The following is a 114,081-nucleotide window of genomic DNA, read 5'->3' as shown; positions in this document are numbered from 1 at the left end:
CGCATCTTCGGCCCCAAGGCGCTGCACAAGATCCCCAACAACCACGCGATCTATTCCAGCTTCTTCAAGTTCGAGGACGGTCCGCCGAATACCGCCGTGGAGCTGAACGGCTGGGGCGACGATCTGGTGCACGACTATCTGAAGGCGATCGAGATCGGCGGCCGCGTGCGGCTTTTATACAGCAACAAGGACTATGGCTGCGAGTGGGATTACGACTTCCGCAACAAGCGGTTTCTCGCGATCGACAACACCCGCTTTGCGGTCAACATCATTCAATATGCGTTGGGAGCGTAGTTATGGCTGAAGGTATCGCCTGGAGCGAAAATGAAATCGGCGAACTGACCGCCAAGGTGAAGGCGCTGAAGGCCAGCATGGCGCGCGTAATCATCGGCCAGGAAAACGTGATCGACTCGCTGATCATCTGCCTGCTGGCCGGCGGCCATGCGCTGGTGGAGGGCGTGCCGGGACTGGGCAAGACGCTGCTGGTCAAGTCGCTGTCGCAGGCGACGGAGCTGGACTTTCATCGGGTGCAGTTCACGCCGGACCTGATGCCGTCCGATATCGTCGGCACCGAGATCCTGGAAGAGGACCATGCGACGCGCAAGCGCGAGTTCCGCTTCCAGCAAGGGCCGGTGTTCACGCAGGTATTGCTGGCGGATGAGATCAACCGCGCGCCGCCAAAGACGCAATCAGCACTGCTGGAGGCGATGCAGGAGCGCTCCGTCACCTTCGCAGGCCAGACGCACAAGCTGCCGAAGCCGTTTTTTGTGCTGGCGACGCAGAATCCCATCGAGCAGGCGGGCACCTATCCGCTGCCGGAGGCGCAGCTGGACCGCTTCCTGTTGCGCATCGACGTGGTGTATCCGACCGAGGCGGAGGAAATCGCCATGGTGTCCGCCACCACCAACGCGGGCCTGAAGGATGCCGAGCCGGTGATGGATGTGGCGACCTTGCTGCGCTTGCAGCAGTTGGTACGCGATATCGAGATCGGCGATCATCTGGTGGCCTATGCCACGCGCCTGGTGCGCGCGACGCGGCCGTCGCTGACGACGGTGCCGGCGGTGACCAAACATATCGGTTGGGGCGCTGGGCCGCGTGCGGGGCAGGCGCTGGTGCTGGCTTCCAAGGCGCGCGCGCTGATGCAGGGCCGCCTTGCGGTCACGCGCGAGGATATCGGCGAGATGCTGCTGCCGGTGCTGGCGCATCGCGTGCTGCGCAACTTCGAGGCGGAGGCGGATGGTGTCGCGATCGCCGACATCCTGCAATCGCTGCGCGAGCATATCCGCCCGGACTAAGCTGCCGATGCAACCGATTTCGAAGCCGCCTGCCGCCGCGCCGGCCAGCGCCATGACGGCCATGATGGCCCAGACCAGGGATCTGGAGCTGGTGATTCATCACGTCCTGGCAGGCCTCGGCCACGGCATTCATGCCGGCCGTGAGCGCGGCGCGGGCGTGGAGTTTTCCGAGTACCGCGCCTACGCGCCCGGCGATGAATGGCGCCGCGTGGACTGGAAACTGATGGCGCGTGCGGACCGCTACTTCGTCCGTGAGGCGGAACGCGACAGCCACGTCGCCACCTGGCTGTGGCTGGACGCTACCGCCTCGATGGCGGAGCCTAGCCGCGAAATCAACGGCGTCGATAAACTCTGGTTCGCGCGCACGGTGCTGGCCTGTGTCGCCGCCATCGCGCAGCGGCAGGGTGACGCCTTCGGCCTCGTGATCTGCACTGACGGCAAAGTCGAATTCACGCAAGCTTCGCGCGGACCGCGCCAGTTGCAGCGCGTGTTGGCTGCCTTGGCCAAGGCGAAGCCGGAAGGCCAGCTGCCGTCGGCCGAAGTGTTGAAATCCAATCTGCACTTCGCGCGCGCGCCAAGCATGATTTTTGCCGCCAGCGATTTCCTCGACTGGCCGTCGCCGTTGAGCGAGGTCCTGCTGCGGTTGCGGAACATGCGCCACGACGTTCGGTTGCTGACGTTGCGCACGCAGGCCGAAGTGGATGCGAGCTTCAAATCCGGCGCCGGCTACCGCGATCCGGAGCGCGACGATGGCCTGCACCGCATCGGCAACGCCGACCGCGCATACTACAAGCAGCAGAGCCGTGCACACTTCGATGCGGTGGCGGGTAGCTGCCGTCAAAACAATATCGTCCACTATGAGGCGCGCATCGAGCAGCCGCTGGGTGGTGTCTTGCGCGGCTGGTTGCAGTTGGCGGGAGCGCTGGCAAAATGATGCTGAGTTCTTATCCCTTGTGGTGGCTGGCGTTGCCGGTGCTGTTGCTGCCGATCTGGTGGCATCGCCAGAAGCGCCAGCGGCTGAAGGCCGAGCCGTTGGCCACCGCACGCTTCCTGCCATCCGCACCACCGGAGCAACTGCGCGTCTGGCAGTGGCGCGACAAGCTGTTGCTCCTGGTGCGCTGCCTGCTGCTGGTGGCGCTGATTGCGTGGCTGGCCGCCACGATCTTCCCGTGGCGTGGCGATACGGTGCTGGTGGATGCCGGCGTTGACAAGGCATGGGCAGAAAAGGAAATCGCCGCCGCGGGCTTTACCTCCGCTGCGCGCATCGATATGCCGCCGGCCGCGCTGTCATGGCTGCGACAGAACGAACGCGATTGGCGCACGGACGCCAGGCTGCTGATCATCGCCCGCGCCGACAGAATCGCCATGCCCGCGCGGCTGCCGCAATTCAGCCACCAGGTGGAACTGCGCACGAAAAACACCAGCACGCCTGCATCCCCTGCGGTCGCCGAGCAGATCGTGCTGCCCGCCGATACTGCCCATCTGCCGGCATGGCAAGCACTGTTCGCCGCCTTCAACAGCGCAAGCCCGCGCTACACAATAGCCACCGAGCCGACCGCCAGGACCTCGCTCATCATCTGGGATACGCTCAACGCCGCGCCACCCGCCAACTGGCATGCCACGAACTGGTGGGTCACCACGCCCACCGTCAGCGTCGCAACCGGTCGCGCCCCAGCCGCCAGCCGTGCGTCCACCGCTAGCGATACCACCGCCATTGTCGGCGACCGTACCGCCGCCAACGACCACGCCACCGTTGGCGCGACGACCAATGATCGCGCTGCCGCAGCGTTCCCCGAACTAGCCAAGGCCGACACGCTGACGATCAACGGCATTACGCTGAAGTACGCCGACACGCCACGCGGCCGCTTGTGGACTTCGGACGCATTCCCGCCGCGCGATGCCGACACTGCGCGCGCGTTGTACGAAGCCTGGCAACTGCTGGCAGCCGCTCCCGCGCCAGCCTACGCTACGCCATCCCAAACCTTCGCCGCCGCCCGCAGCACACCGCCTGTCACCGACGCCAAGCCTGCCGGCTGGCTCGCACTGGCCCTGCTGGTGCTCTTCATCCTCGAACGGACCCTGACTCATGCCCGGCGAAACTGACCACCTGCGCCGACGCCTCTGGACCGCCATCTGGCGCCGTCGCGGCCCACAATGGCTGGCCGCAGCCGTGCCGCTGGCCTTGGCCATCTGGCTGCTGCCCGCTGCCCGTCCGGCCATGGCCGTCGCCATCGCCGTTTGGGGCATATGCGCCGTCGCTGACGGATACCGCTGGCGCCACCGCATCAACCGGCAATGGACGTCCTGGCTCAACGCCGCCATTCCATTGCTGGAAGACAGCAGCGAACTGCTGGCCGCTGACGCCACCACGCCCATCGCCAGACTCCAGCAACAACGCCTGCAAGCCCGCCTTGCCAGCGTCTTGACCGAGGACGACTACTGCAACATCGCCCGCACGCGCGCCGGCTACATCGTCCTGCCGCTCGCTCTCAGCCTGCTGACCGTCGGCGCAGCGGCAGCCTGGCACGGCCGACAAGCCCCGCCAGCCGCGGCACCGCAAGCCACGCAGACCACAAAGCCCATCGTTGACGGCGAAGTCTATCTGCGCGTCACACCGCCCGCCTACACCGGCATCGCCGCCTTTGAAACCGGCGCCCGCGACATCCAGATTCCGCAATACTCCGAAGTCCGCTGGTGCGTCCGCAACCCAACCGGCGCACAGCCGGCGGTAGAACTGGGCGACGGCCAAAGCCTCGCCATTGGCAAGGATTGCGCCAAACTCCGCGTTGAAGACTCGCTGTTCTGGCGCACGCGCGGCGCATCCTCCACCCGCTACAACATCCGCGTCACAGCAGACCAGCCGCCGCAAGTCACCATCATCGAGCCGACGGAACTGATCCACCTGCTGCAAAAGGACGTCAAGTCCGTGCAAATCTCCGTGAACGCCCGCGACGACTACGCCATCGTCCGCGCCAGCCTGCACATGACCCTCGCACGCGGCAGCGGCGAAAACGTCCGCTTCAGCGACAAGGAAGTGCCGCTGCCGCAATCCAGCGATCCCAGATCGCGCACATGGAAAAAACAATGGACGCTGACGGAGCTCGGCATGGAGCCCGGCGATGAACTCTACTTCTTCGTCCGCGCCACCGACAACGCGCCGGACAATCCGCATACCACGCAATCGCCCACTTACACGCTGCGCCTGCCCGGCCCCGAAGCAGAGAGCCTGGACTCCACCGCATTGCCTTCCCTGAGCAAGCCGGAAAACCTGCGTAGCCAGCGCCAGATCATCATCGACACCGAACAGCTGGTGGCCGACCTGCAAGCGCATCCGACCATGCCGGCCGCCACGCTGCGCTCGCGCAGTGAAAGCGTCGCCGCGGATCAAGCGGCGCTGCGCCTGCGCTATGGCCAGTTCCTCGGCGAAGAATCCAGCCTGTTCGGCGACGAGGAACACGAGCATGAACACGAACACCACGGCAGCGAAAAAGCCGGCAGCGAGATGGCCGTCATGAAGGAGTTCGGCCACGCCCACGACCAGGAAGACAACGCCACCATCTTTGATCCGCAAACCAAGGCAGTCCTCAAGCGCGCGCTGGCCGCGATGTGGGATGCCGAGAAGTCGCTGCGCGCCATCGCGCCGAAGACCGCGCTGCCGCCGGAATACAAGGCGCTGGACGCCATCAAGGAATTGCAGGCGGCGGAACGCGTCTATCTGCACCGCACGTCCTTCGTGCCACCGGCATTGAAAGAAGAGAAGCGCATGACCGGCGACATCGTCGGCGCCATGAGCTACAAGCGGGAGCAGGGCGCGGCCAGCGATACCGTGCCGGCCGAGGTGCGCGATCTGGTGCAGGCGCTGTCGCGGGACGGCGCCTTGCCGGCGCTGTGGAGCAAGGCCGCGCGCGACACCATCGCCTCCCGCATCATCGATCAGGAACAGAAGCTTAACGCGCAGCGCGCGGTGCAGGATGTGCAGGATGGCTGCGTGCCGTGCCGCGCCGAACTGCGCGCATGGCTGCGCGGCACGCTGACCGAGGCTCCGGTGTTGCTGCAGGCCCGTCCCTCGGCGGATACGCCATTCCGTCAGGCGTGGCGCGGCAAGGAGGAGGTCAAATGATCCTCTCCACCGACCTGATGACGATTGCTCCGCCGCTGGCCGCACTGGCCATTGGTCTGGTCAGCGCCGCGCTGTACGCCGGCAAGCGCCGCTGGATCAACGCCGTGCTGGCTGGCGTGGCCGGTGCAGCATTGGCGGTATCGATTGCGGATGTGCACCTGCCTGCCGAAGCTGCCGCGCCGCTGGCCGTTGGCACGGAGGCAGGCAGCATCGGCGCGGCGGATATGGCCGCGATTCCAATCGCTTCCGGCATCGTCTTGAGCGGCGACGGCGTGCGGGAAGCCGAGTGGCGCGATCTGCCTGCGCGTCCGCTGCAATGGAAGCCTGCGGCGGATTTGCTGTGGCTGGATTTTCCACGTTCGATGTCGTTGGGCCGCATCTTTACGCTGACTGCGCGGCGCTCGCCAGCGCAGGCAGGATGGCGTTTGCAACTGCTGGCAGAGAACAGGCAGGTACTGGCCGATTCCGGCATCGCGTCCGCATCGCAGCTATCGGTGCAATGGCTGCCACCGGTGGCGGAGACGATGGTGCTGCAAGCGCGCATGCTCGATGCGAGCGGCAAGACCATCGCCCAGGGACCGATACCGTTGCAGATCAAGGATGCGGTGCCCTTGCAGATACAGGGCCGCTTCGATGCGCCGTCGTTTGATGCGCGCACTTTGAATCAGCTGCTGTCCGATGGCAGTGCGATCCTGGATTGGGATGTCACGCTGGGCAAGGCGATCAAGCGCAGCGAAACAGCGCGCGCGCCGTTGACTGCGCCGAACGCCGTGCTTGTCGATGCGGCGTATGTGGAGCATTTGAGTCCATCAGCGCGTGCCGCCTTGCTGGCGCAGGCGGGCAAGGGCGTGCCGCTGGTGATCCTCGGCGGGAATGCTGCGGATGCGGCCATGTGGCAGCGGGATTTCGGCTTGCCCCTGCGTCCGCAATCGCCGACGACGGAAAAGGAAGATGTGCGGCAGTTTGGCGCCACGCTGTTCATGCCGCCGGCGAACCTGAATCCTGCCGCGACTGCGGGCGAGTCGTGGTCGGTGCTGGCGCGCGATGGCAAGAAGCAGCCCTGGTTGTGGCAGCGCAGTGTTGGCCAAGGCCGCGTGGTATGGGTTGGCGTATCGGATTGGCACAAGTACGCGATCAGCGCGCCGCAGGCGTTGGCGTTGTGGTGGCAGTCGGCGATGGATTTGATGGCGCTGGATGGCGTGCAGAAAACGGTTTGGCAGATGAGCGATCCGATGCCTGTACCGGGTCTGCGCAGTGAGGTTTGCGCGCAGGGCGTGAAGGCCGGAACGGCGTTGGCCGCCGCCGGCTATGCGGCGATGACCTTGCAGACACGGACGGACAAGGCGGAGGGCGTGTGTGCTGCGTTCTGGCCGCAGAAGGCCGGCTGGGTGACGTTCAGCGCAGACGGCATGGTGGAGCCGGGCATGGAGTACGTCTACGCCGCCGGTGACTGGCCGTCGTGGCAGAAGGCGCTACGGCGCGACGCCACCGCGCAGTACGCGGCCCGCGCTGCCGGCGCGGCGGCGCAGCAGGCAGGCGCCGTGGCCGAAGCGCCGGGGCCGCGTTTGCCGGCGGCGCCGTTTGCCGTGCTGTTTGCGCTGTCGATGCTTGCGCTGTGGTGGCGCGAGCAATCTGAACGAAAAGACGCCACGGCAGGCTGATACTGCGCTGACTTACGGCTGATGCCAGCGCCGCACGTAGGCCGGCGCTTCGATGGTGCAGTCCACATGCCTGACCGGCGCTTGCGCAACGCGGGCGAGCGGCAGCACGCCTGCCCAAGCCGGCCAGCCCAGGTCTTCCTCGTCGTCATTCGGCGCGCCAGTGCGCATCTTGCACGCCGCTTCCGCCAGCGGGATGCGCATGACGGTGGTGGCTGCGTATTCCTTGTCCGAGCCGGGACGCACGTCGGCCTGCCGGCCCGGCGCCAGTTTTTCCATGAACGCCTCCATTGCGCGGCGCGCGGCATCGCCTTCCACCACTTCAAAGCGGCCATAGACCATGGCCGAGCGGTAGTTCATCGAGTGGTTGAACGCCGACCGCGCCAGTACCAGCCCATCCACATGCGTGATGGTCACGCAGCATTCGCCCTCCATCAGGCGCTTCAGCATGCGGCTGCCGTTGGAGCCGTGGATGTACAGGTGTTCGCCTTCGCGCCAGCACGCCGTCGGGATGCAGTGCGCGCCCTTGCCGTCGCTGAAGGCGATGTGGCACAGGTAGGCGTCGTCGATGATCGCGTGCAGCGTGGCGGCGTCGTAGTGGGCGTTGCTGGCGACGCGGCGGACACGGGTGCGGTCGGTGGGGGCTTCGTTCATGGCTCTCCTCGTAAAAATCCTAATATAATGAAATGCTGGTTCTTCAAAAAGGTCCAGCAATGACCTATTTAATGGAGCCATAATGCAGGAAATGACCGGCGCCACGCTGCAGGACATCATGCCTTCGTCGCCGTCGCCCAGACCGGCAGCTTCACCGCCGCCGCTGAACGGATGGGCACCAACAAGTCCAGTGTCGGCAAGGCAGTGCAACGGCTGGAAAAGCATCTGGCGACCCAGCTGTTCCAGCGCACCACGCGGGCGGTACACATCACCGAGGACGGCCAGATCTATTTATCGGCGGCGCGCGTGGCGATCGAACGCCTGCGCGAAGCCGAACAGGCGCTGGCAACCAACCGCGCCGAACCCGTAGGCCGGGTGCGCGTCGATCTTCCCGCCGGCTTCGGGCGCCTGATGCTGCCCACGCTGGGCGCGTTGCGCGCGCGCTATCCGCAGGTGGTGGTGGAGATGGCCCTGAACGACCGGATGTCCGATCCGGTGGCCGATGGCTGGGATATCGTGGTCCGGATCGGCCATCTTCCCGCTGACAGCGAAATGACGGTACGTAAAATCTGCGACCTGAAGCTGGCGCTGTATGCGTCACCGTCCTATCTGGCCCAGCGCAATCCCATCTTGTCGCTCGCGGATTTGCATGAGCATGACGCGGTGCTGTTCCGCAGCGCTACCGGACAATTGCGCGGCTGGTCGCTGAACGACGAGGGCCAGCGCCGCGAATTCATGCCAACGCCGGCGCTGATCCTGGCAGATGGGCATGTGCTGGTCGAAGGCGCGGCGCTCGGTGTGGGTGTTGCGCAGATCATCGACCGCTTCGCCCGGCCGTTTGTCGCGGATGGCCGTCTGGTACATATATTGCCGGATGCCGATGTCGCGGCGCCGCCGGTGCATGCGCTGATCCCGGTGGGGCATCGCATGACCGCCAAAACCCGGGTGGTGCTTGAACATATCGTGCAAACGCTGCAGGGGTAGCCGCCGCACTTAAAAGTTGTACCGCAATCCGGCCATGAACACATTCTGGCGTCCGGTCGATGATGGCGTGCCCACTTGCGAATCGCCCACCACGGCGACGGCATCCACCGGCAGCCCATCGGCGCCCAGCGTGCGGCCACGCGCAAGCTGGCGTGCCTGCGCCAGATAGATAGCCGGCATTCAGCGGTGAGCGCGACAGGCTGCCCGCCGCGTTCGGGTCCCAGGTGGCGCTGGACGGGCCGTTCTTCAGCAACTGGTAGCCAAGCGCGAGATGCCAGGGACCGCCGGCGTAGCGGACAGCCGCGCTATGGGCGCCGCCGCCAGCCTGGTGGCCGGCCTGCTCGCCAGGGCCGGCGGTCAGACCGGCTTGCACACCATGCCATACCGGCGAGGTGTAGCTGACGGCATTGTTGATCCGGCTGGCGGCGTCAAGGCCGTCGATGTCGCCAGGGTGGGCGTCGGTGGAGCCGGTGGGGGCGCCGGCCCGCACCAGCAGGCCGACGAAAAGATAGTAAGCCGGGTACTGGTGGCCGATGGTCACGGTGCCGTAGCGTTCATTGGCCAGGCCGACGAAGGACTGGCGGTTGAAGATCGAACCGGCCTGGGGGGCGGCGCCGGTGTCGAGGTTCACGCCGGCTTCGAGCACATACAGCGCCTGGGTGCCGCCGCCCAGGTCTTCGCTTCCCTTGACGCCGATCCGGCTGGCCAGCTGGTTGCCGCTGCGCAGATACGTATTCGACCGGCCGCGCCGGTCGCTCTCATAGAGCACCGCTGTGTCCAGCACGCCGTACAGCACCGGGTCGGTTGGGACCGCGTCAAGGTACATGGCCGCTGACTCAGTCGAGGAAGCGCGGGAACTTCGGCAGTTTCTGGTTGTCGACCGGCTCGTGCTGGATCACCAGCGTGGCGTGCGTCCGGGCGATGACGGCATCGAGTTTTTTGCCGGAGCTGATGGTTTCGTTGTGGTCGTAGTTCCAGCTTGGCACCTGGTGGCGTTCATAATTTTCAGTGAAGTGCCACTGGTCGCCGGACAGCACGTAATAGCCGGCGTTGTTCAGCTTCAGCAGCAGCGCCATGCTGCCCGGGGTGTGGCCCGGCGTCTGGAGCGTGGTCAGCGTGCCGTCGCCGAACAGATCGACGTCGCCATCGACCACGCGTACCCGGTCCAGTTTGGTCCCCGCGATGTGCGAGTTATACAGGCTGGCGTCGATGTAGTGGGCGGAAGCTTTCTTGCTGTCGGCCATGGCGTCGAGCTCGCCGCGCTGGATGATCAGGGTTGCATTGGGAAATTCATTGACCTGGCCGGAGTGGTCGAAGTGCGAATGCGACACGGCGACATACTTGATGTCGTCCGGACGCAGGCCCAGATCGCCGATCTGATCGACGATCGTGCGGTCCAGCTTGGTGGTAAAGCTGCCTTCGGTGAGCGGGCCGGCCAGATATTTCTTCGGCAAGCCGGTATCCCACAGCAGCCAATCGTTGCCGTGTTTGATCAAATAGCAGGACATGACGATGTCGTAGGACTGGCCGTGGTAGAGGCCTTCGTCCGACATCACCGACTTGTCGCCCAGCGTCATATGGCCGCAGTCCAGCCGGTACATCTTCATGTCGGGAGGCGCCGCATGCGAGGCGCCGGTTGCGGCAAACGAAAGGATGGCGAAGGCGAGACCTGATAATAACTGTTTCATGATTGAGCTCCTGAAGGATGTACGGGACATTAAATGGTGCAGATGCGGCAGTATGCCGAGTTGGCGTATCGCGATAAACCAGTCCGACGTCTACTCTTTGTTGCCCAAGGAGAGACAATGAAGGGGGAGAATATAATGCGCTACTGGCTCCTTGAAATTGAGCTTAATTGAGTAACTACATGGAGCCATGAATGGATCTCGTCCTGCTGATCTCCGGCTATTCCGCCCAAAACAGTCATCGCGGCTGGCCGCGCCAGCGCCTGCTGCACGAATGCCTGCGGGCGGCGATCCGCAATGGCACGCTGGCTGCCGGCGCGCGGCTCGCCGCTTCGCGCGCGCTGGCCGAGGAGCTGGGCGTGGCGCGCAACACCGTGCTGTATGCCTATGAACAGCTAGCCAGCGAAGGTTTCGTGGTCACGGACCGCCGTGGCACGGTGGTGGCTGCGGTGACGCCGGAGCGGGCGCCGGCCAGGCGCGCGCTTGCGGCGCCGCAGGCCGGCCTGTCGCAGCGCGCACGGAGCCTGCGCGCGGTGCCGGGACCGGCCGACCGCATGGGCGCCTTCGTGCCCGGTGTGCCGGCGCTGGAGCTGTTTCCGATGGCGTTGTGGCGGCGCATGCTGGAACGCGCACTGCGGGCCATGACGGTGGTGCAGCTGAATTACGGCGATCCGGCCGGCGAGCCGCAGTTGCGCGAGGCGATTGCCGACCACCTGCGCGCCGCGCGCGGCGTGGTGTGCGACGCCGCGCAGGTCTTCATCACCGACGGCACGCAGAGCAGCCTTGATCTGTGCATGCGCGCGCTGGCCGACGACAGCGACACGGTCTGGATTGAGAATCCCGGCTATGGCGGCGCACTAGCCGCCGCGCGCGGCGCCGGACTGGCGGTGGCCGGCATCGACGTGGATGACGAGGGCATGGCGCCGACGGCGGAGGACTGGCTGCTGCGGCCTCCGCGTTTGATCTACACCACGCCATCGCACCAGTATCCGATCGGCAGCGTGTTGAGTTTGCGCCGGCGCCTGGCGCTGATCGAGGCGGCGCGTGCGGCCGGCGCGCTGATCATCGAGGACGATTACGACAGCGAGTTCCGTCACGACGGCGCGCCGCTGCACGCGATGCAAGGGCTGGCGGCGGATGCGCCGGTGGTCTACCTCGGCACCTTCAGCAAGACGATGTTCCCGTCGCTGCGCATCGGCTTTGTGGTGGTGCCGGCGTCGCTGGCGGAAGCGTTCGCGCAGATGCGTGCGCAGTCGTCGTCGCGCGGCCGCGTGGCGGAACAGCTGGCGCTGGCGGAGTTCCTTCGCAGCGGCCAGTTCGTGCTGCATCTGCGGCGCATGCGGCGGCTGTACCGCCAGCGGCGCGATGCGCTGGTGGCCGCGCTGGCGCTGCACCTTGGTTCGGTGGCGACGGTGCACGGCGGTTCCTCCGGCATGCATCTGTCCCTGCGCTTTCAGGATGCGCGCATTGACGACGTGGCCATCGTCGCGCAGGCGCTGCAGCGTGGCATTGCCGTCAACGCGCTCAGCACGCATGACACGCAGGGTGATTCAGGCTGGAAGGGACTGATGCTCGGCTACGCACAGGTGCCGGCCGAGCAGATGGAGGGACTGGTGAAGCAGTTGGCGGCGCTGGTGCACCTTGCGGCCTACGCCGCCAACTGTTCAGCCGCCGGAGCGGCGCAGCTTAAAACGCCGTATCCGCCCGCACGTAGAACGAGCGGCCGTTCACGCCGATAGGGCAGGTTTCCCAGCAGCGGGTGAAGCCCAGTTTCGGGAAATCGCCGCCGTTGGCCCACAGGTTGGGCAGCTGGTTGAAGGCATTGTTCACGCCCACGCTGAGGAAGGTGCGCTTGCTGAAGCCATAGCGCACCGATGCATCCACCAGCCAGCGCGCGTCCCACTTCTGCAGAGGGCTGAAGTTTTCCGCTTCCACCGGACCGTAGTAGTTGGCGCGGGTGTTCAGGTTCCAGGCGCCGGTGGTGTAGTCGGCTGCCACCACGTGGTGCTTGCGCGGCTGACCGTGCTCGATCAGCGTCACCTGCGATTTGTCGAACAGTTTCTCGCCGCTCAGCACCGACGATGTCGAATGGCGCTTGGTCACCTCGGTCTTGTTGAAGCCCAGTTGGCCCGACAGCACCAGCGTCGACGAATCGAACTTGGTGGTGTTCTCGGCCACCACGTCCAGGCCGCGCGTGCGCGTATCGACCGCGTTGGTGAAGAACTGCGCCTGGCCCACGCCCAGCGGACGCAGGATGTTGGCGATCGGGCCGCCGCCGGCCTCCGGTGCGATCTCGCTGGAGAAGACGATGCGGTCCTTGATCTTGATCTCGTAGGCATCGGCCGTCAGCGAGAAGTTCTTCACCGGTCGCAGCACCACGCCGATGCTGCCGTTGGTCGAGGTTTCCTCTTTCAGCGGCTTGATGCCGAAGGCCTGCGTCACGGCGCTGCCCTGGCGCGCGGTCAGCGTCTCGGTCAGCACGCCGTTATTCAGGTTGGTGGAGACGGAGCTGTAGAACTCCTGCTGCACGCTTGGCGCGCGGAAGCCGGTGGACAGGCTGGCGCGGATGCCCACTTCCTTGGTCGGGTCGAAGCGGCCACTGAGCTTGCCGGTGACGGTGCTGCCGAAGTCCGAGTATTTTTCGTAGCGCACGGCGCCGCCCAGCGTCACCGTGTTGATCGGTTTGGTTTCGGCGTCGAGGAACAGTGCGATGTTGTGGCGGCCCGAATCCACCGCCGTCCCAGGCGTATAGCCGGGGAAGCCCTGGATGCCGGCGGCGGCGGTGGCGCCGCTCGGCGTGGTGATGGCGATGGCCGGATTGTTGGTGCGGCCGTACTGGTACGACACCGGATCGCCGGCGATGATCTGGTAGTTGTCCTGGCGGTATTCGAAGCCGGTGGCCAGCGACACTTCGCTGTCGCCGACCTTGACCGGACCCTTGATGTCGGCATTGAAGGTCAGCTGCGAGAAGCGCAGCGTGCCGGTGTCGGCCTCGCGCGGCGAGTCGGCGTAGACGCCGCCGCCCGGTTTCGGTTCGTACCAGTAGCTGACGTTCAAACTGTTCGATTCGTGGAAGGCCAGCTCGCTGCGGCCGTAGTTGATGCTGACGTCGGCCTTCCAGTCGCGCGGCAGGTCGTGGCGGTAGCCGAAGGCGAACGAGGCGTCCTTGATGTCGGTGCTGATCGCCGGCAGGAAGCCGTTCGGATACACGGACGACACGGTGCGGTCGTCGCCGGCCGAACGGAAGAAGCCATACGAATCGCTCTTGCGCTTGGAGACGCCGCCGAAGGCATAGAACTCGCTCTCCTTGTCGATCGGCAGCGCGCCGTTCCACCAGAAGTAGCCGTCCTTGGTGTTGCTGTCGCCGATGTGCTGCGTCACGCGCGGTGGATTGACGCGCAGCGAATCCGGGCCGGCGCGGTTGGTCTCGCCGCGCTTGCGGCCTTCCAGCGTCAGGTTGATGTAGCCGCCATTCTCGCCCAGCGCGAAGCCGCGGTTGGCGCTGGCCGAGTACAGGTCGCCGTCGCCGTCCGAGGTGGTGCCCAGCTGGCCGCTCAACGACGTTTCGCCGATGTTGGACTTGAGGACGATGTTGATCACGCCGGCGATCGCATCCGAGCCGTATTGGGCGGCGGCGCCGTCGCGCAGCACTTCGATGTGGTGGATGGCGCCCAGCGGAATGGCGTTGATGTCGGTGCCGGCCGAGCCACGGCCGACGGTCTGCTGCACGTTGACCAGCGCCTGCTGGTGACGCCGTTTGCCGTTGATCAGCACCAGCACCTGGTCCGGCCCCAGCGAGCGCAGGGTGGCGGGGCGGATCGAGTCGGTGCCGTCGCTGATGAAGGTGGTGGAGAAGTTGAACGACGGGTCCAGCGTTTGCAGCAGCTTGCCCAGTTCCAGCGGGCCGGCGGTTTGCAGGTCTTTGAGGCCGATCAGGCCCACCGGCGACGAGGTGTCCAGCGCCGTCTTGGCCACCGAGCGCGAGCCCAGGACCACCACGGTTTGTTCATCGGCCCTGGCGCTGCCGTCGGTGGACGTTTGCGCCTGGGCGGTTTGCGCTGCCAGCAGCAGGATGGCGCTGGCGAGCAGGGTGCGTTTGAATTGGGGTGCTCGGATCATTGTGCTCTCTCTTAGTTTTTTGAAAACGGCCTGCGGGGGTAAGGCCGTTGGAAAAATACTAAGTCGGCACGTGCAAGGACGACAACGCCGCATGCACCACAATGTTGCGAATTATGCACATTTGCACATAACTCGTGCACTGTAACGTAATGTATCGTAAGCTGGATGGCGGCCCGGCACGGGCCTGCCACATGCGGGCGCAAAAGTGTGGCGCGCGCGCATCGGTGTGGTGCGGACCTTGCTGACCCTACTGGTGGTCGCGCATCCACTCTTTCAGGCCGTTGACCCACGACTTGGCCGGCAGGTTCAGGCTTTTCTTGATCTCGCCGGCGCGCTCGTACAGTTCACTGAAGTCCAGCGACGGCGCGTTCTTGAACGCGATGACCACGATGTTGGCGTCGTGTACCTCCGGCAGCCACACTACGGCGTCGAACACCAGTTCCATCGTTTGCAGGTTCTTGTCGTAGTTGGAGAAATCGTCGCCGAAGACGTTGGTGGTCATGATGCCGCCGTCGCGCAGCACGTCGGCGCAGCCCTGGTAGAACTCCGGCGAGTCGAGCACCGGGCCGCGCGCTTCCTCGTCGTACAGGTCCACCTGCAGCACGTCGACGGTGTTGTGGTTGGCTGGATCGAGCACGAAGTCCATGGCGTTCATTTCGCGCACGTCCAGGCGCTCGTCGTTGGACGGCAGGCCGAATTGAGACTGACACATGGCGATCACGTTGGGATTGAGTTCGATGGCGGTCACGCGCGCCTGCGGCAGGCGGCGGTAGCAGAACTTGGTCAGCGCGGCGCTGCCCAGGCCCAGTTGCACGATGTGGCGCGGCTGGTCTTTGAAGAGCAGCCACATCATCATCATCTGCACGTATTCCAGCTCGATGTTGTCGGGCTTGGCGATGCGCATGGCGCCCTGCACCCAGGAGGTGCCGAGGTGCAGGCTGCGCACGCCCTGGAATTCGGTGATGGTGGCGGGCGGGTGACCGGGTTGGTCGAATTTGATAGGTGTACTCATGTTGGTAGTTTACCAGCCGGCTGCGGATTGATCCTCGCTGTAACCCTCAGGCCGAAGGGTCAGACCCCGCAGGGGTCTGACCCTGGTTCGCCGCCGTGCGGGGTAACAGGCGCCGCCGGCCCCTCAGCCAATCAGCGGCAGCATCATGGTGACGGTCAACCCGCCGCCCTCGCGGTTGGTCAGGGTGATGCGGCCGCCATGGGCTTCGGTGATTTCGCGCGCCAGGGCCAAGCCCAGGCCGGTGCCGCTGCGTTTCGTCGAGTAGAACGGCACCAGGGCGTTGGTCAGCACTGTTTCGCTCATGCCGGGCCCGCGATCCATCACGTCGATGCGGACCGCGTCGTACAGCCGGCGTACCTCCAGGCTCACCTGGTCGGCGGGCGAGCCGGATTCGTGGGCGTTCTTCAGCAAATTGAGCAGCGCCTGTTCCAGCTGGGCCGGATCGAAGGCGCATGGCTCGGCCGGCGGTTCGCCGATCAGCTGGAACACCACCTGTTCGCCCAGGTGTGTCAGGAAGGCTTGCCAGTGCCGGGTTTCCAAGCGCGGCGCCGGCAGCTTGGCAAAGCGCGCGTAGCCGAGGATGAAGCTTTCCAGATGGCGCGTGCGTTCCTCTATCGTCGCCAGGATCTGCGGCAGGCGTTCGGTCTGGCCGCGCCGCACCAGCTCCGCGCCGGAATGCGCCAGCGAGGTCAGTGGCGCCAGCGAGTTGTTCAGTTCGTGGCTGATGACGCGGATGACTTTTTTCCACGTCTGCACTTCCTGCCGGCGCAGCTCCATGGTCAGCTGGCGCAGCAGCAGCAGTTCGTGGTTGCGGCCATTCAGCTTGAAGGTGCGGCGCGCCAGGTGGTAGACGTCTTCTTCCTCGACGTCGGCGCCGGCCGCCTTGGTGGTGAACAGGCCGTCGCCGCCGCGCGCCAGTGCTTCCAGCAAGGCTGGCGACACCTTGGCCAGCACCTCGTCCAGCTTGTGGCCTTCCATGCGGCGGCCTTCGTACAGCAGCTGGCGCGCGGCGATGTTGGCGTAGACGATGGGGCCGGACTCGCTGATCAGCAGCATTGCCACCGGCGTGTTCTGCACCATGGTGTCGAGCAGCAGTTCGCGCTGCACCAGGTCCAGGCGCTGCGTGCGCAGCACGTCGCCGAGCTTGTTGTGGGCGGCCACCAGGTCGCTCAGTTCGTCGTTCTGCGGCCAGTGCAGGCTGAAGGAAAAATCGCCGTCCTGGTAGCTGGTGACGGTGCCGGTCAGCGCGCGGAACAGCGACAGCATGCGTTCCAGCTCGGCGCGGATGGTGATGATGGAGATCGGCAGCACGCACAGCAGGCAGATCGCCAGCACCACGCTGGAATTGTCGGGAAATATGCGCGTCAGCTCGAGCGCGATCAGGATGCCGACCGTCAGCAGCGTGCCGATCAGCGCGGTCCAGCGCGTCAGCAAGGAAAGGCGCAGGCCGCGCGGCTTGCGTCCTTCCTGCTGCGCTGGATCGTCGGGCGCCATCACGGACGGACGATGCCCAGCCGCTCCATGCGGCGGTACAGCGCCTGGCGCGACAGGCCCAGTTCCGCCGCCGCCTGCGCCACCACGCCGCCGGCGCGGCTCAGGGCCAGGCTGATGGCGTCGCGGTCCGGCTCGCGGCTGCCGTCGTCGGCGGTGGGCGTGCCCAGCGACGGCGCGGCCGGCAGGCCGAGGTCGGCGACCTTGATGATGTCGCCGCTGGCCAGCAGGCCGGCGCGCATCATGACGTTTTTCAGTTCGCGCACATTGCCGGGCCAGGGATGCGCCAGCAGCGCCGCCTGCGCGTCCGGATGCAGCTGGCGCGCCGGGCCGAGGAAATGCATGGCCAGCGGCAGGATGTCCAGCGGCCGCGCCGCCAGCGGCGGCAGGCGCAGTTCGATTACGTTGAGGCGGTAGAACAGGTCTTCGCGGAAGGTGCCGGCGCGGATCATGGCCGGCAGATCGGCATTGGTGGCGCTGACCACGCGCACCTTGACCTGGCGCTCGCGGTTGGAGCCGAGGCGTTCGAAGCGGCCGGTCTCCAGCACCCGCAGCAGTTTCATTTGTCCGGCCAGCGGCAGGTTGCCGATTTCGTCGAGGAACAGCGTGCCGCCGTCGGCCGCCTCGAATTTTCCTTCGCGCGCCTTGGCGGCGCCGGTGTAGGCGCCGGCGTCGGCGCCGAACAGTTCGGCCTCGATCAGTTCGGACGGAATGGCGCCGCAGTTGAGCACCACGAACGGGCCGTCGCGCACCGAGGAATTGGCCTGGATGATGTCGGCGATGCGCTCCTTGCCGGTGCCGTTGGGGCCGGAGATCAGCACCGGCACGTCGGCGCGCGCCACCTGGCAGGCCAGGTGGATCACGCGTTCGGTGGCCGGGTCCTGGTACACCATGCCGCGCAGGTCATGGCCGTTTTCCAGTTCGCGGCGCTGGCGCAGCTCGGCCTGCACGCGCTGCTGCAAGGCGCGCTTGGCCTGTCCCAGTTCGATCAGGTTGTTGACGGTGGCGATCAGCTTGTTGTCGTCCCACGGCTTGGCCAGGTAGTCGGCGGCGCCGGCCTTGATCAGGTCCACCGCCGCATCCAGGTGGGTCCAGGCGGTGAGCAGGATCACCGGCAGGTCCGGGTGGCGGTCGCGGATGGCGCGGAACAGCGCCGTGCCTTCCTCGCCCGAGGTGGTGTCGGCGGTGAAGTTCATGTCCTGCAGCACCAGGTCCACGCTGTGCTGCTCCAGCAGGGCCAGGCCGGCTGCGGGCGAGGCGGCGCGCAGCGCCTCGATGCCGTGCAGCGAGAACAGCACGTCCAGGGCCACGGACACGGCGGCGTTGTCGTCGATGATGAGTACAGTAGGCATGCCGTAAGCATAACATTGTCGCGCCATGCCCTGTACCCCGCCTGCGCCGTTCACGCGGTGCGGGTGGCGGTGGCCGGCGAAATGCTGGCCGCGCGCCATGCCGGGCCGTACACCGCGATGATGCCCAGCGCCCAGAAGATCAGCGATCCGCCGACCAGGTAGCCGGCCGGCAGGCGCGCCATTTCCAGCTTGCTGACGATCAGCTGGTTCAGGCCCAGCGCCAGCAGCACGCCGGCGCCGATGCCGGCGCTGGTGATCAGGATGTTCTCGGTGATGAAGTAGCGCAGGATGTCGACCCGGCGCGCGCCCAGGGCGCGGCGCACGCCGATCTGCTTGCGGCGCTGCGTCACCCACAGGCTGGCCATGCCGACGATGCCGCTGGCGGTGATCAGCAGCAGCAGCACGCTGACCGTCACCAGCATCCACGCCAGCGCCATGTCGGCGCGGTAGCGCAGCTGGCGGTACTCGCTCAGGGTCTTGGTCTTGACCACGATCGGTTCCGGCGAGGCGGCGCGCAGCGCCGCTTCGGTTTCCTTGATCACCCGGTCCAGCTGGCCCGGTTCGGCGCGCACCGTGTAGCCGTAGGCGGCGTCGCCGGACGAGCGGATCGGCATGATGATCGACTGTTCGCCCTTGGCGCCGATGGCGGCGTTCGGCGTCTGCAGTTTTTCCACCACGCCGACCACGCGCAGCGCATTGGCTTCGGCGCCGGTGCCGTGCAGGACTTCCTTGCCGATAAAGCTGGTGGCGTCGGGCCACAGGGCGGCGCCCAGCGCGCGCGTGATGATGGCGACCTTGGGCGCTTCCTTGCTGGTGGCGCCGTCGATTTCCGGCGTTTCGTTCGGCAGGAAGTCGCGCCCCTCGACCAGTTGCAGGCCCAGGGTTTTGACCAGCGAATCGCCGACATAGTAGACCGAGGCGGTGGCCACCGAGTTGACCTGCTTGCGGTCGGTCGCCATGCCGGAGTAGCTGCCGGAGCGCGACAGCGGCATCTGGCTGGTCTGCGCCACCGAGGTCACGCCGGCGACGGCGCGCATGGTGGCCACCTCGCCGCGCTGGCTGGCGATGCTGGCCTCGTGCGGCAGCGCCTTCAGGTGGCGGATCTGCACGCCGAACACTTCTTCCTCGTTGGCGACGCCGCTGGCGCGCGCCGACATGGCCTGGCGGTCCTGCACGATGTAGAGGGCGTTGGACAGGATGGCCAGGCTGAGGGCCACCTGCACCGCGACCAGGATCGGTCCGGTTTTATTGCGCAGCAGCGCGGACAGGATAGGACGGATTTCCATGAGGGGCCTCGCTTATTGGGATTTGAGTTGCAGCGCCGGGGTCACCTGGCAGGCGCGCCAGGTCGGCAGCAGGCCGGCAATGATGGCCGACAGCACCGCCAGCGCAAAGGTGGTCAGCAGCATGATCCAGTCCATCTGCGCCACGCTCGCCAGCGCCTTCGACTGCAGCGCGATCAGCGCCAGCGCGCCGAACGCCAGCAGCAGCCCGAGCACGCCGCCGACCAGGCCCACCACCGTGGTCTCGATCAGGAACTGGGTGAAGATCTCGCGGCGCGAGGCGCCGAGCGCGCGGCGGATGCCGACCTCGCTGGCGCGCACCGAGAACTTGGCCAGCAGCAGGCCGATGGTGTTGACCAGGCAAATCAGCAGGAAGCCGAACGACAGCCACACCGACAGCTTGTCGTCGTTGCCGACCACCTTGTTAAATTCCAGCCATTCCATCACGTCGTACAGCGTGTTGGGCGAGTTGCGTTTCAGGCGGCCCAACTTGCGCTGTTCGGCGGTGTAGCTGTTCAGGTAGCTTTGCAGGGTGTCGCGGTCGCGCGCGCTGGCGGTCTCGAACCAGAACTGGATCCACGTGCATTCGGAATTGATGAAGCCCTGGAAGCCCGGTTCGACCTCGCCCAGGCAGCCGGTGCTGCCGTTGCGGTCGACCTGGTGGCGGATGGCGGTGGCGAACGGGATGTACATGTCGTCCTCGTCGCCGAAGGCGCTGTCGCCGCCGATCAGGCGCTGGTAGCGCGGCAGCACGTTCCAGGTTTCGAGCACGCCGATGACCTGGTAGTCGAAGCCGCCCATGCGCACGCGGTGGCCGATCGGATCGGCGTCGCCGAACAGCTTTTCCGCCAGCTTGCGGCTGAGGACCGTGACGTCGTCGCCGCGCTGGTCGGCGTCCGGCGCCCAGCCCTGGCCGCGCAGGAACGGCGCATCGAACATATTGAAGTAGTCGGCGGTGGTGGCGGCGCCGCGCACCACGAACACGCCCAGGTCCTTGCGCTCCGGCTCCAGCGCCATGCCGACGCCGAAGATGGCGGTGCGGCGCTCGCCGCCTTTGCCGTTGAGCAGATTGACGGCGTCGCGGTAGCTCATCTGCTCGTCGTTCGGCTTGTCGCCGGGCTTGTAGCCTTCGAGCGGGCCGTTGTCGAACTGCGGCACGAACAGGCGTTCGCTCTTGGACGGAATCGGATTGCCTGACATGACGTGCAGGATGGTCAGCGTGGACACGCTGGCGGCCACGCCGATGGCCAGCGTCAGCACCATCAGCGCGGTCAGCGCGGGATTGCGGCGCAGGCTGCGCGCGCCGAGCAGGAAGTAGTATTGGAACATGCTGCGCTCCTTATGCCTGGGCGGCGTGGCCGACGGTGCTCAGCGACGGCGACTTGCGCACCAGGTCGGACACCTGGCCGTCGATGATGTGGACATTGCGCTGGGTGCGCACCGCCAGTTCCGGATCGTGGGTCACCATCAGGATGGTGGTGCCGGCGGCGTTGATCTCTTCCAGCAGCTCCATGACGCCGCGCGCCATCTGCGTGTCGAGGTTGCCGGTCGGTTCGTCGGCCAGCAGCAGCTTGGGCGAGCCGGCCAGCGCGCGCGCGATCGCCACGCGCTGCTGCTGGCCGCCGGACAGTTCGGCCGGATAGTGCTTCATGCGCGAGGCCAGGCCGACCTTGGCCAGCGCGTCCTCGATGCGCTCCTTGCGCTCGGCGGTGTTGAAGCCGCGGTAGCGCAGCGGCACGTCGACGTTGTCGAACAGCGACAGGTCGGGAATCAGGTTGAATCCCTGGAAGATGAAGCCCAGCTTCTCGTTGCGCAGGCGCGAGCGGGCGTTGTCGTCCATGCCCTTGACGTTGACGCCATCGAGCACGTACTCGCCGTCGGTGAACTCCTCCAGCAGGCCGGCGATGTTGAGGAAGCTGGTCTTGCCGGAACCGGAAGGACCGGTCACGGTGACGAATTCGCCTTGCTGGACATCGATCTCGAAGCCGCGCAGCGCGTGGGTTTCGATCATGTGGGTGCGGTACACTTTGCTCAGGTTTTTCATGCGCAGCATAATGGGCCTCTTAAAAAATTATTGATTGATCGAGACGCGTTCGGCGTTCTCAAAGGTTTCGGTGCCGGAAATAACAATTTTGTCGCCAGGTTTCAGCCCACCGAGGATTTCCACGGCGGAGACGCTGGTGGCGCCCAGCTTGACCGGGGTGCGGATGGCGGTGCCGTCGCGCACCACGTAGGCGTAACGGCCGCCTTCGGATTCGAGGAACGGGCCGCGCTGCACCATCAGCACGTCGCGCTTTTCGTCGATCAGCAACCGCGCGGTGATGCGCTGGCTCTGGCGCAGGCCGGCCGGCTGCTCGCCGTTGAAGCGCACGCGCGCCAGCACCTGGTTCTTCACCACTTCCGGCGACAGCGCCGACAGCTTGCCGGTGGTGGTGCCGGAACCGTAGTTCACTTCCGCCGTCATGCCGAGACCGAGGTCGGACACATAGGTCTCCGGCACTTCCAGCTCCACTTCCAGGCGCGACAGGTCGACCAGCGTCATCAGCGGTGTATTGGCCGGCACCACGCTGCGGTTGGCCACCGACAGCGTGCCGATGAAGCCGTCGACCGGCGCGCGCACCGTCAGCTCGTCGACGCGGCGCTGGGCGTTGGACAGCGTGCTGCGTTGCTGTTCCAGCTGCTTGATCTTCGATTCCAGCTCCAGCGCCACGTTGTCGCTTTCCAGCGCCGACGCCTGGTCGGCGTGCTTGGCGCGGATCGCGGCGGAATTCAGCGCGTCCTTGGCCTTCTGGTATTCGATCTTGGCGATGATGCCTTCGTTGGAGACGGCGTCGTAGCGCTCCAGCGTGCGCTGGGCGGACAGGCGCTCGATTTCGGCGGTGTCGGCGTCGCGCTGCGCCAGCAGCTTCTGCTTGCGCGCCAGGATGCGTTGGCGCGCCACGTCGGCTTCGATCTGCGCGTAGGCCGCCTGCTCCTTCTTCAAGGCGTCGGACAGGTCTGGCGATTCGAGGACCGCCAGTACCTGGCCTTTTTTGACGGTGTCGCCGGCATGCGTCTGCAGCGTGACGGTGGCCAGCGACGGCGCATACAGCGTCGGGCTGACGGCGGCGACGATGCGGCCGTTGACGGCGGCGTCGCGGATCAGCGTGCCGCGGCCCACTTCGGCGATACGCAGGCGCGAGACGTTGACCGAATGGTCGGTGTCGCGCCATTTGTGGAACAGGTAGCCGCCGGCGGCCAGCAGCACCACGGCGCCGGCGGCGATGATCAGGCGACGCCTGGTGGCTTGGCCCTTGGGCGCGGCGATGACGGCGTCTTGGCTGGAGGTGTCACGTATCATGATGGCTTTGCTGTGAATCTGTGAATGGATACGCAACGTTATGCAGAAAACGTGCCAACTTCTAAGTCATTGATTTATACGGAATAGTCCGCGCGTGTCCGCTGTCCGCGAGCGTCCGGTTTGTCCGCCTTGTCCGGCCGCACTTGAAAAATCGTCAACGCGCGCCATCTGCCGGCCCATGAACGATTATCCCTTTGTGCCCAGCGACGTCGCCCTGTACCGTCGCACCCTGTCCGACGCGGACACCATGCTGGACAAGCAAACCTGGGACGACCTGCTGCTGCCCGCCTACAGCGCGCAACTGGCGCGCGAGACCAGCATCTTCGGCCAGCAGGAGCTGCACCGCCGCCTGCATGCGGACGAAGACGTGAGCGCATCGTCCGACCGCGTCCGCGCGCTGCTCGCGGACGACGGACAACGCCAGCGCCTGACTGCCATCAACAGTTGCCTGCGCGGCGCCGACCGCGAAATCAGCGAGACCTTGTTTGGCGCCGCACTGCCGGCGTCGCCGCGCTGGCTGCCGGTACTGGGCTGGCTAGCGCCGGCGCTGCTGCTGTCGGTCGCGCTGGCGCTGGGCATGAACTGGCTGTGGATGTGGATCGTGGTGCTGGCCTTGTTCCTGACGCTGTGCGCGATCCAGGCGCGCCATTACGACGCGGTGCAGGAATGGAGGCGCATCCTGCACAGCACCCAGCTGATGCTGCGCGCGCATGGCCTGCTGGCGTGGGAAGACAGCGCCGCCGCCGCTGTACTGAATCGCCGCCTCAGTCGTTCGCTGCTGGCGGACCTGCCGGGCGCGCGCGACTACGCCGACTGGATGTTCCTGCAAAACGTGCGCCACTACTACCGCAGCCGCGCGGTGCTGCGCGCTAGCATAAGCTTCCTGCGGTCGAGCTTTGAACGCGTGGCGGCGCTGGATGCGGACCTGGCGCTGGCGCGCCACCTGTCACAGGCGCCGGTGTACTGCTGGGCCGAGCAGGGCGACGCGGTGGCGCTGGACGATGTCGTGCATCCGCTGCTGGAAGACGCCGCGCCGCTGACCTTCGGCATGGCGAAGCAGGGCGTGTTCATCTCCGGCCAGAACGGCATCGGCAAAAGCACGCTGCTGCGCACGATAGGCCTGAACCTGATCACGGCGCGGGCGTTCGGCTTCTGCTACGCGGCGCGCGCGGTCACGCCGCTGCAGCCGGTCTACACCAGCATGCAGAACGAAGACGCGATGGACAACGGCGAAAGCTTCTACATGGCGGAACTGCGGCGCGGCCAGGAGCTGCTGGCGCTGGCCGCGCGACGGCCGGCCATCTTCATCGTCGACGAAATTTTCCGTGGCACGAATTACCTGGAGTCGGTATCGGCGGCCGGCGCGGTGCTGCACACGCTGGCGCAGCAGGGGCGGGTGGTGGTGGCGTCGCACCATCTGGTGCTGGCATCCTTGCTGTCGGACTGTCTGCGGCCGTGGTGCGTCAGCCGCCGGGACGGCCGCTGGCAGCTGGCGCCCGGCCTGCTGCAGGATACCAACGGACTGGCGCTGCTGACCAAGCGCGGTTTCGACGCGGACGTTGTGGCCAGGGCCGGCAGCATCCATGCGCGGCTGCTGGCGCATGAACTGTCGCTATAGATTCAGGGCGTGCCGAAATTGAAGGCGACCGACACGCGCGGCCGGTTGCCGTAGAACGGATCGACCGCATGCAGCAGCCAGGAGGGAAACACCACCAGCAGTCCCGATTGCGGCGTGATCTTTTCGGTGTAGCCGGCGGTGACGCAGCCTTCGATGCGGAAGCGCAGCAGCGGGTCGTGCATGGCGGGCAGCAGGCCGCGCGGATCGTGGAAGAATAGTTCGCCGCCGTTGTCGCCGCCGGCGTCGCCGTCATCGACGTAGTACACGGCGGACCAGAAAGCGCCGGCGTGGCCGTGCAGGGCGTTGCTGGCGCCGGGCGGATTGACGTTGACCCAGGCGTTCACGCGCATCGGCAGGGAGGCTTCCACCAGCCCGCCCGGCGTCAGCACCGCCGTGGCGGATTGCACGACGCCGGTCACGATCCGGCACAGTTTTTGCGCCGCCGGCAGCTCCGATAACTGGAAGTCGTCGGCCGACTGCCAGCCGCCGAGGTTGGTGTGCTTGCGGCCCGCTTGCTGGCTGGCCCTGGGCAGGAAATATTCAAGCAGCGCCACGTTGAGGTCGGCCGCCTCGTCGATATTGGTCAGCAACAGCGGTGTGCTGAACAGCTTGTGCACGGTTAGTTCGGATGTGGACATGGAGAGCGTCGGCCAAACTTGAATGGTCTGCCCGCGTGAGGGGAGCGTCAATGGCCGGGCGGGTAAAACAGTGTAAAGACTTGCGTTGACTTTAACGAAAACCCGGCCTATTATTTCTGCATTGACAGAAATTAGAGAAAATCATGGAACTGACGCCGACCATCCAGAAATACATCCTGCACTGGGGCGAGATGGGCGCGCGCTGGGGCGTGAACCGCACGGTGGCGCAGATCCACGCGCTGCTGTTCCTGGCCAACCAGCCGCTGAACGCCGAGGAAATCGCCGACACGCTGAATGTGGCGCGCTCCAACGTCAGCAACAGCCTGAAGGAGCTGCAAAGCTGGGGCCTGGTGCGCATCACCCACATGGCCGGCGACCGCCGCGACCACTTCCTGGCCTTGCAGGATGTGTGGGAGATCTTCCGCGTCATCGTCGAGGAGCGCAAGAAGCGCGAGATCGATCCGACGCTGACCGTGCTGCGCGCCTGCGCGGTGGAGGCCGAGAGCGATCCGCAACTGGAGCAGGCCACCAAGGTCAAGATGGAGCAGGTGCTGGCCTTCCTGGAAATGCTGACCACGACCTATGACGACTACAAGCATCTGCCGCCGGCCACCATGCAGCGCTTCCTGAAAATGGGCGGCAAGGTGGCGCGTCTGCTCGGCGGCGATTAAAAAAATTTGACCAATAATTTCTGTTTTGACAGAAATAACAGACGGAGGCGGTATGAAAATCCTGATACTCGGCGCCACAGGTTTGATCGGCAGCCATGCATTGCAGGCCCTGCGCGGCGCCGGTTGCGCGGTGACGGGCCTGAGCCGCCGCCGTCCTGAAGGCGAACATGACTGGCTGGAGGCGGACTTCGGCAGCATGACTTCGGAGCGCGACTGGCTGCCGCTGCTGGCCGGTTTCGATGCGGTGGTCAACTGCGTCGGCATCATCCGCGAAAGCCGCGCCGGCGACTTTGATCGCCTGCACCGCGCGGCGCCGGTAGCGCTGTTCGCGGCCTGCGAGCGGCTCGGCGTGCGGCGCGTGGTGCAGGTGTCGGCGCTGGGCAGCCGTCCCGATGCGGCCACCGGCTACTGGCGCAGCAAGGGCGCGGCCGAAGTCGATCTGCTGGCACGCGATCTGGAGGCGTCCATCATCCGGCCGTCGCTGGTGTATGGCGAGGATGGCGCCAGCAGCGTGATGTTCCGCATGCTGGCCACCTTGCCGGCGCTGATGATGCCGATGGCGCACCATGCCAGGGTGCAGCCGGTGCATGTGAACGATCTGGCGGCGGCCATCGTCAAGCTGGTGATGGCGGACCAGGCGCCGCCGCGCGAGCTGGCCGTGGTGGGGCCGCGCGCGTCCACCATGGCGGGGTATCTGGGCGATCTGCGGCGCGGCATGCAGGCCGCGCCGGCGCTGGTGCTGGAGTTGCCGATGCCGGTTGCGCGCGTGGTCGCGCGGGTGGCGGCGCTGGCGCCATCGAGCGCGCTGACGCCGGAGTCGCTGCTGATGCTGGAACTGAGCGCCGACGGCAGCAATACGGCGGACGCCAGCGCCGTCGCCGCGCTGCTGGGCCGTCCGCTGCGCGACCCCGCCGGCTTTGCCCAACCGGCGCAGCGCATCGTCGCGGTGTGGGCATGGGCCGCCATGCTGATCACACTGGCCATGGCGGCCTTGTGGCTGTGGACCGCCGCCGTCTCGTGGTTCGGCTGGCCGCACGAGGAAAGCCGCGCATGGCTGGCGGCGTGCGGCGTGCCGGCCGCCGCGCAGGAGTCCGTGCTGCTGGCCGCCAGCCTGGCCGATGCGGCGATCGGCGTGCTGCTGCTGTTGCGTCCACGCCGCTGGCTGTGGGCGGCGCAGCTGGCGCTGGTCGGCGGCTACACGCTGGCGATGAGCGTGTTCCTGCCGGTCTTCTGGCTCCATCCCTTCGGCCCGTTGAGTAAAAATCTGCCCTTGTTGGCGTTGATGTTCCTGATGTGGAGAGCGAGCAGATAATGGACTACCTGGCGATCAAATGGCTGCATATCCTGTCGGCCACGGCGATGTTCGGCACCGGCTTCGGCACGGCGTTTTATATGTTCTTCACCAACCGCACGCGCAACGTCGCCGCCATTGCGGTGGTGACGCGGCTGGTGGCGCGCGCCGACTGGTGGTTCACCGCGCCGTCGGTCGTCATCCAGCCCTTGTCCGGCCTGTGGATGATTCATCTGGCCGGCTTTCCCTTCAGCTCAACGTGGATCGTGTGGTCGATCGCGCTGTATCTGCTGGCCGGCGCGTGCTGGCTGCCGGTGGTGTGGCTGCAGTTGCGCATGCGCGACATGGCGCAGCAGGCCGCGCGCGCCGCGGCGCCGCTGCCGGCGCGCTACTGGCGCTACGAAAAAATCTGGACCGCGCTGGGCGTGCCCGCTTTTGTGGCGCTGCTGATGGTGTATTGGCTGATGGTGCACAAGCCGGCGTAGCGGCCGCCCCACAAGTGTGCAAAAAGTTATTTCCCGTATCATGAAACTTCATAATTTGATATAATGTTTCTCTTCAGAAATGTCTAAATTTGGAGGCGACATGAATAAGGTCACGGTACGGGCGAGCCTGCTGGGCGTACTGGTGTTGTTTACGATGATGTTGCTGGCTGGTGCGGGACTGGGCATCTTTGCCTTGCAGCAGTCCAATCAGTCGATTGCGCAGGTGCATACCATCTCGACGCAGATCATCACCATCAATGACGCCTACAAAGACACCACCCGCACCCGCTCGGCGCTGACGCGCGGCTACGCGGCGCTGAAGGAAGGCGACAACAAGGCCGACCGCGATTCCGCGCTGACCAACGGCAAAAAATCCTACCAGCGCACGCTGGACTTCCTCGACAAGTTCGAGAAGGCGCCGGCCTTCCCCGGCCAGGATGACCAGCTCAAGAAAGACCTGGTCGATTCCGGCCGCAAGCTGTCGGCGGTGCTGGACCGCGCCTTCGAGGCGCTGGCCAAGGACGACACGGCCGCCTACTCGGCCATCAATTCCAAGGAGCTGACGCCGGTCGGCGCGGCGTTCTCGGCGTCGCTGGAAAAATTCCAGAAGCTCGGCGACGAACAGATCAATGAACTGGCCAGCAAGCGCGCCAGCGAATACACCATCGTCATGTGGCTGGTGGCGCTGGGCCTGCTGATCGCGCTGGGCGTGGTGTTCGGCACCCACCTGATGCTGCGCTCCACCGTGCTGCTGCCGCTGGAAGGCGCCGTCAGCCAGCTGGACCGCGTGGCCAGCGGCGACCTGACCGCCAATATCGAAGCGGATGGCGACAACGAAATCCAGCGCCTGCTGAAAGCCATCCAGCGCATGCAGGGCGACCTGCTGTCGACCGTGGCGCGCGTGCGCAATGGCGCCGACATCATCAACACCGGTTCGCAGGAACTGGCGGCGGGCAATATGGAGCTGTCGTCGCGCACCGAGACGCAGGCCAGCTCGCTGGAGGAAACCGCCGCCTCGATCGAGGAGCTGACCAGCACCGTCAAGCAAAACTCGGACAACGCCCAGCATGCGCGCTCGCTGGTGGAAGGCGCGTCCAACACGGCGGCGCAGGGCGGCAAGGTGATGACGCAGGTGGTCAGCACCATGAACGACATCAACGACGCCTCGCGCAAGATCGTGGACATCACCAGCGTGATCGACGGCATCGCCTTCCAGACCAACATCCTGGCGCTGAACGCGGCGGTGGAAGCGGCGCGCGCCGGCGAGCAGGGACGCGGTTTCGCGGTGGTGGCCACCGAGGTGCGCAACCTGGCGCAACGTTCGGCGGCGGCGGCCAAGGAAATCAAGGTGCTGATCGACGATTCGGTGCAGAAGATCCAGCTCGGCACCACGCTGGTGGAGCAGGCCGGCACGACGATGACCACGCTGGTCGGCAATGTGCATCAGGTGACGCAGATCGTCGGCGAGATCGCCAACGCCAGCCGCGAGCAGAGCGAGGGCATCGACCAGGTCAACCAGGCGGTGGCGCAGATGGACCAGGTCACGCAGCAGAATGCCGCGCTGGTGGAAGAAGCCGCCGCCGCCACGCAGTCGCTGCAGGACCAGGCCAGCGAGTTGCAGCAGACGGTCAGCGTGTTCAAGATCAACGACGGCGCCGCGCCATCCGCACGCCGCACCGGCAGCCAGCTGGCGCTGCGCTGAGCTGTTAAGTCACTGGCACGGTTCTGCCGTGCCAGCCTTCATTCTCTTCCGCGATGACCAGGTAGTCGCCGGGACCGGGCGCTTGCGCCAGCAGTGCGCCGCCCGGCGCCCAGAAGGCGCTCTTGCCGGCGACGGCGTAGCCGCCGGATGGCGCGGCGTGGTTGGCCATCAGGACGGCCATCCGGTGCTGTTCGGCGTAGCCGCGCAGCAGCGCCGCGTCGGCCGCATATCCTCCGTTGGAAATCAGCACGCCGGCCACGTACAGCGAGGCGCCGGCGTCCGCCGCCGCGTGCGCGTGTTCGGCGTGGGTGGTGTCGGCGCAGATGGCTTCCACGTAGCGCTGGCCGTGCAATGCATGGGCCTGGGCGCCGATCGCGCCGGGCTGGGCATGGACTTCTTCGCCGTCGTGCAGGTATTGCTTGCGGTAGGTCCGGCTGCCGCCATTCGCCGTGAAGGTTATGCTGGCGATGCACGGCTGCGCGGCGCCGTCGTCGATGAGGGGCGCGCCGATGATGATGGTCATGCCGGCGTCGATGGCGGCCGCGCGTAGCGGCGCCAGGCGGGCGTCGTCCGGCGCCAGCGCGCAGGCGCGCAACAGCGGCAGTGCGTAGCCGCACAGCGACAGTTCGGGAAATACCAGCAGCTGCACGCCTTCGGCGCGCGCGGCGGCGATGAAGCGCAGGTGCGTGGCCACATTGGCGGCGATGTCGCCCGTCACCGATGCGGTTTGTGCGGCGGCGATGCGGAGGCTCATGATTTGTCCTGTTTCAGTGGCTTGCCCTTGTCCATCACTTCGCGGCAGTCGCCTTTGAAGGTGGCGTTGTCGTAGTTGGTCCAGCCGTAGCTGTCGACGTAGCGCTTGTGCTGCTTGAACTGCGCGTTGAGGAAGCTCCATTCCAGCTTTTCATCGTCGTACTGGATGTCGCCCAGGTCCAGCAGCGTGTGGAACATGTTCTCGGTGGCCAGCCGCGCCTTGCGGTGCTTCATCAGCTGGCTGATTTTTTCCGGATAGCGTTCCTTGTATTCGTCCGAATACCAGACCATGGCCGGCACGTGGAATTCATACTGCGTGTTGTGGCCGTGGAAGGCGATGCGGCAGCTGCCGTCGTACAGCGTCTGGCCATGGTCGGCCACGTAGACCATCGAGGTCAGTTGCTGCGTGTCCTTCAGCTGGTGGATCACCTGCGACAGGAACCAGTCGGTGTACAGGATCGAGTTGTCGTAGCTGTTGTTCAGCTGCGGCTTGATTTTCAGGTCGGTGTAGACCGGCTTGTCGACGCCGAACAGCGACGGTTGCCACTTGTCGAATTCCTTCGGATAGCGCTGGCTGTAGTTCCAGTGGTTGCCCAGCGTGTGCAGCACGATCAGCTTTTTCGGCGCCGGGTCGGCGATCGCATGCTGCAGGGGATTGAGCAGGATCTGGTCGAAGTTGGAGTTGTTGGTGAAGCCGCCCAGGTTCATGAACTGGATCACGTCGGCCTCCTTGGCGAACACCGACACCGGCGTGTCGAACTGGCCGAACGAGATCTGGTTCGACAGCCAGAAGGTCTTGAAGCCGGCCTCTTTGTACGCGGTGAGGAAGGATTTTTCGTAGAAGCCGTCCTTCAGGCTTTGCGTGGCCGGCTTGCGCGAGATGATGACCGGCACCGACAGCCGCGTCGCCGAGACGGCGGTGATCACGTCCGGCAGCGCCACCAGGTTGGCTTCCTTGCTCAACAGCGGCGTGGTGTCGCGGGTGTAGCCGTTGATGCCCCAGCGGTCGTAGCGCGATGATTCGCCGATCACCATGATGACGATTTCCGGCGCGTCGTTTTTGGCCGGCTGGTGCGCGTGGAAGCTGAAGTTGCGGCTGCGCTGGCCCAGGTCGGCCAGGTATTCGCGCTCCTTGTAGAAGTCGATGCCGCGCGCGGTCAGGCCGAACGGCCACGAGGCGGCGAAGTCGCCGAAGCCGAGCGGCGCGCGCAGGCGCCAGGGCAGGGCGCCGAGCTTCCAGCCGGTGCGCTGCGCGCCGGCGATGGCGGCGTGTTCCGGATCGCTGGCGGCTTCTTCTTCAGACGCTTCCTCCTCGCTGGCCGAGGCCGGGACCGATGGCGCGCTGGCGTGCGCCGCAGGTTTGCCCTGCACGCCGAACTCGCGCCCGTACAGGACCAGCGCGGCCAGCGCCATTAATATGCCGAACACCGCCTTGCGGCTGTTGCCGCGCCAGGTCAGCATGGGGCTGCGGCGTGCCGCCGCCTGCACCGCGACCCACCAGGCGATCACGCCCAGCAGCACGGCCGCCATCAGCCATACTTTACTGCCGAGGAATTCCATCGCCTCCTTGGGGCTGGTCTCGGCGATGATGCCCAGGTGATGGGTGGAGATGCCCTGGCCGTAATAAACAAACAAGTAAATCTCGGTCGGCAGCGCCAGGAAGGCGGGGATCAGCAACCAGTGGAACCACGCCGGCCGGCCGATGACGCTCCACACCGCCAGCCAGGCCAGCGCCTCGACCAGCAGCACATGCCCCAGATCGGGCGCCGGATGACCCAGCAGCAGGGGCACGCAGGGCACCAGCGTCAACAGCAGGTAGCTGAGCAGCACAAACAAGGGGGCGGGGCGCAACAGGGATCGCATCAAAGGCTGGCGGCAGGAAAAAGGTAGAAAAGTCCGGATTATTTGCTATTATCAAGCGTTTCCCGACCTTTCTGCTAGTGCTTGCTTACCCGCTGCAAGCCGCGAAATAGATTGACTGAGCTGCCGTTCACGTCTATACTCGCGAGTTCTCAATTTATTCTGCACATCGTATACGCCGAATCAGGCCGCTCCAGGCGAGTGGCTGTTTGCGCCTCCGGTGTCCCAATAAACGGGAGAAGGTTTTTTGTCCCCGGCATTCTGTCCGGGTTGTTAATGTTGTTATTTAGTTGGGTTTAGAACGATGCCAACCATCAATCAACTGATTCGCCAACCACGTACCAAACTGGTCGTGAAGAGCAAATCGCCGGCGCTGGAAAACAGCCCGCAAAAACGTGGCGTGTGCACCCGTGTGTACACCACCACTCCTAAGAAGCCTAACTCGGCACTGCGTAAAGTTGCCAAAGTGCGTCTGACCAACGGTTTCGAGGTTATCTCGTACATCGGCGGTGAAGGCCACAACCTGCAGGAACACAGCGTTGTTCTGCTGCGCGGCGGTCGTGTCAAAGACTTGCCAGGTGTGCGTTACCACATGGTTCGCGGTGCACTGGATACCCAGGGCGTTAAAGACCGTAAGCAAGCTCGCTCGAAATACGGCGCGAAGCGTGCTAAACAGGCTAAGAAGTAATTTAATTAATTGAGTTGAGCCGGTCGCGAGACCGAGTAAGTGGTTGGCTATGATGGCCGCCGCGAGTGACCGCAAGGCACTCAACTGAAGATAGGAAGGAATTGACATGCCACGTCGTCGTGAAGTACCCAAGCGCGAGATCCTGCCGGATCCAAAATTCGGCAACACCGATGTCGCCAAATTCGTGAACGTTCTGATGCTGTCCGGTAAAAAATCGGTCGCAGAAAACATCATCTACGGTGCCTTCGAGCACATCGCCGAGAAATCGGGCAAAGACCCGCTGGAAGTGTTCGCTACCGCGATCAACAACGCCAAGCCGCTGGTTGAAGTGAAATCCCGTCGCGTTGGTGGTGCAAACTACCAGGTGCCGGTTGAAGTCCGCCCAGTGCGTCGTATGGCCCTGTCCATGCGCTGGCTGCGTGAAGCTGCCAACAAGCGCAGCGAAAAATCCATGCCACAGCGTCTGGCTGGTGAGCTGATGGAAGCCGCTGAAGGCCGTGGCGGTGCGATGAAGCGTCGTGACGAAGTTCACCGCATGGCTGAAGCGAACAAGGCGTTCTCGCACTTCCGCTTCTAATAAAATCGGCCAGATCCTTCGTGGTCTGGCTGTTATCCGTTGTTCGAGGCCGGGCTCATTTTTTCTCCAAAAAATGGCGCTCGGTTTTGTCCATTAAACGATTTAGGATTAATTATGGCCCGCAAGACCCCCATCGAGCGCTACCGCAACATCGGTATCTCCGCTCACATCGATGCAGGTAAGACCACCACCACCGAACGCGTTCTGTTCTACACGGGCGTGAACCACAAGATCGGTGAAGTTCACGATGGCGCCGCCACCATGGACTGGATGGAGCAAGAGCAAGAGCGTGGTATTACCATTACCTCCGCTGCGACCACCTGCTTCTGGAAAGGCATGGCGAACAACTTCCCAGAACACCACATCAACATCATCGACACCCCGGGCCACGTTGACTTCACCATTGAAGTTGAACGCTCGATGCGCGTGCTGGATGGCGCTTGCATGGTTTACTGCGCAGTCGGCGGCGTGCAGCCACAGTCGGAAACCGTATGGCGTCAGGCCAACAAGTACAAAGTGCCACGTCTGGCCTTCGTCAACAAAATGGACCGTACCGGCGCGAACTTCTTCAAAGTGTACGAGCAGATGCGCGCACGCCTGAAGGCCAACCCAGTCCTGATCCAGATCCCGATCGGCGCCGAAGACAACTTCAAAGGCGTGATCGATCTGGTCAAGATGAAAGCGATCCTGTGGGACGACGCTTCGCAAGGCATGAAATTCGACTACGTCGATATCCCTGCCGAGCTGGCTGATTCGGCTGCCGAGTGGCGCGAGAAGATGGTTGAAGCCGCTGCTGAAGCGACCGAAGACCTGATGAACAAGTACCTGGAAGAAGGCGACCTGTCGGAAGCCGAAATCAAGAAGGCACTGCGCGACCGTACCATCGCCTCCGAAATCGTGCCAATGATGTGCGGCACCGCCTTCAAGAACAAGGGCGTACAGGCCATGCTGGACGCGGTCATCGAGTACCTGCCGTCGCCGATCGACATCGCCGACGTCAAAGGCACCGACGAAGACGAAGAGCCAGCCACCCGTAAAGCCTCGGACGACGAGAAATTCTCGGCGCTGGCGTTCAAGATCATGACCGACCCGTTCGTTGGTCAGCTGGCCTTCTTCCGCGTCTACTCGGGCGTGATCAACGCCGGCGATACCGTGTACAACTCGGTCAAAGGTCGTAAAGAGCGTCTGGGCCGTATTCTGCAGATGCACGCCAACCAGCGTGAAGAGATCAAAGAAGTGCGCGCCGGCGACATCGCCGCTGCGGTTGGTCTGAAAGACGTGACCACCGGCGAAACCCTGTGCGATCCATCGTCGATCATCACCCTGGAAAAAATGGTGTTCCCAGAGCCAGTGATCCAACAGGCTGTGGAACCAAAAACCAAGGCCGACCAGGAAAAAATGGGTCTGGCACTGAACCGTCTGGCGCAGGAAGATCCGTCGTTCCGCGTCAAGACCGACGAAGAGTCGGGCCAGACCATCATCGGTGGTATGGGCGAGCTGCACCTGGAAATTATCGTTGACCGCATGAAGCGCGAATTCGGCGTGGAAGCGACCGTGGGCAAACCACAGGTTGCCTACCGCGAAACCATCCGCAAATCGGTGGCTGACGTTGAAGGCAAGTTCGTCAAGCAGTCCGGTGGTCGCGGTCAATACGGCCACGCCGTGCTGACCATCGAGCCACAGGAACAAGGCAAGGGCTTCGAGTTCATCGACGCCATCAAGGGCGGTACCGTGCCACGCGAATACATTCCAGCAGTGGAAAAAGGCGTGCGCGAAACCCTGAACAACGGCGTGCTGGCAGGTTACCCAGTGGTCGACGTCAAAGTCACCCTGACCTTCGGTTCGTACCACGACGTCGACTCGAACGAAAATGCATTCCGCATGGCCGGTTCGATGGCGTTCAAAGAAGGCTGCAAACGCGCCAGCCCAGTCATCCTGGAACCAATGATGGCTGTGGAAGTGGAAACGCCGGAAGACTACGCCGGTACCGTGATGGGCGACCTGTCGTCCCGCCGCGGTATGGTGCAGGGCATGGACGAAATCCCAGGCGGCGGCGGCAAGATCATCAAAGCCGAAGTGCCACTGTCGGAAATGTTCGGTTACTCGACCACCCTGCGTTCCGCAACCCAGGGCCGTGCAACCTACACCATGGAGTTCAAGCACTACTCCGAGGCGCCTAAGCACGTGATCGACGCGATCGTTACCGCGAAAGCGAAGTAATTCTGGTATTTTTGCGGCCGGGTAGATCACCTGGCCGCACATTTAAAACATTGTTCTAAGGAAGAATCAAAATGGCAAAAGAAAAGTTCGAGCGGACTAAACCGCACGTCAACGTAGGCACCATCGGTCACGTCGACCACGGCAAAACCACCCTGACCGCTGCAATCGCAACCGTTCTGTCGAAGAAATTCGGCGGCGAAGCGAAAGCCTACGACCAGATCGATGCTGCACCAGAAGAAAAAGCACGCGGCATTACCATCAACACCGCGCACGTCGAGTACGAAACCGCCGCACGTCACTACGCTCACGTTGACTGCCCAGGCCACGCCGACTACATCAAAAACATGATTACCGGTGCCGCGCAGATGGACGGCGCGATCCTGGTGTGCTCCGCAGCTGACGGCCCAATGCCACAGACCCGCGAACACATCCTGCTGGCCCGCCAGGTTGGCGTGCCATACATCGTCGTGTTCCTGAACAAGTGCGACCTGGTCGACGACGAAGAGCTGCTGGAACTGGTGGAAATGGAAGTTCGCGAGCTGTTGTCGAAATACGAGTTCCCAGGCGACGACCTGCCAATCATCAAAGGTTCGGCACGTAAAGCACTGGACGGCGACACCGGTCCGCTGGGCGAGCAAGCCATCATGGCCCTGGCCGACGCACTGGATTCGTACATCCCTACGCCAGAGCGCGCAGTGGACGGCGCCTTCCTGATGCCAGTGGAAGACGTGTTCTCGATCTCGGGTCGCGGCACCGTGGTGACCGGTCGTGTTGAGCGCGGCATCATCAAGGTCGGCGAAGAGATCGAAATCGTCGGCATCATCGACACCGTGAAAACCACCTGCACCGGCGTGGAAATGTTCCGCAAACTGCTGGACCAGGGTCAGGCAGGCGACAACGTTGGTCTGCTGCTGCGCGGCACCAAGCGTGAAGACGTGCAACGTGGTCAAGTTCTGGCAAAACCAGGCTCGATCAAGCCGCACAACCACTTCACCGGCGAGATCTATGTGCTGTCGAAAGATGAAGGCGGTCGTCACACCCCGTTCTTCAACAACTATCGTCCACAGTTCTACTTCCGTACGACTGACGTGACCGGTTCGATCGAACTGCCAGCGGACAAAGAAATGGTTATGCCAGGCGACAACGTGTCGATCACCGTCAAGCTGATCAACCCGATCGCGATGGAAGAAGGTCTGCGTTTCGCAATCCGCGAAGGTGGCCGTACCGTCGGCGCCGGCGTTGTGGCAAAAATCCTGGCCTAATTTTTAGTCCGGATTGAAACAGGGGCGGGATGGTGTGATACCATCTCGCCCTTGCGTATCAAACTCGTTCTTTTAAACATTGCTGGCGCTACAAAGTTGCCAGTTCGCTCTTTTGAGGAATTATCATGTCCGCACCAAACCAAAAAATCCGTATCCGCCTGAAAGCTTTCGACTACAAGCTGATCGACCAATCGGCCCTGGAAATCGTTGACACCGCTAAGCGCACCGGCGCCGTTGTCAAAGGCCCAGTCCCACTGCCAACCCGCATCCAGCGTTTCGACGTTCTGCGTTCGCCACACGTCAACAAGACCTCGCGCGACCAGTTCGAAATCCGCACCCACCAGCGCCTGATGGACATCGTCGACCCAACCGACAAGACCGTTGACGCGCTGATGAAGCTGGACCTGCCAGCTGGCGTTGATGTCGAAATCAAACTGCAATAATTGATTCAAGTTGGCAGCCTCGGCTGCTGGCTGATGATGGGGCCGGACGTGCAAACGTCCGGCCCCATTGTTTTGTGCAGCCCGTAAAAATATCCGCGCCGGTGGTTCGTCCTCTCTGTATGGACAACGCACACACCACCAGGCGCGCCGGCCTGTTTGAATCGGCGATACAGAAACTGTTCACGCGCGGCGCCCAGGTGCTGGCGGTGGACGAGATCGGCGGCGGCTTCCGCCTGCTCACGCTGGGCGGCGCCGCGCTCAGTCAGCTTGGCTTGCGCGATGCGCAGTACTGCGCGCGCATCCGGCGGCGGATATCGTGCTGAGCGGCCGGGCCAGCGCCATCCAGCACATGAGCCGGTTGCTGCGGCAGCACGGCGTGGCGGCGACACAGCGCCAGAGCAAGGCGTATTGGGCGGCGGGGAAAACCGGGCTGGACTGAAGCGGCGGCCTATGCCATCCGTTGCTGGGCGCCGGCGCCGATGCCATGGTCGGCAAACGGCCGCATCAGGTAGTGGCGCGCCATGGCGGCGCCGCCGATGGCGATGGTGTTGGCGCCGAACTGCGGCGTGCGCAGCGCCGGCGCCGGCAGCGAGGTGGCGCTGGCGCAATCGAGCAGCACCTGCCGCCCCGGCGCGATGAAGCGCTCGCCGAGCCGCAGTGCGGCGCCGCCGAGCACGATGCACATCGGATCGAACGCCACCCACAGATTGTTCAACAGCACGCCCAGGTTGCGGCCCGCCGCCTCGACCGCCGCCAGCGCGCGCTCGTCGCCGGCCTCGGCGGCGCTGAACAGCCGCTCCAGCTGCGCCGGCGTGGACGGTTGCTCCGGACCGTACACGGAATCCAGCAGCGCCTGCAGGCCGATCAGCGCATCGGCGCAGCCGCGCCGGCCGCAGGAGCACGGGGGGCCGCCCTGCTGCAGGATGGTGTGACCGACCTCGCCGGCAAAGCCGTACAGCCCGGTCAGCAGGCGGCCGTTGACGATGATGCCGGCGCCCACGCCGTAACCAATACTTACATAGATCAGCGGATCGGCGCCGCGCTGGCCGGAAAATTCCAGCTCGGCCAGCGCCGCCACATTCGCTTCGTTCTGGATGAACAGCGGCAGCGCCGCCAGCGCGCCGCCGGCCAGTCCGGCGCGCAGCAGGCCGGTGACGTCGATATTGCGCCAGCCCAGGTGGGGCGCGATGTGCAGCATGCCGGTGGCGTCGTCGACCGCGCCGTGCAGGCCGACGCCCACGCCCAGCATGGTGCGGCCGGCCAGCGCCGCGTCGCCGGTCAATGCGTTCAGCGCCTGCGCCACCTGGGCGATGCAGGCGGCGGCGTCGCTGGCGTCGTCGTAGGGCAGGGCGCGTTCGGCCAATACCTCACCCAGCAGGTTGGTGGCGACCAGGCGCGCGGCGCCGATGCCAAGGTCGGCGCCCAGCAGGGCCAGGCGGCTGTCGTCGAGGTGCAGCGGGGTGGCGCGGCGGCCCAGGGCGCCGGTGGTGCGCAGCGCGCTTTCGCTGAGCCAGCCTTCATCCATCAGCTCGCGCACCAGCAGGCTGACGGTGGATTTGGTCAGGCCGACCGTTTCGGAAAGGGCGGCGCGCGACATGCCTGGCGCGCTGCACAACTGGCGTACCAGGGCCATGCGATTGATTTGCTTGAGTAATTGCTGGTCACCGGCGACGATCATGAGGCTGTTCCGAAAAAGCGGTGCAGCGATCATACACCCGTGTCGCAGGTTCAAACATTATTACAACATAACGCCATTACGTAACGCGGGAATTTGCACGGAATTCGTTCGATCAATTGACGAATGGCAGCGTTTCTCCTATTCTGAAGTTGCCTAATTTGTCACAGCAATGAACTAATTAAGGCAACTGCCGGTCGATGTTGCGCCCCCGGCTTAAATCATAAATAAGGAGACAAAATGCAACGATCTTTGAAAACGTTTTCAGAGCTGGCGCGCCGACGCCGCTTGATTAGCCTGGCGGTCGCCGGTGCCTGCGCCACCTTCTCGGCGGCCCAGGCGCAGGAAGCGGCCAGCGCCACCGACAGCACCACCAACGCCCCATCGGTGATTGTGACCGGCATCCGCGCCAGCATGCAGTCCACGCTGAACATGAAGCGCAACGCCGACGGCATCGTCGACGGCATTGTCGCCGACGACATCGGCAAATTCCCGGACACCAACCTGGCCGAATCGCTGCAGCGCATTTCCGGCGTCTCGATCGACCGCAGCAACGGCGAAGGCCAGAAGGTCACCGTGCGCGGCCTGGGCCCGGACTTCAACCTGGTGCTGCTGAACGGCCGCCAGATGCCGACCACCGACCTGAGCGACCTGTCCGGCCGCTCGTTCGACTTCTCGAACCTGGCCTCGGAAGCGATCTCGCAGCTGCAGGTGTACAAGACCGGCCGCGCCGACAGCCCGACCGGCGGCATCGGCGCCACCATCAACGTCATGACCGCGCGTCCGCTCGACAATCCGGGCATGCATTCGAGCGTCGGCGTCAAGGCGGTCAAGGACACCTCCAACGACCACCTGCCCGACATGCTCAAGAACCAGAGCGTGACGCCGGAGTTCTCCGGCATCTACAGCAACACCAGCGAGGACGGCCGCTTCGGCGTCGGCGTCAGCGCCAGCTACCAGAAGCGCGCCTCGGGCTTCAACCGCGCCGGCCTGGCCAACGGCTACCAGGGCCCGTACCTGGGCTCGGACACCACCGCCGGCTCGACCCTGCCGCAGCCGGGCCAGCCTGGCGCGCAGAACATCACCAACCGTCCCGGCCCGACCGACCTGTACTCGATTCCGCAGAACTTCGGCTACGGCGTCAACGCCATCGAACGGCAGCGCACCAACGGCCAGCTGGTGCTGCAGTTCCGCCCGGTCAAGGAGCTGACCACCACGCTGGACCTGACCTATTCGGAAAACAAGATCCAGACCAAGCGCGACGAGCTCAGCGTCTGGTTCGGCCAGACCCCGACCTCGACCAGCACCTGGCCGAGCGGCCACGTGGTCTCGCCGCTGACCTACATGGAAACCTACCAGACGCCGCAGGACGTGTCGGTGGTGGGCGGCGACTATGCCACCAAGACCCAGAACAAGTCGATCGGCTTCAACGCGCTGTGGAAGGCGTCGCCGACGCTGCGCGTCGAGTTCGATGCCCACCATTCGACCGCCGAGTCCGGCGCAGACAGCCCGTTCGGCAGCGAGAACAACCTGTCCAACGCCAGCTTCAGCCGCGGCAACACCAAGATCGACTTCACCCATGAACTGCCGGTGCTGAGCATGCCGGCGGCCGACCTGGTGAACCAACCGATCCAGGCGGCCGGCTCGTGGTTCCACAACAGCTGGGAAAAAGCCACCGTCAACCAGGCGCAAGCCAAGGGCAATCTGCAATTGTTCGAAGCGTCGAACCTGAGCTTCGGCGTCGGCTACACCGACTCGACCAACCGTTCAACCTTCTCCAACGTGCAGAACAACACCTGGGGCGGCGCCACCAAGCCGTCGGATTACCCGGCCAGCATTTTCCAGGCCAATCCGCTGGGTTCCTACTTCAACAAGCTGGGCGGCCACGACGCGCCGGAACTGTTCGGTTCGCTGTACACCTTCAACTTCGCCCAGTTGCGCGCGCTGACGGCGCAGGCCACCGGCAACGCCGCCGGCTACCTGCCGAACTTCGCCAGCGCCGACACCGACCGCGAGCTGAAGGAAAAAACTAGCTCCGGCTACCTGTCGTTCGGCACCGACTGGGACACCGCGATTCCGTTCCACTCGTCGGTCGGCGCGCGCATCGAGCGCACCAAGGTCACCTCGGTGGCCCAGGTCTTGCCGGGCACCGCCGTGGTATGGGTGTCGCAGAATGAATTGCCGATCACCTTTGCCGGCAACTCGTACAGCAGCCAGGACGCGTCCTACACCAACGTGCTGCCGAGCCTGAACCTCGACTTCGACCTGCGTCCCGACATGAAGCTGCGCGCCAGCGCCGGCTCCACCATCGGCCGGCCGCGCTACGACCAGCTGCAGGGCGGCCTGACGCTGGGCACCATCGGCAACGTGTTCACCGGCGGCACCGCCTCGGTCGGCAATCCGGCGCTGAAGCCGGTCAAGTCGAAGAACCTGGATCTGTCGTGGGAATGGTATTACGACCAGCAAAGCGTGCTGTCGCTGGCCGGCTTCCACAAGAAGATGGACAACTACGCCGGCCAGACGGTGATCTCGCAGTCGCTGTACGACCTGCACACGCCGGTCGGCGGCGCCTACTACAACGCCGCCATCGCTGCCGGTTGCACGGCGGCCGACACCAACTGCCTGCGCAACTACATCCTGAGCCATTACGACGGCCAGCCTGGCGTGCAGAAGACCGGCGTCAAGTCGGACGGCAACCTGAACGGCAACATCACGGGCCTGCCGACCGATCCGCTGATGAACTTCCTGACCACCACCTACGCCAACCAGAAATCGGCCACCGTCAAGGGCGCCGAGGTCAACGTGCAGCATATGTTCGGGCGCAGCGGTTTTGGCGTGCAGGCCAACTACACGTATGTGACCTCGCCGACCAAGTACGACAACGCCAACACCAACGATCAGTTCGCGATCCTGGGGTTGAGCAATTCGGCCAACCTGGTGGGGATCTTCGAGAACAAGGACTGGTCGGTGCGGGTGGCCTACAACTGGCGCGGCGAGTTCCTGGCCTCGACGGTCGATGGCGGCGGCCGCGCGGCGCCGGTGTACACCGACGCTTACGGCCAGACCGACGTCAGCATCGGCTACACTTACAACAAGAACCTGAGCTTCCAGGTGGAGGCGATCAACCTGACCGACTCGACCCAGCGTCAGCATGGCCGCACCCAGGCCGCGACCTTGAACGTGACGCAGGCCGGTCCGCGTTACATGATCGGAGCGCGTTACAAGTTCTGATGCGCAGCGTCTGAGCAGCAGTGCAGGCCGCCGTGGTTCAGGCGGCCTGTTTTTCATGGGAGACCCGATGCAAGCAAGCCCCCGAGCGATCGCCGAGATCGACTGTGAGCGCAGCCGCCAGCTGCGCGGCGACGGCAGCCAGCCGCTGCCCGACGAGATCCTGGCCGCCACCGAGCCGCTGGTGCTGCGCGGCCTGGTGGCCGACTGGCCGCTGGTGCGGGCGGCGCGCCAGTCGGCGCCGGCGGCCGACGCCTACCTGCGCCGCTTCCACCGCGACGCCACGGTGCTGGCGACGCACGCGCTGCCCGAGACGGGCGGGCGGATCTTCTACAACGACGACCTGAGCGGCTTTAACTTCACCACCCAGATGGTCGGCTTCGGGCAGGTGCTGGACGCCCTGCGCGCGCACCTGGACGCCGCCGCGCCGCCGACCTTCTATGTCGGCTCGACCACGGTCGACACCTGCCTGCCGGGCCTGCGCGCCGAGAACGACCTGAACTTCGGCGCGCGCGACCCGCTGGCCAGCATCTGGATCGGCAACCGCACCGTCATTCCGGCCCACTACGACGTGCCGGACAATCTGGCCTGCGTGGCGGCCGGGCGCCGCCGCTTCACGCTGTTCCCGCCGGAGCAGCTGGCCAACCTGTACGTCGGCCCGCTCGACTTCACGCCGGCCGGGCAGTCGGTCAGCCTGGTCGACCTGCGCCGGCCGGACCTGGTCCGCTTCCCGCGCTTCGCCGAGGCGCTGCGCCACGCCCGCGCGGCCGAGCTGGGGCCGGGCGACGCGCTGTTCATCCCCAGCATGTGGTGGCACCACGTCGAGGGCCTGGAACCGTTCAACATCCTGATCAACTACTGGTGGCGGCAGTCGCCGGACTGGATGGACACGCCGTTCAACACGCTGCTGCTGGCGCTGATGACGGTGCGCGACCTGCCGCCGGCCCAGCGCGCCGCGTGGCAGGAGCTGTTTCGCCACTACGTGTTCGAGAGCGACGGCGCCGAGGCGGCCCACATCCCGCAGGCGGCGCGCGGCGTGCTGGCGCCGATCAGCAACCCCGGCGCCCGCGCCCTCAGGGCGCAATTACTCAAACGCCTGAACCGTTAACCCGCCGCCACGCTCAACGGTATTTTCCGGGCACCCGGCCGTTCTGTTGTATTTTCGCGTTGCAAATTGAACACAGCGACTCGGCAATATGACGGCAAGATGACAGAAGAAGGGCGCATTTCGGCCATAATGTTTTAAACAATTTAGTTTATTGCTAAATATTTCTTCATTTGCAAACGAAGATATGTGAAATTCGTATTTGCTACGCGAAATTTGGGTCTCTTTACAAGAGAGGAAACCAATTCTTACGTGGTATTACATAATTTTACAAAATCACTCGGGGGTCACTTGAAGAATCACATGCAATTAAAAAAGAGTGTGCTGGCTGTCGCACTCACCCTGGCATACACCCATGGCGTGCAAGCACAAACCGTCTCCAGCCAGGACAAGGAAGTGGAGTCGGTCTATGTGACGGGCTCCAACCTGAAACGCGTCGGCAAGGAAGGCAATTCGCCGGTGTCGGTCATCACCGCGCTCGACATCAAGGCCAGCGGCGCCTCCACCGTGGCCGAACTGATGCGCACGGTGCCATCGATGGGTACCGACAACAACTACGACACCAATGACGGCGGCTTCTCGCGCGGCGTCTCGACCGCCTCGCTGCGCGGCCTGTCGTCGACCTCGACCCTGATTCTGTTGAACGGCCGTCGCATGACGCCGTCGGCCTATGCCGATCCGAACGACGGCAACTCGACGCTGTACGACTTGAACAGCATTCCGCTGTCGGCGCTGGACCGGGTCGAGATCCTGAAGGACGGCGCCTCGGCCGTGTACGGCTCCGACGCGATCGGCGGCGTGATCAACTTCATCACCAAGAGCAATTTCGAAGGCCTGAAACTGTCGGCGCGCGTCGGCGCCAACGACAACAACAACTTCGGCCGCCGCGGCGCCAATGCCTTCTGGGGCAAGGGCGACGTCGAAGCGGACGGCTACAACGTCTTCATCGCGGCCGACATCTCCAAGCGCGACCGCGTGCAGCGCAGCGACGCCACCGACATCGAGTTCGACCAGTACAAGTTGCTCAACAGCCGTTACGCCACGCCGTACGGCAGCACGGTGTCGGCCAGCCCGTCGATCTACCGCGAAACCGCGCCGGGATCGAAAAACTTCGCGGTGTCGCAGGCCAACGCCGCCACCCGCCTGGTCACCCGCGTCAATTGCGACCCGTCGCAGCAACTGGTGGGCACCACCGCCATGGGCCTGCCGCGCACCAGCGTGTTCATCAACCGCACCTTCTGTAACTACGACACCACCAAGTTCCTGGAAGCGCAAAGCGAAGGCGAAGACGGCAGCGTCCTCAGCCGTGGCGTGCTGAAACTCAACTCGACCACCCGCGCGTTCGCCGAGGTGGCCTACAGCCGCACCGAGCGCAACTACACCGGCGCGCCGATCACCATCGGCCAGTCGTCGGTGACCAACTTCACCGCCACCGGCGTCGGCACGCCGTTCCAGGCGATCCTGCCGATCGGCCATCCGGACAATCCGTTCCCGGACGCGCGCGCCTCGGTCGGCTACCGCTTTGAAAACCTGCGCGGCGGCACGCAGACCATCAACACCGGCATCCGCACGCTGGTCGGCCTGGAAGGCACGTGGAACAGCTGGGACTGGAACACCGGCCTGCTGTGGAACCAGTCGAAGAAAAAGGACACCACCTACGGCCGCCTGTACCTGCCGACCCTGAACAAGCTCAACACCGGCACCTCGCTGGCGCAGCTGGCGGCCGATCCGACCCTCGGCCACGACGTGGTCACCGACAACAAGGCCTCGATCCTGCAATGGGACGCCAAGGCCAATACCGAGTTCGGCCATCTGCCGGGCGGTCCGGTGGCGTTTGCCGCCGGTGTCGAGGTGCGTCAGGAGAAGATCAAGCTGAACCCGGACGAACTGGTGGCGCGCGGCGACATCTACGGCCTGGCCAACACCGCCATCGACGGCAGCCGTGACGTCAAGTCGGCGTTTGTCGAGCTGCGCACCCCGCTGCTCAAGTCGCTGGAGCTGGAATTTGCCGGCCGCGTCGACAAATACGAAAACCTGAAACGCAACTTCGTACCGAAGATCGGCGGCAAATGGGCGCCAAGCGACATGTTCGCGCTGCGCGGCACCTACGCCAAGGGCTTCCGCGCACCTGGCCTGACCCAGGTCACGCCAGGCGGCGCGCAGTTCTTCCTGAGCGGCCTGTACGATCCGAAACGCTGCGAAACCGACGAGAGCACGCCGAAACCAGGCGCGACCGAAGTGGATTGCAACAAGTCCGCGGCCGGTACCGGCGGCGCCAACCCGAACCTGGTGCCTGAGCGTTCGAAGAGCCATTCGATCGGCCTGATCATCTCGCCGACCAGCAATATCGACCTGGTGGTCGACTTCTGGCGCATCCGCAAGGAGGGCGAGGTGATTCTGGGCAGCGCCTTCGACGCGCTGAAAAACGAAGACAGCAATCCTGGCCTGGTGGTGCGCGATACCAATCCGGTCAACTTCGTCACCGACGCCTCCGGCAAGCCGATTCCTGGCACCGGCCCGCTGCTGATGGTGCGCGAGCCATGGATCAACCAGGGTTCGTCCGAAGTGCGCGGCGTCGACCTGGAAGCGCGCTTCCGCCAGAGCCTGGGCGCGTGGGGCAGTGTCGACACCAAGGTCAGCTCGACCTACACCTCGCACTACTCGATCGCCGGCACCGCGGGTGATCCGGAGCACAACCTGGCAGGCAGCAACGCCGGCATCACCGACTGGGCGCTGAGCAGCGGCCTGGACATCCCGCGCTGGAAAACCACGCTGACCGCGAACTGGAGCCGTGGCGACCATTCCGTCAGCGCCAACGTCAACTACATCGGACCGGTGTCGCTGCTGCGCCGCTACGATGGCACCGACACCTTCGCGCAACCGTTCTGCCACTACGGCACGGCCAAGCCTACCGATGCGGAACCAGATCGCAACACCACGATCCCGCTGTACGAGGCTTACTATCCGAAGTGCGCGGTCAACAGCTGGACCACGGTCGGCATGGGCTACACCTACACCGGCTTTAAAAACCTGTCGCTCAGCCTGAACATCCAGAATCTGTTCGACAAAAAAGCGCCATACGATCCACGTTACGGCGCCACCTCCGGCGCACCGCTGGCCGGCTACAACGAAGGCCTGCATAACAACTACGGTCGTTACTTCACCTTCAACGCCACCTACACCTTCTATTAATTCCTGAAGGCGTAAGGCGGTGAGCGGCGGGACTTCGGTCCCGCCTTTTTTTTGTGCGCGCCGGTGCGCCGGTGTTACAGTTATCCGCCATGCACATTCCCAAAACCATCCTGATCGTCGAGGACGAGCAGGCGATCGCCGACAGCATCGCCTACGCCCTGCGCACCGAGGGCTTCACGCCGCTGCACGTGACGCTGGGCGCGCAGGCGCTGGCCGCCATGCGCGCCGATCCGGCGCCGCTGCTGGTGGTGCTCGACATCGGCCTGCCGGACCTGAGCGGGCTGGAAGTCTGTCGCCGGCTGCGCCAGTTTTCCGACGCGCCGGTGCTGTTCCTGACCGCCCGCAGCGACGAGATCGACCGCGTGGTCGGGCTGGAGATCGGCGCCGACGACTACGTCACCAAGCCGTTCTCGCCGCGCGAGCTGGTGGCGCGCATCCGCGTGATCCTGCGCCGCATGACGCCGCCGGCGCCGCGGCCGCCCGCCGCCACGGCCTTCGAGCTGCGGCCGCTGGAGGCGCGCATCCTGTTCCGCAGCCAGCCGCTCGACCTGACGCGCTATGAATATCTGCTGCTGAAGACTCTGCTGGAGCATCCGGCCCACGTGCTGTCGCGCGCGCAATTGATGGACCGCGTCTGGACCGATGCGCCCGACACGCTGGAGCGCACCGTCGACGCCCACGTCAAGTCGCTGCGCGCCAAGCTGCGTCTGGTCGACGCCGAGGCCGATCCCATCCTCACCCATCGCGGCATGGGTTACAGCCTGGTTTCATGAAGATCGGGCTGCGCATCCTGCTGGGCTACTTCCTGATCGTCGGCCTGGCCGCGTGGTTCCTGCTGAACGTGTTCGTGGCCGAGGTCAAGCCCGGCGTGCGCGCGACGCTGGAGGACACGCTGGTCGACACGGCGGAGCTGCTGGCCGGCGTCGTCGCCGGCGACCTGAAGAACGGCGTGCCGGCGCTGGCCAACGTCGAGCACTATGCGCGCCGCAGCATCGAGGTCAAGATCGGCGGCGTCCTCAAGCGCAAGCTGGATTTCCGCATCTACATCACCGACGCGCGCGGCATCGTCGTCTACGATTCCGCCAACCTGGCGCTGGGCCAGGACTACTCGCGCTGGAACGACGTCTACCTGACGCTGCAGGGCAAGTACGGCGCCCGCAGCACCCGTTCGGTGGAGGGCGACGACCGCAGCACCGTCATGTACGTGGCCGCGCCGGTGCGCGACGGCGAGCGCATCATCGGCGCGCTGACGGTGGCCAAGCCGATCGCCAGCGTGCAAGCCTTTGTCGACCGCAGCCAGCGCAAGATCCTGCAGCGCGGCACGCTGCTGCTGGTGCTGTCGCTGCTGATCGGGCTGGCGGTTGCGTGGTGGCTGGCGCGCGCGCTGCGCCAGCTGATGCACTATGTGTCCGAGGTCGAGGCCGGCCGCAAGGCGGTGCCGCCGTCGCTGGGCAACAATGAAATCGGCACGCTGGCGCGGGCGCTGCACGCCATGCGCACGCGGCTGGAAGGCAAGGAGTACGCCGAGCAGCTGATGCACACGCTGGCGCATGAGCTGAAAAGCCCGATCGCGGCGATCCAGGGTTCCGCCGAGCTGCTGTCGGAAGACATGCCGCGCGCCGAGTTCCGCCATTTTCTCGACAACATCCTGAGCCAGAACGCGCGCCAGAAGCAGCTGATCGACAAGCTGCTGGCGCTGGTGCGCGTCGAGCAGCAGCAGGGCCTGGAGGCGGCCGAGCCGGTGGCGCTCGATGCGTTGCTGCGCCAGGTGGCGGCCGACGCCGCCAGCCAGCTGCGGGCGCGCGCGCTGAACGTGCGGCTGGAATTGCCGGACACGCCGCTGTCGGTGCGCGGCGACGCGCTGCTGTTGCGCCAGGCGCTGGGCAATCTGCTGGACAACGCCATCGGCTTCGCGCCGGCCGGCAGCCAGATCGTGCTGGCGCTGGCTGCCGAGATGGCGCAGGCCGTGGTGAGTGTCGGCGACAGCGGTCCCGGCATTCCCGCCTATGCGCTGGACAAGGTGTTCGACCGCTTTTACTCGCTGCCGCGTCCCGGCGGCAGCAAGAGCACCGGACTGGGCCTGCCCTTCGTGCGCGAGGTGGCGGCGCTGCACGGCGGCACCGTCAGCGTGGCGAACGCCGGGGAGGGCGGCTGCCGCGCCGTGCTGCGCCTGCCCTTGCCGCTGGTGCGCTAGACTTCACACAGAACGCATCAACAACGCATGGTGCTTTTCTAGACTGGTTGCACTTTCAACCAGAGGAATCGCCATGCAAAAAAAGCTGTTTCAAAAATGCCTGATCATTGTCGCGCTGATGCTGCTGATCGGCCTGCCGTTGATGATGGTCGAGGGCGTCATCTCCGAGCGGATCAGGTTTCACGCGCAGGCGGTGCAGAGCATCGCCGACGACTCGGTGCGGACGCAGCACGTGATCGGCCCGGTATTGGTGCTGCCGTACAGCGAGGAAATCAAGGACGGCGACAAGGTGGTGACGGTGCAGCACCGCAAGCTGGTGTTTCCCAACGAGCTGAGAATCGCCGGCAAGATCGTCACCGAACGGCGCTATCGCGGCATCCACCAGGTGCTGATGTATAGCGGCGGCCACAGCTTCGCCGGCGACTTCACGCTGCCGGCCGCCGCCGATCTGCCGCGCGACAGCGGCGCCTCGCAGCTGACCATGCGCCAGCCCTATGTGGCGCTGTCGGTATCGGACGTGCGCGGCATCCGCGATATTCCGACCATGCTGGTGGCGGGGCGCCGCTACCGGTTCGCGCAGGGCGCCCAGCTGCCGGGCAACCCCAGCGGCATGCACGTGGCGCTGGACCTGGCCGACCTGAAGGCGGCCGGGGCGTCGATTCCGTTCGGCTTCTCGCTGTACCTGGCCGGCACCGAACGGCAGCATTTCGTCCCGGTCGGCAGCAACAACCTGGTGACGATGGAGTCCAACTGGGCGCATCCCCAGTTCGGCGGCAATTTCCTGCCGGAGGCGCGCACCATCAGCGACCAGGGCTTCCGCGCCAGCTGGCGCATCTCGTCCATGGCCAGCAACGCCCAGCGGCAGCTGGCGGCCATGGACCGTCCGGCGGAGGCCCAGGGCGCGGAGCCGGGGCTGGACAGCTTCAGCATGGGCTTCATCGAGCCGGTCAACGTCTATGCCCAGGCCGACCGCGCCACCAAGTACGGGCTGCTGTTCGTGGCGCTGACCTTTGCCGCCTTCTTCGTGTTCGAGATCCTCAAGCGGCTGCCGATCCACCCGATCCAGTACTTATTAGTGGGGCTGGCGCTGATCATGTTCTTTCTGCTGCTGGTCAGCCTGTCCGAGCACATCGACTTTCTGGTGGCGTACCTGATCGCCGGCGGCGCCTGCATCGCCCTGATCAGCTTCTACCTGAGCGCCGTGCTGCGCAGCCGCGCCCGCGCCGCCGGCTTCGGCGCCGGGCTGGTGGTGCTGTACTCGGCGCTGTACGGCCTGCTCATTTCCGAGAGCAACGCCCTGGTGCTCGGTGCGCTGCTGCTGTTCGCCTGCCTGGGCGCCGTCATGGTCGCCACCCGCCGGGTCGACTGGTATGGAATTGGCAAGATAGACGAGGCGGAAACGCCGTCGGCCACCCCGGCCTGAGCGGCCGCCAGCCCGCATGGCGCTGGGGTTTGGCGCCATGGCGGAATCCGGCGCAAAAAACTGACATACCTCGTACTAAGTTGTTGCGTCAACCCCCAAATCACGATACACTAGCCGGCTTCGGTATGGATTCGACTTTTTATTGGTCCGTACTAATTTTAGTAGTTCAACATATCCCCGCCCAATCGTAGGTGGGAATTGGAGAAAAAATGAGCCTTGGCCTCCTCGGTCGCAAGGTTGGTATGATGCGCATCTTCACCGATGACGGGGATTCGATCCCAGTCACCGTGGTCGACGTATCGAACAACCGTGTTGCGCAAATCAAAACCCCTGAAACTGATGGTTATACCGCGGTTCAGGTCGCATATGGTCAACGTCGCGCTTCCCGCGTGACCAAAGCCGTTGCTGGTCACCACGCTAAAGCCGGTGTCGAAGCTGGTACTCTGCTGAAAGAGTTCCGCGTTGACGCAGCTAAAGCTGCCGAACTGAAAGCTGGCGACGTCGTTGCCGTTTCCCTGTTCGAAGTCGGTCAAAAGATCGACGTTCAAGGTGTTTCGATCGGTAAAGGCTACGCCGGTACCATCAAGCGTCACAACTTCGCTTCGGGCCGTGCCACCCACGGTAACTCGCGTTCGCACAATGTTCCAGGCTCCATCGGTATGGCGCAGGATCCAGGCCGCGTGTTCCCAGGTAAGCGCATGACCGGTCACATGGGTGATGTCACCACGACCGTGCAGAACCTCGAAATCGCCCGTATCGACGCCGACCGTCAGCTGCTGCTGGTCAAAGGTGCGATCCCTGGCGCCAAAAACGGCCAGGTAGTGGTTTCGCCTGCTGTCAAAGTTAAAGCAAAGAAGGGAGCTTAAACGATGGAACTCAAGCTCTTGAACGCTCAAGGTCAAGCCGCCTCTAACGTTGCTGCCGCCGATACCGTCTTCGGCCGTGACTACAACGAAGCCCTGATCCACCAGATCGTCGTTGCTTACCAAGCCAATGCTCGCAGCGGCAACCGTAAACAAAAAGACCGTGAAGAAGTCCACCACACGACCAAGAAGCCATGGCGCCAAAAAGGCACCGGCCGCGCACGTGCTGGTATGTCGTCGTCGCCACTGTGGCGCGGCGGTGGTCGCATCTTCCCGAACTCGCCTGACGAGAACTTCACCCACAAAGTGAACAAGAAGATGTACCGCGCTGGTATCTGCTCGATCCTGTCGCAACTGGCCCGCGAAGAGCGCCTGGTTGTGGTGGAAGATTTCGCGATCGAAGCACCAAAAACCAAGCTGCTGTCGCAAAAGCTGACCGGCATGGGCTTTGATTCGGTACTGATCATCACCGACGTCGCCAACGAAAACCTGGAACTGGCTTCGCGCAATCTGCCGAACGTTCTGGTTGTTGAACCACGTCACGCAGATCCAATGTCCCTGGTGTTCTACAAGAAGATCGTGGTCACCAAAGCTGCATTGGCTAAGATTGAGGAGATGCTGGCATGAGCGCATTGAAATTTAGCGAAGAGCGCCTGATGAAGGTGCTGGTTGCTCCAGTGATTTCCGAGAAGGCCACCATGGTCGCGGAAAAGAACGAGCAGATCGTGTTCCGCGTCACCACCGACGCGACCAAGCCAGAAATCAAGGCTGCCGTTGAACTGCTGTTCAAAGTGCAAGTGGAATCGGTGCAAACCGTGAACCGCGAAGGTAAGCAGAAACGTTCCGGCGCCCACATCGGCCGTCGCAACCACACCAAGCGTGCTTTCGTGTGCCTGAAGCCTGGCCAGGAAATCAATTTCACCGAGGAGGCTAAATAATGGCACTCGTTAAGATGAAGCCAACCTCCCCAGGCCGTCGCGGCATGGTGAAAGTTGTGAACTCCGACCTGTTCAAAGGTCGTCCGTTCGCAGCCCTGGTTGAGAAAAAATCGAAAACTGCCGGCCGTAACAACAACGGCCACATCACCACCCGTCACATCGGTGGTGGTCACAAGCAGCACTACCGCGTGATCGACTTCAAGCGTAACAGCAAGGACGGCATCCCGGCGAAAGTGGAACGTATCGAATACGATCCAAACCGCACCGCGCACATCGCGCTGCTGTGCTACGCCGACGGCGCCCGTACCTACATCATCGCCACCAAAGGCATGGCTGTGGGCGACACCGTGATGACCGGCGCCGAAGCGCCGATCAAGGCGGGTAACTGCCTGCCGATCCGCAACATCCCGGTCGGTACCGTGATGAACTGCGTCGAAATGCTGCCAGGTAAAGGTGCCCAGATGGCCCGTACCGCCGGCGCCGGCGTGGTGCTGATGGCGCGTGAAGGTACTTACGCTCAGGTGCGTCTGCGCTCGGGTGAAGTGCGTCGCGTGCACATCGAGTGCCGTGCAACCGTGGGTGAAGTCGGCAATGCCGAACACAGCCTGCGTAAAATCGGTAAAGCTGGTGCGATGCGCTGGCGCGGTGTTCGTCCTACCGTTCGCGGTGTGGTCATGAACCCGGTCGATCACCCGCACGGTGGTGGTGAAGGTAAAACGGCAGCTGGTCGTCATCCTGTGTCGCCATGGGGCCAACAGACCAAGGGCAAGAAGACTCGCAGCAACAAGCGTACTTCTTCGATGATCGTCTCGCGCCGCGGCAAGAAATAAGGATAAATCATGACTCGTTCATTGAAAAAAGGGCCGTTCTGTGACGCCCACCTGGTGAAAAAAGTCGAAGCCGCGCAAGCGACCAAAGACAAAAAGCCAATCAAAACCTGGTCCCGTCGCTCGACCATCATGCCTGACTTCATCGGCCTGACGATCGCTGTTCACAACGGCAAGCTGCACGTGCCAGTGTACGTTTCCGAGAACATGGTTGGTCACAAGCTCGGCGAATTCGCGCTGACCCGCACGTTCAAAGGCCATGCCGCTGACAAGAAGGCGAAGAAATAATGGAAACCAAAGCTATCCTCAAAGGCGTGCGCCTGTCGGACCAAAAGGGCCGTCTGGTTGCTGACCTGATCCGTGGCAAGAAAGTTGACGCAGCACTCAACATTCTGCAGTTCAGCCCGAAAAAAGGCGCCACCATCATCAAGAAAGTGCTGGAGTCGGCCATCGCCAACGCCGAGCACAACGATGGTGCCGACATCGACGAACTGTTCGTGAAAACGATCTACGTTGAAAAGGGCCCGATCCTGAAGCGCTTCACCGCGCGTGCAAAAGGTCGTGGCGATCGTATCTCGAAACAATCGTGTCACATTTATGTGACCGTAGGCAACTAAGGAGCCAAGATGGGTCAGAAAATTCATCCAACTGGTTTCCGCCTGGCGGTTACCCGTAACTGGGCTTCGCGTTGGTATGCAGGCAATGGTAACTTTGCCGCCATGCTGAACGAAGACTTGAAAGCACGTACCTACCTGAAAGCCAAGCTGAAGAACGCTTCGGTCGGCCGCATCGTCATCGAGCGTCCAGCCAAGAACGCGCGTTTCACCATCTACAGCTCGCGTCCAGGCGTGGTCATTGGTAAAAAAGGCGAGGACATCGAAGTACTGAAGTCCGCGCTGACCAAGATCATGGGTGTGCCGGTGCACGTCAACATCGAAGAGATCCGCAAGCCAGAGATCGATTCGCAGCTGATCGCCGATTCGATCGCGCAACAGCTGGAAAAACGCATCATGTTCCGCCGCGCCATGAAACGCGCGATGCAGAACGCCATGCGTCTGGGCGCCCTGGGCATCAAGATCATGTCGTCGGGTCGTCTGAACGGTATCGAAATCGCTCGTAAAGAGTGGTACCGCGAAGGCCGTGTGCCACTGCACACCCTGCGCGCCGATATCGACTACGGCACCAGCGAAGCCTCGACCACCTACGGCATCATCGGTGTCAAGGTGTGGGTGTACAAGGGCGACCGCTCCGCCACCGGCGAAGCACCAGTCATCGACACCCCACCGGACGAGAAAAAGCCACGTGGCCCACGTCGTGAAGACGGCAAGCCAGCTGGCCGCCCACGCCCAGCCGGCGCGAAACCAGCCGCGCCAGGTGCCCGTCGCGCCCCGGCCAAACCGGCTGAGAAAGCAGGAGAATAATCATGCTGCAACCAGCACGCAGAAAGTATCGTAAAGAGCAGAAAGGCCGTAACACCGGCATTTCGCACAGCGCCGGCACTTCGGTGTCGTTCGGCGAATTCGGTCTGAAAGCTACGGTTCGTGGTCGTATCACGGCCCGTCAGATCGAAGCGGCACGTCGCGCCATGACCCGTCACATCAAACGTGGCGGTCGTATCTGGATCCGCGTCTTCCCGGACAAACCGATCTCGAACAAGCCTGCCGAAGTCCGTATGGGTAACGGTAAAGGTAATCCGGAGTACTACGTCGCTGAAATCCGTCCAGGCAAAGTCCTGTACGAAATGGATGGCGTCGCAGAAGAACTGGCGCGCGAAGCATTCCGCCTGGCCGCTGCCAAACTGCCACTGGCGACCACCTTCGTGGTCCGCCAAGTTGGCCAATAACAGGAGTGAATTATGAAAGCATCTGAACTCCGCGGCAAAGACCAGGCAGCTCTGCAAAAAGAGCTGAATGACCTGTTGAAGGCACAGTTCGGCCTGCGTATGCAAACCGCGACGCAACAGCTGAGCAACACTTCGCAGCTCAAGAAGGTACGTCGCGATATCGCACGCGTAAAAACGGTAATGAACACGAAGGAAGCAAAATGACCGAGCAAGTAAAGCTGAAGCGTACGCTGATCGGTAAAGTTGTGTCTGACAAGATGGACAAAACCGTTACCGTTCTGATCGAACGTCACGTGAAACATCCTTTGTACGGCAAGATCATCGTCCGCTCGAACAAGTACCACGCGCATGACGAGACCAACCAGGTGAAAGCCGGTGACACGGTGGAAATCGTGGAAGGTCGTCCGATCTCCAAAACGAAGGCATGGACCGTGACCCGTGTGGTGCAAGCCGCACAAATCGTTTAATTGAAGACGTCGCCTCCGATCCACGGATCGGGGGCGATTTTCAATTAGTTCTTGCAAGCCCGCAAAAGGTATGTAATACTTGCGGGCTTCGTTCATGTAACGCCGCAAAGTGTCTGGCCACAGACGCTGAACCGTGCGGTCAGTAGCAGTACGAAGGTCAAGCACCCAAACAGTGGGCTCTTCATGAGCGCTCTGGCGGGACCAAGACTGACCGCAGGTCCGCATTGTGTGGATTCTTCGGCTTAAGTTGGGAAAGAGAATACTATGATTCAAACTGAAAGCCGGCTCGAAGTGGCCGACAATACCGGTGCCAAAGAAGTCATGTGCATCAAGGTATTGGGCGGCTCCAAGCGCCGTTATGCTGGCATCGGCGACGTGATCAAGGTAACCGTTAAGGTTGCTGCGCCACGCGGTCGTGTCAAAAAAGGTGAAATTTATAACGCCGTGGTAGTGCGCACCGCTAAAGGTGTTCGCCGCCAAGACGGTTCCCTGGTGAAGTTCGACGGCAACGCCGCCGTACTGTTGAACGCCAAGCTGGAACCGATCGGTACCCGTATCTTCGGACCAGTGACGCGCGAGCTGCGCACTGAAAAGTTCATGAAGATCGTGTCCCTGGCACCGGAAGTCCTGTAAGGAGTCAGTAATGGATAAGATTCGTAAAAACGACGAAGTCATCGTTCTGGCCGGTAAAGACAAGGGCAAGCGTGGCGTAGTTTCGCGTCGAGTCGACGCAGAACACGTTGTGGTTGAAGGTGTCAACGTCGCCAAAAAAGCGACCAAGCCTAACCCAATGACTGGCGTACAAGGTGGTATCGTCGATAAGACCATGCCGATTCACGTGTCCAACGTTGCATTGTTCAATGCAGCGACTGGCAAGGCAGACCGTGTTGGTTTCAAAGATGTCGACGGCAAAAAAGTCCGCGTCTTTAAATCGTCCGGCGAAGTAGTGAAGGCTTAAGAAATCATGGCACGTCTCCAAGAATTCTATAAAGAAAAGGTCGTCGCCGACCTGACCGAGAAATTCGGTTACAAATCGGTGATGGAAGTTCCACGTCTGACCAAGATCACCCTGAACATGGGTGTGGGTGAAGCGATTGCCGACAAAAAAGTGCTCGAGCACGCTGTCGGCGACCTGACCAAGATCGCCGGTCAGAAACCAGTGACCACCAAGTCGCGTAAGGCCATTGCGGGCTTCAAGATCCGTGAAGGCTACCCGATCGGTACCATGGTCACCCTGCGTGGCGCCCGCATGTACGAGTTCCTCGACCGCTTCATCACCGTGGCCCTGCCGCGCGTGCGTGACTTCCGCGGTGTGAATGGCCGCTCGTTCGATGGCCGTGGCAACTACAACATCGGTGTGAAAGAGCAGATCATCTTCCCGGAGATCGAGTACGACAAGATCGATGCGCTGCGTGGTATGAACATTTCGATCACCACCACCGCTAAGACCGACGACGAAGCGAAAGCTCTGCTCGCCGCCTTCAAATTCCCGTTCAGGAACTAAGAGATCATGGCAAAACTCGCACTGATTAACCGTGAAGCGAAACGCGTGGCCCTGGCGAACAAATTCGCCGCCAAGCGCGCCTCGCTCAAGGCCATCATCGATGACCAGTCGAAATCGGAAGAAGAACGTTACGAAGCGCGCCTGAAACTGCAAGCGCTGCCACGTAACTCGGCTCCGACCCGCCAGCGTAACCGCTGCGCCGTCACCGGTCGTCCACGCGGCACCTTCCGTAAATTCGGTCTGGGCCGTATCAAGCTCCGTGAATTCGCCATGCGTGGTGAGATCCCGGGTATGACTAAAGCTAGCTGGTAATAGGAGAATAAGCAATGAGTATGAGCGATCCTATCGCCGATATGCTGACCCGCATTCGTAACGCCCAGGGCGTGCAAAAAACGACCGTGGCCATGCCATCGTCGAAAGTCAAAATTGCGATTGCCAACGTCCTCAAGGACGAGGGTTACATTGAAGATTTCGCTGTCGCTGAAACTGGCGGCAAAGCGGAACTGAAAATCGGTTTGAAGTATTATGTTGGCCGTCCCGTCATCGAGCGCCTCGAGCGCGTGTCCCGTCCAGGCCTGCGCGTCTACAAGGGCAAAGACGAGATCCCTACTGTGATGAATGGCTTGGGTGTGGCGATCGTGTCGACTCCGCAAGGCGTCATGACTGACCGCAAAGCACGCGCTACCGGTGTCGGCGGCGAAGTTATTTGCTACGTCGCATAAGGAGTTACACATGTCCCGAGTAGCTAAAATGCCGATCGCCGTGCCAGCTGGCGCTGATGTTGCCATCTCCGCACAAGCGATCACCGTCAAGGGCCCGCTGGGCGTCCTGACCCAGAACCTGAATGGCCTGGTTAAAGTAGAAAACAATGCAGGCACCCTGAGCTTCGAGCCGTCGAACGACAGCCGCGAAGCGAACGCCATGTCCGGCACGCTGCGCGCGCTGGTCAACAACATGGTGACCGGTGTGACCAAGGGCTTCGAGAAAAAGCTGAACCTGGTCGGCGTGGGCTACAAAGCCCAGGCCGCCGGCGACAAGCTGAACCTGTCGCTGGGTTTCTCGCACCCGGTCGTGCACGCCATGCCAGAAGGCGTGACCTGCGCCACCGCCACCCCGACCGAGATCGTCATCAAAGGCATCGATCGTCAAAAGGTGGGTCAGGTTGCTGCCGAAGTTCGCGCTTACCGCGCTCCTGAGCCGTACAAAGGCAAGGGCGTCCGTTATTCGGACGAAGTGGTTAAGCTTAAAGAAACCAAGAAGAAGTAATTAGGGGCTGACGATGGATAAAAAAGAATCTCGTCTGCGTCGCGGACGTCAAACCCGGATCAAGATCGCACAACTGAAAGTGAACCGCCTGTCGGTGCACCGCACTAACCTGCACATTTATGCGAACCTGATCAGCCCGGAAGCCAAAGTACTGGTTTCGGCCTCGACCGTAGAAGCGGAAGTACGCGCTGAACTGGCCGGCCAATCGGGCAAGGGTGGCAACGCCGCTGCCGCCGCACTGGTGGGCAAGCGCGTAGCAGAAAAAGCACTGAAAGCCGGTATCACCGAAGTCGCCTTCGACCGTTCCGGTTTCCGTTATCACGGCCGTGTGAAGGCGCTGGCAGAAGCCGCGCGTGAAGCCGGTCTGAAGTTCTAAGGAACGATCATGGCAAAAATGCAAGCAAAAATGGCAAGCGACAAGCCGGACGACGGCATGCGCGAAAAAATGATCGCGATCAACCGCGTGACCAAAGTGGTCAAGGGTGGTCGTATCATGGGTTTCGCCGCGCTGACCGTGGTTGGTGACGGCGATGGCCGCATCGGCATGGGCAAGGGCAAGTCGAAAGAGGTACCGGTCGGTGTGCAGAAGGCAATGGAAGAAGCCCGTCGCAACCTGATCAAAGTACCGCTGAAAAACGGCACCCTGCACCACACCGTCCTGGGTCGCCACGGCGCCTCGAAAGTAATGATGTCGCCTGCGAAACCAGGTACCGGCGTCATCGCTGGCGGCGCGATGCGCGCAATCTTCGAAGTCATGGGCGTTACCGACGTGGTCGCGAAATCGACCGGTTCGAGCAACCCGTACAACCTGGTTCGCGCCACGCTGGACGGCCTGGCTAAACTGAGCACTCCTGCTGACATCGCTGCGAAACGCGGCAAGTCGGTAGAAGAGATCCTGGGTTAAGGTGAACGACATGACTACGAAAACCGTCAAAGTACAACTGGTCAAGGGCCTGATTGGCACTCGTCAAGATCACCGTGCCACCGTTCGCGGTCTGGGCCTGCGTCGCGTCAACTCGGTCGCCGAGCTGCAAGACACCCCATCCGTACGCGGCATGATCAACAAAGTGTCGTATCTCGTTAAAGTAGTTGCGTAAGCCCCGGCTTACTCACGGAGAAATCATGGAACTGAATACCATTCAACCAGCCGAAGGCGCGAAGCACTACAAGCGCCGCGTCGGCCGCGGTATCGGCTCTGGCCTGGGTAAAACCGCAGGCCGTGGCCACAAGGGTCAGAAATCGCGTTCGGGCGGCTTCCACAAAGTCGGCTTCGAAGGCGGTCAAATGCCTCTGCAACGTCGTCTGCCTAAGCGCGGTTTCAAGTCGCTCAACGCCACCTTCAAAGCTGAAGTGCGTCTGTCCGACCTGAACAACCTGGCTGTTGGCGATGTCGACATTCTGGTGCTGAAACAAGCTGGCGTACTGAGCGTGCTGGCACGCGATGTGCGCGTCATTCTGTCCGGCGAGATCACCAAGGCGGTGAACCTCAAAGGCCTGAAAGTGACCGCTGGCGCGAAAGCCGCCATCGAAGCAGCCGGCGGCTCGGTAGCCTGAGCCCCGCACACAGCTTGATCGGAGCGAAAATTGGCGACTAATCCACAATTGGCTAAAAGTGCAGCAGCTGGTTTCCCTTGGGGCCGGCTCTGGTTCCTGCTTGGCGCATTGGTGGTTTATCGTATCGGCGCTCACATCCCGGTTCCCGGGATCGATCCGGTACAATTGGCCGCGCTGTTCAAGTCGCAAGAGGGCGGCATCCTGGGCATGTTGAACATGTTCAGCGGTGGCGCGCTCGCGCGCTTCACGGTGTTTGCGCTGGGTATCACGCCGTACATCTCGGCCTCGATCATCATGCAGTTGGTGTCGATCGTCTCGCCGCAGATGGAAGCGCTGAAGAAGGAAGGCGAAGCAGGCCGACGCAAGATCACCCAGTACACCCGGTATTTCACGGTGTTGCTGGCGGGATTCCAGGCGCTCGGGATTGCAGTTGCTTTGGAGTCGCAGGCAGGCCTGGTGCTGGATCCAGGTTATGCCTTCCGTTTCGTGACGGTCGTGACGCTGTTGACCGGAACCATGTTCGTGATGTGGTTGGGCGAGCAAATTACCGAGCGTGGTCTCGGTAATGGCATCTCGATCATCATCTTCGCGGGTATCGCCGCCGGCCTGCCGGGCGCGCTGGGTGGCCTCGGCCAGTCGGTGTCGAACGGTTCGATCGGCGCGCTGTCCGCGATCATCATCATGATCCTGGTAGTGGCGGTGACGTTCCTGGTGGTCTTCGTGGAACGTGGCCAACGCAAGATTCTGGTGAACTATGCGAAACGCCAGGTGGGTAACAAGATTTACGGTGGACAAACGTCGCACCTGCCATTGAAATTGAACATGGCCGGCGTGATCCCACCGATCTTCGCTTCGTCGATTATCTTGTTCCCGGCCACGATCGTGGGCTGGTTTACGACGGGCGCCGACACGGCCAACCCGGCGGTCCGGTTCCTGAAAGATTTGGCAGCATCGATGGGGCCAGGCGAGCCCATCCACGCACTGTTGTACGCCATCGCGATCGTGTTTTTCTGTTTCTTCTATACAGCGCTGGTCTTCAACAGCAAGGAAACAGCGGATAACTTGAAGAAGAGCGGGGCCTTTGTGCCAGGGATTCGTCCCGGTGAGCAGACTGCCCGCTACATCGACAAGATCCTGACGCGATTGACCCTGGCTGGCGCCATCTACATCACTTTGGTGTGTTTGTTGCCGGAATTCATGCAAGCCGAGTGGAAAGTACCATTCTATTTTGGCGGTACTTCGTTGTTGATTATTGTGGTTGTTACCATGGATTTCATGGCGCAAGTACAAAACTACGTGATGTCGCAGCAATATGAATCGCTGCTGCGCAAAGCAAACTTCAAAGGCGGAATTCCGACGCGATAAGCGCGGTTTCAAACATACCGAATGGCAAAAGACGACGTCATACAGATGCAGGGCGAGATCCTAGAAAATCTCCCTAATGCAACATTTCGAGTAAAGCTGGAAAACGGGCATGTGGTGCTCGGGCATATTTCGGGTAAAATGCGGATGAACTATATCCGCATTCTTCCTGGCGACAAGGTGACGGTAGAGCTGACACCTTACGACCTGTCCCGTGCCCGCATTGTGTTCCGGACCAAGTAATTTTAGATAATCGAACCAAGAAGAGAGTGCAAAATGAAAGTTAACGCCTCAGTCAAGCGGATCTGCCGCAACTGCAAGATCATCAAGCGCAAGGGCGTTGTTCGCGTAATCTGCGTCGAACCACGTCACAAGCAGCGTCAAGGTTAATAACCGTTATTTATCGAGGAATAACGAATGGCACGTATTGCAGGGGTTAATATCCCAAATCACCAGCACACCGTTATCGGCCTGACGGCCATCTACGGTGTAGGCCGCCCACGCGCGAAGTTCATCTGCGCGCAAACGGGCATTGCGACCGATAAAAAGGTCAAGGACCTGGACGACAGCGAACTGGAAAAGCTGCGCGATGAAGTAGCAAAATTCATCGTCGAAGGCGATCTGCGCCGCGAACTGTCCATGAACATCAAGCGTTTGATGGATCTGGGTTGCTACCGTGGTATGCGTCACCGTAAGGGCCTGCCGGTCCGCGGTCAACGCACCCGCACCAATGCACGTACCCGCAAGGGCCCGCGCAAAGCCGCTCAATCGCTCAAGAAATAATCTAGGGAAATCACATGGCTAAGCAACAAAGCAGCGCAGCAGCAGCTCGCGTACGCAAGAAGGTCAAGAAGAACGTCGCTGAAGGTATCGCGCACGTTCACGCTTCCTTCAACAATACCATCATCACCATCACCGACCGTCAGGGCAACGCTCTGTCGTGGGCGACCTCCGGTGGTGCTGGCTTCAAGGGTTCGCGTAAATCGACCCCGTTCGCAGCGCAGGTTGCTGCTGAAGCCGCTGGTAAAGTCGCGATCGAATGCGGCGTGAAGAACCTGGAAGTGCGCATCAAGGGCCCAGGCCCAGGCCGTGAATCGGCTGTGCGCGCGCTGAACAACCTGGGCATCAAGATCACCGAGATCCAGGACGTGACGCCAGTGCCACACAACGGCTGCCGCCCTCCAAAGCGTCGTCGTATCTAATGGCGTAGCCGGCTTGCCGGCAATGCTGTTACACAATTCAGCTGGTGCAGGCAACCGGTAACGGTTATACTGCCCGGCTATTGTCGTCTGCCGCTTGCGGCGGACTTAAGCCACGTCTGGCTCACCCGCAGACCAGACTAGCGTTCAGCCCCGAGCGGTTGGAACGTCATTATTTAAAAAAGGAAATACCGTGGCACGTTATATCGGACCTAAAGCAAAACTGTCCCGCCGTGAAGGCACTGATCTGTTCCTGAAGAGCGCCCGTCGCTCGCTGGACAGCAAATGCAAACTGGATGTCAAACCAGGTCAGCACGGCGTCAAGTCGGGCGCCCGTACCTCGGACTACGGCAACCAGCTGCGCGAAAAACAAAAAGTCAAACGTATGTACGGCGTGCTGGAACGTCAGTTCCGTCGCTACTTCGCAGAAGCCGACCGCCGCAAAGGCAACACCGGCGAAACCCTGCTGAAGCTGCTGGAAGCCCGTCTGGACAACGTCGCCTACCGCATGGGCTTCGGCTCGACCCGCGCTGAAGCACGTCAGCTGGTCTCCCACAAAGCGTTCACCGTGAACGGCCAAGTGGTGAACATCGCTTCGTACTCGGTCAAAGTCGGCGACGTCGTTGCTGTGCGCGAAAAAGCCAAGAAACAAGTGCGTATCGTTGAAGCGCTGTCGCTGGCGGAACAAGTCGGCATGCCAGCCTGGGTGTCGGTTGATGCCAAGAAAATGGAAGGCACCTTCAAGTCCCTGCCAGAGCGTAACGAAATCGCCAACGACGTCAACGAATCGCTGATCGTCGAGCTGTACTCGCGTTAATCTGTCGTCTAAGTAGCACCAAAACCCGCCCGCTCCCTTGAGCGGGCGTTTTCACTAATGCCATCAGCCTTATCGGCTTAACGCGCCGAGGGTATTGAAAAGGACATTTCATGCAAAACACTTTGTTGAAACCACGTATTATCGATGTAGAAGCCCTGGGCGCCGGTCACGCCAAAGTCGTGATGGAGCCATTCGAGCGCGGCTACGGCCACACCCTGGGCAACGCGCTGCGTCGCGTGCTGCTGTCGTCGATGGTCGGCTACGCGCCAACCGAAGTGACGATCGCCGGCGTGGTGCACGAGTACTCGTCGCTGGACGGCGTGCAAGAAGACGTGGTTGACCTGTTGCTGAACCTGAAGGGCGTTGTGTTCAAAGTGCACAACCGTGACTCCGTCACCCTGACCCTGAAAAAAGAAGGCGAAGGCGCCGTGCTGGCATCGGACATCGATCTGCCGCACGACGTGGAACTGATCAACCCGGATCACGTGATCGCTCACCTGACCGCCGGCGGCAAGCTGGACATGCAGATCAAGGTCGAAAAAGGCCGTGGCTATGTGCCAGGTAACGTCCGTCGTCTGTCGGAAGACACCAACAAGACCATCGGCCGCATCATTCTGGACGCGTCGTTCTCGCCAGTGCGCCGTGTGTCGTACTTCGTGGAATCGGCCCGTGTGGAACAGCGTACCGACCTGGACAAGCTGATCATCAACATCGAAACCAACGGCGTGATTTCGCCGGAAGAAGCGATCCGTCAATCGGCCCGCGTGCTGGTCGATCAACTGAACGTGTTCGCCGCCCTGGAAGGCACCGAAGCGGCTGCGGAAGCGCCTTCGCGCGCACCGCTGGTCGATCCGATCCTGCTGCGTCCAGTCGACGACCTGGAACTGACCGTGCGTTCGGCCAACTGCCTGAAAGCCGAAAACATCTACTACATCGGCGACCTGATCCAGCGTTCGGAAAACGAGCTGCTGAAGACCCCGAATCTGGGCCGCAAGTCGCTGAACGAGATCAAGGAAGTCCTGGCTTCCCGCGGTCTGACCCTGGGCATGAAGCTGGAAAACTGGCCGCCTGCTGGTCTGGAAAAATAACAGTTTGGGTGACAGTGCTGGACATCGCTCCGCGATGTTCTGCCCTGTTACCAACTGATTAGCAGTTTGCAGTACCCGCCCGCTGCATGTTGTAGCGGGCGTATTCACTAAAACCGGTCCGCGCTCATGTGAGCGATCGAAGAACTCGGATTTAAACATCATCGAAAGGAAGTACCATGCGTCACCGTCACGGCCTCCGTAAACTGAACCGTACCTCGTCCCACCGTCTGGCAATGCTGCGCAACATGACCGTTTCCCTGCTGCGTCATGAAGCCATCAAAACCACGCTGCCAAAAGCTAAAGAGCTGCGTCGCGTTGTTGAGCCAATCCTGACCCTGGGCAAGACCGACACCCTGGCTAACAAGCGTCTGGCATTTGCCCGTCTGCGTGACCGCGAAATCGTAGGCAAACTGTTCTCGGAACTGGGCCCACGCTACGCTGCACGTAACGGCGGCTACCTGCGCATCCTGAAAATGGGTTTCCGCGTTGGCGACAACGCTCCAATGGCTTACGTTGAGCTGCTGGACCGTCCAGAAGTCACCGCTGTAGAAGACGCACCAACCGCTGAGTAATCAGCCGGTTGTACGCAGTACTGAAAAAGCCAGGCTTAGCCTGGCTTTTTTTTCGTCCTTTTACATCCCAAACGGTTGACATTGGAATGAGAATCGTTATCATTCGTGATTCGATAAAAATGTCAAAACGGGGAAGTGATGGATAAGCAATTCAAGATGAAGCGTCTGGCCGTACTGGTCGGTCTGGCCCTGCCGCTGCTGGCGCAAGCGCAAGCGGGGGGCGACGACGGCGCGGCCGTGATGCCGACCGTGCAGGTGTCGTCGCAAAAGCTCGGCGACACCTCATACACCGTCGGCAAGGCCAAGGGCGGCACGCCGCTGGACATGGCGCTGCGCGACACGCCGCAATCGGTCACCGTGGTAACCCAGCAGCGCATTGAAGACCAGGGCCTGCAAACCGTCACCGACGTCGTCAACAACGTGGTCGGCATTTCGGTCAACCAATACGAAACCAACCGCGCCGGCTTCACCGCGCGCGGCTTCGACGTCGACAACCTGCAGATCGACGGCGTGCCGACCACCTGGGAACAATCGTGGTCCTCGGGCGAAGTCGCCAGCAGCCTGGCCCTCTACGACCGCGTGGAGGTGGTGCGCGGCGCCACCGGCCTGATGACCGGCGCCGGCAATCCATCGGCCGCCATCAACCTGGTGCGCAAGCGCGCCACCTCGAAGGAACTGACCGGCTCGGCCGAGATCGGCGTCGGCAACTGGAGCGCCCGCCGCGCCCAGGTCGACGTCTCGACCGCGCTGAACCAGAGCGGCTCGGTGCGGGGGCGCGTGGTTGGTGAATACACCGACGCCGACAGCTGGGTCAGCCTGTTGAGCAACAAGAGCAAGACCATCTACGCCACCGTGGAAGCCGACCTGACGCCGGCCACCGTGCTGGACGTCGGCTTCAGCCGCCAGGAAAACGACGTCAAGGCGCCGATGTGGGGCGGCCTGTCGTACTGGTACACCAACGGCAACCTGACCAACTGGGACGTGTCCAAGACCGCGGCCGCCAGCTGGACCCGCTGGAACACCTCCTACAACAACGGTTTCGCCACCGTCCAGCACACGCTGGACAATGGCTGGAAACTGGACGCCAGCGTCACGCGCGGCGACCGCAAGGGAGATTCGCAGCTGCTGTACCTGTACGGCTATCCTGACGCCAGCACCGGCGCCGGCATGTTCCCGTTCGGCGGCGCCTACCTGACCCGCACCGAGCAGACCAACGCCAACCTGCAGGCCTCCGGTCCGTTCCAGCTGTTCGGCCGCAAGCATGAAGCGGCGTTCGGCTATATGTATTCCAAGGCCGAGTTCACGTCGGACCGCCGTCCGGAAGGCGCGCTGGCCGACACCGGCAACTACAACAACTGGAACGGCGCCACCTATCCGGAGCCGACCTGGGGCCCGGCCACCTTCTACGAGCAAAGCACGACCAGGCAGGACGCTGTGTACGGCGTGGCGCGCTTCTCGCTGGCCGATCCGCTGAAACTGATCGTCGGCGCGCGCGTGACCAACTACAAGAAAACCGGCCAGGTGGTCGGCAGCGACGCCTATGAAGTGAAGAACGATAACGAGCTCACGCCGTATGCCGGCCTGGTCTACGACATCAACAACACCTATTCGGCCTACGCCAGCTACACCAGCATCTTCCAGCCGCAGAACTACAAGGACTTCGGCGGCAAGACGCTGGACCCGGTGCGCGGCAAGGCGGCTGAGGCCGGCGTCAAGGGCGAGTTCCTCGATGGCCGCGTCAATGCGTCGCTGGCGGTGTTCCACATCAAGCAGGACAACCTGGCGCAGGAGGCCGGCACCGTGCGACACAACGGCGGCTTGCCTGAGGCCTACTATGTCGGCGTCGACGGCGCCACCAGCCGTGGCGTCGAGCTGGAGCTGAACGGCGAGCTGACGCGCGGCTGGAACGCCAGCGCCGGCTACAGCATCTTCCGCGCCAAGGATGCGGATGGCGCCGACTTCAACAGCATCTACCCGCGCAAGCTGTTCCGCGTGTTCACCACCTACAACCTGCCGGGCGAACTGAGCAAGCTGACCATCGGCGGCGGCGTCAACTACGAAGGCCGCACCTACACGGTCGATCCAGGCGCGCCGAACTTCGCGGTCAACCACGGCGTGATCAACCAGGACGGCTTCACCATGGTGAACCTGATGGCGCGCTATGACATCAGCAAAAACCTGTCGGCCCAGCTGAACGTCAACAACGTGACCGACAAGACCCACTTCGGCATGTTTGCCGCATACGGCGCGATCACCTACGCCGCACCGCGCACCACGTCGCTGAGCTTGAAATACAAGTTCTAATGCAGTCAGCCGGGGCCTGCGTGGCCCCGGTTTTTTATGAGGATGGCCATCATGCGAGGCTTCTGGACCCTGGTACACCGATATGCCGGCCTGCTTACTGCGGGCTTTTTGTTTATTAGCGGCTTCACCGGCGCCATCATTTCGTGGGATCACGAGCTGGATGACCTGCTCAATCCGCACCTGATGGAGGCCCACACGCCCGGCACGCCGCAACCGGCGCTGCTGCTGGCGCGGCAGGTGGAGGCGCGTTATCCGCAGATCCAGGTGTCGTTCATGCCGGTGCAGGTGGAGCAGGGCGAGGCGATCGCCTTTGGCGTCTCGCCGCGCGTCAATCCCGCGACGCAGAAACTTTACGAACCGGGCTTCAACCAGGTATTCGTCGACCCGGTCAGCGGCGCTGAATTGGGCAAGCGCGAATGGGGCGCGGTCTGGCCGATTACCAAGGAGACTTTTGTTTCCTTCCTTTATCGCCTGCATTACACGCTGCATATTCCCGAGATGTGGGGCATCGACCGTTGGGGATTATGGCTGATGGGCGGTATCGCCATGATCTGGGTGGTGGATAGTTTTGTTGGTTTCTATTTGACTTTGCCGCTGCGTCGGCAGAATGCCGCCAAATCGTGGGGCCAGCGCTGGAAACCAGCCTGGAAAGTCCGCTGGAAAGGCGGCAGCAATAAACTGAATTTCGATTTGCATCGCGCATTCAGTTTATGGACATGGGGCTTGCTGATTGTTTTGTCCTTCACCGCATTTTCTTTGAATCTTTACAGCGAAATATTTTATCCGGTGATGAGCAAAATATCGAAAGTCACGCCGACGCCATTTGATACGCGTCCGATTGCCGATATTCATAAACCATTTACGCCGACGGTCGAATATGCAACGGTAATTGAAACCGCTACCAAAGAAGCAGCAAAGCGCAATTGGTCGGAGCCGGTGGGCAGCGTCTTTTATACCAACGCATTTGATGTGTATGGCGTGAGTTTCTATAAACCTGGCGATGACCACGGCGCCGGCGGTGTCGGCCCGGCGTATTTATATTATGACGGCGCGGGGAAACTGCTCGGCGAGCGCCTGCCGTGGAAAGGGACGGCGGCGGATATCTTCGTGCAGGCGCAATTCCCGCTGCACTCCGGCCGCATTCTTGGCCTGCCGGGCCGCATCCTGATTTCCTTCATGGGGATCGTGGTGGCGATGCTGAGTGTGACCGGCGTCATCATCTGGTGGCGCAAACGCGTGTCCCGCGCTGTCACCGCAGTGCGCCGCGCCGGCGATCTGATCGAGGCCTGATCCTTGATCGTGCCGAAAATTGGCACGATCAAGTCAATTTTCGGCGTGAACTACTTCAATCGGCGGTCGCCGGCGGCCTTGAATTCGGAGCCGGCATTCCACGTCGGCGTGGCGCCTTGGGCGATATCCAGGCCCACCTGGAACAGCAGCTGGATATCCTGCACGCCGCCGCTGAAGTCCCAGTCGCCATGGAAGCTGTCGGTAACCTGATGGTAGTCGTGGGTGAAATAATTATTCACGACCTCCGTTGCGTAATTGTCCGGTTTATTCAAATAGCCGCTGCGCGCCTTGGTATATAAAACCGGGACGCCGGCACGCGCAAATTCCAGTTGGTCGGCGCGGTAGAAACTGCCAAGTTCCGGACGCGAGTCATTTTCCATCCGGCGCCCCTGGCCTTGGGCATATTTCTCCAGCAGCCCATCGATGCTGGAATGTCCGGAGGTAACGTTCTCAATATGCGCCGTTTTGCCCCAGGCATTAATGCCGTCGATATTAATATTGGTGACCGTGTTTTTCAGCGGGTAGAGCGGATGCGCTGCGTAATATTTCGCACCCAGCAGGCCGCGTTCTTCCGCAGTCGTGGCGATAAACAGGATGGAACGCTTTGGCGCTTTCGGCAGCGCTTTATAGGCTTTGGCTAATTCCAGTAATGCCGCCACGCCTGAAGCGTTATCCAGCGCGCCATAATAGATCTTGCCCGTCTGTGCATCCATGCCCAAATGATCCCAGTGCGCGCTGTAAATGACGTATTCATTCTTGAGCTTTGGATCGCTGCCTTCGATTTTCGCCACCACATTATTCGAATTTACCGTGCGGGAGATATTCCCGATCCTGAAATCAGCCGTGCCTTTCAAACTGACCGGGCGGAACTCCCTGGTTAATGCCTGCTTTTTCAGCGTATCGAAATCGTAGCCGGCGGCGGCCATCATGGCCTTGGCTTTATCCAGCTGGATCCAGCCCGGCACCGTCGGCGCGTCCGGATCGTCGCCTTCGCGCAGCAGGCTGAACTGCTCCGCATTGCCGCCGCTGCGCACCACGTCCCACGGATAGGCGGCCGGCCTGGTTTCGTGAATGATGATGGCCGCCGCCGCGCCCAGCCTGGCGGCGATTTCGTATTTGTAGGTCCAGCGGCCGTAGTAGGTCATGGCCTTGCCCTTGAACATGGCCGGGTCGAGCTGGTCCGGATGGGCCGGATCGGGGATGGCCGGATCGTTAATCAGCATCAAAATGGTTTTGCCGCGCACGTCGACGCCCTTGTAGTCGTCCCAGCCGTATTCCGGCGCCTGCACGCCGTAGCCGACAAACACGATTTCCGAATTGTTGACGTTGACGACGTCCGGCTGACTGGATGAATGGGCAACATAATCGTCCGGAAAGCCCAGCGCGACTTTCTGGCCTGCTATGGTGTAGCTGAAGCTGGGCGTCGGTTTCTGGCCGCGCATCGGCACCGCCTGCACCCAGCTGCCGTCCGGATTGCCGGGTTTCAGGCCGAGTTTCTTGAATTCCTGCTGGATGTAGGCCACGCTTTTTGCCTCGCCGGCGGTGCCGGGCGCGCGGCCTTCGAAGTCGTCGGAAGCCAGCGTTTTGATGTGGGCCAGCAGATCCTGCGCGGAGATGGCGTTCAGCGCCTTGGCCGGCGCTTCAGCGCAGGCGGGCGCGGCCAAGGCCAGCGCGGCGAATAGCAGGGGACGTAGTGCGGACATGGGACAGCTCCAAACGGAAAGGGAAAATCGAGTTTCGCATAAAACAATGTTTTAAGGCCGCGTTCAGGCGGGAAAAACCCAAGCGGTGTACTATGCTGTTGCTCCAATGAACAGTGCCCCTGAGAGAAGATTTTATGTCCCGTTTCGTCCGTTTTATGGCGCCGCTGCTGGCGCTGATCGCGCTGCTGCTGCAGCCTGCCCGCGCTGAGGATTTCCTCGATCCGTCGGAGGCGTTCAAGTTTTCCGCGCGCATGGTCGATGGGCATACCATCGCGGTGACGTTCCAGATCGCCGACGGCTATTACATGTACCGCGAGCGCTTCAAGTTCAGCGCCACCGGCGCCAAGCTGGGGGCGCCGCAAATCCCGCCGGGCAAGGTGCACTATGACGAGACCTTCGCCAAGGACGTGGAGACCTACCGCAAGGCGGTGACGATCACGATTCCGGTGGAGGTGAACGGCGCGTTCACGCTGCAGGCGGGCGGCCAGGGCTGCTCGGAAAAAGGCCTGTGCTATGCGCCGCAGGATTACAAGGCAACGCTGACCGGCAGCGGCTCGGTGCCGGTGCCTGCCGCGCCGGCTACCGCGACGCCGGCCGTGGCCGCAGCGCCTGCCGCTGCACCGGCCACGCCAGCTGCCAGCGCCGCGCCAGCCGCCGCATCCGCCGCCGCGCAAGCCGCTGTCGGCGAGGGCAAGCCGGCCGCAGTCAGCCCCGGCGTCAAGATCTACACCATACCGAAGCCAACCGCCACCGACATCGCACCGCCGGCGCCGCCGGTGGCCGCGCCGGTCGCACCGCCAGTCAGCGAATCCGGCCGCCTGGAAGCCGCGCTGAAGAGCGGCAAGCTGATGGTCATCCTGCCGTTGTTCGCCTTGCTGGGCCTGGGCCTGTCCTTTACGCCATGCGTGCTGCCGATGGTGCCTATCCTGTCCTCGATCATCGTCGGCGAAGGCGAGAACACCAGCCGCAGCCGTGGCCTGATCCTGTCGGTGACCTATGCGCTGGGCATGGCGCTGGTCTACACCGCGCTGGGCGTGGCGGCCGGCCTGGCTGGCGAAGGCCTGGCCAGCGCGCTGCAGAATCCGTGGGTGCTGGGCGCGTTCGCGCTGCTGATGGCCTTGCTGTCGCTGTCGATGTTCGGCTTCTACGAACTGCAAGTGCCGGCCGCGCTGCAAAGCAAGTTGAGCACCGTGTCCAACCGCCAGTCGTCCGGCAAGCTGGCCGGCGTGTTCGTCATGGGCGCCATTTCCGCCTTGATCGTCGGCCCCTGCGTGGCCGCGCCGCTGGCCGCCGCGCTGGTCTACATCAGCCAGTCGCGCGACATTGTCATTGGCGGCAGCGCGCTGTTCGCCATGGCGGTCGGCATGAGCGTGCCGCTGATCCTGGTCGGCGTCTCGGCCGGCACGCTGCTGCCGAAGGCCGGCGTGTGGATGGATTCGGTCAAACGCTTCTTCGGCGTGCTGATGCTGGCGGTGGGCTGGTGGCTGGTGTCGCCGGTGCTGCCGGGCGCGGTGCAGATGATGGGCTGGGCCGCGCTGCTGGTCGGCTACGGCATGTATCTGCTGCTGAACCGCGGCCAATGGGTCGCGAAATCGGTCGGCGTGATCGCCGCCGTGCTGGGCGTGATGCAGCTGGTGGGCGTGGTCAGCGGCGGTCGCGATCCGCTGGCGCCGCTGGCGCACCTGACCGGCCAGGCGCATGAAACGCCGCTGGCCTTCCAGCGCGTGAAGACGGTGCAGCAACTGGACGCCATCCTGGCCCAGACCGGCGGCAAAACCGCCATCCTGGACTTCTACGCCGACTGGTGCGTGTCCTGCAAGGAGATGGAGAAACTGACCTTCGTCGATCCCGCCGTGCGCGCCAAACTGGCCAACACCGTGCTGCTGCAAGTGGACGTCACCGCCAACGACGACGACGACAAGGCCATGCTGAAGCGCTTCGGCCTGTTCGGCCCGCCGGGCATCATCCTGTTCGACAAGCAGGGCAGGGAAGTCCCGAATGCGCGCGTGATCGGCTTCCAGGATGCGGCGAAGTTCACCGCATCCCTGTCCGCCTTGAACTGATCAGCCTTTACGTTGGCCGCCCCAGCCTTCGTGCTGGTCGCCGCCTTCATGGCCCCAGCCGCGATGACCGTGGTGGCCCCAGTGACCACGGCGGCCGCGCTCGCCACCCAGGCCGTGTTCGTCAAACAGCGTTTGCTGCGCCGGATTCAGCTGGCCGTAGAAGGCGCTGACGGCTTTCACGCGGGTCTCCAGGAAAGCCTCGCGCTTCTTGGTCATGTCCAGCGCCAGGGTCAGGCGTTCCGGCGCGGTCAGCTTGTTGAACGGCTTGTGTTCCGGACGCTTGCCGTCGAATGCCGGCGGCTTGATCGCGGCCTGGTAGTTGGCCCACGCCGATTCCTGTTGCGCGGTCAGCTTCAGCAGGTCGTGCAGGCGCGCCTGGCGCTTGGCGTACATATCGGCCATCTTGGCCTGCATCTGCTCCTTGCTTGGATGGGCGTCGTGCTGCTTCGGCGCCGGTTTGGCTTCCTGGGCCTGCGCTGCGGCCATGCCCAGTACGGTGAAACCGATCAGTATGCTTTTGCGTAAGATGTTCATGGTCGTTCCTTCATTTTTAAGAGTTAAACAATCGCGGTTGTTTCCGCGCTTGTGACCATATTGGCGGCCGAAGGTTGCCCTTACGTTTCTCTGCCCGAAGTTTTTGTATCCAGATGTTTCCCCTGCAAGTAGCTCCTACCGCCTTATACAAGACGATACAATTGCTGCATCGCCTAGCATGGATAATGAGCGCATGGAACCGACATCTACTATTTTGATCGTTGACGACGATCGCGACATCCGCACCCTGCTGGCGGACTACCTGGAATCCAATGGCTACCGTGCACTGTGCGCCCCCGACGGCACCGCCATGTGGAAGCTGCTGGACGAAGGCCGTCCGGAACTGGTCGTGCTCGACCTCAACCTGCCGGGCGACGACGGCCTGACCCTGTGCCGCAAGCTGCGCGCGCATTCGACGCTGCCGGTCATCATGCTGACCGCACGCAACGAGCCGCTGGACCGCATCCTGGGCCTGGAGATGGGCGCCGACGACTATCTGCCGAAACCGTTCGAGCCGCGCGAGCTGCTGGCGCGCATCCGCAGCGTCCTGCGCCGCAGCAACGCCATGCCGGCCAGCAGCGGCGCCGACAAGGCGCAGCAGATGAAATTCTCGGGCTGGACGCTGGACCTGACCGCGCGCCACCTGCTCAATCCGGACGGCATCGTCATCATGCTGTCGGGCGCCGAGTTCCGCCTGCTGAAAGTGTTCCTGGAACACCCGAACCGCGTGCTCAACCGCGACCAGCTGCTGAACCTGACCCAGGGCCGCGACGCCGACCCGTTCGACCGCTCGATCGACATCCAGATCAGCCGCCTGCGCCAGAAGCTCGGCGAAGACGCGCGCATGCCGCAAATCATCAAGACTGTGCGTAACGGCGGCTATGTGCTGGCCGGCCAGGTCACCGTGGAGCCGACAGCGTGAGAGCATTCCTCGGTTCCATGACGGGACGCGTGTTCCTGGTGCTGCTGCTGGGGATCGTCGCCTCGGCGGCGCTGACCCAGTGGCTGGCGGTCAACGAACGCACGCGCGCGCTGGAGCGCTACCGCGACTTCCACGCGCTGGAACGGGCCGAGCAACTGATCACCACCGCCGACGTCATGCCCGACAGCGCCCGTCCGACCTTCCTGGTGGCGGCCGCGCGCGGCACCGTGCGGCTGGAAATGAGCGACCTGCCGCAAGCGCAGACGTTGCCGCCGACCGAATTCTCGACGTCGCTGCAACAGCGCCTCGGCGAGCGTTACAAGCTGGGCCCACTGTCCGAGCATCCGAGCGCCTGCGACCAGCCGCGCCAGACCACCAGCCTGTTCGCCTCCAGCCAGTGGAAGGGCACGTGCGAAACCATGAACGTGCAGCTGCACGACGGCCAGATCCTGAAGCTGACGGTGCTGCCGCCGCGCGCGCCGCCGGCCTCGACCAACAGCGAGCTGCTGTCGCTGCTGCCGTTCCTGCTGAGTATTGCCTTCCTGGCCTACCTGGTGGCGCGCATGACCATCGACCCGCTGAAGCGCCTGGCGCAAGCCGCCAAGGATCTCGGCAACGACATCAACCACCCGCCGGTGGTGCTGAGCGGCGCCTCGGAAATCCGCCAGGCCAGCGCCGCCTTCAACGCCATGCAGGCGCGCATCCGCCAGCACATCACCCAGCGCACGCAGATGCTGGCCGCTATCACCCACGACCTGCAGACGCCGCTGACGCGCCTGCGCCTGCGCCTGGAAAAGGTCGGCGACGCCGAGCTGCAGCAGCGCCTGATCGACGACCTGTCGGCCATGCAGCAGATGGTCAAGGAGGGCCTGGACCTGGCGCGCAGCATGGACTCCAGCGAGAACATGCAGGCGCTCGATCTGGACGCGCTGCTCGACAGCGTCTGCAGCGACGCCTCCGACGTCGGCCAGCAGGTCGAGCTGCGCGGCCGCGCCGCCATGGCGCTGATGGGCCGGCCGCTGGCGATCCGCCGCTGCCTGGTCAACCTGATCGACAACGCGGTCAAGTACGGCCACTATGCGCACGTCAAGGTCGAGCGGCTGGCCGGTTCGGCCCGCATCAGCATCCGCGACGGCGGTCCGGGCATCGCGCCGGACCAGATGGCGCGCGTGTTCGAACCGTTCTACCGCATCGAAACCTCGCGCTCGCGCGAGTCCGGCGGCACGGGTCTGGGACTGACCATTGCCCGCAACATCGCCGAGCAGCACGGCGCCAATGTCACGCTGGCCAACCACAAGGACGGCGGGCTGGAGGTGACGCTGGTGGTGCCGGAATACTACGTCGGCAGCTAACCAACACTCCGCAGAAAAAAGCGTCCTGCGGTAATACTGGTGCAGTTTTTCTGGTAGATACTATGCGACAATATTCCGCCCTTATGCACGGCGGCAATATTTTTCGATGGCAAAATTATTATTAAAATGAAAAAATCTTCCTTAGCATTTCTGGCCGGCGCCATCGTTGTCGTGGGTGGCGGCGTGTGGACCATGACCCATCACGGCGGCGAGCCGGCCGGCGGCAGCAAATTGAACGGCAACGGCCCGCAAGGCCCGACCACGGTCAGCGTCATCGCGCCGGAGCGCCAGGACGTGCCGGTGGTGCTGGAAGCCAACGGCACCGTGACCCCGATCAGCACCGTGGACCTGCATCCGCAGACCACCAGCACCATCGCCAAGGTGCACATCAAGGAAGGGCAGTTCGTCAAATCCGGCGAGTTGATGTTCACGCTCGACGACCGTACCGAGCGCGCCAACATCGACAAGGCCCAGGCCCAGGTCGAGCGCGACCGCGCCGCGCTGGCCGACTACGAGCGCCAGTACAAGCGCTCGATGGACCTGCTGGCGCAGAAATTCATCGCCCAGGGCGCCGTCGATACGCTCAAGAGCCAGGTCGATTCCGCCCGCGCCGTGCTGCAGGCCGACATCGCCGCCGTGCGCGGCGCCAACGTCGACGCCAGCTACACCGCCATTCGCGCGCCGATGACCGGCCGCGTCGGCGCCATCAACGTCTATCCGGGCAGCCTGGTGCAGATGACCACGCTGCTGACCTCGGTCACCCAGCTGGACCCGATCACGGTCGCCTTCACCTTGCCGGAAACCTCGCTGGCCGGCCTGATGGCGGCCCAGCGCGAAGGCGCGGTGCCGGTGCAGGTGACGCTGGATAACTCGACCCTGGCCGTCAACGGCAAGCTCAGCTTCATCGACAACACGGTCGATCCGGTGGCCGGCGTGATCCGCGTCAAGGCCCAGTTCGACAACAGGGACACCGCGCTGTGGCCGGGCCAGTACGTCAACACCAAGCTGATCTCGCACGTGCTGAAAGACGCGACGGTGATCCCGCAAAACGCTATCATTAGCAACACCCGCGGCACCTTCATCTACGCCGTGGACAAGGACCAATCCGCCAAGGTGGTCAACATCAAGCGCCTGTACGCCTTTGGCGAAAACGCCGCCGTCTCCGGTTTGAGCGGCGATGAACAAGTGATTGTCGACGGCAAGCAAAACCTGCGGCCGGGCGGCAAGGTGCGCGTCGCCTCGGCGTCGGCCGACAAGCCGGCCGATGGCAAGGTTGATGGTTCCAAGCAGAAAGGCTAAGCGATGAACCTTTCAGAGTTGTGCATACGCCGTCCGGTGATGGTGGTGCTGCTGTCGGCCACCCTGATCCTGGCCGGCGTGCTGTCGTATTTCTACATCCCGGTGGCCGCGCTGCCGAGCTACAACACGCCGGTGATCAACGTGTCGGCCGACCTGCCGGGCGCCTCGCCGGACACCATGGCGTCCTCGGTCGCGCTGCCGCTGGAGAAACAGTTCTCCACCATCGCCGGCCTGTCCCTGATCACCTCCACCAACACGCTGGGCAATTCCTCGCTGACCCTGGAGTTCGATCCGAGCATCAACGTCAACGAAGCGGCGGTCGACGTGCAGGCGGCGCTGCTGCGCGCGCAACGCCAGCTGCCGATCGAGATGACCGACCTGCCGTCCTACCGCAAGGTCAACCCGGCCGACGCGCCGGTGCTGTTCATGACCATGAACTCGCCGTCGCTGACCCTGTCCGAGCTGAACGACTACGCCGAAAACCTGATCGCGCCATCGCTGTCCACGCTGCCCGGCGTGGCGCAGGTGTCGGTCAACGGCCAGAAGCGCTTTGCCGTGCGCGTGCGCGCCAAGTCCGACCTGATGAACGCGCGCAACCTGACGCTCGATGAGCTGCAACAGGCGATCAAGTCCGCCAACGCCAACACCCCGCTCGGCATCCTCGACGGCCCGAGCCAGACGCTGACCATCACCGGCAACGCCCAGCTGATGAAAGCCGCCGACTACGCCGAGCTGATCATCGCCCAGCGCAACGGCCAGCCGGTGCGCCTGAAGGACGTGGCCGACGTGCAGGACAGCTTCCAGTCGACCAAGGCCGCCGGCAGCTACAACGGCGAGCGCTCGATCGTGCTGCTGGTGCAGCGCCAGCCGGACGCCAACACGGTGCAGGTGGTGGACGGCGTGCGCCGCCTGCTGCCGCAGTTCAAGGCCCAGCTGCCGGCCTCGATCAACATCAACCTGGTCAACGACCGCTCGGTGTCGATCCGCGAAGCGATCCACGACGTCAACCTGACGCTGCTGCTGACCATCGGCCTGGTGGTGATGGTGATCTTCCTGTTCCTGCGGCGCGCCGCCGCCACCTTCATCCCGGCGATCACCATGCCGATTTCGCTGCTGGGCGCGCTGGCGCTGCTGTACGCCTTCGGCTACTCGCTGGACAACGTTTCGCTGCTCGGCATTACGCTGGCGGTCGGCCTGGTGGTCGATGACGCCATCGTGGTGCTGGAAAACATCGTCCGCCACATCGAGATGGGCAAGCGGCCGCTGGAAGCGTCGCTGATCGGCGCCAAGGAGATGGGCTTCACCATCATCTCGATTTCGGTGTCGCTGGTGGCGGTGTTCATTCCGATCTTCTTCATGCCGGGCGTGATCGGCCTGATGTTCCACGAATTCGCCGTGGTCGTCGCGCTGTCGGTGCTGGTGTCGGCGGCGGTGTCGCTGATGCTGGTGCCGATGCTGGCCAGCCGTTTGCTGCCGGCCGACGCCATCGACCCGGAGCACGACCAGGGCAACTTCATCGGCCGCTGGTTTGAAGCCGGTTTCGGCGCGCTGCGCGACTTCTACGCGCGCACGCTGGACGTGGCCCTGCATCACCGCTACATCGTGCTGGTGGCCGCGCTGGGCACCTTCGCGCTGACCGCCGTGCTGTACGTCACCACGCCGAAGGGCTTCTTCCCCGAGGAAGACCTGGGCCAGATCCGCGTCAACACCGAGGCGTCGGAAGACATCTCGTCGTCGTCGCTGATGGAATTGCAGGACAAGGTCGCCGCCGTCATCAAGGCCGACCCGAACGTGCAGGACGTCACCTCCTTCGTCGGCGGCGGCAACACCGGCCGCATGTTCCTGGTGCTCAAGCCGCGCGGCGAACGCAAGCGCATGCCGGAAGTGCTCGACAGCCTGCGCAAATCGACCAAGCAGGTGCCGGGCATCGCCGTCTACCTGAGCCCGGTGCAGAACTTGCAGCTGGGCGGACGCCAGTCGAAATCGCGCTACCAGTACACGCTGCAATCGGTCAGCCCGGGCGCGCTGAACGAGTGGGCCGACAAATACATGGACCGCATGCGCGCCGACTCCGACTTCCGCGACGTCACCAGCGATTCGCAGAACAAGGGCCTGCAAGCCTCGCTGAAGATCGACCGCGACAAGGCCAACAACCTCGGCGTGGCGATCGGCGACATCCGCACCGCGCTCTACCTGGCCTTCGGTGAGCGCCAGGTGTCGACCATCTATTCGCCGGCCGCCAGCTACTACGTGATCCTGGAAGCGGCCGACGCCGACCGCCAGTTCGACAATGCGCTGACCAAGATCTCGGTGCGCAACAAGACCGGCCAGCTGGTGCAGCTGTCCAGCTTTGCCACGGTGGAACGCACCATCGGCCCGACCGCCGTCAACCACCAGGGCCAGTTGCAGGCGATCACGCTGTCGTTCAACCTGGCGCCGGACGTGCCGCTGGGCGTGGCCACCGCCAAGATCGACGCCTGGGGCGCCGACATGCGATTGCCGCCGTCGATCATCACCAACTACGGCGGCGACGCGGCCGTGTTCCAGAGTTCGCAGGGCAGCCAGCTGATCCTGATCATCGCGGCGCTGGGCGTCATCTACGTGCTGCTGGGCGTGCTGTACGAGAGCTACATCCACCCGCTGACGATTCTGGCCGGCCTGCCGTCGGCGGCGGTCGGCGCGCTGATCACGTTGCGCCTGTTCAACCTCGACCTGACCATGATCGCCATCATCGGCATCCTGATGCTGATCGGTATCGTCAAGAAGAACGCCATCATGATGATCGACTTCGCGCTGCACGCGCAGCGCAACGAGGGGCTGGCGCCGGACGTGGCGATCCGCCAGGCCTGTATCCTGCGCTTCCGTCCGATCATGATGACCACCATGGCGGCGCTGATGGGCGCGCTGCCGATCGCGCTGGGCCTGGGCGCCGGCGCCGAGCTGCGCCAGCCGCTGGGCCTGGCCGTGGTGGGCGGCCTGATCTTCTCGCAGGTGATCACGCTGTACATCACCCCGGTGATCTACCTGTTCCTCGACAAGTACAGCGGCACCGGTCCGATGAACGACGAGGAAATCGCCGCCGACGCCGCCATCGCCCCGGTGGAGCGCGAAGCGGTGCACGCCGTGCCGCTGAAGGCTGTGAACAAGCATTAAGTCCACAACCTTACGCATCCGTAATATGTCGGCGCGGTGTTGGATGGCCAACACTGCGCCACGGCTGCGGCGGCTAAAATGGCTGGGGAAAGCTCGAAAATCATGTCACTTTGCAAAGCAATTGATACACACGGTAACACCCGTCAAGAGCCGAAACTTGTAAAGTAGACAGTCTGGTGCCGTGCATGGCATTTGGAGCGGTTCCCAAAAGAGCGGGACTCTGGCACTATGGCCCCATTTTGACGACTTCTGCGTTCCACAAGGTTTGTATCTTGCACCACGACTCCCATATCCTCTCCGCGCATTCGGAATACTGCGAGACTTGCGGCCAACGCCTGCCGTCGGCCCAGGACGACTTTGCCACGTGGGACCGCAAGTCCAAGAACAACCGCATCGGCATCGGTATTTCGATCGCGCTGCACCTGTTGGGCGTGCTGTACTACCTGTTCGCGCCGTCGCCCAAGCAGACCCATTCGGCGCCGCCGAAGGGCGGGCACATGGTCTACATCCAGCCGCTGCCTGAGAAGGTCACGCCGAAGCCGATCACCAAGCCCAATCCAACGCCGTCCAAGCCGTCGTCCAAGCCGCCGCCGCCGCGCAAGCAGGTGGTGACCAAGGAGACGCCGGCCGCCGTCAAGCCGAAGCTGGAAACCTATGTGCCGCCGGTGCAGGCCACCATGACGCCGCCGCCTGAAGCGGACATGTCGGAAATGATCGCCAAGCGCCGCGCGGCGCGGGAAGCGCTGAATCCGCCGGCGCCGCCAGCGCCACCGGCCGAGACCGAAGCCGAACGCGCCAACCGCATCGCCAAGGCCAACATCGCCCGTGCCAACGGCGCCGGCCAGACCAGCGGCGCCGACCGCGACGACACCGGCGGCGTGTTCCAGGTCGACAAGAGCTTCCACAGCGCCGAAGTGAAGTTCCGTGGCTGGAACACCAACTTCAAGCGCAACTGGCTGCAGCAGATTCACGTCGAGCAGGGGGCGGAGCAGGATATCGAGACGGCGGTGGTCAAGGAAATGATCAAGATCATCCGCAAGGAGAAGCAGGGCGACTTCCAGTGGGAATCGCGGCGCCTGGGCAAGGTGGTCAACCTGAGCGCGCGCAAGGAAGACGAGAAGGAACTGACGGCCTTCCTGCTGAAAGAGATGTTCCCCGAATACACACGCGGGGCAGGCCGCTAAAACTCCGGGGTCAGGTCCCCCATTTCTACACGAGCTCTGCCGTGACCATGGCCACGGCAGAGCTCGTGTAGAAATGGGGGACCTGACCCCGGTTTTTATTTGGCGTTGAGCTTGCGCGCCACGTCCAGCGCGAAGTAGGTCAGCACGCCGTCGGCGCCGGCCCGCTTGAAGGCCAGGATCGATTCCATCATCACCTTGTCGTGATCCAGCCAGCCGTTTTGCGCAGCGGCTTTCAGCATCGCGTATTCACCGCTGACCTGGTAGGCGAAGGTCGGCACCTTGAACTCTTCCTTCACGCGGCGCACGATGTCCAGGTACGGCATGCCCGGCTTGACCATCACCATGTCGGCGCCTTCGGCCAGGTCCAGGCCCACTTCGCGCAGGGCTTCGTCGCTGTTGGCCGGGTCCATCTGGTACTGGTTCTTGTCGCCCTTGCCGAGGTTGGCAGCCGAGCCGACCGCGTCGCGGAACGGGCCGTAGAAGGCCGACGCGTACTTGGCCGAATACGCCATGATGCGCGTGTGGATGTGGCCAGCGGCCTCCAGCGCCTCGCGGATCGCGCCGATGCGGCCGTCCATCATGTCCGACGGCGCCACCACGTCCACACCGGCTTCCGCATGGCACAGCGCCTGGCGGATCAGCATGTCGGTGGTGATGTCGTTGATGACGTAGCCGTTGTCGTCGATCAGGCCGTCCTGGCCGTGGCTGGTGTACGGATCGAGCGCGACGTCGGTCAGGATGCCCAGCTCGGGGAAGGCCTGTTTCAGCGCCCGCACCGCGCGCGGCACCAGGCCGTCCGGATTGGTGGCCTCGACGCCGTCTTCGGTTTTCTTGGCTGCGTCGATCACCGGGAACAGCGCCAGCACCGGAATGCCCAGCGCTACGCATTCTTCCGCCACCTTCAGCAGCAGGTCGACCGAGACGCGCTCGACGCCCGGCATCGACGCCACCGGCTCGCGCTGGTGCGTGCCTTCGAGGATGAACACCGGGTAGATCAGGTCGGCCGGGGTGACCAGGTTTTCGCGCATCAGCGCGCGCGAGAAGGGATCGCGGCGCATGCGGCGCATGCGGATCGCGGGAAATTGGGCTGCAGCTTTACTCATTGCTATCGCTTCCTGAATCTGAGGTGGGTTCCGCGTCTTCCGTCAGCCCGGCCAACGCCAGGATCTTGTCGTTGGCTTCGTCGATGCCGATACGGTTCTGCGCCGAGAACAACTGGACGGTGAAGGGGAAGCCTTCGCCATCTTCATCAACGTAGCTGTCGAGCTTGGCCTTGGCCTGGCGCAGCACGTTGATCGAGTCGTTACGGTTTAGTTTATCAACTTTCGTCAAAATGCAATGAATAGGCTTGCCGGTGGGGGCAAACCACTCCAGCATCTGCACGTCCAGCTCGGTGAACGGACGCCGCGAATCCATGATCAGGATCAGTGCGGCCAGCTGGTCGCGGCGCTGCACATAGTCGCCCAGCAGGCGCTGCCAGTGCAGCTTGGCCGATCCCGATACTTCCGCATAGCCGTAGCCCGGCAAGTCGACCAGCAGCGCTTCGATCTCCTCGACAATGGTCGGATCCTTGCGGTGCTGCGCCACGTGGGCGCCGCCGATGGAGAAATAATTGATGTGCTGGGTACGTCCCGGCGTCTTGGACGCGAAGGCCAAGCCTTTCTGATTGCACAAAATGTTGATGGCGGTCGATTTACCGGCATTGGAGCGACCCGCAAAAGCGATCTCCGGCACCTGGGTGTCGGGGAGGTCGCGTAATTGGTTAACGGTCGTAAAGAAGCGGGCTTGCCAGAGTTTGGACATTGGGGATTGGGGAAAAAGCAACAGGTTAAAGCAGGGAATTTTTTAAGCTATTGTACAATGAGTGGTTACCAAGTGCTCCATGGCACGTTCCAGTGCATCGGTGGGCACTTCAGGTTCGACAACTTTTTAGACTCCTCTAAGGGTGCTTGAATGAATAGTGTGAACATGTTTTCACCGATTGTAAAATCCCTGCTCGTTGCCTTGCTGGCCGTTTCGGCCACGGCTTCCGCCGCTCCTAAAATCGATCCTGCCAAGGGCGCCAGTCTGTTCACCGACGGTGACGCCGCCCGTGGCTTGCCGGCCTGCGTGTCGTGCCACGGCGCCGGCGGCAATTCCACCATCACCGTCAATCCCAAGCTGGCCGGCCAGCACGAAGCGTATTTGTACAAGCAACTGGTGAACTTTACGACGGCGGACCGGAATCAACCGGTCATGACGACCTATGCGAAGATGCTGACCGACGAGGAAAAGCACAATATCGCGGCCTGGCTGGTGACGCAGAAGCCGAACCCGGGCGCCGCCAAGAACAAGGACACGGTTGAACTGGGCAAGAAAATCTACCGTGGCGGCATCGCCGAGAAGAGCGTGCCGGCCTGCGCCAGCTGTCACGGCGCCACCGGCGCCGGCATTCCGGTGCAGTATCCGCGCATCGCCGGCCAGCACCAGGACTACACTGTCGCGGAGCTGGGCCTGTTCAAGGCCGGCACCCGCAAGAGCCTGGAGATGGCGCCGATCGCCAAGCGCATGTCGGATGAAGAGATGAAGGCCGTCGCCGATTACATGGCAGGCCTGAAATAAAGTTGACGAATCCGCATGCATCGCATGCGGATCACCCAAAAGAAGAGGGCGGCAGCGTGAGCATGCCGCCCTTTTTCTTGTTATGCTGCCGCCTGCCAGCAACTTTTATTAAAGAATCTGAACACGCATGAGTAGCCCAAGCACCACCGGCATCCAGCTGAAAACCCGCCGCCCCGTCGTCGGCGAAATCGTCGAACTGATTTCGTCCATGCGTTTCGCCATCGCCTTGCTGGCGATGATCGCCATCGCCGCCATCATCGGCACCGTGATGAAGCAGGGCGAACCGTCGGCCAATTACATCAACCAGTTCGGCCCGTTCTGGTACGAGATCTTCCGCAAGATCGGCCTGTACAACGTGTACTCGACCTGGTGGTTCCTGCTGCTGATGACGGCGCTGGTCACCTCGACCACGCTGTGCATCGTGCGCAACGGCCCGAAGATGCTCAAGGACATGCGCAGCTGGCGCGAGAACGTGCGCGAGCAATCGCTGCTGAACTTCCACCACAAGATGCAATGGCGTTCGCCGCTGCCGCGCCAGGCGCTGGCACAGCAGAGCGCGGCGCGCCTGAAGGACGCCGGCTACCAGGTCAAGCTGGTGGAAAAGGACAGCGGCACGCTGGTCGCCGCCAAGCAGGGCGCGGCCAACAAGTTCGGCTACATCTTCGCCCACTCGGCCATCGTCATCATCTGTCTCGGCGCGGTGATGGATTCGGACGTGCCGATCCGCCTGCAGGAATGGTTCCTCGGCAAGACGCCGTTCACCGGCAGCGGCCTGATCTCGCAAGTGCCGCCGCAGCACCGCCTCAGCACCGGCAATCCCACCTTCCGCGGCAACACCATGATCCCGGAAGGGCAGAACAGCAGCACCGCCATCCTGGCCCGTCCGGACGGCGTGCTGATCCAGGAACTGCCGTTCACCATCAACCTGAAGAAATTCACCATCGATTTCTACAGCACCGGCATGCCCAAGCTGTTTGCCAGCGATGTGGAAGTGCGCGACAACCAGACCGGCGAAACGGTCAAGGGCACCATCGAGGTCAACCATCCGCTGATCTTCAACGGCGTGGCGATCTACCAGTCCAGCTTTGAAGACGGCGGCAGCAAGCTCAAGTTGAGCGGCTTCCCGATGAGCGGCGGCGACAGCAAGCCGTTCGAGATCGCCGGCGAAGTGGGCGGCACCACGCCGCTGAACGACGCCTACACGGTCGAGTGGACCGGCTTCCGCCCGTTCAACGTCGAGAACGTCGGCCCGACCGACGATCCGCGCGCTGTCACCAAGGGCAAGAGCCTGGAGGAAGAACTGGCGCAGAGCCTGGACAAGCACACCGGCTCGGCCGGCAAGAACGCCAGCAACAAGAACCTGAAGAACGTCGGCCCGAGCGTCAACTACAAGTTGCGCGACAAGACCGGCCAGGCGCGCGAATACCAGAACTACATGCAGCCGGTCACCGTCGACGGCGCCACCGTGTTCCTGGCCGGCGTGCGCGCCAATCCGTCGGACAACTTCAGCTACCTGCGCATTCCGGCCGACGACGGCCACAGCGTCAAGGAATGGATGCGTCTGCGCGCCGCGCTGCACGACCCGGCGCTGCGCAGCGCCGCCGCCCAGCGCTATGCCGAACGCGCCACGCCGAATTCGGCTGCGGGCGACGCCCTGCGCGCGCAGCTGCAGGCCTCGGCCGACAAGAGCCTGGGCATCTTCGCCGGCAACGACAAGTCGGGCGGCTTCATGGCCATCTCGCAGTTCCTGGAAAAGATTCCGCCGGGCGAGCAGGAAAAGGCGGCCGATGTCTTCATGAAGATTTTGAACGGCAGCCTGTGGGACTTGTGGCAGGTGGCGCGCGCCAAGGATGGCCTGGCCTCGGTCAGCGAGGACGAGAACCACGCGCGCTTCCTGCAACTGGCCACCAATGCCTTGTCGGACGCCTTCTTCTACGGCGGCCCGGTCTACCTGCAACTGGACGACTTCACCGAGATCAAGGCCTCGGTGTTCCAGGTGACGCGTTCGCCGGGCAAGAATGTGGTCTACCTCGGCTGCCTGTTCCTGGTGCTGGGCGTGTTTGCCATGTTCTACATCCGCGAGCGCCGCCTGTGGATCTGGATCAAGGACGATGCCGCCGGCGCCGAAGCGCTGATGGCCATGAGCACCCAGCGCAAAACGCTGGACTTCGAGCGTGAATTTGAAATACTGAAAGAAAAACTGCCACAGTCGGCAGCGTAAGCAGGAGAGAAAATGGACATCACCCAATCCCAGCAAACTTATTCCCAGGCGCCAGGCTACTTCAAGCGGCTGAACCCGGCCGACTGGCTGTTTGCGCTGGCGCTGCTGGCCGGCGCCGTGTTCGGCCTGAGCCGCTATGGCGCGTTCATGAACTATTACGAGCAGGTGATCCTGGCGGCGGCGGTGCCGGTGTTTGCCGCGCTGGGCTGGCACTGGAAGCCGGTGCGCTGGCTGATGCCGCTGATCGCGCTGCTGTCGTTGTGGGCGATCTCGATGTACGCCGGCGACCTGGATAACGGCACCAGGAAATTCTGGCTGCGCATGATGCTGTCGAGCCAGTCGGCGGTGCTGTGGATGAGCGTGATGTTCGTGATCTCCACCGTGTTCTACTGGATCGGCTTTGCCGGCCGTTCGGCCGCCTCGTCCAGCATCGGCTCCAAGCTGTGCTGGGCCGCCGTGGTGCTGGGCTGGACCGCGATGATGGTGCGCTGGTACGAGTCCTACCTGATCGGCGCCGACGTCGGCCATATCCCGGTGTCCAACCTGTACGAAGTGTTCATCCTGTTCTCGCTGATCACCGCGATGTTCTACCTGTACTTCGAACAGCGCTACGCCACCCGCCAGATGGGCCCGTTCGTGCTGCTGGTGGTCAGCGCCGCCATCGGCTTCCTGATGTGGTACACCACCTCGCGCAATGCGGCCGACATCCAGCCGCTGCTGCCGGCGCTGCAAAGCTGGTGGATGAAGATCCACGTGCCGGCCAATTTCATCGGTTACGGCAACTTTGCGCTGGCGGCCATGGTCGCGGCGGCCTACCTGCTGAAGACCTCGGGCTACCTGAAGGACCGCCTGCCGTCGGAAGAAGTGCTGGACGACGTCATGTACAAGGCCATCTCGGCCGGCTTCGCCTTCTTCACCATCGCCACCATCCTGGGCGCGCTGTGGGCGGCCGAGGCGTGGGGCGGCTACTGGTCGTGGGATCCGAAAGAGACCTGGGCCCTGATCGTCTGGCTCAACTACGCGGCCTGGCTGCACATGCGCCTGATGACGGGCCTGCGCGGCCGTCCGGCGGCCTGGTGGGCGCTGGTGGGCCTGCTGGTGACGACCTTTGCTTTCCTCGGCGTCAACATGTTCCTGTCCGGCCTGCACTCCTACGGCAAGTTGTAAACGGAAGTTTAATATTCGCTCCGGGAGATTCGTGTAAGGTTGAGCCTTACCGTTTCTTCTGGAGCCGACATGTTGATCAAGCGTCCCCCCAATGGCATAGACCTGCCGTTTTCCTCGGAAATCACGCCGCGCCAGGTGTACGAATCGCGCCGCAGCTTCATGAAGCAGATCGCCATGGGCGCGGTGGGCGGCGCGGCGCTGCTGGAGATGGCGCAGCGTGAAGCCTTCGCGCAGGGCACGGGCGCCAAGCTGCCCGCCAGACTGAATCCGGCCTATTCGGCGCTGGACAAGCAGACGCCCTACAAGGACGCCACCACCTACAACAACTACTATGAATTCGGCACCGACAAGAGCGAGCCGGCCATGTACGCCGGCACGCTGAAGACCCGTCCGTGGTCGATTTCCATCGAGGGCGAAGTCAAGAAACCGATGACCCTGGACCTGGACGCGCTGCTCAAGCTGGCGCCGATGGAAGAGCGCGTGTACCGCCTGCGCTGCGTCGAGGGCTGGTCGATGGTGATCCCGTGGATCGGCTATTCCTTTTCGGAGATCATCAAAAAGGTAGAGCCTACTGGCAACGCCAAGTATGTAGAATTCGTAACGTTGGCCGACAAGAAGCAGATGCCGGGCGTCGGCAGCCGCGTGCTGCAATGGCCGTACACCGAAGGCCTGCGCATCGACGAAGCGAACCACCCGCTGGCGCTGCTGACCTTCGGCATGTATGGTGAAGTGCTGCCGAACCAGAACGGCGCGCCGGTGCGCATGGTGCTGCCGTGGAAGTACGGCTTCAAGTCGGCCAAGTCGATCGTCAAGATCCGCTTCGTCAAGGAGCAGCCGCGCACTTCGTGGAACCTGTCGGCGTCGAACGAGTACGGTTTTTATTCGAACGTGAATCCGGACGTGGACCACCCGCGCTGGTCGCAGGCGTCGGAGCGCCGCATCGGCGAGGACGGCTTCCTGTCGCGCAAGCGCAAGACCCTGATGTTCAACGGCTATAACGATGTGGCCCCGCTGTACGCGGGCATGGACCTGAAAAAATTCTACTGATGCCGACAACGAAACAAATCAGCTGGATCAAGGGCGTCCTCTTCGTGCTGGCGCTGGCGCCCCTGCTGCGCATGGTGTACCTGACGGCGACCGGGCAACTGGTCGATCCGCTCGAATTCATCACGCGCGGCACCGGCGACTGGACCTTGTACTTCCTGTGCTTCACGCTGGCGGTGACGCCGCTGCGGCGCCTGAGCAAATGGAACTGGCTGGTCAAGCTGCGCCGCATGCTGGGGCTGTACGTGTTCTTCTACGGCTTCCTGCACTTCATGACCTTCCTGTGGTTCGACCATTTCTTCGACCTGGCCGAGATGTGGAAGGACGTGCTGAAGCGGCCGTTCATCACGGTCGGCTTCATCGCCTTCGTGCTGCTGATACCGCTGGCGCTGACCAGCACCAACGGCATGATCAAGCGCCTGGGCGGCAAGCGCTGGCAATGGCTGCACCGGCTGATCTACGTGATCGCCCCGCTGGCGATCCTGCACTTCTGGTGGATGAAAGCGGGCAAGCACAACTTCACCCAGCCGATCATCTTCGGCGCCATCCTCGGCATCCTGCTGTTGATGCGCATCTACTGGGCTGCACGCAAGGCTGCGGCACAATGAAAAAAGCCGCCGGCGGTGAGGCGGGCGGCTTGTTGGGGAATTACTTGATCAGCGATTCCAGCGCGTAGAGGTCTTCCGGCTTTTCGCGCTTGCGCACCAGGTGCGGCACCTCGCCATCGACGATCACCTCGGCGGCGCGGCCGCGGGTGTTGTAGTTGGAGGCCATGGTCATGCCGTAGGCGCCGGCCGTGTGCATCACCAGCAGGTCGCCGGCGGCCACCGCCAGCGCGCGGTCGCGCGCCAGCCAGTCGCCGGATTCGCAGATCGGGCCGACCACGTCGTAGGTTGCCGCCGCCGCGCCGCTCTGCACCACCGGCTGCATGTCCATCCACGCCTGGTACAGCGCCGGACGCGCCATGTCGTTCATCGCCGCATCAACGATGCAGAAATTCTTTTCTTCGCCGTGCTTGAGGAACTCCACGCGCGTCAGCAGCACGCCGGTGTCGCCGACGATCGAACGGCCCGGCTCGAAGATCACCTTGATCGCCTTGCCGTGGTGGCGCGCGGCGCGCCAGGCGTCGATCTTGGCGAACAGGCGGCCCAGGTAGTCGCCCACCGGCACCGGCGCCGCTTCGCCCGCTTCACGGTAGTCGATGCCGATGCCGCCGCCGATGTCCAGGTGGTGCAGTTCGATGCCTTCCGCACCCAGCTGGTCGATCAGCTCGATCAGGCGGTCCAGCGCTTCCAGCAGCGGCGCGTCGTCCAGCAGCTGCGAGCCGATGTGGCAGTCGATGCCGGCCACTTCCAGGTGCGGCAGCTGGGCGGCGGTGCGGTAGGTGTCCAGCGCATCGTCGAACGCCACGCCGAACTTGTTGGCTTTCAGGCCGGTGGCGATGTACGGGTGGGTCTTGGCGTCCACGTTCGGGTTCACGCGCAGCGAGATGCGGGCTTTCTTGCCCATCGAACCGGCCACCTCGTTCAGGCGGTGCAGCTCGGGAATCGATTCGACGTTGAAGCACAGGATGTCGTGCGACAGCGCCAGGCGCATTTCGTCCACGCTCTTGCCGACGCCGGAGAAGATCACCTTGCGCGGATCGCCGCCCGCCGCCAGCACGCGCAGTAGCTCGCCGCCGGAGACGATGTCGAAGCCCGCGCCCTGGCGCGCCAGCAAATCGAGGATGGCCAGGTTGGAATTGGCCTTCATGGCGTAGCACACCAGCGCGTCGCGGCCGGCGCAGGCGTCGGCGTAGGAGGCGAAGTTGGCCAGCAGCGCGGCCTTGGAATACACATAGGTAGGCGTGCCGAATTGCTCGGCGATCGCGCTCAGCGAAGCGCCTTCGGCGTGCAGCACGCCGTCTTTATACGAAAATTGCGACATAGACTTTATTGTTGGGGAGCGGGAGGCACCGGCGAGGTGGTAGGCGCAACGGCGCCGCTCTTGGCGGTGGGCTTGGCTGCAGGAGGCTTGGGCAGGTACAGCGGACCGGGTTGGCCGCAGCCGCTCAGCAATACGGTCAGGCACAGGATAGATGTGCCGATAATCAAACGGAAAGTGGACTTCACGATAAAATCATGGATTATTTAAGTGCAGATACTGGAGTGTAGCATGGGCGAATCAGAATTCATGGCGCAAGCCGAAGCCACCCTCGACGCCATCGAGGCCGCGCTGGACCGTTTGAACGACGCCGACATGACCGATGTCGAGTGCAGCCGCAGCGGCAACGTGCTCGAAATCGAGTTCATCGACAACGGATCCAAGATCATCGTCAACAGCCAGGCGGCGATGCAGGAGCTGTGGGTGGCCTCGCGCTCCGGCGGCTACCACTACCGCCAGAAGGACGGCAAGTGGCTCAACACCCGCGACGGCTCCGAGCTGTTCGCCACCCTGTCCGATGAAGTCACCAAACAGGGCGGCAGCCCGGTGGTCCTGACGCCCTAGAACAACTCGTTCTTGACGGCGTCCTTGGCCTTCTCTTCGGCCGGGGTGCCATGCCCCGGCGCATCGAGGTTGTTGACCCCGGTGCCCGGCGGATTTTCCGTGTAGTAGTACTCATCCCCCACCAGCATCACGCCTTCCGGCACCGCGCGTTCCTCGACCGGGATGCTCTTCAGTGCTTTCTGCATGTAGTTGATCCAGATCGGCAGCGCCAGGCCGCCGCCGGTTTCGCGGTTGCCCAGGTTCTTCGGCTGGTCGTAGCCGATCCAGGCGATGCCCACCAGCTTGGCCTGGTAGCCGGCGAACCAGGCGTCGATCGAGTCATTGGTGGTGCCGGTCTTGCCGGCGATGTCGCGGCGGCCCAGCACATTGGCCTTGGCGGCGGTGCCGAAGCGCACCACGTCCTTCAGCATCGAATCCATCAGGAAGGCGTTGCGCTCGTCGATGACGCGGTTTTTCTCGTCGCCGGCCAGGTCGGGATGGGCCTGCGACAAAATCTTGCCGTCGGCGTCGGTCACCTTGGAAATCAGGTAGGGGCTGACCTTGTAGCCGCCGTTGGCGAACACCGCGTAGGCGCCGGCCATCTGCAGCGGCGTGACGTTGCCGGCGCCCAGTGCCAGGGTCAGGTAGGGCGGATTCTTGTCGGCGTCGAAGCCGAAGCGGGTGGCGTATTCCTGGCCGTACTTGGCGCCGATGCGGTGCAGGATGCGGATCGAGATCATGTTCTTGGACTTGGTCAGGCCCTTGCGCATGGTCATCGGCCCTTCATACTTGCCGTCGTAGTTCTTCGGCTCCCACGCCTGGCCGCCGGTCTGGCCGGCGTCGAACGAGATCGGCGCGTCGTTGATGATGGTGGCCGGCGACAGGCCGCGTTCCAGCGACGCCGAATAAATGAACGGCTTGAACGATGAACCGGGCTGGCGCCAGGCCTGGGTCACGTGGTTGAACTTGTTGCGGTTGTAGTCGAAGCCGCCGACCATGGCCTTGATCGCGCCATCCTGGGTGCTGGCCGCCACGAAGGCCGATTCGATTTCCGGCATCTGCGCCACCAGCCAGTCCTTGCCCTCCTGTAGCACGCGGATCACGGCGCCGCGGCGGATGCGCTTGTTCGGCGGATTCTTGTCCGACAGCCAGGAACGGCCCTGTTCCAGGCCGGCGCCGCTGATCTTGATCTCCTCGCCCGAGGCGGTGACCGCGGTGATCAGCTGCGGCGTGGCCGACAGCACCACGGCGGCGATCAGGTCGTCGTTGTCCGGATGCTCGGCCAGCACGGTCTCGATGGCGTCGTCGGCGTCTTCCTTGGCGGCCGGGATGTCGATATAGGCTTCCGGGCCGCGATAGGCGTGGCGGCGCTCGTAATCCATCACGCCCTTGCGCAGCGCCAGGTAGGCGGCGTCCTGGTCGGCCTTGGTGATGGTGGTGAACACGTTCAGGCCGCGGGTGTAGGTATCTTCCTTGAATTGTTCGTAGACCAGCTGGCGCGCCAGCTCGGCCACATACTCGGCGTGCACGCCGAATTCGCTGCTGTCGGTCTTGACCTTCAGTTCCTCGGCCTTGGCGGTCTCGAACTGCTTGTCGCTGATGTAGCCCAACTCATGCATGCGCTGCAGGATGTACTGTTGCCGGGTGCGGGCGCGCTTCGGGTTGACCACCGGGTTGTAGGCGGACGGCGCTTTCGGCAGGCCGGCCAGCATGGCGGCTTCGGCGATGCTGATGTCGCGCAGGTTCTTGCCGAAGTAGATTTGCGCGGCGGACGAGAAACCGTAGGCGCGCTGGCCCAGGTAGATCTGGTTCATATAGACCTCAAGAATCTGGTCCTTGGTCAGGTTCTTCTCGATCTTCCAGGCCAGCAGCATTTCGTAGACCTTGCGCTTGATGGTCTGTTCGCTCGACAGGAAGAAGTTGCGCGCCACCTGTTGCGTAATGGTCGACGCGCCTTGCTTGCCGCCGCTGCCGATCGCATTGTGCAAGCCGGCGCGCAGGATGCCGGTGTAGTCGACGCCGCCGTGCTCGTAGAAGCGGTCGTCCTCGATCGCCAGCACGGCTTTCTTCATGACATCCGGGATGTCCTTGATGCGCACCAGGTTGCGGCGCTCTTCGCCGAACTCGCCGATCAGCACGTTATCGGCCGAGAAGATCCGCAGCGGCATCTTCGGCCGGTAGTCGGTCAGCGTGTCGAGTTCCGGCAGGTTGGGATAGGCCATCGCCAGGCCGAACACCACCAGCAGCACGCCCGTGATCCCCAGTCCGAGCACGGACAGGCCGGCCAGCAGGAAAAAGCGCGAGGAGCGCGACGCGACCTTGGCGGATTTGTTGTCAGCTTTATCAGGCGGGTTGGTTGGTGGCGGTGCCGAATTGGAAGTGGCCATGCAGTGCGATCTTTCTATGAATTGTCCGGGCCATTATAAGCGAGCGGCGCGCCGTTCCATATGACAGGAATATTTCTGCGTGAGCAACAAAACAACTGAGTTGTTTTTGCTGCCATGAAGGCAAAAATAAGTGTGGTGAAACCCTCACACCCACACAATTGTGCACAGTAGAAATACCTTTACACTTAAATAGGCTCGATTTAATGTACAGGCTGATATAAGCCGTCTAAATGCTGGTTTTCAAACGAGTTCCGTTATGCAAACAGTTCGACAACATGCTCGGATGCACTGCTGTGCTGGCGCCAGCCATGGCGCCGGAGGCCTCGTATGATCGATTTCAAGGCCCTGCTGGGCCAAGGCAGCCCGCCGCTGGTGGGCATCGATATCAGCACTTCCAGCGTGCGGCTGGTGGAACTGGTGCAGGGCGCCAAGGGCGAACTGAAGCTGGAACGCTACGCCGCCGAGCCGCTGCCGCGCAACGCCGTCACCGACGGCAACATCGAAAACATGGACCAGGTGGTGGAAGCGGTGCGCCGCGTCTGGAAGAAGAGCGGCACCCGCGCGCGCCACGCGGCGCTGGGCATGCCGCCGGCGTCGGTCATCACCAAGAAAATCATCCTGCCGGCCGGGCTGCCGGAAGACCAGCTGGAAGTGCAGGTCGAATCCGAAGCCAGCCAGTACATCCCGTTCGCGCTGGACGAGGTCAGCCTGGACTTCGACGTCATCGGCCCGGCCGCCAATTCGGCCGACGACATCGAAGTCATGCTGGCCGCCTCGCGCCGCGAAAAGGTAGAGGACCGGGTGGCGATCGCCGAAGCGTCCGGCCTCAAGGCCACCGTGATGGACATCGAATCCTACGCCGCGCGCGCCGCGCTGGACCGCGTCGTCACGCAACTGCCGGAAGCCGGCGCCGGCCAGGTCATCGCGCTGTTCCAGATCGGCGCCCAGGTCACCCATATTTCCGTGATGCTCGACGGCGTCACCGTCTACGAGCGCGAACAGCCGTTCGGCGGCAACGCGCTGACCCAGGACATCGTGCGCAGCTACGGCATGTCCTTCGACGAGGCCGAGGCGCGCAAGAAAACCGGCGACCTGCCGGACAACTACCATGCCGAACTGCTGACGCCGTTCCTGGAAAGCGCCGCGCTGGAAGTCACGCGCGCCATCCAGTTCTTCTACACCTCCACGCCGTACACCAAGGTCGACCAGCTGTACCTGGCCGGCGGCTGCGCGCTGATCCCCGGCCTGCTGGAACTGGTGGCCAGCCGCACCCGCATTTCCAGCGCGGTGATCTCGCCGTTCAAGGGCATGCAGATCGGTTCGTCCGTGCGCGAGTCGCAGCTGCGGCTCGACGCGCCGGCCTACCTGGTGGCCTGCGGCCTGGCCCTGCGGAGGTTCGACTGATGATACGCATCAACCTGCTGCCGCACCGCGAAGAAAAACGCAAGCAGAAGAAGCAGGCCTTCTTCGCCTTGCTGGCGCTGGGCGGCGTCATCGGCGTCGGCATCGTGCTGCTGGTGGGCGGCTACAACGCGCGCGCCATCTCGATCCAGGATGCGCGCAACACGGAACTGAAAACCGCCATTAGCGGCCTCGACAAGAAAATCGCCGAGATCGCCACGCTGAAGCAGGAAATCGAGGCGCTCAAGGCGCGCCAGCAGGCGGTCGAGGATTTGCAGGGCGACCGCAACCAGCCGGTCTACCTGCTGGATGAACTGGTGACGCAGACGCCGGCCGGCGTCTACCTCAAATCGTTCCGCCAGGACGGCCAGAAGGTGGCGGTCAACGGCTATGCGCAATCGCAGGAGCGGGTGTCGGAACTGCTGCGCAACCTGGCCGGCGTGTCGCCGTGGCTGGAACGGCCGGACCTGATCGAAGTGAAGTCCACCGGCCTGGGCCAGGGCAAGACCGCCAAGAAGGTGGTGGAGTTCAACCTGACCGTGTTCATCAAGCGGCCGCGCGACAAGGACAAGCCGGAAGAGGGGGCCAAAGCCAAGGCGCCCGGCGCACCGGCCAGCGGCCTGCCGCCGGCCAAAGCAGCGGGGCACGCATAATGGCCAAGGCAAACATCAACCTCAACGAATTGTTTGCGGACCTGGCCGACCAGTTCCGCGACCTCAACGGCCGCCATCCGGGCCAGTGGCCGCTGGCGCCGCGTGTGCTGTGCGCCATCGGCGTGGCGCTGGCGGTGTGCGCGGCCGGTTACTTCGGCTACTGGAGCTCGCAGTTCGAGGAGCAGGACGCCGGCCTCCAGCTTGAGGAAAAGCTGCGCGGCGAGTACAAGCTCAAGACCGCGCAGGCGATCAACCTCGATGCGCTGCGCGCGCAGAAGGCCCAGGTCGACCAGTACGTCGAGCGCCTGCAGAAACAGCTGCCAAGCAAGGCCGAGATGGCCGCGCTGCTGACCGACATCAACCAGGCCGGTTCCGGCCGCGACCTGCAGTTCGACCTGTTCAAGCCGCAGCAGGTGGTGATCAAGGATTACTACGCCGAGCTGCCGATCGATCTCAAGATCACCGGCAACTACCACGACATCGGCGCCTTCACCGGCGACATCGCCAACCTGTCGCGCATCGTCACCCTCAACAACCTGGCGCTGAACACCGGCAAGGACGGCACGCTGACCCTGGAGGCGGTGGCCAAGACCTTCCGCTACCTCGATCCGGAAGAGGTGGCCGCGCAGCGCAAGGCCGCCGCCGACAAGAAGAAGGCGGCGAAAAAATCATGAAGACGCTTCTCGCATCCCTGATGGCCCTGTGCCTGCTGGCCGGCTGCGGCGACAGCGACGTGCAGGAAGTGCGCAGCTGGATGAAGCAGGTCGACGCCCAGACCCAGGTGCGGGTGCCGCCCATCGCCGAACCCAAGGTGTTCATCCCCTACGCCTACGCGCGCAAGGACGAGATCGACCCGTTCAATCCCAACAAGCTGCTGGCCGAGCTGGCCAAGCAGGCCGCCAGCGGCGGCGGCAACGGCCTCAAGCCGGACATGGAGCGCCGCAAGGAATTGCTGGAGTCCTATCCGCTCGACACCATCAAGATGGTCGGCACCATCGAGAAGAAGGGCGTGATGCACGCCGTGCTGCAGGTCGACCGCGCCGTGCACCAGGTGGTGGTGGGCCAGCACCTGGGCGAGAACTACGGCCGCATCACCGGCATCAGCGACAACACTGTCACCGTCAAGGAAATCGTCCAGGACGCCACCGGCGACTGGGTCGAGCGCCTGTCCAAGTTGGAACTGCAGGAAAGCAAGGAGAACACCAAATGACCGCTCATCTCACGGCCCGGCGCGCCTTGGCCGCCGCCACTTGGGCGCCTGTGCTGGCCATCGCGCTGGCCTTGCAGTTCGCCGCCGGCGCCCAGGCGCAGACCGCGGCGCCGGCGGCGTCCAGCGTCGCCGCCAACGCCATCGAGGCGATCTCCGCCAGCCAGCAGGGCGCCAACGTCATCGTCCGCATCAAGCTGCGCAACGCGCCGGACAAGCTGCCGATCAACTTCGCCATCAGCAATCCGGCGCGCATCGCGCTCGACTTCGGCGCCACCGTCAACGCTACCGGCAAGACCTCGCTGGAACTGAACCAGGGCGAGCTGCGCGGCGTGAACTTGGTGCAGGCCGGCGAACGCTCGCGGCTGGTGTTCAACCTGAAGCGCTCGCTGAACTACGCCACCGCCATCGACGGCAACACGGTGATCCTGACCATCGACGGCTCCGGCGGCCTGGCCACGGCGGTCGACGGCGCCGGCCTGCCGGTGGCCAAGACGGCCGCCGCGCCGGCCGGCAAACAGCTGTTGCGCGATCTCGATTTCCGCCGCGGCGCCAACGGCGAAGGCCGGGTCGTGGTCGATCTGCCCAACAACCAGGTGGCGGTCGATGTGCGCCAGACGCCGACCGGCGTGGTGGTCGAGTTCCTCAAGACCGGCGTGCCGGAAAGCCTGCGCCGCAAGCTTGACGTCGGCGACTTCGGCACCCCGGTGTCGCAGGTCACCACCGTGCCGCAGGGCGAGAACACGCGCCTGACCATCGAGGCGCGCGGCCTGTGGGAACAGACCGTCTACCAGAGCGACACCCAGCTGGTGGTCGACATCAAGCCGATCAAGGAAGATCCGAACAAGCTGACCCAGGGTTCGCAGGGCTATCGCGGCGAGAAGCTGTCGTTCAATTTCCAGAACGTCGAAGTGCGCGCGGCGCTGCAGGCGATCGCCGACATCTCCGGTCTCAACATCATCACCAGCGACAGCGTCGCCGGCAACCTGACGCTGCGCCTGAAGGAAGTGCCGTGGGACCAGGCGCTGGACGTGATCCTGCAGGCCAAGGGTCTGGACATGCGCAAGAACGGCTCGGTGATCTGGATCGCGCCGAAAGAGGAATTGCTGACCAAGGAAAAACTGGAACTGGAGCAGCGCGCCCAGATCGCCGACCTGGAACCGCTAAAGTCGGAAATCTTCCAGCTCAACTACCAGAAGGCCGAAGCGTTCAAGCTGGTGTTCGGCCTCGACGGCGGCGACAGCAAGAACCGCATCCTGTCCAAGCGCGGCAGCGCCATCATCGAGCCGCGCACCAACCAGCTGTTCGTCACCGACATCCCGTCCAAGCTGGAAGACGTGCGCCGCCTGATCGCCAAGACCGACATCGCCACCAAGCAGGTGCTGATCGAAGCGCGCATCGTCGAGGCCAGCGACACCTTCACCCGCAACCTCGGCGCCAAGCTCGGCTTCACCGACCTGCGCACCCAGCGCGGCGGCGACTCCGGCTACCAGCTCGGCAGCGGCAACACCCGTATCGGCATCGGCGGCAACATCACCGGGGTCGGCGAAACCACCGGCCAGGTGGCGGTCGGCGCCAACAGCTACGCCAACAGCCAGTTCGTCAACCTGCCGGCCGCCAGCATCAACGGCGCCCAGGCCGGCAGCCTGGCGGTCAGCCTGTTCTCCTCGGCCGCCAACCGCTTCCTCAACCTGGAGCTGTCGGCGCTGGAAGAGGACGGCACCGGCAAGATCATCTCCAGCCCGCGCGTGATCACCTCCGACAAGTCGGTGGCGCTGATCGAGCAGGGCATCGAGCTGCCGTACCAGGTGGCCACCAGCAGCGGCGCCACCTCGATCCAGTTCCGCAAGGCCAACCTGCGGCTCGAAGTGACGCCGCAGATTACGCCGGACGGCAACGTCGTCATCGACGTCGACGTCAACAAGGACAGCGTCGGCCAGGAAACCCGCTCCGGCTTCGCCATCGACACCAAGCACGTCAAGACCCAGGTGATGGTCGACAACGGCGGCACCGTGGTGTTGGGCGGCATCTACCAGCTCACCGAGCGCAGCACCACCGACAAGGTCCCGCTGCTGGGCGATGTGCCGGTGCTGGGCTATCTGTTCCGCAGCAATACCCGCACCAACGACAAGACGGAGCTGCTGGTGTTTATCACGCCGAAGATCGTCGCCGAAAAGCTGTCCTCGGCACGCTAGGTTGAATCAATCGACAACGATGGGATGCATTCATGAATAAATTCAAGGAATGGCTGACGGCGCTTGCCTGCGCGGGCCTGTTAGCCGCGTGCGGCGGCGGCGGCGGTTCGCCGGGCACCAACAGCGCCGGCGTGGCGCCATCGAAGGCGGCCAGCGTGACGCTGACGGCCGACGCCACCACCATCGCCTCGTCCGGCCTGGACGGCACCGAGGTGACCCTGACGGCCATCGTCAAGGACGCCGGCGGCAATGCGCTGGCCGGTGAGACGGTCAGCTTCAGCGCCAGCTCGGGCACCATCACCAGCACCAACCGCAGCACCAACACCTCGGGCCAGGTGGTGGAAAAACTCAGCGTCAAGGGCGATGCGTCGCTGCGCACCATCACCATCACCGCCAGCGCCGGCAACGCCAAATCCAGCGCCATCACGGTACAGGTGGTCAACGCCGTGCCGACCCTGACGCTGACCGCCGACTCCGGCACGCTGCCGTCCGGCGGCACCAAGAACGTCACCGTCACCGCGCTGGTGCGCGACGCCAACAACAACGTGGTGCCGAACGTGACCGTCAGCCTGAAGTCCGATTCCGGCAGCCTGACCGTGGCCAACCCGGTCACCAGCGCCCAGGGCATCGTCACCGGCACGCTGGGCATCGGCAGCGACGCCACCTCGCGCAACATCACCGTCAGCGCCAGCGTGCCGGGCGCCACCGCCACGCCGATCGTGGTGCGCGTCAGCGGCAATGTGCTGACCATCAGCGCCGCGCCGACCATCAGCGCCGGCGCCAGCGCCGACGTCACCGTCAAGCTGGTCGATTCGGCCGGCAACGCGCTGGTCGGCACGCCGGTCAGCTACAGCGCCAACGCCAACTCGCTGACCGTCAAGGGCGGCGGCGCGGCGGTCACCAATTCCGCCGGCCAGCTGGTGCTCAGCTATACCGCCAGCGGCGGCACGGCCGACGTCATCACCGTCAAGGCCATGGGGGAAATCGCCTCGACCGGCATCAGCATCAATTCGTCGACCTTCGCGGTGCGCGTGCTGGACGGCAGCGGCAATGTCGAAGCGGCGGCGCCGATCGGCGGCTGCCAGCAGGTGGCCGTGACCAATGCGCCGGGCGCCAGCGTCACCCTCAGCACCTCGCGCGGCACCATCTACAGCGACGCCGGCTGCGGCGCGCCGCTGAACGGCGCGCTGGCCCTGTCCGGCGGCGCCGCCACCGCCTTTGTCAACGCCACCGGCCCCGGCGTGGCCACGCTGACCGCCAACGCCGCCGGCCAGACCACCCAGACCACGCTGGCGTTCTATGCGCCGGTCACCGGCTCGTCCACCATCACGCTGCAGGTCGATCCGGCCACCATCGGCACCAACACCGGCGGCAGCACCAGCGAACAGGCCACCCTGCGCGCGGTGGTGCGCGACGGCACGGCGCAGAATAACCTGGTCCAGAACGCCAGCGTGTCGTTCTCCATCCTCAGCGATCCGAGCGGCGGCCGCCTGACCGAGCCGTCGGTGGCGATCACCGGCGCCGACGGCGCCGCCACCGCCAGCTTCATCGCCGGCAGCTCGGTCACCGCCACCAACGGCGTGCGCATCCAGGCGCGCCTGAACGGTGGTTCCAACGCCAGCGCCACGGCGACCCTGACGGTGGCGCAGAAATCGATGTTCATCAGCGCCGGCACCGGCAACACCGTCGGCACGCCGGGCAGCACCACCTACCAGCTCGACTACGTGGTGATCGTCACCGACGCCGCCGGCAATGCGGTGCCGGGCGTCAACCTGACCGCCTCGGTGCTGCCGACCGTCTACTACAAGGGCGTGCTGGCCTATACCGCGCCGAGCGGTCCGTGGGAGCCGGTGTCGCGCACCGCCTGCGCCAACGAGGACGCCAACAACAACGGCATCCTCGACGCCGGCGAAGACGCCAACGGCAACGGCGTGCTCGATCCGGGCATTCCGGTCACCGTCACGCCGAGCGTGACCACCGACGCCAGCGGCCGCGCCACGGTGTCGCTGGTGTATCCGCGCGACCGGGTTTATTGGCTCGATGTCAACCTGACCATTCGCGGCCAGGCCAGCGGCACGGAGTCCCGCTACACCTCTCTGGTACACTTGATAGGATTGAGTACCGATTACACGTCGCAAACTGTCCGCCCGCCCGGCGCCAGCAGTCCATACGGGGTGTCGACGCAGTGCAGTAACCCGTTATAACTTGGATCGTGCATGCAAAATGTGTTTTTAGTCGGCCTGATGGGGGCAGGAAAGACCACCATCGGCCGCATCCTGGCGCGCAAGCTGGGGCTGAAGTTTATTGATTCCGACCACGAGATCGAGGCGCGCACGGGCGCGTCGATCCCGTGGATCTTTGAAATCGAGGGCGAAGCCAGCTTCCGCCGCCGTGAAGCCGAGGTGATCCGCGAGCTGTGCGGCCAGGAGGGACTGGTGCTGGCCACCGGCGGCGGCGCCGTCCTCAACGCCGAGAGCCGCGCCCTGCTCAAGTCGCGCGGCACCGTGGTGTACCTGCGCGCGACCGTGCACAGCATCCTGCAGCGCACCGCCCACGACAAGAACCGGCCGCTGCTGCAAACCGCCGATCCGCGCAAGAAACTGGAAGAATTGATGGCGGTGCGTGATCCTTTGTACACGGAAATTGCCGATTTGGTCATCGATACCGGCCGTCCTAACGTACAATCGATGGTTCAGACCATTTTGAACCAGTTGGAAACCCAGGCCTGCGAGGCCGCGCCCAACTGTGTGACCTACGCACAACCATCGATGAACGAACAATCCACCATCCTGTTAAACGTCGAATTGGGCGAGCGCAGCTACCCGATTTCCATCGGCCCGGCGCTGCTCAACGACACCGCCTTGCTGGCGCGCCATGTGCACGGCAGCAAGGTGGCCATCGTCACCAACACCACCGTGGCGCCGCTGTACCTGGAACGCGTCGAGCGCGGCCTGCGCGACGCCGGCAAGCAGGTCATGTCCGTGATCCTGCCGGACGGCGAGGAATTCAAGAACTGGACCAGCCTGATGCGGATCTTCGATGCGCTGCTGGAAAACAAGGCCGACCGCAAGACCACGCTGGTGGCGCTGGGCGGCGGCGTGATCGGCGACCTGACCGGCTTTGCGGCCGCCAGCTATATGCGCGGGGTCGACTTCATCCAGGTGCCGACCACGCTGCTGTCGCAGGTCGACTCGTCGGTGGGCGGCAAGACCGGCATCAACCACCCGCTGGGCAAGAACATGATCGGCGCCTTCTACCAGCCGCGCGCGGTGATCGCCGATACCTCGACGCTGGAAACGCTGCCGGCGCGCGAACTGGCGGCCGGCCTGGCGGAAGTGATCAAGCACGGCGCCATCATCGACGCCGCCTTCTTCGACTGGATCGAAGCCAATATCGGCAAGCTGGTGGCGCGCGACAAGGGCGCGCTGGCCTACGCCATCGCCCGCTCGTGCGAAATCAAGTCGGACGTGGTGCGCCAGGACGAGCGCGAAGGCGGGCTGCGCGCCATCCTGAATTTCGGCCACACCTTCGGCCACGCCATCGAAAACGGCCTCGGCTACGGCGAGTGGCTGCACGGCGAAGCGGTCGGCTGCGGCATGGTGATGGCGGCCGATCTGTCGCAGCGCATGGGCCTGATCGACGCGGCGTCGGTCGCGCGCGTGCGCGCGCTGGTGGCGGCGGCCGGCCTGCCGGTCAAGGCGCCCGACCTGGGCGCCGAACGCTGGCTGGAGTTGATGGAAGTCGACAAGAAGAACGAAGGCGGCGCCATCAAGTTCATCCTGCTCAATCCGCTGGGTGCGCCGAAGATCACCAACGCGCCGCGGGAGCTGCTGCTGGCGACGCTGGCCGCCTGCGTCTGAGCGGGGAGGCCGCGATGTCGCCGGAAGAATACCTCGCTCCCTACGCGGCCCATTCGGAAGGCGGCGCCGGCCGCCATCATCCGGAGACGGCGCATGCGTCGCGCAGCCAGTTCCAGCGCGACCGCGACCGCATCATCCACTCGTCGGCGTTCCGCCGGCTCGAGTACAAGACCCAGGTGTTCCTCAACCATGAAGGCGACCTGTTCCGCACCCGGCTGACCCACAGCCTGGAGGTGGCGCAGATCGGCCGTTCGCTGGCGCGCAACCTGCGCCTGAACGAGGACCTGGTGGAGGCGATTTCGCTGGCGCACGACCTGGGCCACACGCCGTTCGGCCACGTCGGCCAGGATGTGCTCAACGAGTGCATGCAGCACCATGGCGGCTTCGAGCACAACCTGCAAAGCTTGCGCGTGGTCGACGAGCTCGAAGAGCACTACGGCGCCTACGACGGCCTGAATCTGATGTTTGAAACGCGCGAGGGCATTCTCAAGCACTGCTCGCTGAACAATGCGCGCGTGCTGGGACCGGTGGCGCAGCGCTTCATCGACCGCACGCAGCCGTCGCTGGAGGCGCAGCTGACCAATCTGGCGGATGAGATCGCCTACAACAGCCACGATATCGACGACGGCCTGCGTTCCGGCCTGATCACCATCGGGCAGCTGGAGCAGGTGGATTTCTTTGCGCGGCTGTGGCGCGATGTGCAGCTGGCGTTTCCCGGCCTGTCGGGCCGGCGCGCGATTTACGAAACCTTGCGCCGCCTGATCACGGCGCTGGCGGACGACCTGATCGTCACGTCCAGCGCGCGCATCGCCGAGGCGGCGCCGAAGCATATCGACGACGTGCGCGCGGCGCCGCCGCTGATCCGTTTTTCGGAGGGCATGCGCAAGGATGCAACCGAGCTCAAGCGCTTCCTGCATGCGAATCTGTATCGTCACTACAAGGTCAACCGCATGCGGGTGAAGGCCAGCCGCATCGTGCGCGAGCTGTTCGAGTCCTTCATGGCCGAGCCGGTGCTGCTGCCGCCGGATTACCAGGACAAATCGGGCGACGTGAACAAGCAGGCGCGCAAGATTGCCGACTACATCGCCGGCATGACCGACCGCTACGCCATCCGCGAACACCGCCGCCTGTTCTCGCTCGACGAGCTCTGATCTGCCTCAAGCACGGCAAGCGCCGCGCTTGACGTTGCGCCTTGCGCGGTCGATGATGAGGAACGGGAGGCCGCCATGGATCAGCAAATCACCGAGCGTGTCAGCACATTGGAGACGGACGTCGCCGTCATCCAGTCCAATTACGTCCGCAGGGATGAATTCTCAGCGTTGCGCGAAGAAGTGGGCGTCGGCTTCGCCAAGACTGACGCCAGGATTGACATCGTTCGTAACGAACTCAACAGCAAAATTGACCTCATGCATGCTGAGTTCAACGCCAAGATTGACCTCCTGCATACCGAACTCAACGGCAAGATGGACGCTGGCTTTACCCGACTTGACGGCAAGATGGACGTTGGCCTTACTCGACTCGACGGCAAGATTGATCAGGTCCGCGAGGAACTCGGTGGCAAAATCGACCGGGCCATCGCCACCATGCTGCGGTGGACCTTTGGCTTGCAGCTCACCATCGTCGCGCTCGCCATTGCTGCCATCAAATACCTCTAGAACATCCGCTGCTGGGCCTCGCGGCTGTCGCCCACCAGTTCCAGCAGCAGCTTCTTGATCGGCGCCGGCAGGGCGGCGTCGGCGATGCGGGCGGCGTCGAGCCAGACGTGGCCGGATTCGGCGGCCATCGGCAACCGCTTCGCCAATGTCACGCGGTAGGGCGCGATGTGCAGCTTGTAGTGCGTGAACACATGCGTCACCGTCGACAGGCGTTCACACGATTCCATCTGGCCGAACTTGCCCACCGCGCGCAGCAAGGCATCGTCATCGGCCGGCGCCACCTCGTCATCCTCCGCCACCACGTGGCCGTCGAGTTCCGGCAGCGACAGCAGCCCGCCCCAGATACCGCTCGGCGGCCGCTGCTCCAGCAGCACCTGGCCGCCGTCGACGATCGCCAGCATCACCGCATGCTTCTCCGGCGTCGCCTTCTTTGGCTTGCGCACCGGCAGATCCTTGGTGCGGCTGGTGGCGAACGCCACGCAGCGCGGCTGCATCGGGCAACGCTCGCACGACGGACTGCTGCGCGTGCACAAGGTCGCGCCCATGTCCATCAAGCCCTGCGTGTACGACTCGATGCCCACCTCCGGCAACAGCGCCTCCGCGCGTCGCCACATGGCTTCCTCGGTCTTGCGCTCGCCCGGATAGGTATCGATGCCGAACACGCGCGCAAACACGCGCTTGACGTTGCCGTCCATGATGGCCGCGCGCCGGCCGCTGGAAAACGCCGCGATCGCCGCCGCCGTCGAACGGCCGATGCCCGGCAGCTCCGCCAGCAACAAAGGATCGGAAGGAAACACGCCGTCATACTCGGCCACCACGCGCTGCGCGCACTTGTGCAGATTGCGCGCCCGCGTGTAGTAGCCCAGGCCGCTCCACTGCGCCATCACATCCTCGACCGGCGCGGCGGCCAGGTCGCGCAGGGTAGGGAAGCGCTCCAGGAAGCGCGCGTAATAGCCCAGCACCGCCGACACCTGCGTCTGCTGCAACATGATTTCCGACAGCCAGATCAGGTAGGCGTCGCGGGTGTTCTGCCACGGCAGCACATGGCGGCCATGCACTTTTTGCCAGCCGATCAGGTCGGCCGAAAAACTCGGGTCTGCAAAATTCTCTACTGCTACAACTTTCATTCTGTTCCTAGATTAGGCGGCGGCGTCGAGCGCCACGAATTCCGCGTTGATGGCGATGCTGATCGCACCGGCCAGTTCATTCAGGCGCGTCTTCTGCACCTCCAGCTCCTGCTGGCTGTGCTCGAACGCGTCAATCTTCTGTTCCAGGCTGTCGGTCGCATCGTGGATGCGCTGGATCGAACCGAGCCGGTGCTTCAACTGATCCTTGTGCTGGCGGATCTGCGCCTCCAGCGGCGCCATGATCACCTTCAGCCACGCCTCGGCGTCGTTGTTCGCCGAGCGGAAGCAGCCGCGCACGCGCGAGGCGATGGTGTCGAAGAACTTCTCCATCAGGGTCACGCGGCTGGTGGTGATCAGCGTCGCCGTACCGAAGGTCTTGTAGTAGATCGCCTCGATGCTGGCCAGCTCGTCACGGTAGCGGTCCAGCGAAAACGGCATCGGCAGCGCCAGCGTCAGGCCGTGCTCGGCGGAGAAGCGGCGGTACATCACGCCCATCATCTCGCTGATTTCCAGCGTCTTGCGCTCGGCCGCGTCGAGGTTGGCGCGGGTGCGCTCGAAGTAGCCGCGCACCGCCTCGCGCACGCCAGTGAAGAAGCGGCTGCGCTGCATCTCCTGGCGCACCAGTTCGATGTCGTCGCGCACGATGTCCATGCCCATGCTGGTGTACAGCTCGGTCGACAAACGCGTGAACACGGCGCGCGTCGCCTGCAGCTTGAACAGGCTGGCGTCGAATTCTTTTTTCTCCACGTCGATGCGGCGCATCATGTGGGCGATCACGCTCTGGTTCTTGCCGCGCAGGCTGCGCAGCTCGTGCAGCTGCTCGACGATGCCGCGCGCGCGGCCGTTCAGCATGCCCAGCTGCGCCGTGTTCAGCGCCTGCAATTCCTCGGTCAGCTGCTTGCGCACGATGTCCTTCTTGGCCGGAATCAGCTCGTTGAACAGCGCGCCTTCCAGCGCGTGCAGGCGGCTGCGCGCGATCAGCGCCACGTCGCGGTTGATCTTGCCCACCAGCGCCTTCTGCGCCGACACCGGAAACACCTGGCGCGGCTCCAGCGCCAGCACATGCGCCACATTGGCCTGCTGCCGTTCGATCTCGGCGTTGACGTCGTCCTCGCTGCGCAGCTCGTCCCACATGCTGTCGATCTTGTTCAGCACCACCAGGCGGCCGGCGCCGGCGCCGATGTGGTTGCGCCAGACTTCGATGTCGCTCTTGGTCACGCCGGTGTCGGCCGCCAGGATGAACAACACCGCGTGCGCGTTCGGAATCAGGTTCAGCGTCAGCTCCGGCTCGGTGCCGATGGCGTTCAGGCCCGGCGTGTCGAGGATCACCAGGCCCTGCTTCAACAGCGGATGCGGGAAGTTGATGATGGCGTGCCGCCACAGCGAAATCTCCACCTGGCCGTGCTCGTCCAGCGTGACCGGCATGTCCGGATCGTCCTCGTCGTACAGGCCGTAGCGCTTGGCTTCCTCGACCGGCACGTAGCGCGTCTTGCTGACCTGCTTGAAGGCTTCGTGCATGTCGGCGCCGGCGTCCAGGTTCAGCGGCAGCACGGTCCACGCGGCCGGCTGCTCGCGGTAGTCGCTGGTGGACAGGTTGTCGGCCCGCGTCTCGATCGGCAGCAGGCGGATCGACGGCGCCAGCGTGTGGTCCCACAGCAGTTCGGTCGGGCACATGGTGGTGCGGCCGGCCGCCGACGGCAGGATGCGCTGGCCGTACTCGGCAAAGAAGATGGCGTTGATCAGTTCCGACTTGCCGCGCGAGAATTCGGCGACAAAGGCCACCGACAGCTTGTCGTCGGCCAGCCGCGCCAGCGTGCGCGTGATGCGCTGGTCGGTGGCGGCGTCGGTCAGGGATGCGCCCGCCACCCACGACTGATAATTCTTCAGTGCGGTGACCACGCCTTGCCGCCAGGCGCTGTATTGTTCGAAATCCCTGACCATCATCAGTCTGCCCTTATTTTTGGCAATTCACACAATAGAAGGTGGAGCGCTGGCCCTGCTTGATCTGGCGCACCGGCGCCGCGCACACGCGGCAGGGCACGCCAGCCCGATCATAGACGAAATACGTCTGCTGGAAATACCCGGACTGCCCGTTGACGCTGATAAAGTCGCGCAGCGTGCTGCCGCCCTGGACGATGGCCTCGGCCAGGATCTCGCGCACCGCCTGCGCCAGTTTCTCGTAGCGCGCCAGGCTGATGCGCTTGGCCGGCGTCTTCGGATTGATGCCGGCGCGGAACAGGCTTTCCGATGCATAAATATTACCGACACCCACCACGATATCGCCCGCCAGCAGCACCTGCTTGACCGGCGCGCTGCGCTGCCGGGTCTGATCGTACAGCAATTTGCCGCTGAAGCCCGCTTCCAGCGGCTCCACGCCGAGGCCGCGCAGCAGTACGTGGTGTTCCAGGTCGCCGTCGGCGTCGTCGTGCCACAGCACGGCGCCGAAGCGGCGCGGGTCTTTCATGCGCAGCACCTGGTTGCCTTCCGGACCGCTGACCTCCAGGTCGAAGTGGTCGTGCTTTTCCGGCTCGATGCCCGGCGCCATCACCCGCAAATGGCCCGACATGCCGAGGTGGATGATCAGCGTGCCATGCTCGAAATGGATCAGCAGGTATTTGCCGCGGCGGCCGGTGCGCAGCACCTTGCGCTGCGCCAGCAGCTGCGGCAGCTCGGGCGGGAAGGGCCAGCGCAAACCCTCGCGGCGCAGCACCACCTGGCGCACGGTGCGGCCTTCGACATGGGGCGCGACGCCGCGCCGGGTGACTTCGACTTCTGGTAATTCTGGCATCTGTCTGGCAACTGTCTCTTAGGGCTGAGGAAATAAAGGCGGGTAACGTCTGGCCGTGGCGGAATATTTGGTTACACTAGTCAAACTCCGCCCGCGATGCGATCGGCGTAAAATCTGACTGTACTTTGCTGACCTGCCAGGATCTACCCTTGAAAAACGCTTTCGCCATTGTAACCCTCTCTGCCATGCTGTCGGCGTGTGCCATCGCGCCGGAAAAACCGGCCGCGTCCGCCGCTGCGCCGCAGCCCGCCGCGCCCGCCGAGGCGGAAGCGCCGGCTGTCGCCGAAGCGCCGGCCCCGGCGCCGGAAGTGCTGCCGAATACCGAGCTGACGGGCGATCTGCTGTTCCGCATCACCAAGGCCGAACTGGAGTTCAAGAAGGGTCAGTGGCAGGGCCCGTACATCACCATGATGTCGCTGGCCCAGCAGACCCGCGATCCGCGCCTGGCCAAGCGCGCCGCCGAAATGGCGCTGACCGCCAAGCAGAGCGGCGAAGCGGTGGCCGCCATCCGCCTGTGGCGCAGCCTGGCGCCGGAGTCGGACGAGGCGGTGCAGTACTTCCTCGGCTTTGCCGTGGTGGCCGACGACCTCGGCGAGGCGGAAGCGCTGTTCGAGGAACGCCTGAAAAAAGCCAAGCCGGCCGCGCGCCCGCTGGTGATGTTCCAGATGCAGCAGTACCTGCTGCGCGCCAAGGACAAGAACGCCGCCTTCACGCTGCAGGAGCGCGTGCTGATGCCGTATGACGACACGCTCGAAGCCCACCTGATCCTGTCGCAGGGCGCGTTCAGCCTGAACGACCTGGCGCGCGCGCGCGACGAGTCGGCCAAGGCGCTGGCCATCAAGCCGGATTCCGAACTGGCGATCCTGACCAGCGCCCAGGTGTCGGGCGATATCGACGGCGCGCTCAAGCAACTGAGCGGCTTCCTGAACAAGTATCCGAAGTCGGCCGAGGTGCGCGCCGCCTACGCCCGCATCCTGGTGGACAACAAGCAGTTCGACGAAGGCCGCAAACAGTTCCTGATCCTGCTGAACGACCAGCCGGACAACATCGCCACGCTGTACGCGCTCGGCGTGATGTCGATGCAGTCCGACAATCTGCCGGAAGCCGAGAAATACTTCACCCGCTTCATCGCCGCGCTGGAGGATCATCCCAACGACGAGCGCGACCCCTCCAAGGTGCTGATGATCCTGTCGCAGATCGCCGAGCAGCGCGGCGACCTGGACGCCGCCTACAACTGGCTGGAAAAGGTCGACGGCAGCGATGAAAAAATCTACCTGGCCGCGCGCATGAAGATGGCGGTGCTGACCGCCCGCAAAGGCAATGTCGATGACGCCCGCAGGCAGCTGGCCGAACTGACGCCGGCCGATCCGAACGACCAGGCCCAGGTGTTCCAGACCGACGCCCAGCTGCTGCGCGACGCCGGCGACCACCGCGCCGCCTACGTGGTGCTGGAAAACGCGTTGAAGCGCTATCCGGGCAATCCCGACCTGCTGTACGACTTCGCGCTGGTGGCGGAAAAGCTGGGTCAGGTGGAGCTGATGGAAAAAGCCCTGCGCCAGGTGATGATCGCCGCGCCGGACAACCAGCACGCCTACAACGCGCTGGGCTACTCGCTGGCCGAGCGCAACGAGCGCCTGCCGGAAGCTTATTCGCTGATCGACAAGGCGATGAAGATGGCGCCGGGCGATCCCTTCATCATGGACAGCATGGGCTGGGTGCAGTTCCGCATGGGTAACCTGAACGAAGCGGAATCCTTCCTGCGCCGCGCCTACACCCTGCGCAACGATCCGGAAATCGCCGTGCACCTCGGCGAGGTGCTGTTCGTCAAAGGCGACGTCGCCGGCGCGCAGAAGCTGTGGCAGGAAGCGCACAGCAAGGACCCGAAAAACGACGCGCTGAAGAGCACGCTGGCGCGCCTGAATCAAAGCCTCTAATGCGAAGTGTATAAATGCTACGACCACTGCTGATCGCCCTTGCCCTGTCCACTGTTGCCGGCTGCGCCACCACGCCCTCCGGCCCGGTCTCCAGCGCCACCGTGGCGCCGTATCGCGACGAGGTCGCACTGGCCGGCCGCATCGGCGTCAATTACAGTCACGACGGCAAGAAGGAATCGCTGACCGTCTCCTTCAACTGGCAGCAGACCAGCACCACCACCGACGTCACGCTGACCTTGCCGACCGGGCAGACGGCGGCCGTGATCAATGTCACGCCGGCCTCGGCCACACTGACTGAAAGCGGCAAGCCGCCGCAGCGCGCGCCGGACCTCGATACGCTGACGCGCAAAGCGCTGGGCTGGACCTTGCCGGTCTCCGGCCTGCGCGAGTGGCTGCAGGGCTACGCCACCGACCGCGACGGCAAACGCTTTGTCGCCTCGCCCGCCAACGACACCGTCATCACGCGCGACGGCTGGAAGCTGGACTACGTCAGCTGGCAGGACGACCAGGCCGCCGTGCCGCAACCGAAGCGCATCGACGCCACCCGCATCGTGCTGGGCGAGGCGGTGGATGACGTCAACATCCGCGTCGTCATCTTTCCGTCCGAGAAGTAAAATGCCGGCATGACCGAACTCAACACTGCGCTGAAAAACTGCCCGGCTCCGGCCAAGCTCAACTTGTTCCTGCACGTGAACGGCCGCCGCGCCGACGGCTACCACCTGCTGCAAACCGTGTTCCAGCTGATCGACCATGGCGACATGCTGCACTTCACGCTGCGCGACGACACCGCGCTGCGCCGCGTGACCGACCTGCCCGGCGTGCCGGAAGAGAGCGACCTGATCATCCGCGCCGCCAGGCTGCTGCAGGCCGAGGTGCTGCGCCGCACGGGCGCCTTGCCGCGCGGCGTGAATATTGAAATCGACAAGATCCTGCCGATGGGCGGCGGCGTCGGCGGCGGTTCGTCCGACGCGGCCACCACGCTGATGGCGCTGAACCAGCTGTGGAATGCCGGCCTGAGCAAGCAGGAACTGATGGCGCTGGGCCTGCCGCTGGGCGCCGACATCCCGTTCTTCATCTTTGGCGAAACCGCCTTTGCCGAAGGCGTGGGCGAGGCGCTGCAGGCGGTATCGGCGCCGGAATGTTGGTATGTGGTTATCGAACCGGGCGTCATGGTGCCCACGGCTGCAATTTTTGGTTCAGAACATTTGACAAGGGACACGCCGCTCGTTAATATAACGGACTTTTCCAGCCACTCCAGAACATCGGGGTTTGGAAAGAATGACTTGCAACAAGTGGCAACGAAGTTATTCCCGCCGGTAGCAGAAGCGGTAGAATGGCTCGGTGCTTACGGCGATGCCAGGATGACTGGCTCCGGTGCATGTGTGTTCAGTGCGGTAGCAACCGAGGCGGACGCCGACGCGGTACTTGCAAAAGTGCCAGCGCAGTGGACAGCCTGGAAAGCCAAAGCGCTGAAACAGCATCCACTCATCGGAAAATTCAGTGCCAAGTTGTGAAGCGGCAAAAAAGATTTTGCGAAGCGTGAAAAAGGCTGTAGAATATCGGCCTGTAACGACGAGCAGTCAGTTGCGTAGGGGAATCGCCAAGCTGGTTAAGGCACCGGATTTTGATTCCGGCATACCAAGGTTCGAATCCTTGTTCCCCTGCCATTCGTTTGTATCTGGAACCGTCGAGGCACGAGTCTCCGGCCAGATAGAGCAAAAAGTGAGGCGCACGATGCGCCTCATTCCATTTAGTTCAGTGCCGCGCCGCTTGCGCTGGCTCTTCAAAGAATCTTCTACAACTTCTCTGGAATCCCAATGGCTTACGAAAACCTGATGGTTTTTACCGGCAACGCTAATCCTGCGTTGGCAGAGGGAGTCGCAAAAAATCTCGGCATCCCCCTCGGCAAAGCGAACGTTTCGAAATTCTCGGACGGCGAAGTCATGGTCGAGATCAACGAAAACGTCCGCGGTAAAGACGTTTTCGTGCTGCAATCGACCTGCGCGCCAACCAACGACAACCTGATGGAACTGATCCTGATGGTTGACGCCCTGAAACGCGCTTCGGCTGGCCGCATCACCGCTGCGATTCCTTACTTTGGTTACGCCCGTCAAGACCGCCGCCCACGTTCGGCGCGCGTTGCGATCTCGGCCAAAGTGGTCGCCAACATGCTGGAAGAAGCCGGCGTCGAGCGCGTCCTGATCATGGATCTGCACGCAGACCAGATCCAGGGCTTCTTCGATATCCCGGTCGACAATATTTACGCTTCGCCTATCCTGCTGGGCGACCTGCAGAAAAAGCACAACGAAGACCTGCTGGTGGTGTCCCCGGACGTCGGCGGCGTGGTGCGCGCCCGCGCCCTGGCCAAGCGCCTGGGCTGCGACCTGGCGATCATCGACAAGCGTCGTCCGAAAGCCAATGTCTCCGAAGTGATGAACATCATCGGTGACGTCGAAGGCCGCAACTGCGTGATCATGGATGACATGGTCGATACCGCCGGCACCCTGGTCAAGGCTGCGGAAGTGCTGAAAGAGCGCGGCGCCAAGAAAGTGGTGGCATATTGCACCCACGCTGTGCTGTCCGGCCCGGCAATCGACCGCATCAACAGCTCGTCGCTGGACGAACTGGTGGTGACCGACACGATTCCGCTGTCCGACGCCGCCAAGCAGTGCGCCAAGATCCGTCAACTGACCTGCGCACCGCTGCTGGCCGAAACGTTCAAACGCATCATCAAGGGCGATTCCGTGATCTCCCTGTTCGTCGACTAAGCAGTCTCGACAAGCCAAGTTTTTCAGGCGGCGCGCCCGGTTTTTTCCGGGCGCGCCGTTTTTCCCGAAGCGCGCCTGGTCGCGGGGCGCTTCATCACACGGGGCGCAAGCCCTGTTAATTATTGGAGTTACACATGAAAGTTGTTGCATTCAAACGCGAATTGCAAGGTTCCGGAGCGAGCCGCCGCCTGCGCAATTCGGGCCAAACCCCTGGCATCATCTACGGCGGTACCGAAGCACCGGTGACCATCGCCCTGGACCACAACGCCCTGTACCACGCGCTGAAAAAAGAAGCGTTCCACTCGTCGATCCTGGACCTGGAAATCGACGGCAAGGCAGAGAAAGTTCTGCTGCGCGACTTCCAGATGCACGCGTTCAAACAACTGGTTCTGCACGCTGACTTCCAGCGCGTTGACGCCGGCAAGAAAGTCCACATGAAAGTGGCGCTGCACTTCGCCAACGCCGATGTATCGCCAGCAGTCAAACTGCACGGCGCGACCATCAGCCACGTTGCCAACGAACTGGAAATCGAATGCCTGCCAGCCGACCTGCCAGAATTCATCACCGTTGACCTGTCGAACGTGGACGTCGGCCACTCGGTTCACGCTGCTGACCTGACCCTGCCAAAAGGCGTGACCGCTGTCACCCACGGCAACAACCTGACCATCGCTACCGCATCGGTACCTGCTGGCCACGTTGCTGCTGAAGCTGCTGCGACCACCGAAGAAGCCAAGAAGTAATTTAAACCGCTTCGCTAAAAAACCCTGTAGCCTGAACGCGCTCAAGATCGCGTTCAGCGCGACAGGGTTTTTTTTCGTCCATAATCACGTATCAATCACATCGTTATCACGTCATGCCCATCCGTCTTATCGTTGGCCTCGGCAATCCCGGCCCTGAATACGAACAAACGCGCCACAACGCCGGCTTCTGGCTGGTGGACAACCTCGCCAACGACACCGGCGCGCGCCTGCAGCGTGAAGCCAAGTACAACGCCATGGTGGCCAGGACCGCCATCGCCGGCCAGGAAGTCTATCTGCTGGAGCCGCTGACCTTCATGAACCGCTCCGGCCAGTCGGTCGGCGCGCTGTGCCGCTTCTTCAAGATCAGCGCCGACGAAGTGCTGGTCGTGCACGACGAACTGGACCTGCTGCCCGGTATCGCCCGCCTGAAAAAAGGCGGCTCCTCGGGCGGCCACAACGGCCTGAAGGACATCACCGCCGCGCTGGGCACGCAGGACTACTGGCGGCTGCGCCTCGGCATCGGCCATCCGCGCTCGCTGAACCTGGCGCAGCAGGTGGCCGATTTCGTGCTGCACCGCCCGCGCCGCGAAGACCAGGAACTGATCGAGCGCGCCATCGAAAAATCGCTGCTGATCATGCCGCAAATCGTCAAAGGCGAATTCCCCGCCGCCACCACCAAGTTGCATACCGAATAAAGGAAGCGATGAAACTCTTACCGATCGTTGCACTGCTGGCCGCCGCGGCCGCCCAGGCGCAGGATGCAGGCGCCCTCATCAACGGCATGTATCCGCAACTGGAGACGATCTACAAGGACTTGCACGCGCATCCAGAGATCGCCTTCCAGGAACAGCGCACCGCCGCCAAACTGGCGGCCGAAATGCGCACGATCGGTTTCGAGGTCACGGAGAAGGTCGGCAAGACCGGCATCGTCGCCATCTACAAGAACGGGCCCGGCCCGCTGGTGCTGGTGCGCACCGAGATGGACGCCTTGCCGATGGAGGAAAAATCCGGCCTGCCATACGCCAGCAAGAACGGCGCCGCCCACAGTTGCGGCCACGACGTCCACATGACGGCCTGGCTGGCCAGCGCACGCGCGCTGGTGGCGCTCAAGTCGCAGTGGCAGGGCACGCTGATGTTCATCGGCCAGCCGGCGGAAGAAACCGTGTCCGGCGCCAAGGCCATGCTGGAGGACGGCCTGTTCAAGCGTTTCGGCAAGCCGGACTACGCGTTCGCGCTGCACTCGTGGCCGCTGGCTTACGGCACCATCGGCTACAACAGCGGGCCGGTGTCGTCGAATTCCGATGCGATCGAGATCACCTTCAAGGGACGCGGCGGCCACGGCTCGGCGCCGGACAAGGCGCTCGATCCGATCACCATCGCCGCCCGCTTCGTGGTCGACGTGCAGACCATCATCAGCCGCGAGAAAGATCCGAAGGAATTCGGCGTGGTGACCATCGGCGCCATCAACGGCGGCACGGTCGGCAACATCATTCCGGACACGGTGAAAGTGCGCGGCACCATCCGCAGCTACAGCCCGGCGGTGCGGGAGAAAATCCTGGCCGGCGTGCGCCGCGTCGCCAACGCCTCGGCAGCCATGGCCGACGCGCCGGCGCCGGACGTGCAGCTGATCCCCGGCGGCGTCGCCATCGAGAACAACGAGGCGCTGGTGACGCGCACCGAGGGCGTGCTGAAGAAAGCCTTCGGCGACGCCAACGTGTCGCGCATGCCGGCCATGACCGCCAGCG

The 114,081-nt window shown here is 63.5% G+C and carries 109 protein-coding genes, 1 tRNA gene and 1 pseudogene (2 of these 111 running past the window's edge); 85 read left to right on the top strand and 26 right to left on the bottom strand.

The annotated features are described in order from the left end of the window. The 6 genes in view from GJ695_RS09650 to GJ695_RS09625 are tightly spaced (at most 7 nt apart) and all read left to right on the top strand, a layout consistent with a single transcriptional unit that may run on beyond the window. Positions 1-294, top strand: the 3' portion of a protein-coding gene (locus GJ695_RS09650) for a DUF4159 domain-containing protein (protein WP_166455094.1). 330 nt of this gene lie to the left of the window's left edge; the window shows 294 of its 624 coding nt (coding positions 331-624); its start codon lies off the left edge, out of view; its stop codon occupies positions 292-294. A 2-nt stretch (positions 295-296) separates the two neighbouring features. Further along, on the top strand, positions 297-1,295 hold the full coding sequence (locus GJ695_RS09645) for an AAA family ATPase (RefSeq protein WP_154364150.1): 999 nt from the start codon (positions 297-299) through the stop codon (positions 1,293-1,295). 7 nt (positions 1,296-1,302) lie between these two features. Next, positions 1,303-2,229 (top strand): DUF58 domain-containing protein, encoded by a 927-nt coding sequence (locus GJ695_RS09640; protein WP_229260399.1) that lies wholly within the window; start codon positions 1,303-1,305, stop codon positions 2,227-2,229. After that, positions 2,229-3,398 (top strand): BatA domain-containing protein, encoded by a 1,170-nt coding sequence (locus GJ695_RS09635; RefSeq protein ID WP_154364208.1) that lies wholly within the window; start codon positions 2,229-2,231, stop codon positions 3,396-3,398. The genes GJ695_RS09640 and GJ695_RS09635 overlap by 1 nt, the downstream gene beginning before the upstream one ends. Then, positions 3,382-5,415: a DUF4175 family protein gene (locus tag GJ695_RS09630; protein ID WP_154364148.1), complete on the top strand. Its 2,034-nt coding sequence runs from the start codon at positions 3,382-3,384 to the stop codon at positions 5,413-5,415. Before GJ695_RS09635 ends, GJ695_RS09630 begins: the two co-directional genes overlap by 17 nt. Further along, a complete protein-coding gene (locus tag GJ695_RS09625) occupies positions 5,412-7,076 on the top strand; it encodes a hypothetical protein (protein ID WP_154364146.1) in 1,665 nt (554 codons plus the stop codon). Before GJ695_RS09630 ends, GJ695_RS09625 begins: the two co-directional genes overlap by 4 nt. A gap of 12 nt (positions 7,077-7,088) precedes the next feature. Here the strand turns inward: GJ695_RS09625 and GJ695_RS09620 are convergent, their stop codons facing one another. Next, a complete protein-coding gene (locus GJ695_RS09620) occupies positions 7,089-7,727 on the bottom strand; it encodes a pyridoxamine 5'-phosphate oxidase family protein (protein WP_154364144.1) in 639 nt (212 codons plus the stop codon). A 171-nt stretch (positions 7,728-7,898) separates the two neighbouring features. On the opposite strand from GJ695_RS09620, the gene GJ695_RS09615 reads away from it, so the two are divergent. After that, positions 7,899-8,711, top strand: a complete 813-nt coding sequence (locus tag GJ695_RS09615) for a LysR family transcriptional regulator (RefSeq protein ID WP_229260401.1) — start codon at positions 7,899-7,901, stop codon at positions 8,709-8,711. Positions 8,712-8,720: 9 nt separating this feature from the next. On the opposite strand, the gene GJ695_RS29595 is transcribed toward GJ695_RS09615, so the two are convergent. From GJ695_RS29595 to GJ695_RS09605, 3 genes and pseudogenes are all read right to left on the bottom strand, one after another. Further along, positions 8,721-8,891: a hypothetical protein gene (locus GJ695_RS29595; RefSeq protein WP_166455092.1), complete on the bottom strand. Its 171-nt coding sequence runs from the start codon at positions 8,889-8,891 to the stop codon at positions 8,721-8,723. A 106-nt stretch (positions 8,892-8,997) separates the two neighbouring features. Continuing rightward, positions 8,998-9,537, bottom strand: a pseudogene (locus tag GJ695_RS30630) (porin); the annotation flags it as partial. A 10-nt stretch (positions 9,538-9,547) separates the two neighbouring features. Then, positions 9,548-10,399, bottom strand: a complete 852-nt coding sequence (locus GJ695_RS09605) for an N-acyl homoserine lactonase family protein (RefSeq protein WP_154364140.1) — start codon at positions 10,397-10,399, stop codon at positions 9,548-9,550. Between the two features lie 191 nt (positions 10,400-10,590). On the opposite strand from GJ695_RS09605, the gene pdxR reads away from it, so the two are divergent. Next, positions 10,591-12,135: a MocR-like pyridoxine biosynthesis transcription factor PdxR gene (gene pdxR, locus GJ695_RS09600; RefSeq protein ID WP_154364137.1), complete on the top strand. Its 1,545-nt coding sequence runs from the start codon at positions 10,591-10,593 to the stop codon at positions 12,133-12,135. On the opposite strand, the gene GJ695_RS09595 is transcribed toward pdxR, so the two are convergent. The 8 genes from GJ695_RS09595 to GJ695_RS09560 form a co-directional block, all read right to left on the bottom strand. Continuing rightward, on the bottom strand, positions 12,083-14,515 hold the full coding sequence (locus GJ695_RS09595; RefSeq protein ID WP_154364135.1) for a TonB-dependent receptor plug domain-containing protein: 2,433 nt from the start codon (positions 14,513-14,515) through the stop codon (positions 12,083-12,085). The two genes, pdxR and GJ695_RS09595, sit on opposite strands and share 53 nt — an antisense overlap. Positions 14,516-14,762: 247 nt before the next feature. Further along, entirely contained in the window at positions 14,763-15,527 is a 765-nt protein-coding gene (locus GJ695_RS09590; protein WP_154364133.1) for a spermine/spermidine synthase domain-containing protein, read from the bottom strand. 123 nt (positions 15,528-15,650) lie between these two features. Beyond that, complete coding sequence (locus tag GJ695_RS09585; RefSeq protein WP_154364206.1) at positions 15,651-17,021, bottom strand: sensor histidine kinase; 1,371 nt, start codon at positions 17,019-17,021, stop codon at positions 15,651-15,653. Beyond that, entirely contained in the window at positions 17,021-18,370 is a 1,350-nt protein-coding gene (locus tag GJ695_RS09580) for a sigma-54-dependent transcriptional regulator (RefSeq protein WP_154364131.1), read from the bottom strand. Before GJ695_RS09580 ends, GJ695_RS09585 begins: the two co-directional genes overlap by 1 nt. Before the next feature lie 50 nt (positions 18,371-18,420). Beyond that, complete coding sequence (locus GJ695_RS09575; RefSeq protein ID WP_154364129.1) at positions 18,421-19,656, bottom strand: ABC transporter permease; 1,236 nt, start codon at positions 19,654-19,656, stop codon at positions 18,421-18,423. A gap of 12 nt (positions 19,657-19,668) precedes the next feature. Then, on the bottom strand, positions 19,669-20,982 hold the full coding sequence (locus tag GJ695_RS09570; RefSeq protein ID WP_154364127.1) for an ABC transporter permease: 1,314 nt from the start codon (positions 20,980-20,982) through the stop codon (positions 19,669-19,671). Between the two features lie 10 nt (positions 20,983-20,992). Further along, positions 20,993-21,706, bottom strand: a complete 714-nt coding sequence (locus GJ695_RS09565; RefSeq protein ID WP_154360700.1) for an ABC transporter ATP-binding protein — start codon at positions 21,704-21,706, stop codon at positions 20,993-20,995. Between the two features lie 18 nt (positions 21,707-21,724). After that, the gene (locus GJ695_RS09560) at positions 21,725-22,993 is read right to left on the bottom strand and encodes an efflux RND transporter periplasmic adaptor subunit (protein WP_154364125.1); all 1,269 of its coding nucleotides are present in this window, start codon (positions 22,991-22,993) and stop codon (positions 21,725-21,727) included. A 178-nt stretch (positions 22,994-23,171) separates the two neighbouring features. On the opposite strand from GJ695_RS09560, the gene GJ695_RS09555 reads away from it, so the two are divergent. Continuing rightward, entirely contained in the window at positions 23,172-24,611 is a 1,440-nt protein-coding gene (locus GJ695_RS09555; protein WP_154364123.1) for a MutS-related protein, read from the top strand. 2 nt (positions 24,612-24,613) lie between these two features. Here GJ695_RS09555 and GJ695_RS09550 read toward each other — a convergent pair whose 3' ends face one another. Next, positions 24,614-25,249 (bottom strand): TIGR02466 family protein, encoded by a 636-nt coding sequence (locus GJ695_RS09550; RefSeq protein WP_154364121.1) that lies wholly within the window; start codon positions 25,247-25,249, stop codon positions 24,614-24,616. 143 nt (positions 25,250-25,392) lie between these two features. On the opposite strand from GJ695_RS09550, the gene GJ695_RS09545 reads away from it, so the two are divergent. From GJ695_RS09545 to GJ695_RS09530, 4 genes are all read left to right on the top strand, one after another. Further along, on the top strand, positions 25,393-25,920 hold the full coding sequence (locus GJ695_RS09545) for a GbsR/MarR family transcriptional regulator (RefSeq protein ID WP_154364119.1): 528 nt from the start codon (positions 25,393-25,395) through the stop codon (positions 25,918-25,920). 52 nt (positions 25,921-25,972) lie between these two features. Continuing rightward, positions 25,973-27,232 carry an SDR family oxidoreductase gene (locus GJ695_RS09540; protein WP_154364118.1) on the top strand — a complete coding sequence of 420 codons (1,260 nt, stop codon included), beginning with the start codon at positions 25,973-25,975 and terminating at the stop codon, positions 27,230-27,232. Continuing rightward, the gene (locus GJ695_RS09535; RefSeq protein WP_154364116.1) at positions 27,232-27,696 is read left to right on the top strand and encodes a DUF2269 family protein; all 465 of its coding nucleotides are present in this window, start codon (positions 27,232-27,234) and stop codon (positions 27,694-27,696) included. The genes GJ695_RS09540 and GJ695_RS09535 overlap by 1 nt, the downstream gene beginning before the upstream one ends. Positions 27,697-27,796: 100 nt before the next feature. After that, on the top strand, positions 27,797-29,398 hold the full coding sequence (locus GJ695_RS09530; RefSeq protein ID WP_154364114.1) for a methyl-accepting chemotaxis protein: 1,602 nt from the start codon (positions 27,797-27,799) through the stop codon (positions 29,396-29,398). 4 nt (positions 29,399-29,402) lie between these two features. Here the strand turns inward: GJ695_RS09530 and GJ695_RS09525 are convergent, their stop codons facing one another. Then, positions 29,403-30,152, bottom strand: a complete 750-nt coding sequence (locus GJ695_RS09525; RefSeq protein ID WP_154364112.1) for a carbon-nitrogen hydrolase family protein — start codon at positions 30,150-30,152, stop codon at positions 29,403-29,405. After that, the gene (locus GJ695_RS09520) at positions 30,149-32,014 is read right to left on the bottom strand and encodes a phosphoethanolamine transferase (RefSeq protein ID WP_154364110.1); all 1,866 of its coding nucleotides are present in this window, start codon (positions 32,012-32,014) and stop codon (positions 30,149-30,151) included. Before GJ695_RS09520 ends, GJ695_RS09525 begins: the two co-directional genes overlap by 4 nt. 301 nt (positions 32,015-32,315) lie before the next feature. Between GJ695_RS09520 and rpsL the strand changes: the two genes are divergently transcribed. The 7 genes from rpsL to GJ695_RS30370 all read left to right on the top strand — a co-directional run bounded on the left by rpsL (position 32,316) and on the right by GJ695_RS30370 (position 37,640). Then, positions 32,316-32,699 (top strand): 30S ribosomal protein S12, encoded by a 384-nt coding sequence (rpsL, locus tag GJ695_RS09515; protein WP_092281397.1) that lies wholly within the window; start codon positions 32,316-32,318, stop codon positions 32,697-32,699. Between the two features lie 106 nt (positions 32,700-32,805). Beyond that, positions 32,806-33,276 (top strand): 30S ribosomal protein S7, encoded by a 471-nt coding sequence (rpsG, locus tag GJ695_RS09510; RefSeq protein WP_154360718.1) that lies wholly within the window; start codon positions 32,806-32,808, stop codon positions 33,274-33,276. A gap of 114 nt (positions 33,277-33,390) precedes the next feature. Next, the gene (gene fusA / locus GJ695_RS09505) at positions 33,391-35,496 is read left to right on the top strand and encodes an elongation factor G (RefSeq protein ID WP_154364108.1); all 2,106 of its coding nucleotides are present in this window, start codon (positions 33,391-33,393) and stop codon (positions 35,494-35,496) included. A 71-nt stretch (positions 35,497-35,567) separates the two neighbouring features. Then, entirely contained in the window at positions 35,568-36,758 is a 1,191-nt protein-coding gene (gene tuf / locus GJ695_RS09500; RefSeq protein WP_154364106.1) for an elongation factor Tu, read from the top strand. 125 nt (positions 36,759-36,883) lie between these two features. Continuing rightward, positions 36,884-37,201, top strand: coding sequence for a 30S ribosomal protein S10 (gene rpsJ, locus GJ695_RS09495; RefSeq protein WP_005663509.1), 318 nt, complete (start codon positions 36,884-36,886; stop codon positions 37,199-37,201). A 119-nt stretch (positions 37,202-37,320) separates the two neighbouring features. After that, positions 37,321-37,524, top strand: a complete 204-nt coding sequence (locus tag GJ695_RS09490; protein ID WP_154364104.1) for a hypothetical protein — start codon at positions 37,321-37,323, stop codon at positions 37,522-37,524. Continuing rightward, a complete protein-coding gene (locus GJ695_RS30370) occupies positions 37,518-37,640 on the top strand; it encodes a hypothetical protein (protein ID WP_267874251.1) in 123 nt (40 codons plus the stop codon). The genes GJ695_RS09490 and GJ695_RS30370 overlap by 7 nt, the downstream gene beginning before the upstream one ends. A gap of 9 nt (positions 37,641-37,649) precedes the next feature. Here the strand turns inward: GJ695_RS30370 and GJ695_RS09485 are convergent, their stop codons facing one another. Beyond that, entirely contained in the window at positions 37,650-38,879 is a 1,230-nt protein-coding gene (locus GJ695_RS09485; protein WP_166455095.1) for an ROK family transcriptional regulator, read from the bottom strand. 237 nt (positions 38,880-39,116) lie between these two features. On the opposite strand from GJ695_RS09485, the gene GJ695_RS09480 reads away from it, so the two are divergent. The 36 genes from GJ695_RS09480 to GJ695_RS09305 all read left to right on the top strand — a co-directional run bounded on the left by GJ695_RS09480 (position 39,117) and on the right by GJ695_RS09305 (position 67,912). Further along, a complete protein-coding gene (locus GJ695_RS09480) occupies positions 39,117-42,107 on the top strand; it encodes a TonB-dependent receptor (protein WP_154364100.1) in 2,991 nt (996 codons plus the stop codon). A 67-nt stretch (positions 42,108-42,174) separates the two neighbouring features. Beyond that, positions 42,175-43,212, top strand: a complete 1,038-nt coding sequence (locus GJ695_RS09475; protein ID WP_154364098.1) for a cupin-like domain-containing protein — start codon at positions 42,175-42,177, stop codon at positions 43,210-43,212. A gap of 300 nt (positions 43,213-43,512) precedes the next feature. After that, a complete protein-coding gene (locus tag GJ695_RS09470) occupies positions 43,513-46,401 on the top strand; it encodes a TonB-dependent receptor domain-containing protein (RefSeq protein WP_154364095.1) in 2,889 nt (962 codons plus the stop codon). An 89-nt stretch (positions 46,402-46,490) separates the two neighbouring features. Then, the gene (gene creB / locus GJ695_RS09465; RefSeq protein ID WP_154364094.1) at positions 46,491-47,174 is read left to right on the top strand and encodes a two-component system response regulator CreB; all 684 of its coding nucleotides are present in this window, start codon (positions 46,491-46,493) and stop codon (positions 47,172-47,174) included. After that, positions 47,171-48,595: a two-component system sensor histidine kinase CreC gene (gene creC, locus GJ695_RS09460; protein ID WP_154364092.1), complete on the top strand. Its 1,425-nt coding sequence runs from the start codon at positions 47,171-47,173 to the stop codon at positions 48,593-48,595. The genes creB and creC overlap by 4 nt, the downstream gene beginning before the upstream one ends. A gap of 73 nt (positions 48,596-48,668) precedes the next feature. Then, positions 48,669-50,018: a cell envelope integrity protein CreD gene (gene creD / locus GJ695_RS09455; RefSeq protein WP_154364090.1), complete on the top strand. Its 1,350-nt coding sequence runs from the start codon at positions 48,669-48,671 to the stop codon at positions 50,016-50,018. Between the two features lie 209 nt (positions 50,019-50,227). Then, positions 50,228-50,884, top strand: a complete 657-nt coding sequence (gene rplC / locus GJ695_RS09450) for a 50S ribosomal protein L3 (RefSeq protein ID WP_154364088.1) — start codon at positions 50,228-50,230, stop codon at positions 50,882-50,884. 3 nt (positions 50,885-50,887) lie between these two features. Then, positions 50,888-51,508 carry a 50S ribosomal protein L4 gene (rplD, locus tag GJ695_RS09445; protein ID WP_090192447.1) on the top strand — a complete coding sequence of 207 codons (621 nt, stop codon included), beginning with the start codon at positions 50,888-50,890 and terminating at the stop codon, positions 51,506-51,508. Continuing rightward, entirely contained in the window at positions 51,505-51,819 is a 315-nt protein-coding gene (gene rplW / locus GJ695_RS09440) for a 50S ribosomal protein L23 (RefSeq protein ID WP_154361054.1), read from the top strand. Before rplD ends, rplW begins: the two co-directional genes overlap by 4 nt. Then, entirely contained in the window at positions 51,819-52,649 is an 831-nt protein-coding gene (gene rplB, locus GJ695_RS09435) for a 50S ribosomal protein L2 (protein ID WP_154364086.1), read from the top strand. The genes rplW and rplB overlap by 1 nt, the downstream gene beginning before the upstream one ends. A 9-nt stretch (positions 52,650-52,658) precedes the next feature. Next, complete coding sequence (gene rpsS, locus GJ695_RS09430; protein ID WP_050409767.1) at positions 52,659-52,934, top strand: 30S ribosomal protein S19; 276 nt, start codon at positions 52,659-52,661, stop codon at positions 52,932-52,934. Next, positions 52,931-53,263 carry a 50S ribosomal protein L22 gene (rplV, locus tag GJ695_RS09425; protein ID WP_174864456.1) on the top strand — a complete coding sequence of 111 codons (333 nt, stop codon included), beginning with the start codon at positions 52,931-52,933 and terminating at the stop codon, positions 53,261-53,263. Before rpsS ends, rplV begins: the two co-directional genes overlap by 4 nt. Before the next feature lie 9 nt (positions 53,264-53,272). Then, the gene (rpsC, locus tag GJ695_RS09420; protein ID WP_154361052.1) at positions 53,273-54,067 is read left to right on the top strand and encodes a 30S ribosomal protein S3; all 795 of its coding nucleotides are present in this window, start codon (positions 53,273-53,275) and stop codon (positions 54,065-54,067) included. A 2-nt stretch (positions 54,068-54,069) separates the two neighbouring features. Then, positions 54,070-54,489: a 50S ribosomal protein L16 gene (gene rplP / locus GJ695_RS09415; protein ID WP_154361051.1), complete on the top strand. Its 420-nt coding sequence runs from the start codon at positions 54,070-54,072 to the stop codon at positions 54,487-54,489. A 12-nt stretch (positions 54,490-54,501) separates the two neighbouring features. Beyond that, positions 54,502-54,693: a 50S ribosomal protein L29 gene (gene rpmC / locus GJ695_RS09410; RefSeq protein WP_020704377.1), complete on the top strand. Its 192-nt coding sequence runs from the start codon at positions 54,502-54,504 to the stop codon at positions 54,691-54,693. Then, positions 54,690-54,956 (top strand): 30S ribosomal protein S17, encoded by a 267-nt coding sequence (gene rpsQ, locus GJ695_RS09405; RefSeq protein WP_154361050.1) that lies wholly within the window; start codon positions 54,690-54,692, stop codon positions 54,954-54,956. The genes rpmC and rpsQ overlap by 4 nt, the downstream gene beginning before the upstream one ends. 264 nt (positions 54,957-55,220) lie before the next feature. Further along, entirely contained in the window at positions 55,221-55,589 is a 369-nt protein-coding gene (rplN, locus tag GJ695_RS09400; protein WP_008444317.1) for a 50S ribosomal protein L14, read from the top strand. A gap of 10 nt (positions 55,590-55,599) precedes the next feature. Continuing rightward, positions 55,600-55,914, top strand: a complete 315-nt coding sequence (gene rplX / locus GJ695_RS09395) for a 50S ribosomal protein L24 (RefSeq protein ID WP_056151015.1) — start codon at positions 55,600-55,602, stop codon at positions 55,912-55,914. A gap of 6 nt (positions 55,915-55,920) precedes the next feature. Then, a complete protein-coding gene (gene rplE, locus GJ695_RS09390) occupies positions 55,921-56,460 on the top strand; it encodes a 50S ribosomal protein L5 (RefSeq protein ID WP_019923483.1) in 540 nt (179 codons plus the stop codon). A gap of 6 nt (positions 56,461-56,466) precedes the next feature. Continuing rightward, positions 56,467-56,772, top strand: coding sequence for a 30S ribosomal protein S14 (rpsN, locus tag GJ695_RS09385; RefSeq protein ID WP_154361049.1), 306 nt, complete (start codon positions 56,467-56,469; stop codon positions 56,770-56,772). Positions 56,773-56,786: 14 nt separating this feature from the next. Further along, on the top strand, positions 56,787-57,182 hold the full coding sequence (gene rpsH, locus GJ695_RS09380; protein WP_154364084.1) for a 30S ribosomal protein S8: 396 nt from the start codon (positions 56,787-56,789) through the stop codon (positions 57,180-57,182). A 10-nt stretch (positions 57,183-57,192) separates the two neighbouring features. Then, positions 57,193-57,726, top strand: a complete 534-nt coding sequence (gene rplF, locus GJ695_RS09375; RefSeq protein WP_154361047.1) for a 50S ribosomal protein L6 — start codon at positions 57,193-57,195, stop codon at positions 57,724-57,726. Positions 57,727-57,739: 13 nt separating this feature from the next. Further along, positions 57,740-58,102 carry a 50S ribosomal protein L18 gene (rplR, locus tag GJ695_RS09370; RefSeq protein WP_072786821.1) on the top strand — a complete coding sequence of 121 codons (363 nt, stop codon included), beginning with the start codon at positions 57,740-57,742 and terminating at the stop codon, positions 58,100-58,102. Positions 58,103-58,111: 9 nt separating this feature from the next. Further along, positions 58,112-58,630, top strand: a complete 519-nt coding sequence (gene rpsE, locus GJ695_RS09365; RefSeq protein ID WP_072786822.1) for a 30S ribosomal protein S5 — start codon at positions 58,112-58,114, stop codon at positions 58,628-58,630. Between the two features lie 10 nt (positions 58,631-58,640). Further along, positions 58,641-58,823: a 50S ribosomal protein L30 gene (rpmD, locus tag GJ695_RS09360; RefSeq protein ID WP_090192459.1), complete on the top strand. Its 183-nt coding sequence runs from the start codon at positions 58,641-58,643 to the stop codon at positions 58,821-58,823. 25 nt (positions 58,824-58,848) lie between these two features. Continuing rightward, positions 58,849-59,280 (top strand): 50S ribosomal protein L15, encoded by a 432-nt coding sequence (gene rplO / locus GJ695_RS09355; protein ID WP_090192436.1) that lies wholly within the window; start codon positions 58,849-58,851, stop codon positions 59,278-59,280. A 30-nt stretch (positions 59,281-59,310) separates the two neighbouring features. Continuing rightward, entirely contained in the window at positions 59,311-60,645 is a 1,335-nt protein-coding gene (gene secY / locus GJ695_RS09350) for a preprotein translocase subunit SecY (RefSeq protein ID WP_110846396.1), read from the top strand. Between the two features lie 21 nt (positions 60,646-60,666). Then, positions 60,667-60,885 (top strand): translation initiation factor IF-1, encoded by a 219-nt coding sequence (gene infA, locus GJ695_RS09345; RefSeq protein WP_005663428.1) that lies wholly within the window; start codon positions 60,667-60,669, stop codon positions 60,883-60,885. A 33-nt stretch (positions 60,886-60,918) separates the two neighbouring features. Then, positions 60,919-61,032, top strand: a complete 114-nt coding sequence (rpmJ, locus tag GJ695_RS09340; protein WP_005663407.1) for a 50S ribosomal protein L36 — start codon at positions 60,919-60,921, stop codon at positions 61,030-61,032. 27 nt (positions 61,033-61,059) lie between these two features. Then, entirely contained in the window at positions 61,060-61,425 is a 366-nt protein-coding gene (gene rpsM, locus GJ695_RS09335; protein WP_154361046.1) for a 30S ribosomal protein S13, read from the top strand. A gap of 14 nt (positions 61,426-61,439) precedes the next feature. After that, on the top strand, positions 61,440-61,844 hold the full coding sequence (gene rpsK, locus GJ695_RS09330; RefSeq protein ID WP_072786827.1) for a 30S ribosomal protein S11: 405 nt from the start codon (positions 61,440-61,442) through the stop codon (positions 61,842-61,844). 190 nt (positions 61,845-62,034) lie between these two features. Continuing rightward, positions 62,035-62,658: a 30S ribosomal protein S4 gene (rpsD, locus tag GJ695_RS09325; RefSeq protein ID WP_110846397.1), complete on the top strand. Its 624-nt coding sequence runs from the start codon at positions 62,035-62,037 to the stop codon at positions 62,656-62,658. Between the two features lie 110 nt (positions 62,659-62,768). Then, complete coding sequence (locus tag GJ695_RS09320; RefSeq protein WP_154364082.1) at positions 62,769-63,746, top strand: DNA-directed RNA polymerase subunit alpha; 978 nt, start codon at positions 62,769-62,771, stop codon at positions 63,744-63,746. A 176-nt stretch (positions 63,747-63,922) separates the two neighbouring features. After that, the gene (rplQ, locus tag GJ695_RS09315) at positions 63,923-64,318 is read left to right on the top strand and encodes a 50S ribosomal protein L17 (RefSeq protein ID WP_072786830.1); all 396 of its coding nucleotides are present in this window, start codon (positions 63,923-63,925) and stop codon (positions 64,316-64,318) included. Between the two features lie 138 nt (positions 64,319-64,456). After that, positions 64,457-66,622 carry a TonB-dependent siderophore receptor gene (locus tag GJ695_RS09310; RefSeq protein WP_154364080.1) on the top strand — a complete coding sequence of 722 codons (2,166 nt, stop codon included), beginning with the start codon at positions 64,457-64,459 and terminating at the stop codon, positions 66,620-66,622. 51 nt (positions 66,623-66,673) lie between these two features. Beyond that, positions 66,674-67,912, top strand: coding sequence for a PepSY-associated TM helix domain-containing protein (locus tag GJ695_RS09305; RefSeq protein WP_154364078.1), 1,239 nt, complete (start codon positions 66,674-66,676; stop codon positions 67,910-67,912). A gap of 50 nt (positions 67,913-67,962) precedes the next feature. Here GJ695_RS09305 and GJ695_RS09300 read toward each other — a convergent pair whose 3' ends face one another. Next, positions 67,963-69,615, bottom strand: coding sequence for a M20/M25/M40 family metallo-hydrolase (locus GJ695_RS09300; RefSeq protein ID WP_154364076.1), 1,653 nt, complete (start codon positions 69,613-69,615; stop codon positions 67,963-67,965). 134 nt (positions 69,616-69,749) lie between these two features. Between GJ695_RS09300 and dsbD the strand changes: the two genes are divergently transcribed. Next, complete coding sequence (dsbD, locus tag GJ695_RS09295) at positions 69,750-71,678, top strand: protein-disulfide reductase DsbD (protein ID WP_154364074.1); 1,929 nt, start codon at positions 69,750-69,752, stop codon at positions 71,676-71,678. Here dsbD and GJ695_RS09290 read toward each other — a convergent pair whose 3' ends face one another. Further along, complete coding sequence (locus GJ695_RS09290; RefSeq protein WP_154364072.1) at positions 71,679-72,212, bottom strand: Spy/CpxP family protein refolding chaperone; 534 nt, start codon at positions 72,210-72,212, stop codon at positions 71,679-71,681. A 193-nt stretch (positions 72,213-72,405) separates the two neighbouring features. On the opposite strand from GJ695_RS09290, the gene GJ695_RS09285 reads away from it, so the two are divergent. From GJ695_RS09285 to GJ695_RS09265, 5 genes are all read left to right on the top strand, one after another. Next, positions 72,406-73,134 carry a response regulator gene (locus tag GJ695_RS09285; RefSeq protein ID WP_154364070.1) on the top strand — a complete coding sequence of 243 codons (729 nt, stop codon included), beginning with the start codon at positions 72,406-72,408 and terminating at the stop codon, positions 73,132-73,134. Then, positions 73,131-74,486, top strand: a complete 1,356-nt coding sequence (locus GJ695_RS09280; protein WP_166455096.1) for an ATP-binding protein — start codon at positions 73,131-73,133, stop codon at positions 74,484-74,486. Before GJ695_RS09285 ends, GJ695_RS09280 begins: the two co-directional genes overlap by 4 nt. Before the next feature lie 126 nt (positions 74,487-74,612). Continuing rightward, the gene (locus tag GJ695_RS09275; RefSeq protein WP_154364068.1) at positions 74,613-75,785 is read left to right on the top strand and encodes an efflux RND transporter periplasmic adaptor subunit; all 1,173 of its coding nucleotides are present in this window, start codon (positions 74,613-74,615) and stop codon (positions 75,783-75,785) included. A gap of 3 nt (positions 75,786-75,788) precedes the next feature. Further along, positions 75,789-78,938 (top strand): efflux RND transporter permease subunit, encoded by a 3,150-nt coding sequence (locus tag GJ695_RS09270; RefSeq protein WP_154364066.1) that lies wholly within the window; start codon positions 75,789-75,791, stop codon positions 78,936-78,938. A 272-nt stretch (positions 78,939-79,210) separates the two neighbouring features. Continuing rightward, the gene (locus tag GJ695_RS09265) at positions 79,211-80,122 is read left to right on the top strand and encodes a hypothetical protein (RefSeq protein WP_154364064.1); all 912 of its coding nucleotides are present in this window, start codon (positions 79,211-79,213) and stop codon (positions 80,120-80,122) included. A 95-nt stretch (positions 80,123-80,217) separates the two neighbouring features. Here the strand turns inward: GJ695_RS09265 and hemB are convergent, their stop codons facing one another. Continuing rightward, entirely contained in the window at positions 80,218-81,225 is a 1,008-nt protein-coding gene (gene hemB / locus GJ695_RS09260) for a porphobilinogen synthase (protein WP_154364061.1), read from the bottom strand. Beyond that, positions 81,218-81,925, bottom strand: coding sequence for a ribosome biogenesis GTP-binding protein YihA/YsxC (gene yihA / locus GJ695_RS09255; protein WP_154364060.1), 708 nt, complete (start codon positions 81,923-81,925; stop codon positions 81,218-81,220). Before yihA ends, hemB begins: the two co-directional genes overlap by 8 nt. A gap of 165 nt (positions 81,926-82,090) precedes the next feature. Here yihA and GJ695_RS09250 point away from each other — a divergent pair, with 165 nt between their 5' ends. The 5 genes from GJ695_RS09250 (at position 82,091) to msrQ (ending at position 87,763) form a co-directional block, all read left to right on the top strand. Next, positions 82,091-82,723, top strand: a complete 633-nt coding sequence (locus tag GJ695_RS09250) for a c-type cytochrome (RefSeq protein ID WP_371866514.1) — start codon at positions 82,091-82,093, stop codon at positions 82,721-82,723. Positions 82,724-82,850: 127 nt separating this feature from the next. Next, positions 82,851-84,944: a cytochrome c biogenesis protein ResB gene (locus tag GJ695_RS09245; RefSeq protein WP_154364056.1), complete on the top strand. Its 2,094-nt coding sequence runs from the start codon at positions 82,851-82,853 to the stop codon at positions 84,942-84,944. Between the two features lie 12 nt (positions 84,945-84,956). Then, on the top strand, positions 84,957-86,111 hold the full coding sequence (gene ccsB / locus GJ695_RS09240; RefSeq protein WP_154364053.1) for a c-type cytochrome biogenesis protein CcsB: 1,155 nt from the start codon (positions 84,957-84,959) through the stop codon (positions 86,109-86,111). 69 nt (positions 86,112-86,180) lie between these two features. Then, positions 86,181-87,158 carry a protein-methionine-sulfoxide reductase catalytic subunit MsrP gene (gene msrP / locus GJ695_RS09235; protein ID WP_154364051.1) on the top strand — a complete coding sequence of 326 codons (978 nt, stop codon included), beginning with the start codon at positions 86,181-86,183 and terminating at the stop codon, positions 87,156-87,158. Next, positions 87,158-87,763, top strand: a complete 606-nt coding sequence (msrQ, locus tag GJ695_RS09230; RefSeq protein ID WP_154364049.1) for a protein-methionine-sulfoxide reductase heme-binding subunit MsrQ — start codon at positions 87,158-87,160, stop codon at positions 87,761-87,763. The genes msrP and msrQ overlap by 1 nt, the downstream gene beginning before the upstream one ends. A gap of 40 nt (positions 87,764-87,803) precedes the next feature. Here msrQ and lysA read toward each other — a convergent pair whose 3' ends face one another. Then, positions 87,804-89,081 (bottom strand): diaminopimelate decarboxylase, encoded by a 1,278-nt coding sequence (lysA, locus tag GJ695_RS09225; protein WP_154364047.1) that lies wholly within the window; start codon positions 89,079-89,081, stop codon positions 87,804-87,806. 5 nt (positions 89,082-89,086) lie between these two features. Then, positions 89,087-89,266 (bottom strand): LPS translocon maturation chaperone LptM, encoded by a 180-nt coding sequence (gene lptM / locus GJ695_RS30030; RefSeq protein WP_371866513.1) that lies wholly within the window; start codon positions 89,264-89,266, stop codon positions 89,087-89,089. A 43-nt stretch (positions 89,267-89,309) separates the two neighbouring features. On the opposite strand from lptM, the gene cyaY reads away from it, so the two are divergent. Further along, positions 89,310-89,642, top strand: a complete 333-nt coding sequence (gene cyaY / locus GJ695_RS09220; protein ID WP_154364045.1) for an iron donor protein CyaY — start codon at positions 89,310-89,312, stop codon at positions 89,640-89,642. Here cyaY and GJ695_RS09215 read toward each other — a convergent pair. Next, on the bottom strand, positions 89,639-92,008 hold the full coding sequence (locus GJ695_RS09215; RefSeq protein WP_154364043.1) for a penicillin-binding protein 1A: 2,370 nt from the start codon (positions 92,006-92,008) through the stop codon (positions 89,639-89,641). The genes cyaY and GJ695_RS09215 overlap by 4 nt on opposite strands. A 327-nt stretch (positions 92,009-92,335) precedes the next feature. Here GJ695_RS09215 and GJ695_RS09210 point away from each other — a divergent pair, with 327 nt between their 5' ends. From GJ695_RS09210 to GJ695_RS09170, 9 genes are all read left to right on the top strand, one after another. Then, positions 92,336-93,412, top strand: a complete 1,077-nt coding sequence (locus GJ695_RS09210) for a pilus assembly protein PilM (RefSeq protein WP_154364041.1) — start codon at positions 92,336-92,338, stop codon at positions 93,410-93,412. Beyond that, on the top strand, positions 93,412-94,062 hold the full coding sequence (locus tag GJ695_RS09205) for a PilN domain-containing protein (RefSeq protein WP_154364039.1): 651 nt from the start codon (positions 93,412-93,414) through the stop codon (positions 94,060-94,062). The genes GJ695_RS09210 and GJ695_RS09205 overlap by 1 nt, the downstream gene beginning before the upstream one ends. After that, a complete protein-coding gene (locus GJ695_RS09200; protein WP_154364037.1) occupies positions 94,062-94,736 on the top strand; it encodes a type IV pilus inner membrane component PilO in 675 nt (224 codons plus the stop codon). The genes GJ695_RS09205 and GJ695_RS09200 overlap by 1 nt, the downstream gene beginning before the upstream one ends. Continuing rightward, positions 94,733-95,272, top strand: a complete 540-nt coding sequence (locus tag GJ695_RS09195) for a pilus assembly protein PilP (protein ID WP_154364035.1) — start codon at positions 94,733-94,735, stop codon at positions 95,270-95,272. Before GJ695_RS09200 ends, GJ695_RS09195 begins: the two co-directional genes overlap by 4 nt. Further along, on the top strand, positions 95,269-97,464 hold the full coding sequence (locus GJ695_RS09190) for a type IV pilus secretin PilQ (RefSeq protein ID WP_154364034.1): 2,196 nt from the start codon (positions 95,269-95,271) through the stop codon (positions 97,462-97,464). Before GJ695_RS09195 ends, GJ695_RS09190 begins: the two co-directional genes overlap by 4 nt. A gap of 32 nt (positions 97,465-97,496) precedes the next feature. Continuing rightward, a complete protein-coding gene (locus tag GJ695_RS09185) occupies positions 97,497-99,668 on the top strand; it encodes a beta strand repeat-containing protein (RefSeq protein WP_154364032.1) in 2,172 nt (723 codons plus the stop codon). Between the two features lie 12 nt (positions 99,669-99,680). Next, positions 99,681-101,324 carry a bifunctional shikimate kinase/3-dehydroquinate synthase AroKB gene (gene aroKB, locus GJ695_RS09180; protein WP_154364030.1) on the top strand — a complete coding sequence of 548 codons (1,644 nt, stop codon included), beginning with the start codon at positions 99,681-99,683 and terminating at the stop codon, positions 101,322-101,324. A 14-nt stretch (positions 101,325-101,338) separates the two neighbouring features. Next, complete coding sequence (locus GJ695_RS09175) at positions 101,339-102,475, top strand: deoxyguanosinetriphosphate triphosphohydrolase (protein WP_154364028.1); 1,137 nt, start codon at positions 101,339-101,341, stop codon at positions 102,473-102,475. 75 nt (positions 102,476-102,550) lie between these two features. Then, a complete protein-coding gene (locus GJ695_RS09170; protein WP_154364026.1) occupies positions 102,551-102,979 on the top strand; it encodes a hypothetical protein in 429 nt (142 codons plus the stop codon). Here GJ695_RS09170 and mutY read toward each other — a convergent pair. Genes mutY through mutM form a run of 3 tightly spaced genes read right to left on the bottom strand, consistent with a single transcriptional unit; the run spans position 102,976 to position 106,894 of the window. Beyond that, positions 102,976-104,106 (bottom strand): A/G-specific adenine glycosylase, encoded by a 1,131-nt coding sequence (mutY, locus tag GJ695_RS09165; protein WP_154364023.1) that lies wholly within the window; start codon positions 104,104-104,106, stop codon positions 102,976-102,978. The two genes, GJ695_RS09170 and mutY, sit on opposite strands and share 4 nt — an antisense overlap. A 12-nt stretch (positions 104,107-104,118) precedes the next feature. Next, a complete protein-coding gene (locus tag GJ695_RS09160; RefSeq protein WP_154364202.1) occupies positions 104,119-106,047 on the bottom strand; it encodes a dynamin family protein in 1,929 nt (642 codons plus the stop codon). 13 nt (positions 106,048-106,060) lie between these two features. Next, positions 106,061-106,894, bottom strand: a complete 834-nt coding sequence (gene mutM / locus GJ695_RS09155; RefSeq protein WP_154364021.1) for a bifunctional DNA-formamidopyrimidine glycosylase/DNA-(apurinic or apyrimidinic site) lyase — start codon at positions 106,892-106,894, stop codon at positions 106,061-106,063. 185 nt (positions 106,895-107,079) lie between these two features. On the opposite strand from mutM, the gene GJ695_RS09150 reads away from it, so the two are divergent. The 8 genes from GJ695_RS09150 to GJ695_RS09115 form a co-directional block, all read left to right on the top strand. Then, positions 107,080-108,828: a tetratricopeptide repeat protein gene (locus tag GJ695_RS09150; protein ID WP_154364200.1), complete on the top strand. Its 1,749-nt coding sequence runs from the start codon at positions 107,080-107,082 to the stop codon at positions 108,826-108,828. Positions 108,829-108,842: 14 nt separating this feature from the next. After that, positions 108,843-109,442, top strand: coding sequence for an outer membrane lipoprotein LolB (locus GJ695_RS09145; RefSeq protein WP_154364018.1), 600 nt, complete (start codon positions 108,843-108,845; stop codon positions 109,440-109,442). Between the two features lie 9 nt (positions 109,443-109,451). After that, the gene (gene ispE, locus GJ695_RS09140; protein WP_154364016.1) at positions 109,452-110,342 is read left to right on the top strand and encodes a 4-(cytidine 5'-diphospho)-2-C-methyl-D-erythritol kinase; all 891 of its coding nucleotides are present in this window, start codon (positions 109,452-109,454) and stop codon (positions 110,340-110,342) included. Between the two features lie 76 nt (positions 110,343-110,418). After that, a tRNA-Gln gene (locus tag GJ695_RS09135) sits at positions 110,419-110,495 on the top strand. A 150-nt stretch (positions 110,496-110,645) separates the two neighbouring features. Further along, positions 110,646-111,596, top strand: coding sequence for a ribose-phosphate pyrophosphokinase (locus GJ695_RS09130; protein WP_154360328.1), 951 nt, complete (start codon positions 110,646-110,648; stop codon positions 111,594-111,596). 134 nt (positions 111,597-111,730) lie between these two features. After that, positions 111,731-112,336, top strand: a complete 606-nt coding sequence (locus GJ695_RS09125) for a 50S ribosomal protein L25/general stress protein Ctc (protein ID WP_154364014.1) — start codon at positions 111,731-111,733, stop codon at positions 112,334-112,336. Between the two features lie 113 nt (positions 112,337-112,449). After that, positions 112,450-113,031, top strand: a complete 582-nt coding sequence (pth, locus tag GJ695_RS09120) for an aminoacyl-tRNA hydrolase (protein WP_154364011.1) — start codon at positions 112,450-112,452, stop codon at positions 113,029-113,031. 8 nt (positions 113,032-113,039) lie between these two features. Then, positions 113,040-114,081: the 5' portion of an amidohydrolase gene (locus tag GJ695_RS09115; RefSeq protein ID WP_154364008.1), read on the top strand. 224 nt of this gene lie beyond the right edge of the window; the window shows 1,042 of its 1,266 coding nt (coding positions 1-1,042); it begins with the start codon at positions 113,040-113,042; its stop codon lies off the right edge, out of view.

It is taken from the genome of Duganella alba, assembly GCF_009674495.1.
GTDB classification, from domain to species: Bacteria; Pseudomonadota; Gammaproteobacteria; order Burkholderiales; family Burkholderiaceae_D; genus Rugamonas; species Rugamonas alba.
This window is presented reverse-complemented; position numbering and strand designations above follow the sequence as displayed.

Bases quoted from the DNA above. Each gene is read 5' to 3' on its own strand.
- GJ695_RS09645 (WP_154364150.1), top strand. From the start codon at position 297: ATGGCTGAAGGTATCGCCTGGAGCGAAAATGAAATCGGCGAACTGACC.
- GJ695_RS09640 (WP_229260399.1), top strand. From the start codon at position 1,303: ATGCAACCGATTTCGAAGCCGCCTGCCGCCGCGCCGGCCAGCGCCATG.
- GJ695_RS09635 (WP_154364208.1), top strand. From the start codon at position 2,229: ATGCTGAGTTCTTATCCCTTGTGGTGGCTGGCGTTGCCGGTGCTGTTG.
- GJ695_RS09630 (WP_154364148.1), top strand. From the start codon at position 3,382: ATGCCCGGCGAAACTGACCACCTGCGCCGACGCCTCTGGACCGCCATC.
- GJ695_RS09625 (WP_154364146.1), top strand. From the start codon at position 5,412: ATGATCCTCTCCACCGACCTGATGACGATTGCTCCGCCGCTGGCCGCA.
- GJ695_RS09620 (WP_154364144.1), bottom strand. From the start codon at position 7,727: ATGAACGAAGCCCCCACCGACCGCACCCGTGTCCGCCGCGTCGCCAGC.
- GJ695_RS09615 (WP_229260401.1), top strand. From the start codon at position 7,899: ATGGGCACCAACAAGTCCAGTGTCGGCAAGGCAGTGCAACGGCTGGAA.
- GJ695_RS29595 (WP_166455092.1), bottom strand. From the start codon at position 8,891: ATGCCGGCTATCTATCTGGCGCAGGCACGCCAGCTTGCGCGTGGCCGC.
- GJ695_RS09605 (WP_154364140.1), bottom strand. From the start codon at position 10,399: ATGAAACAGTTATTATCAGGTCTCGCCTTCGCCATCCTTTCGTTTGCC.
- pdxR (WP_154364137.1), top strand. From the start codon at position 10,591: ATGGATCTCGTCCTGCTGATCTCCGGCTATTCCGCCCAAAACAGTCAT.
- GJ695_RS09595 (WP_154364135.1), bottom strand. From the start codon at position 14,515: ATGATCCGAGCACCCCAATTCAAACGCACCCTGCTCGCCAGCGCCATC.
- GJ695_RS09590 (WP_154364133.1), bottom strand. From the start codon at position 15,527: ATGAGTACACCTATCAAATTCGACCAACCCGGTCACCCGCCCGCCACC.
- GJ695_RS09585 (WP_154364206.1), bottom strand. From the start codon at position 17,021: ATGGCGCCCGACGATCCAGCGCAGCAGGAAGGACGCAAGCCGCGCGGC.
- GJ695_RS09580 (WP_154364131.1), bottom strand. From the start codon at position 18,370: ATGCCTACTGTACTCATCATCGACGACAACGCCGCCGTGTCCGTGGCC.
- GJ695_RS09575 (WP_154364129.1), bottom strand. From the start codon at position 19,656: ATGGAAATCCGTCCTATCCTGTCCGCGCTGCTGCGCAATAAAACCGGA.
- GJ695_RS09570 (WP_154364127.1), bottom strand. From the start codon at position 20,982: ATGTTCCAATACTACTTCCTGCTCGGCGCGCGCAGCCTGCGCCGCAAT.
- GJ695_RS09565 (WP_154360700.1), bottom strand. From the start codon at position 21,706: ATGCTGCGCATGAAAAACCTGAGCAAAGTGTACCGCACCCACATGATC.
- GJ695_RS09560 (WP_154364125.1), bottom strand. From the start codon at position 22,993: ATGATACGTGACACCTCCAGCCAAGACGCCGTCATCGCCGCGCCCAAG.
- GJ695_RS09555 (WP_154364123.1), top strand. From the start codon at position 23,172: ATGAACGATTATCCCTTTGTGCCCAGCGACGTCGCCCTGTACCGTCGC.
- GJ695_RS09550 (WP_154364121.1), bottom strand. From the start codon at position 25,249: ATGTCCACATCCGAACTAACCGTGCACAAGCTGTTCAGCACACCGCTG.
- GJ695_RS09545 (WP_154364119.1), top strand. From the start codon at position 25,393: ATGGAACTGACGCCGACCATCCAGAAATACATCCTGCACTGGGGCGAG.
- GJ695_RS09540 (WP_154364118.1), top strand. From the start codon at position 25,973: ATGAAAATCCTGATACTCGGCGCCACAGGTTTGATCGGCAGCCATGCA.
- GJ695_RS09535 (WP_154364116.1), top strand. From the start codon at position 27,232: ATGGACTACCTGGCGATCAAATGGCTGCATATCCTGTCGGCCACGGCG.
- GJ695_RS09530 (WP_154364114.1), top strand. From the start codon at position 27,797: ATGAATAAGGTCACGGTACGGGCGAGCCTGCTGGGCGTACTGGTGTTG.
- GJ695_RS09525 (WP_154364112.1), bottom strand. From the start codon at position 30,152: ATGAGCCTCCGCATCGCCGCCGCACAAACCGCATCGGTGACGGGCGAC.
- GJ695_RS09520 (WP_154364110.1), bottom strand. From the start codon at position 32,014: ATGCGATCCCTGTTGCGCCCCGCCCCCTTGTTTGTGCTGCTCAGCTAC.
- rpsL (WP_092281397.1), top strand. From the start codon at position 32,316: ATGCCAACCATCAATCAACTGATTCGCCAACCACGTACCAAACTGGTC.
- rpsG (WP_154360718.1), top strand. From the start codon at position 32,806: ATGCCACGTCGTCGTGAAGTACCCAAGCGCGAGATCCTGCCGGATCCA.
- fusA (WP_154364108.1), top strand. From the start codon at position 33,391: ATGGCCCGCAAGACCCCCATCGAGCGCTACCGCAACATCGGTATCTCC.
- tuf (WP_154364106.1), top strand. From the start codon at position 35,568: ATGGCAAAAGAAAAGTTCGAGCGGACTAAACCGCACGTCAACGTAGGC.
- rpsJ (WP_005663509.1), top strand. From the start codon at position 36,884: ATGTCCGCACCAAACCAAAAAATCCGTATCCGCCTGAAAGCTTTCGAC.
- GJ695_RS09490 (WP_154364104.1), top strand. From the start codon at position 37,321: ATGGACAACGCACACACCACCAGGCGCGCCGGCCTGTTTGAATCGGCG.
- GJ695_RS09485 (WP_166455095.1), bottom strand. From the start codon at position 38,879: ATGATCGTCGCCGGTGACCAGCAATTACTCAAGCAAATCAATCGCATG.
- GJ695_RS09480 (WP_154364100.1), top strand. From the start codon at position 39,117: ATGCAACGATCTTTGAAAACGTTTTCAGAGCTGGCGCGCCGACGCCGC.
- GJ695_RS09475 (WP_154364098.1), top strand. From the start codon at position 42,175: ATGCAAGCAAGCCCCCGAGCGATCGCCGAGATCGACTGTGAGCGCAGC.
- GJ695_RS09470 (WP_154364095.1), top strand. From the start codon at position 43,513: ATGCAATTAAAAAAGAGTGTGCTGGCTGTCGCACTCACCCTGGCATAC.
- creB (WP_154364094.1), top strand. From the start codon at position 46,491: ATGCACATTCCCAAAACCATCCTGATCGTCGAGGACGAGCAGGCGATC.
- creC (WP_154364092.1), top strand. From the start codon at position 47,171: ATGAAGATCGGGCTGCGCATCCTGCTGGGCTACTTCCTGATCGTCGGC.
- creD (WP_154364090.1), top strand. From the start codon at position 48,669: ATGCAAAAAAAGCTGTTTCAAAAATGCCTGATCATTGTCGCGCTGATG.
- rplC (WP_154364088.1), top strand. From the start codon at position 50,228: ATGAGCCTTGGCCTCCTCGGTCGCAAGGTTGGTATGATGCGCATCTTC.
- rplD (WP_090192447.1), top strand. From the start codon at position 50,888: ATGGAACTCAAGCTCTTGAACGCTCAAGGTCAAGCCGCCTCTAACGTT.
- rplW (WP_154361054.1), top strand. From the start codon at position 51,505: ATGAGCGCATTGAAATTTAGCGAAGAGCGCCTGATGAAGGTGCTGGTT.
- rplB (WP_154364086.1), top strand. From the start codon at position 51,819: ATGGCACTCGTTAAGATGAAGCCAACCTCCCCAGGCCGTCGCGGCATG.
- rpsS (WP_050409767.1), top strand. From the start codon at position 52,659: ATGACTCGTTCATTGAAAAAAGGGCCGTTCTGTGACGCCCACCTGGTG.
- rpsC (WP_154361052.1), top strand. From the start codon at position 53,273: ATGGGTCAGAAAATTCATCCAACTGGTTTCCGCCTGGCGGTTACCCGT.
- rplP (WP_154361051.1), top strand. From the start codon at position 54,070: ATGCTGCAACCAGCACGCAGAAAGTATCGTAAAGAGCAGAAAGGCCGT.
- rpmC (WP_020704377.1), top strand. From the start codon at position 54,502: ATGAAAGCATCTGAACTCCGCGGCAAAGACCAGGCAGCTCTGCAAAAA.
- rpsQ (WP_154361050.1), top strand. From the start codon at position 54,690: ATGACCGAGCAAGTAAAGCTGAAGCGTACGCTGATCGGTAAAGTTGTG.
- rplN (WP_008444317.1), top strand. From the start codon at position 55,221: ATGATTCAAACTGAAAGCCGGCTCGAAGTGGCCGACAATACCGGTGCC.
- rplX (WP_056151015.1), top strand. From the start codon at position 55,600: ATGGATAAGATTCGTAAAAACGACGAAGTCATCGTTCTGGCCGGTAAA.
- rplE (WP_019923483.1), top strand. From the start codon at position 55,921: ATGGCACGTCTCCAAGAATTCTATAAAGAAAAGGTCGTCGCCGACCTG.
- rpsN (WP_154361049.1), top strand. From the start codon at position 56,467: ATGGCAAAACTCGCACTGATTAACCGTGAAGCGAAACGCGTGGCCCTG.
- rpsH (WP_154364084.1), top strand. From the start codon at position 56,787: ATGAGTATGAGCGATCCTATCGCCGATATGCTGACCCGCATTCGTAAC.
- rplF (WP_154361047.1), top strand. From the start codon at position 57,193: ATGTCCCGAGTAGCTAAAATGCCGATCGCCGTGCCAGCTGGCGCTGAT.
- rplR (WP_072786821.1), top strand. From the start codon at position 57,740: ATGGATAAAAAAGAATCTCGTCTGCGTCGCGGACGTCAAACCCGGATC.
- rpsE (WP_072786822.1), top strand. From the start codon at position 58,112: ATGGCAAAAATGCAAGCAAAAATGGCAAGCGACAAGCCGGACGACGGC.
- rpmD (WP_090192459.1), top strand. From the start codon at position 58,641: ATGACTACGAAAACCGTCAAAGTACAACTGGTCAAGGGCCTGATTGGC.
- rplO (WP_090192436.1), top strand. From the start codon at position 58,849: ATGGAACTGAATACCATTCAACCAGCCGAAGGCGCGAAGCACTACAAG.
- infA (WP_005663428.1), top strand. From the start codon at position 60,667: ATGGCAAAAGACGACGTCATACAGATGCAGGGCGAGATCCTAGAAAAT.
- rpmJ (WP_005663407.1), top strand. From the start codon at position 60,919: ATGAAAGTTAACGCCTCAGTCAAGCGGATCTGCCGCAACTGCAAGATC.
- rpsM (WP_154361046.1), top strand. From the start codon at position 61,060: ATGGCACGTATTGCAGGGGTTAATATCCCAAATCACCAGCACACCGTT.
- rpsK (WP_072786827.1), top strand. From the start codon at position 61,440: ATGGCTAAGCAACAAAGCAGCGCAGCAGCAGCTCGCGTACGCAAGAAG.
- GJ695_RS09320 (WP_154364082.1), top strand. From the start codon at position 62,769: ATGCAAAACACTTTGTTGAAACCACGTATTATCGATGTAGAAGCCCTG.
- rplQ (WP_072786830.1), top strand. From the start codon at position 63,923: ATGCGTCACCGTCACGGCCTCCGTAAACTGAACCGTACCTCGTCCCAC.
- GJ695_RS09310 (WP_154364080.1), top strand. From the start codon at position 64,457: ATGGATAAGCAATTCAAGATGAAGCGTCTGGCCGTACTGGTCGGTCTG.
- GJ695_RS09305 (WP_154364078.1), top strand. From the start codon at position 66,674: ATGCGAGGCTTCTGGACCCTGGTACACCGATATGCCGGCCTGCTTACT.
- GJ695_RS09300 (WP_154364076.1), bottom strand. From the start codon at position 69,615: ATGTCCGCACTACGTCCCCTGCTATTCGCCGCGCTGGCCTTGGCCGCG.
- dsbD (WP_154364074.1), top strand. From the start codon at position 69,750: ATGTCCCGTTTCGTCCGTTTTATGGCGCCGCTGCTGGCGCTGATCGCG.
- GJ695_RS09290 (WP_154364072.1), bottom strand. From the start codon at position 72,212: ATGAACATCTTACGCAAAAGCATACTGATCGGTTTCACCGTACTGGGC.
- GJ695_RS09285 (WP_154364070.1), top strand. From the start codon at position 72,406: ATGGAACCGACATCTACTATTTTGATCGTTGACGACGATCGCGACATC.
- GJ695_RS09275 (WP_154364068.1), top strand. From the start codon at position 74,613: ATGAAAAAATCTTCCTTAGCATTTCTGGCCGGCGCCATCGTTGTCGTG.
- GJ695_RS09270 (WP_154364066.1), top strand. From the start codon at position 75,789: ATGAACCTTTCAGAGTTGTGCATACGCCGTCCGGTGATGGTGGTGCTG.
- hemB (WP_154364061.1), bottom strand. From the start codon at position 81,225: ATGAGTAAAGCTGCAGCCCAATTTCCCGCGATCCGCATGCGCCGCATG.
- yihA (WP_154364060.1), bottom strand. From the start codon at position 81,925: ATGTCCAAACTCTGGCAAGCCCGCTTCTTTACGACCGTTAACCAATTA.
- GJ695_RS09250 (WP_371866514.1), top strand. From the start codon at position 82,091: ATGTTTTCACCGATTGTAAAATCCCTGCTCGTTGCCTTGCTGGCCGTT.
- GJ695_RS09245 (WP_154364056.1), top strand. From the start codon at position 82,851: ATGAGTAGCCCAAGCACCACCGGCATCCAGCTGAAAACCCGCCGCCCC.
- ccsB (WP_154364053.1), top strand. From the start codon at position 84,957: ATGGACATCACCCAATCCCAGCAAACTTATTCCCAGGCGCCAGGCTAC.
- msrP (WP_154364051.1), top strand. From the start codon at position 86,181: ATGTTGATCAAGCGTCCCCCCAATGGCATAGACCTGCCGTTTTCCTCG.
- msrQ (WP_154364049.1), top strand. From the start codon at position 87,158: ATGCCGACAACGAAACAAATCAGCTGGATCAAGGGCGTCCTCTTCGTG.
- lysA (WP_154364047.1), bottom strand. From the start codon at position 89,081: ATGTCGCAATTTTCGTATAAAGACGGCGTGCTGCACGCCGAAGGCGCT.
- cyaY (WP_154364045.1), top strand. From the start codon at position 89,310: ATGGGCGAATCAGAATTCATGGCGCAAGCCGAAGCCACCCTCGACGCC.
- GJ695_RS09215 (WP_154364043.1), bottom strand. From the start codon at position 92,008: ATGGCCACTTCCAATTCGGCACCGCCACCAACCAACCCGCCTGATAAA.
- GJ695_RS09210 (WP_154364041.1), top strand. From the start codon at position 92,336: ATGATCGATTTCAAGGCCCTGCTGGGCCAAGGCAGCCCGCCGCTGGTG.
- GJ695_RS09205 (WP_154364039.1), top strand. From the start codon at position 93,412: ATGATACGCATCAACCTGCTGCCGCACCGCGAAGAAAAACGCAAGCAG.
- GJ695_RS09200 (WP_154364037.1), top strand. From the start codon at position 94,062: ATGGCCAAGGCAAACATCAACCTCAACGAATTGTTTGCGGACCTGGCC.
- GJ695_RS09195 (WP_154364035.1), top strand. From the start codon at position 94,733: ATGAAGACGCTTCTCGCATCCCTGATGGCCCTGTGCCTGCTGGCCGGC.
- GJ695_RS09190 (WP_154364034.1), top strand. From the start codon at position 95,269: ATGACCGCTCATCTCACGGCCCGGCGCGCCTTGGCCGCCGCCACTTGG.
- GJ695_RS09185 (WP_154364032.1), top strand. From the start codon at position 97,497: ATGAATAAATTCAAGGAATGGCTGACGGCGCTTGCCTGCGCGGGCCTG.
- aroKB (WP_154364030.1), top strand. From the start codon at position 99,681: ATGCAAAATGTGTTTTTAGTCGGCCTGATGGGGGCAGGAAAGACCACC.
- GJ695_RS09175 (WP_154364028.1), top strand. From the start codon at position 101,339: ATGTCGCCGGAAGAATACCTCGCTCCCTACGCGGCCCATTCGGAAGGC.
- GJ695_RS09170 (WP_154364026.1), top strand. From the start codon at position 102,551: ATGGATCAGCAAATCACCGAGCGTGTCAGCACATTGGAGACGGACGTC.
- mutY (WP_154364023.1), bottom strand. From the start codon at position 104,106: ATGAAAGTTGTAGCAGTAGAGAATTTTGCAGACCCGAGTTTTTCGGCC.
- GJ695_RS09160 (WP_154364202.1), bottom strand. From the start codon at position 106,047: ATGGTCAGGGATTTCGAACAATACAGCGCCTGGCGGCAAGGCGTGGTC.
- mutM (WP_154364021.1), bottom strand. From the start codon at position 106,894: ATGCCAGAATTACCAGAAGTCGAAGTCACCCGGCGCGGCGTCGCGCCC.
- GJ695_RS09150 (WP_154364200.1), top strand. From the start codon at position 107,080: ATGCTGTCGGCGTGTGCCATCGCGCCGGAAAAACCGGCCGCGTCCGCC.
- GJ695_RS09145 (WP_154364018.1), top strand. From the start codon at position 108,843: ATGCTACGACCACTGCTGATCGCCCTTGCCCTGTCCACTGTTGCCGGC.
- ispE (WP_154364016.1), top strand. From the start codon at position 109,452: ATGACCGAACTCAACACTGCGCTGAAAAACTGCCCGGCTCCGGCCAAG.
- GJ695_RS09130 (WP_154360328.1), top strand. From the start codon at position 110,646: ATGGCTTACGAAAACCTGATGGTTTTTACCGGCAACGCTAATCCTGCG.
- GJ695_RS09125 (WP_154364014.1), top strand. From the start codon at position 111,731: ATGAAAGTTGTTGCATTCAAACGCGAATTGCAAGGTTCCGGAGCGAGC.
- pth (WP_154364011.1), top strand. From the start codon at position 112,450: ATGCCCATCCGTCTTATCGTTGGCCTCGGCAATCCCGGCCCTGAATAC.